The sequence below is a fragment of the Pseudomonas fluorescens genome (assembly GCF_000730425.1).
Lineage (GTDB): Bacteria > Pseudomonadota > Gammaproteobacteria > Pseudomonadales > Pseudomonadaceae > Aquipseudomonas > Aquipseudomonas fluorescens_X.
Genome location: NZ_CP008896.1, coordinates 230,072 through 344,803 on the forward strand (window position 1 = coordinate 230,072; position 114,732 = coordinate 344,803).

The following is a 114,732-nucleotide window of genomic DNA, read 5'->3' on the forward strand; positions in this document are numbered from 1 at the left end:
CATCAGGCACAAAAAAACGCCTGAAATAGGTTTTGGCGTAGCAGCACTTCAATGAGTCGGGCGGTCGAATCCGGCCACTGATTTGGCAGCGGCGTCGGGAAGGTTAGTCAGTGCCTGTCCGAGGGACAACCTGAAACAGATATGGGAAGCGTCTGTGCGCCTCGATCAGCATTCAGGGCTTTTCTCCACGGCCCAACAATAACCGGGGAAGCACCATGCCGACTCTTTTCTGATAACCCCGGTACTGTTCGCCGAAGATATCCACCAGGTCCCGCTCTTCAAAATGCGCACCCATAAACAGATAGATCGACAGCCCCAAGGCCAGTAGCAAGTGGCCAGCGCTCATCTGCGGCGTCGCCCAGAACACAATCAGGAAGCCCAGGTACAGTGGATGGCGCACCCACTTGTAAAGCCCTGGTGTTTTAAAGGCATGGGCGCGGGATGTGGTATTACGCCAGTGGTCAATAGCCTGCTTAAGGCCAAACAGTTCAAAGTGGCTGATCAATAGCGTGGCGACCAGCACCAAGACCCAGCCCAGCCAGAACAGGGCGGTCAACAGCCCGCTTCCCCATGCCGTCTCTACTGCCCATATCCGGGCGGGCATGGGTTGCCAGAGCCAGAAAAGCAGGATCAGGGCCAGGCTGCTGAGCAAGACATAGGTCGAGCGCTCAGCGCAGGTGGGGACAAACCGGCTCAGCCATGCCTTGAAGCCTTTACGCGCCATTACCGAGTGTTGCACCGCGAACAGGAGCAGCAGCGACAGGTTGATCAGTGCGGCCCACCCACTGTTGATGACAATCCCATCGTCAATGTTCTTGGGCACGACCACACGGCCAAGAAAGCCAATCAGGTAGAGGAGGGTGATGAGGAAAACCAGATAGCAGAGGGTGCTATAGACCAATCCAGCCAGGCGCAGCGCCAGGCGGGTTGCAGCTGTTTCGGTGTTCATGAACGACTCCTTTCGTGCATGTGGGCTTTGCGGCCGCAGGCCAGGTTCCAGAGCGGGTGCGGACGGGACAAGGCTAGGTAGTGAACGGCATCTGGTCAAAGAAAGAGCAGAAAAGAGGGGGCGCTTACAACCCAGGCGAAGCACTTGTAGGTGTTAGCGAGGCTGCGATGTTGGCTTGAGCAGGTTTTCGATCACTCCCACAGGACGTGGGAGTGATCCGAGGAACAAGACGCTATCAGGCGATAGCATCCCAGGCGCGGTCGCCTTTCTCGTCTTTGATGCGGGTCGGCAGGCCCATCACGTCCAGCGCCTTGAGGAACGGCTCGGCTGGCAGTTCTTCAACGTTGGCCATGCGTTGTACGTCCCATTCGCCACGGGCCACCAGCAGCGCAGCGGCTACAGGTGGTACGCCGGCGGTGTAGGAGATGCCCTGGCTGTCGGTCTCGGCAAAGGCTTCTTCGTGGCAGGCCACGTTGTAGATGAACAGCTCGCGTGGCTGGCCATCCTTGGTGCCCTTGACCAGGTCGCCAATGCAGGTCTTGCCGGTGTAGCCCGGAGCCAGCGAGGACGGGTCCGGCAGTACGGCCTTGACCAGTTTCAAGGGCACCACTTCCAGGCCCTCGGCGGTGGTGACCGGTTTCTCGGAGAGCAGGCCGAGGTTTTTCAGTACGGTGAACACATTGATGTAGTGTTCGCCGAAGCTCATCCAGAACCGCACGTTGGGCACGTCGAGGTTTTTCGACAACGAGTGCACTTCATCGTGGCCGGTCAGGTACAGGTTCTGCGAGCCGACTACCGGCAGGTCGTCGGTACGCTTGACCTCGAACATGGTGTTGCTGGTCCACTGGCTGTCCTGCCAGCTCCACACCTGTCCGGTGAATTCGCGGAAGTTGATTTCCGGGTCGAAATTGGTGGCGAAATATTTGCCGTGGCTGCCGGCATTGACGTCGAGAATATCGATCGAATCAATACGGTCAAAATGCTGTTGTTGTGCCAGCGCCGCATAGGCGTTGACCACACCTGGGTCAAACCCCACACCGAGGATCGCAGTGATGTTCTTCTGCTTGCATTCCTCCAGGTGGTTCCACTCGTAGTTGCCGTACCACGGCGGGGTCTCGCAGACCTTGCCCGGCTCTTCGTGGATAGCGGTGTCGAGATAAGCCACGCCGGTATCGATGCAGGCACGCAGTACCGACATGTTGAGGAAGGCGGAGCCGACGTTGATGACGATCTGCGATTCGGTTTCGCGAATCAGTGCCTTGGTCGCTTCCACGTCCAAAGCGTTCAGCGCAAAGGCCTGGATCTGGGCGGGTACCTTGAGGCTACCCTTGGCCTTGACGCTGTCGATGATGGCCTGGCATTTGGAGATGTTGCGCGACGCGATAGCAATACGACCGAGTTCGTCGTTGTGCTGCGCGCACTTGTGGGCCACCACCTTGGCGACACCTCCTGCACCAATGATAAGAACGTTCTTTTTCAATTGCTTTATCTCTCCTTTATCTGTCCGCTTTACGAAAGGCTGGACAGGTAGTCGTCGTAACCAAACTCACGAACCACTTCGACTGTACCGTCGAGTTGTTTCACTACGATGGACGGCATTTTCAGGCCGTTGAACCAGTTTTTCTTGACCATGGTGTAGCCTGCCGTGTCGATGAACGACAGTCGATCGCCGATGGCCAGCGGCTGATCAAATTGATATTCGCCGAAGATGTCCCCGGCCAGGCACGACTTGCCGCACACCATGTAGGTGTGTTCGCCGGTGCTTGGCGCCAGCTTGGCGTTGAGGCGATAGATCAGCAGGTCCAGCAGGTGGGCTTCGATGGAGCTGTCGACCACGGCGAGGTGCTTGCCGTTGTACAGGGTATCGAGCACGGTGACTTCCAGGGATGCACTGTTGGTGATCGCCGCTTCGCCGGGTTCCAGGTACACCTGCACGTCGTACTTCTGCGAGAACGCCTTGAGGCGCTGGCAGAAGGCATCGATGGCATAGCCTTCACCGGTAAAGTGGATGCCACCGCCGAGGCTGACCCAGTTGACCTTGTGCAGCAGCGCGCCGAAGCGTTCTTCGATGGTGCCCAGCATCTTGTCGAACAGCTCGAAATCACCGTTCTCACAGTTGTTGTGGAACATGAAGCCGGAAATCTGCTCGATCACGCCTTCGATCTTCACCGGGTCCCACTCGCCCAGGCGGCTGAAGGGGCGCGCCGGGTCAGCCAGCAGGTAGTCGGAGCTGCTCACCTGCGGGTTGACGCGCAGGCCGCGGGTCTTGCCTTCGCTGCGCGGCGCAAAACGCTGCAGTTGGCTGATGGAGTTGAAGATGATCTTGTCGCAGTTGTCGAGCATCTCCTCAATCTCATCGTCAGCCCAGGCCACGCTGTAGGCGTGGGTTTCGCCTGCGAACTTCTGGCGACCGAGCTTGAGCTCATACAGTGATGAGGACGTGGTGCCGTCCATGTACTCCTGCATCAGGTCGAACACCGACCAGGTGGCAAAGCACTTGAGTGCCAGCAGCGCCTTGGCACCGGACTGCTCGCGTACGTAGGCGATCTTCTGCAGGTTGAGCAGAAGCTTCTGTTTGTCGATGAGGTAATACGGGGTTTTGATCATTTTTCAGAGCCTGCGGCGGAGCCTGCCAAAAAAGGACAGGCATTGTGCCCGCACTTGGGGCAGATCGAAAGGTTCGTCAGCGGATTTTGCTGGTCCCGGATCTAAAACCCTTCTCTTTAAATGGGAGGGACGACCGTGGCGCTGGCAAGCGGTACTGACGAGACTGGATGCTGACTTAACATGAGCATGTTTCGCGTTCATCTAAAGTAAAATGAGTTTGTCTCACTATTAAAGGCTGTCGACAATGGCTCCCATACCCACACATTGGAGATTTTTGTCATGGCAGTCGCTCATTCCCTTGGATTTCCGCGCATTGGACGCGATCGTGAACTGAAAAAAGCGCAGGAAGCGTTTTGGAAGGGCGAACTGGACGAAACCGGCCTGCGCGCCGTAGGTCGTGAGTTGCGCAAGACTCATTGGGACTTGCAGAAGCAGGCCGGTATCGAGTTGCTGCCCGCTGGCGACTTTGCGTGGTACGACCAGGTACTGACCCACTCGCTGATGTTCGGCGTGATCCCCGAGCGTTTCCGCCCGGCTGATGGCAAAGCCACGTTGCAGACCTTGTTCGGCATGGCCCGTGGTGTCAGTGACAGTTGCTGTGGTGGCGCCCATGCCCAGGAAATGACCAAGTGGTTCGACACCAACTACCACTATCTGGTACCTGAATTCAGCGTTGACCAACAGTTTCACCTGGGCTGGGATCAACTGTTTGAAGAGGTCCAGGAAGCCTGCGACCTGGGGCACACCGTCAAGCCAGTGGTGATCGGGCCGCTGACGTACCTGTGGCTGGGCAAGGCCAAGGGCGGTGACTTCGACAAGCTCGATTTGCTTGATCGCCTGCTGCCGCTGTACGGCCAGATTTTCCAGCGCCTGGCGCAGTTGGGTGTGGAGTGGGTGCAGATCGATGAGCCGATCCTGGCGCTCGATTTACCCCAGGATTGGAAAAATGCGTTTGAGCGCGCCTACAACCTGATCCAGCGTGATCCCCTGAAAAAACTGGTCGCCACCTACTTTGGCGGCCTGGAAGAAAACCTCGGCCTGGCGGCCAATTTGCCGGTCGATGGCCTGCACATTGACCTGGTGCGTGCACCGGAGCAATACCCGACGATTCTCGATCGTCTGCCAGCCTATAAAGTGCTGTCCCTGGGGGTGGTCAACGGGCGTAACGTGTGGCGCTGCGACCTGGAAAATGCCCTGGCCACCTTGCAGCACGCTCATGAGCGCCTGGGTGATCGCTTGTGGGTTGCGCCGTCCTGCTCGTTGCTGCATAGCCCAGTTGACCTGGCGCGTGAAGACAAGCTGGATGCCGAGCTCAAGAGCTGGCTGGCCTTCGCCGTGCAGAAGTGTGAAGAAGTGGCGGTGTTGACCCAGGCCATCAACCAGCCGCATGCGGCGAAGGGGGTGGCGGCCTTGGCCGAAAGCCGTGCCGTGCAGGCGGCCCGTGCCGCCTCGCCGCGGATCCACAAACCGACCGTGCAAGCTCGCGTTGCGGCCATCACCGGCAAGGACAGCCAACGCCAGTCACCGTTTGCCCAGCGGATTGCCAAGCAACGCGCCGGCCTCGACCTGCCACTGTTTCCGACCACCACCATTGGCTCGTTCCCGCAGACCGCTTCGATCCGCCTGGCGCGCCAGTCGTTCAAGGCCGGCAAATTGAGCGAGGCCGAATATGTCGAGGCGATGCACAGCGAGATCAAACACGCCGTTGAAGTGCAGGAAAATCTCGGCCTGGACGTGCTGGTACACGGCGAAGCCGAGCGTAACGACATGGTGGAGTACTTTGCCGAACAACTGGACGGCTATGCCTTCACCCGTTTTGGCTGGGTGCAGAGCTACGGTTCGCGGTGCGTGAAACCGGCGGTGATCTTCGGTGACCTGAGCCGTCCAAAAGCCATGACCGTGGCGTGGATCCGCTACGCCCAAGGCCTGACCGACAAGGTGATGAAGGGCATGCTGACCGGCCCGGTGACCATGCTGATGTGGTCATTCCCCCGGGAAGACGTGAGCCGTGAAGTGCAGGCCCGCCAGTTGGCGCTGGCGATTCGTGATGAAGTGGTGGACCTGGAAGCCGCCGGCATCAAGATCGTGCAGATTGATGAAGCGGCATTTCGCGAAGGCTTGCCCCTGCGCCGGGCCCAATGGCAACGCTACCTGGACTGGGCCACCGAAGTATTCCGCTTGTGCGCTTGCGGGGTGCGTGATGAAACCCAGATCCATACCCATATGTGCTACAGCGAATTCAACGATGTGATCGAGTCCATTGCGGCGATGGATGCCGACGTGATTACCATCGAAACCTCGCGTTCGGATATGGAACTGCTGGAGGCCTTCGAGGCCTTCGCTTACCCGAATGACATTGGCCCGGGCGTCTACGACATTCACTCGCCACGGGTGCCGGACGCCTCGGAAATGGTCCATCTGTTGCGCAAGGCCGCCAAGCGCATCCCGGCCGAGCGCCTGTGGGTCAACCCTGACTGCGGCCTGAAGACCCGTGGGTGGCCGGAGACAGAGGCTGCGTTGATTCATATGGTGGCGGCGGCGCGGCAACTGCGGGCTGAATTGGCGTAGCGGCGGCTCAGTCACACGATTGGGTGGCTGATACACCGCTATCGCCGGCAAGCCGGCTCCTACAGTTGTTTGGGTGGGGTATCCAAAATTCCCTGCCTCGCGCAATCCCCCTGTGGGAGCGGGCTTGCCCGCGATGGCGTTGGGTCAGTCAAGTCATTGTTGGCTGGTACACCGCTGTCGCCGGCAAGCTGGCTCCTACATTTGAACCTGTGTGGTTAGAGGTATTTAAGCCACGCAATATCCCGCCGCCGGGCCTTCAGCCGGGCAAACCAACGCACTGGCAGGTACAACGCCAGCGGCAAAAACAACGCCACCAGCCACACCACCTCCACGCTATCGAATCCGAAATGCGTCTGCTGGTTCAGGCCAAACAGTGCCACGCCCGTCACGTACAACACCTTCAACACATACAGATGCAGCAGATAAAAGAACATCGGCGCCGCACCGAACACCGCCAGCGTGCCGATCCAGCGCCGTTGCCCGGCGCGTTCGCAGCCCAGCAGCAACAAAAACCCCATACCCAATGTCAGCGCGAGGAACAGCAGCGAAGGTGGATACTTGGTGATGTTGAAGAAACTCATCAGCGTTTGCACGTGGCTGTCGTACACCTGCCACGGTGCCTCACCGTAGCCATTGATTGCGCGCAACACTACAAAGCCCACCAGCGCGCCAACGCCCGCCAGTAACAGATAACGCTGACGCTGCGCCGCCGGCATCGAGTCGGTAAACCACGGGCCGATGCCGTAACCCAGGGCAATCACCCCGATCCACGGCAGCACCGGGTACGTCGTGCGCAGGCGCAAGGTGTCGCCCACCTCGATCCAACTGCGTTCGTGCAGGATCGTCCAGGGAATGTGCAGCGCCGAACCCGCTGCGAAATGCAGGCCATCGAGCAGGTTGTGCCCCCCCATGATCAGCAATGCCAGGCCGATCAGCAGCGGGCGTGGCAACCACACCAGAGCGGCGAGGGCGATCATGCTCACGCCGATGGCCCAGATCACCTGCATGTAGATAACGCTGGGAGGCAGTTGGAAGGTCCAGGCGAAGTTCACCAGGGTCAATTCCAGTACCACCAGAAACAGCCCGCGCTTGAACAGAAACGCCGAGACATCACCACGCCCCTGGTGTTTTTCGCCGTACAGAAACGCCGACAAACCCGTCAGCAGTACAAACACCGGGGCGCACAAGTGGGCCAGGGTACGGCTGATAAACAGCGCGGGCTCCGTCATATCGATGCTCATCGGGTCGCTGACCTGGCGGTGCAGCAGGAACGTCTCGCGCACGTGGTCGAGCAACATGAACAGGATGACCAGGCCGCGCAGGGCATCGATGGAAAGCAGGCGTGTACGGGCAGTGGGAACAGCGTCAGCCATGGTGCAAGGTCGCCAGAGGGGAGGAAGAATAAGGTTATCTTATAACGTCTTTCGGCCGTCGTGGATTTCTGAGTCGGAATCGGATCATTCAGATGCTAGGGTAGGCCACTGACCTTGACGACCCTGGAGTCACTTATGAGCGCCCCGACTGATTTCAACGCTGTCGTGCAATTCTGGACGACGGCAGGCCCATCGCGCTGGTTCAAGAAAGATCAACAGTTTGACGCCGAGTTTGGTGCGCGCTTCCACGAGGCCCACTTCCAGGCGGCCAGGGGCGAGCTGGAGCACTGGATGGGCGAACCCGAAGGCGCGCTGGCGTTGCTGATCCTCCTCGATCAGTACCCACGCAATACTTTCCGGGGCACCGCCCACATGTTTGCCACTGACCCGCTGGCCAGGGCTTACGCCGGGCGCATGGTCGACGCGGGGATGGACCGTCTGATCGACCCGGCATTGCGCGCGTTCTGCTACTTGCCCTTTGAGCATTCAGAGCAGCCCGAGGACCAACAGCGCTCTTTGGCATTGAACCAGCAGCTCGATGCCGATACCTACCACTGGGCCAAGGAGCATGCCGAGATCATCGAGCGATTTGGCCGGTTTCCCCATCGCAATGCGGCGCTGGGCCGGGTGACGACGGAGGAGGAACAGGCGTTCCTTTCGGGGGGTGGGTTTTCCGGTTAGGTTGCAAGAACCAGCCGTATTCCACCGAGGAATGCCCCGATAAAAAAGCGGCATTGTATTTATCGCCGCACATCTCGTAGCGTGGCTGCTCACCCAAGGAGATACCGCCGTGACGAACCCGCCGATGCGTTTGTATGTCGATGCCCCGTTCACCAGCCCCTATGCGATGTCGGTGTTTGTGACCCTGCGGGAAAAAGGCTTGCCGTTCGAGGTGCACACCCTGGATCTGGAGGCGCTGGAGCAACAGGCGCCGGTATTTACCGGGCTGTCCGTGACCCAGCGGGTACCGACCCTGGAGCAGGGCGGGTTTGCCTTGTCCGAGTCGTCGGCCATTACCGAGTACCTGGAGGATGTGTTCCCGCAGGTGCCGGTGTACCCCAGGGAGCCACGCCAACGCGCGCGGGCGCGGCAGATTCAGGCGTGGTTGCGCAGCGACTTGCTGCCGATCCGCCAGGAGCGCTCCACGCTGGTGGTGTTTTACGGGGTCAGGTTCGGCCCGTTATCAGCCCCTGCACAGGTGGCGGCAAACAAACTGATTGCAGCGGCACAGCACTGGTTGGCCGCGGGCGACGACTATCTGTTTGGCCAATGGTCGATTGCCGATGTGGATCTGGCTGTGATGCTCAACCGCCTGATTCTCAACGGCGATCCGGTGCCCGCGCCGCTGGTGGCGTATGCCCGGCGGCAATGGCAGCGGCCATCGGTGCAGGCCTGGGTCAGGCAGGTACGTCCGGCGTTGTAGCGCCCAGCGGCCATTCCTGCGCGACCCGGCGTTCGAGGTCTTCCCAGTCTTCCATGCCCAGCACCCGGGTGGTGTTCAGTCCGCGCAGATAACCACGCAACTGCTGGGCGGCGGCGCAGGCTTGGTCAGGGTCGGCTGCGGGGTCCTGCAGGATAGTTTCGTACTCGACCAAATACTCGGCAACGCGTTCGCGGAACTCTGGCAGGACGGCATTGCGGATGCGATCAAAGGTCTTCTGATGAGGTTTCATGGACAGGTCCTTCTTATAGATTTTATTGTATGAGCGCTGACGACTTTAGGCGCCGGCTTGCCGGCGCCTACAGAGGGTTCAGTTGGGCATGGCTTCACGGCTGAAGGCATGCACCGCTGACACCAGCCCCTTGGCGGCCAGGGCCACCAGTTCACCGCCTTTCTCCGGGGTTGCCAGGGCCGGGTCGGACCCCATGCGCCCATCCGGGTGGCGGGCGCGGAAGTCCTGGGCTTCGCGGATCGGGCCGGCGGGCGCAATCTGCGGCGAATAGTCTGCTGTCTTGATCGAGTCCGGGTAAGCCCACTGGGTAATCGCGATCTCCGAAGGTGTCGCGTGGGTGCCATGCCCGGTCGGGAACTGCGCCCGCGCCAGCTCGCCGACGCCCTCCAGGTCCCACCAATTGCAGAGTTTCAAGGCGAAGCCGGCGGGGCGGCGGGCGAAGCTGGCCTCGGCGTACAACTCGGAAAAGGCCGCTTCGATCGTGGCGATATTGCCGCCATGGCCATTGAGGAACAGGATTTTTTCGAAACCATGGGCGGCCAGGGAGCGGGTCCAATCGCCAATGGCCGCGATAAAGGTCGACGGACGCAGGGAGATGGTGCCGGGGAACCCGAGGTGGTGTTGGGCCATGCCGATATTGAAGGTGGGGCCGACCAGGATATCAGCGTCTTTTTGCGCCTGATGGGCAATGATTTGCGGGCACATCCAATCGGTGCCCAACAGGCCGGTAGGACCATGTTGTTCGTTGGAACCGATGGGAATCACCACGGTGCGGCTGCGGTCAAGAAACTGGCCAATCTCGATCCACGTTGACTGGTGCAAAAGCATTTCAGGTCCTCTCTCTGGTCAGGCTTGGCCTGTCAGATACTACCTCAACCGGCGCTGGCGATCTGGCGCGGCTTGCAATTGAGGTAGGCCGAGGATTTCAGCCAGCGCTGATCGGGATACCAGGAGAACATGAACTGGCCATCCTTGAGCTTGTCCACCACCTGGCGCGCCACTTGCGGGCGTACGGCAGGGCAACCCTGGCTGCGGCCGATCCGACCTTCACGCTTGCTCCACAACGGGCTGACGTAGTCGGCGGCATGGATCACGATGGCGCGGTCGCGGGCCAGGTCATTGAAGCCTGGCTCCAGGCCGTCCATGCGCAACGAGTAGCCGTGGGTGCCGTGGTAGCTTTCCTGGGTGCGGAACAGACCGAGGCTGGACTGGTGGCTGCCTTCGCTGTTGGAGAACTGGGTGGCGAAGTTTTCCCCGGATTTTTGCCCGTGGGCCACCAGATCGCGCAGCACCAGCTTTTTTTGGCGTAGATCGAAAATCCACAGGCGACGGGCGGTCGAAGGTTGCGAGTAGTCGATCACGGCCAGGCGTTCGGCGCGTTCCTGGCCGTTATTGACGGCACACTGCATCGCGCCCAGAGCGCTTTTGAGGACGGCGGGATTGAGTTCTGGAGCCGAGCGCGCCAGGCTGCTATACAAGGTATGAGGTTTGGCATTCTCTGCGAAGGCACCCGAACAGAAAGCGGCCAGGGCGGCGGCGATCAGGCCGAGTCGGCAGTCAATATTCAGCATTTATCGAGCATCTCCGCCGTAGATTGGAGCTAAGCCATTGTTCAAAAAAACTGCATGTTACTTGAGCCTTTGCTTGCTCGTAGCACCATTGGTCGCCACGGCCGATGAAGTGCCGGTCGAGCCGTCAAACCCAGTACAGCTGGCACTTGGGCAGTTGTCGAGCGTCTGCCCCGGTTTAGCCACCCGGTTGGATATGCCGGCCGAGTTGCGGTTGCAGGCTTTTTACCAGCAGCACGGCAACACCGCCCTCTGGTCGGTGGACGGACGCCGGCAGGCGTTGCAGGGCCAGTTGCTGTTGCTGGCCGACGACGGCCTCGACCCGGCGCACTATCGGCTGCCCGACACGACAACGACCGACAATGTGCTGTGTACCGATTTCGCAACCAGCCAGCGCTATCTGCAAGCCCTGCATGACTTGCACTACGGCCGTTTGCAGCAGGCCCATTATGAGCCGCTGTGGCATTCCCAGCCGCCGAGCGAGGATCCGGTCCTTGTCGTGCTGGCCCTGGCCAATACCGGTCTTGCGGACATGGCGGCAGCATTCGATCAGGCCCGGCCCGGCGCCGAACTGTACCGCAACCTGCGCAAGGTCTACGCCACCCAACGCCTGCAACCGTTGCCGCAGTGGGGCATGATGACCGACGGCCCTTTGTTGCGTCCGGGTCGGGAGGATCCACGGGTGCCGGAATTGGCCCGGCGCCTGGTCAGCGGCGGCTACCTGACGAGCGCACCCAAGGGGCATCAATACAGCAACGATCTGGTGGAGGCGGTGAAGCGCTTCCAGTCCAGCCATTCACTGCAAGCCGACGGAGTGATCGGCCCGGGCACGGTGACCGAACTCAACGTCAGCCCGGCGCTGCGGCGCGGGCAACTGCAGGTCAACCTTGAGCGTTTTCGCTGGCTGGCCCAGGACCTGGAGCCGGACGGCATCCTGGTCAACGTCGCGGCTGCCCAGTTGAGCGTCTACCAGGGGGGCGTACCTGTGTGGCAGACCCGTTTGCAGGTGGGCCGTGCCGAACGGCAGACGCCGCTGCTCAAGTCGCGCATCACGCGGTTGACCCTCAACCCCACCTGGACGATCCCGCCGACCATCATGCGCGAGGACAAGTTACCGGCCATTCGCCTGAACCCGGAGTACCTGCGCCAACAGAATCTCAAAGTGCTCGACAGTGAAGGTCGCGCGCTGTCACCGGAGCAGGTGGATTGGTCGCACCCCGGTAATATCCTGCTGCGCCAGGACGCCGGCCCACGCAACCCGTTGGGCAGGATCGTCATGCGTTTCCCCAACCCGTTCTCCGTGTACCTGCACGACACGCCCAGCCAGCCGTTGTTCCGCAAGGGGCCGCGGGCCTTCAGTTCGGGCTGTGTAAGGGTGGAGCAGCCGATGGTGCTGCGTGATCTGCTGGTGAACCCGGCTGAAAAGGCGCGGACTGAGGCGTTGTTGGCGAGCGGAGTAACCCATGAGTTCCGCCTGGCCACGCCGGTACCGGTGCTGCTGGGCTATTGGACAGCCCAGGTGGATAGCCAGGGTGCGTTGCTGTACGCCCCCGATATTTATGGCCGCGACGGGGTGTTGTTGAAAGCCTTGGGCGCAGCCCTGTAGACGCTAACAGAGTGTGTGGGCTTGCCCGCGATGGCGCAGTGTCAGTCGAAGAGTATATTGGCTGGTTCACCGTCATCGCCGGCCAGCCAGCGCCTACATTTGGTTTGTGGTGTGCCCAGTATTCTCTTTCAACTAAAAGCAGCTGCGGATCTGTGCAATATGAGACCCGGTTGGCATCCTTGAAAGAATAACCATCAGGTATTTCTCAAACGCTCAAGAAACCTACCAAGCTTGCCGACGTGATGGGTACATACCCAGGAGCGTTCAATATGAGCAGTCAACGTTTGGCAGTCGGTATCAGCCTGTTTTTTGTGCTCGTCAGCGGCAGTGGTCAAGCGTCCACGACCGTCGCTCAAGGTGTTATCCAGTTCCATGGCAGCATCGTCGAGGCGACTTGCGCGGCGGGCAGTGGGAGCGGGTCGACATTGGCACTCAGTGGTTGTCCGACGTCTGCATCCGGGGGCAACATCAGTGCCTACGGCGTCGAGCCGGTGCGCACGGTCAGTGCGCTGGATCACTCAGTGGTCAAGGTCAAACTGGTGACTGAAGCAACGGACGATGGTCGTTACTTCAATCGCCAGTACAGCTTGAGCGATGAGGCAGGCAGACCGCTGCGTTCAGGGGCGTACCTGGTGACGCTGAGTTACCCGTAGGCAGGTTGACCGAGTTGCTCACACAGGAAGTGCGTGCTGGCAAGCCTGGATGTCGGGTGGAATGCCAGCAAACCAGTGGCAACCTTTAGATAGGCGACGTCTTCGCAGGACATAAAGGCCATGCCTCCCAGGATTTCGAAGGCGCGAGTGCTGATGCGGTTCACGGCGTCCTGGATAGAGAACCGGGTTGCTTGCGCCCGCGCCAAGTCACTGCGCAAGAACCGGTGGGCATCAATCGAAGCCGCCAGGCCGCGCAAGGCCATGGTGGCTCCCTGCTGATCAATGAGCAGTGTGGCTCGATCATCTGGTGAGCCTTTATTGTTTGCCAATGCGCGTGCTGCCAGAGCAGATGCCATCCCCAGGTAGGAAGCGCTGGCCAGCAGTTGAAACCAGATGGCGAACAAATGGTTGCCGGTTCCGTGTTGGGCATCGTCGAGTTGATCATCGACGGCGGTGCTGAAACACATCATGGCTTCGGGAACCAGCAAGTTATTGAACGTGACTTCGTGGCTGTCCGCGGCCTGTAAATGCGGTACGGACCAGAATTTTTTCCGCTCGATACTGGGGTCTTCAGCAAAACCCACACCAATGCCGACTTGGGCCTGACCTTCAGGATTAACGTAGTTGACGCCAAAAGTAATGATGTCGAAGTGATGTGTCAGCGTGCAAGGTTTCTTGCTTCCATTGACGATGTAACCTTCGAGGTTTTTTTCAACGGCCATTGTTGATTCTAAGATGGGCGTATTTGTGCGGCCTTCCGCAAATCCAGAAGCGACTAATAGATTGTCGCGTGCAATCAGGCCTAACAGGCCCTGAATATCGGGAAAAAAATGCCTGGCGGCCATCATCCCCGCGACGGTGTGGTGATGCATGGTCATCATGATTGCCAGAGAAGGGCAGCGTGCACCGACCCAAGTGTGCAACTGCGCCATACTTAATGCGCTGACACCCTCGCCACCGAGTTCTTTGGCAATGGTGAGCGCAGGATGGCCGACACGGCGAAACATATCGGCTAATTGTTGAGACTCTGCGCGTTCAAGATCCAGCAGTGAGGACGTTTCAAGGAAAGATGCCATGTCCGGCATCAGTTCGAAGGTGGTGTTTCTTTCTTCATGTAAAAACATATCAGATAAATTCTTCAGGGCTTTGAAAGTTATATTGGAGTTTCAGTTTTCAAGTAATGACGCGCATAACGGCTGTCCAAATTGGAAAGTGGCAACAACATAAAGAAATCGGCCACGTTGAAATCATGGTCCCAGGCCGGCTCACCACACACCCAAGCTCCGCTACGCAAATAGCCCTTTAACAGTGGCGGCATCTGTGGCGTCGCCCGGGCGTCCCGGTCATGCACTGGAAATGGGTGGTGTGGGGTGACGTGATAGTCGGCGGGGGCAAAGTTCTTCGCAGTGAACGTGTGATACAACGCAGCGGCATTGTGCCCTCCATCAGCCAGGCTAACGCTGGCGCAACCCATCAGGTAATCACAGCGCTCACGTCGCAAATACCTTGCTAAACCCGCCCACAACAACATGATGACGCTACCACTGCGGTAGTCCGGATGGACACAGGCATGCCCCGCTTCGGTTATACGCATCCGTAGATGTTTTAAGCGACTCAGGTCGAATTCCTCTTCAGAGTAAAAGCGTCCCATGCGTTGCGCGGCCGTCGGGCTCATCACGCGGTATGTGCCGACTACGTATGATGTTTGGGGGTCACGTACAATTAAATGATCACAATAGTCGTCAAATGCATCAATGTTTAGACCATCAGAATTGGCAGACGTCGAAATATGGAAAGTTTCATTGAATACTTTATGGCGTAGACGTTGTGCTTCACGCACTTCTTCTTGTGTGCTGGCAAGGCTTACCGTTAATGTCGAGCGGTGGGTGTTTGTGTTTAAGGGGCTGTCACTGAGTGCTTTAGTTGGTTGCATGTGACTTCCTTTGTGGTTTTTTGTAATCCGATTAGATAGTGGTTGAAATGCTAGCTTGCCATTTAGAGGGGTGACATAAGGAAAGTCTGAAGGTTTCAGGAGCGCTATTACTAAGATTTGGGTAGAGTTATTTTTAGGGAATTAATTAAGGGCGAAAGCATGTTTTTACCGCGAACGGAATAATTCCATTACGAGCGTTTGTCGTATAGAACCAACGTTTGCAGGCATTACTAAAAAACGCTATGCGTTTACAGTCGGTGTATGAGGGGCCGGTGTGTATTCAATGAGCGACGAAGGGCGTCTGGAAGCACACGGTGAACGTAGTACCGCTGCCCACCTGTGAGCTCACCATCACATCACCGCCATGGGCCTTGGCGATTTCCCGCACGATAAACAACCCCAGTCCGACGCTGCGCATCTCGGTGTCCTGGTCGGTACCTCGGGTCATGGGTTCAAACAGTACACTCATCAGCGAGTCAGCAATCACCGGCCCATGGTTATGCACCGAGAGGCTGGCCCCTTCGTGGTCCAGTCGCGAGGTAATGGTGATCGGTTGTTGCAGGTCGCCATAAGCCACGCTATTAGCCACCAGGTTGCCAATGATTTGTTGCAGGCGGTCGCCATCCAAGCAAGCGTCGGCAGTCCCTACGGTGTGGTGCGCGAGGGTGGCGAGGGGAAAGGCCATGCGCAGTTCATCCACCGCGCGCCGCGTCACGTCATGCAGGTCCAGCGGGCTGGGGGTGACGCCAATGCCAACGCCGACCCGTGCCTGGGTGAAGTCCAGGAGGTCGGCGATCATCCGTTGGGCGCGCTCCGATGACTGGCCGATATGGCCAATCAATTGGGTTTCCTTGGCGGTGCGCTCGCCACGGGCGAGAAAGTCGGACGCCATCTTGATCGCGGTCAGCGGGTTTTTCAGGTCGTGACTGACGATGGCGACCATTTGCTCGGCAAACAGCGCCCGGCGTTGTGCCTTGGCATAGGCGTGGTTGAGTTCGGCCTGGGCCTGCTGGAGCGCGGTTTGTGCGGCGGTCTTTTCCAACAATAAGGCTTCGGCCAGTTTGCGTGCGTTGAGCAGCTCGCGTTCGTACTTGTCGCGGTCGGTGGTGCCGAACAGGGCCAGTTCATGCCGTGTGCCGTTGGCGTGGTCGCGTTTGACGGCATTGAGCAGGATGGTCACGGGGTGGCCGTCACGATGGCGCAGGTCGAGTTTGACCTCGGTGATGCTGCCTTGCACCTGCATCAACGGGGCGAGGTGGGTTTGATGGAAAATCCGCCCGCCCATGGTCAGCAGATCCTGGAAGCGCTGCCCCTGCAACTCGGTTGCAGTCATACCCAGCCAGTCGCTGAAACACTGGTTTGCCCGCAGGATCGTGCCGTCTTCTGTGGTGACGGCCAGCGCACAGGCGGCACCGTTGAACAGCGCCTCGTCATTCGCCATGGGCAACTGCCCAGGGCATCAGGAAACTATCCATCGCAGCCGCGCACGCTGGCACTGCGCTCATATGCGGGCAATGGCCCACATTGTCGATCAGGCAATACGTGCTGTGGGGCAACACCCGGTGCAGGTGTTCGCCCACGCAGAGCGGGGCGATCAAGTCATCGCTCGATTGCAGGATCAATGTGGGGGTCGCGAGGCCGTTGATGTCGGCACGGTTATCCGACAAAAACGTCACCCGTGCAAAGTGCTTGGCGATTTCAGGCTCGGTGCGGCAGAAGCTGTTGGTCAGTTCTTCACTCAAGGCCGGTTGCCCCGGCGCGCCCATGATCACTGGGGCCATGGTGCTGGACCAACCCAGGTAGTTGCTGTCGAGGGTGTCGAGCAGCGATTGGATATCTTCGGGCTTGAACCCGCCGACATAGTCACCGGTATCGATGTAGCAGGGCGAAGGACCAATCATCACATGGGCGGCGATGCGCCCGGGGGCTGCGCGGTCGGCCAGTGTGCCGATCATGGCGCTGACCGAGTGCCCTACGAGGATCACCGGGCCACTGGCAAACTCATCGATGATCTCGTTCAGATCAGCGGCATAGCCGGCCAGGGAGGCATATTTTTGCTTGTCGTAGGCGCCAAGATCAGACAGGCCAGCCCCTACCAGGTCATAGAGCACCACACGAAAGCGCTGGATGAAATGGGGCAGCAGGTAACTCCACATGGCCTGGTTGCAGCCAAAGCCATGGGAAAACACCAGGGTCGAGGAACCGTTGCCCACTACGTTGACGTTGTTGCGATGCCGAAGGTCCATGGACGTGCTCGTAGTGGCGTGTTGCTATGTGGTTGTGGCGTCAGTTTAGAGAGTCAATTGCATGGGGTCACTAGGTATAGCGTCGATAGGGTAAAGTCGGGGCTTTCAGGAGCAAGCGTCAGCTAACGAAGTATGGGGCGGCTTTTGCGGCAATCGGCCTTGGGCCTGCTGGCCCTGGCGCAAACGGTGCTGGTGCTGGGGGTATATGGCGCGGCGGGGTACTTGCTGGAGATGGGGCTTGAAGGCTGGTTGTTCGCCTTGCCCATCAGCTCTTTTGCAGCGCTGTTCATTTATGGCCAGGGTGCAGGAGGGTCGGGCTCTGGCTCTGGCTCCAGCGACCGTTCAAGCTCAAGTTCCAGCTCAAGCTCCGGCGGTGGGTTTTCCGGCGGTGGCGGCTCCAGCGGTGGCGGTGGGGCTTCGGGGAGTTGGTGAGGCCCGGAGCCTAGAGCGTCATCACCATCTCATGCCAAGCCATCCCGCCGTGGTCTGACGCCGAGGGCTGCACGTACTGGTACCCCAGGCGCGTATACAACGGCACATGCTGCTGCTTGCACATCAGGTGGAGGGTCTGCTTGCCCATCGCGCGCATACGCGACACAAATGCCTCCATCAAGTACGTGGAGTGCCCCTTGCCCTGATGCGCCGGGTCCACCACCACCGACATGATCACCACATTCGGCGCATCCGCCGCGTGCCCTACCAATTCCTTGAAGTCCTCATCCGACATCACCACGTCATGGGCGCAACCACAGTTGATAAAGCCCAGCACCTGACCGTCCGCCTCCAGGATCAGGAAGCCTTGCGGGTAGAGCGCGATGCGCGTGGCGATCTTCTCCAGGGTTGCAGCTTCATCGCCCTCGTAGGCGCTGATTTCGATCTCGTAGCAGCGGGCGGCATCTGCCGGCGTGGCGTTGCGCAAGGTGAGGGCGGGCATGGGGATCCAGGGGCGGGCAGTTGAATGAGGGCTGCATGATAGCGGGGCAGTGCCTGCGCGCAAATCCCTCTGCACAGCTTGGGTGAAGCCGTTTATGGGTGATCAAAAAACACTGGCTTGCTAGGTGTATTTTAATTTGTAATCATCGCTAAATAAATAGGCTTTACCTAAGCGCAACTTAGCTCCGAGGACAATGCAATGCACAACCTGCTGCTTTCCCCGCTGAAAATGGGTCGCCTGGACCTGAAAAATCGCGTCGTCATGGCTCCCATGACACGATCGCGAGCCAAGCATGGAAGCGATGCGCCTACGGCGTTAAACGCGCTCTACTATGCCCAGCGCAGCAGCGCTGGATTGATTATCACCGAAGGCACACAGGTTTCCCGCCAGGGCCAGGGATATGCCTACACCCCCGGTATCTATTCAAGCGAGCAGGTTGCTGGCTGGAAACAAGTCACCCATGCCGTGCACGAGGCCGGCGGGCTGATTGCCGCACAACTCTGGCATGTGGGGCGTATGTCCCACGCCTCCTTGCAGGAGCCGGGAGAGGTGCCTGTCGCGCCGTCTGCTATTCGGGCCCAGGCACAAGTTTTCATCCCGGACGGTAACGGCTCGGGCCTGATGGCACTTGCCGAGCAGCCACGGGAAATGACACTTGAGGATATCGAGGCCGTCAAACGCAGCTTTGTCGAGGCGGCCCGCAATGCTATGGCTGCCGGCTTTGACCTTGTCGAGGTGCACGGTGCAAATGGCTATTTGTTTGATCAGTTTCTGGCGACAGGCACCAATAAGCGTCAAGACACTTATGGCGGCTCAGTGGAAAATCGCGCCCGTTTCCTGCTGGAAACAGTCGATGCATTGATTGAGGACCTGGGCGCCGACCGCGTAGGGGTGCGCTTGTCTCCGTGGGGAACGATCAGTGACATTCAGGATGATGAGCCCGAAGCAATGGTGTTGTTTTTGGCCCAGGCGCTTGATCAACGCAATATCGCTTACCTGCACGTGGCGGAGTGGGAATGGACCGGCGGCCCGGCCTACCCCGAGGGTTTTCGTCAGCGTTTGCGCTCAGCGTTTCAAAAACCGTTGATTGTGTGCGGTAACTACGATGCCGAGCGAGGAGAGGCGTTACTCGCTCAGGGGCTGGTGGATGCTATCGCCATGGGGCGTTCATTTATTGCCAATCCGGACTTGGTGGAACGTATCCGCCAAGCCGCGCCTCTGGCGCAGGCCAACCCGGCACTGTTTTACGGCGGCGATGCCAAAGGTTATACCGACTACCCAACTTACTTGTCTTCTTAACTTAGTGTTCCGAAATCTGGATATATCGTGATATACAGTTTGAGTTCAGGCCCAGAGTTTAATAAGCAGTTATTGAATGTTCAGGGCCTGGATTGGAAGTTTTGATCGTAATAAAAAATACCTGATTAGATAACTAATTGTTTTTACTGACAGGAAATAATAGATCATGGCGATATTTGATTATAAAGGACAGGACGCACGTACACTCATCTCGGATGCCTGGACCCTGGCTACCTACACCAGTGGGACCGCCACCGTGGGGGCCCTGTACAACATACCCGGGGCGATCCTTGGAGAGGGCAACAGCTTTTCCCTGCCCAAAGGTTGGCGTGAGATTAATGCCAGTGAGCTGGATGTCGATAACAGCCGTCTGGACATTACGGGGAGTTTCACGGGTGGGGGTGTTTTCGGTGCCCAGGCCAGGGTGTTCGGGCAATACGACAGTAGTGGCCAGTTGACTAAAATGGCGTTCTCCATAGCCGGCACTAACTCACCGATCGATCTGATTGGTTGGCCAGCGATGATCGATAACTCCTATATCAACGGTTTTGATTACCTGCTCGATGCCATCAAGGATTACGCCGTTGCAAAGAACTTGAGTGGTAAGGACGTGCTGGTTACCGGTTACAGCCAGGGAGGTGCGGTGACCAACGGTATGTTCCTGACCAAGGACACGCTGGCAGACGGTTTCTTCAAAGACTCGGATTACTTTGGCATGGAGTCGCCCAAAGTCGGCAACGACAGCGGCATCTTCAACTTCGGCTTTGAAAACGACGTGGTGCATCGACTTATCGGCGAAGAAACCAACCTGGGCAGCGCCGCCATCGATGCCCTGACCGGCAGTGATATCAACTACACCTCGACCACCGACAACATCGTGCTGTTTGACACGATCTATGCACTGCCTACCTGGCCCAACGGCCCTTTCTCCATTGCCAACCTGACAGGCTGGGCTGCCCACCTCGAAGGCATTTTCATCAACCCCATCCAGACCATCAGCCAGTCGACGTTCTACGATCATATCGAGCAGGACAGCACCATCATCATCAGCAATCTCGACCCCATCAGCCGCAGCTTCACCTGGGTCAGCGATAAAGCCACCGCGACCTCCAACCACTACGGCACGCCGGCGTTCCTGCTAGGGACTGCCAGCGGCGATAAGCTACAGGATGGTCGCAGCGATGACTTCCTCGATGGATTTGCCGGCGACGACAGCTTCAGGGTCAGCACTGGAACCGATATCGTTGCCGGCGGCGCGGGCAGCGATAAGGTGTTTCTCAAAGGTGCCGTGGCGAACTACGAAGCGGTCAAGCTGAGCGACGGCACGTTGTTTCTCAACGACACGACCGGCCAATACGGGCTCAAGGAACTGCACAGCGTTGAGTTCGTTGAGTTTGAAACGGCCTTGGCCACTGCAACCAGCCAATTGCCCTTTGTCGGCGGCTTTCTCAGCAGCGTCGGTCAAGTGTTGACCCCGGCCTATGCCGTGACCAGCGACAAGCTGGATTATCAAGGCTGGTTCGGCTCAGACAAGTCGTACAACAAAGCCATTGAAGGCACGGCGCAGGCCGACAGCCTCATCGGTACCAGCGGCCGTGACCTGATGTTTGGCCAGGCCGGTAACGACACACTGAGCGGTGGCGCCGGCAATGACCTGCTCCACGGTGGCGAGGGCAATGACACATTGCTGGGCGGCACTGGCAATGACCAGCTCTACGGCGGCGCCGGCAACGATATCCTGGTGGGCGGCCAGGGCAATGACCTGCTCAGTGGTGGCGTTGGCAGTGACGTGTTTGTATTCGACCAGGCAGGCTTTGGCCAGGATCGGATCAGCGACTTCAACATTCACCAGAACGGGCTGGATGTACTGGTGTTTTCCAAGTCGCTCTTTGCCTCTGTCGATGCCGTGCTCAGTGCTGCCAGCCAGCAAGACAATGACACGGTGATCCAGACGATAGACGGTAGCGTCACTCTGGTGGGCTTCAGCCCGGCGAATCTGACCGCGGATATGCTCAGCCTGGCTTAAGTAAAGAGCCTGCTCTCACGGCGATACCTTCTTGCAAAAGAAGGTATCGCCGTGTCTCTTCATGTCGTTAGTGGTTACTGCCGTGTTATCTGTGTGGTGGCCGGCAATCTACAGCGATTGCTCCAGGCGTTTCTCCATCCGAACATCTCCCCCTGGCAACCGCTCCATCACGACCCAACCCAGTCGTTGATAAAAGCCATTGGCCCGGCTCGCTTCTGCGGTTTCGAGCCAGATCTGCCGATGGTGCTGGAACAACAAGGCTTCGGCCTGTTCCATCAACTGGCGGCCCAGCCCGTGCCCTTCAAATTGGGGCAGGATGAACGCCGCAAATACGCAGCCATCGTAGACATCGGCCATGGAAAAGCCGGCAGCCACGCCATCCACTTCTGCGATCCACACGCAGGGGGCTTGTTGCATGGCGTGCAGGATGGCTTCAGGGGTGATGCCCTGGTCTGTCAATTGCTCGTGGGACAGGTGGTTTTCCTTGACGCGGGTGCGAATGTCGAAAATGGCGTCGATGTCTGTCGCGCTAGCAACTCTGATGTGGCTGTTCATGCAGTTCTCGCTGTGGCCCATGAATTCAATATCGTAGATCCCCCGCGCCGCCAGGGCCTTGAAGGGGTGGGGGAGCGGTCGAACATCACTCAGTTCCCAGGCGAACCAGCCCTCTTCAAAATAGCTGGCGCAGGCCGCGGGTACGTCATCGGGGATGAATGCCCGGACCGCTTTCACCCGCACAATGGCAACGGCCACACCGTCTTCGTCTTGATCGCCTTCGGCGTGCAGGAAACGCCCGTTCTCGACAATCAGCAGGTCCTGGGAAGGATCCAGCGCTGGCCGCCAGCGGCGGATTTCCAGGGTTTTTTCGCCTGAGGCGATACGGCTGCCGTTGGGATGCACGATGGAGAGGGCTTTGATGGTGTTGTCCTCAGTGAAAGGTGACTGTTTGCCACCACCGATTGTAGGAGCCGGCTTGCCGGTGAGAGCGGTCTATCTTCACACCGCTATCGGGCAAGCCGGCTCCTACAGGAGTGGGCTGTATTTGACGGCTGCCGCCGCTCGCGATGGCACGTTGAGGCTTCTCAACAACCCAGACACATGAATGCGCACGGTAAACGGCGAAATATCCAGGGCCTTGGCGATTTCCTTGTTGGTCTTGCCTTGGGCGATCAACCGCAACACCTCCTGCTGGCGCGCCGTCAGGGTGTTGGTATCCAGGGGCAATAGCCCCGAGGGGGCGAACTTGACCAGCACCTCGCCCTGGCGGATGGCGAGCAGGGCCTGGCCGATTTCTTCAGGCGCGATGTTTTTACCGATAAAGCCATCGGCACCCATTGCCATCACCTGTTCGATCAACAGCGGGTCATCGACCATGGACACCACGATCAACGTGGTGCGCCGCAGTTGCTGGCGCAGCTCGCCCAACTGGCTGATGCAGGTCAGGCCGGGGAAGCGCAGGTCGAGGATCAGCGTGTCGACTTCGCTGCCGCCCTTGAGCATGTGCAGCACCGTATCGAGGTCGCCGGCCTGTTCCACGCAGGCCTCGGGCAGCAGGCGTTGCACGGTGCGCAGCATGCCTTCGCGAAACATTGGATGGTCGTCGGCGATGATGATCCGGCATGTCATGGTGTGCTCCTCCCTGGGGCCAGGTTGTCCTGTGGCGTGCTACTTTAACACTCTGCCCGCCACCTGCCTGCCCGGCGCGCAGATATGACGATGACTGTACAAGGACGTTCTCCATGAAGTTCGAGAAAGACGCCGAACTGGACCAAGCCAACCTGCGTATCGTGGTCGCCGCCTGCGCCATCGTGTACATCAGCCTGCTGGGCTTTTTGCCGGGGCAGTCGATAGACCGCTATGTGCCGGTGATTATCTATATCAGCCTGTTCCTGCTGGCCTCGATTGTGCTGCGCCAGGTAATCGCGCGCTGGCCCGGGCACTACCCTGCGCGGCGGGTTTTCGGGATGGTCCACGACTACACCGGCACCTCGTTCGGCCTGGTGGTGGGCGGTGAGGCAGCGTTGCCGCTGTATGCGGTGATGGTCTGGGTCAACCTCGGCAACGGCATGCGCTATGGCTCGCGTTACCTGGCGATTGCCACGGGCCTGGCGTTGCTGGCGCTGCTGATGGTGTACCGACTGACGCCGCTGTGGCAGGCGCAGCCGTTTATGGTGCTGATGCTGATGATCACCAGCACGGTGATCCCGATCTACGCCCACCTGCTGCTGGAGCGCACGCGCAAGGCGTCTGAAGAAGCCATCGCCGCCAACCTTGAAAAGTCGCGCTTCCTCGCCCAGGCCAGCCACGACCTGCGCCAGCCCATCCATTCTATCGGCCTGTTTACCGCGTGCCTGCGTGAAGCGCACCTGGGCGAAGAAGCGCAGCGGCTGGTGGACAATATCGACCGTTCGCTGCTCAACGTGTCGCAATTGTTCCGCTCCATCCTCGACCTCTACACCCTGGACAACGGCCAGTTGCTACCCAAGTATCAGGTCATCCACCTGGGCGAGCTGCTTGCCGATTTACTGCGCCAGAACACCGAAGCTGCGCGCTGGGCAGGCGTGGAGCTGCGCCTGCGCCCCTGCGCGCACTGGGTACGGGTTGATCCGGCGTTGCTGACCACCATGGTGCAGAACGTACTCTCCAATTGCTTCAAGTACGGTGGCCAGCGCCCGGTGCTGATTGGCGTGCGCCGGCACGGGGGTGGGCTGATGGTGGAGATTCACGACCAGGGGCGGGGGATTGCCGAGGAGCATCTGCCCCGGGTCTTCGAGGAGTTCTATCGCGTCCGCCACCTGCGTGACAAGGACGTTGAAGGCGTCGGCCTGGGCTTGTCCATCGTCAAGCGCCTGGGGCAGTTGATGGACATGGAGGTGGTGCTGCGCTCACGGTTGGGCCGTGGCACCTCGGTCAGCCTGCGCGGCTTGCCCCTGGCAACCGCCACCCATCAACCCGTGGTGCGTGACGATGCACGCCAGGCGGGGCTGCTGACGGGGCTGAAAGTGTGCCTGGTGGAAGATGACCACAACGTGCTGCTGGCCACTCAGGCGCTGCTGGAACGCTGGGGGTGCGAGGTGCAGGCGGAGTCGAGCGGGCATAACCTGGTCAGCGATTGCGACATCATCGTCGCCGACTATGACTTGGGCAACCAGGCCACCGGCATCGAGTGCATCGACCAACTGCGCGCACAGCGCGGCGCGGCGGTGCCGGCGCTGATTCTGACCGGGCATGACGTAGAGAAGATCCAGGCGGCATTGCATGACCGCCAGATCGCTATCCTGTCCAAGCCCGTGCGCCCCGCCGAGCTGCGGGGTGCGCTACGAGCGCTCGGCCAACAGGCGGTTATCAGTTGAGCGGCATCAGCGGGTTGCCCCGGGCACCCTTGGGTTGGCAATAGGCGGCGGGTTTCATCAGGCCGAAGCTGGCCACTGCAAACATCCCGCCGCTGGCACCGCTGGGCACAGAGCAGTTGTAGTCACCGGAAGCGGTGCTGGCGATGTAATAGGTGGTCATGGAGTCGCTGCGTACATTGGAAACACGCTTGACTGGCTCGCCGAGGTTGGTTTCCGAGAGGGTCTTGAGATGGTCTTCGGTGGGCTTGATATTGCTGCAACCGGCAACGCCGAACATCAGGGCGCCCAACAGCGTGAGACGGGTGACAGGGGAGTGCAGTTTCATGGTGCTTCTTCCTTGGGGTTGTTTTGGTTTTTTCTACGCACAACGATCCCTTGCACGGCGGGTTCGACGTGCTGGCGGGGAGCATCGGGGTTGCCGGGGAATATAGCGCCGGCCACCTGTGGGGTCGATTAGCACAAGTGTACTAATGGCATCTTGAGGTCACGGCAAACTGGGTTGATTCAGGGAGATTCGAATGCTGCACATCAGACGCGCCACCCACGACGATGGCCCAATCGCCTTCGACATCCGCCTGCAGGCAATCCGCAGCCAATGCATCGGCGCCTACACTGCCGAACAGATGCTGACCTGGACCCGTGGCGCGGCCGAGGACGGCTATACGGCACTGATGGCCAAGCCGTTCTACCTGGGATGTGTCGATGGCGAGCCGGTCGCCACGGGCATGCTCGACCCGGACCATCGGGAAGTGGGGGCTCTGTTTGTATTGCCCGGTTTTATCGGGCGTGGGTTCGGCGGGCAGATGCTTGCGCACCTGGAACAGGTGGCGCTGCAGTTGGGAATTGAGGAGGTGGGGCTGGATGCGACATTGAACGCTACCGCTTTCTATCGCCGCCGCGGTTACGAAGGCGGCGAACAGTCCATCTATCATTCGCCGACGGGGCTGGCGTTGGCGTGTGTGCCAATGGTCAAGCGCTTGTCTGATTGAGCGTGCGGCCAAGCCCTGTTCTGGCCTGGCACAAAACGCCGTGCCCAGCAAAGATCCCCTGTAGGCGCCGGCTTGCTGGCGATAGCGGCGGCAGGTACACCGTCATCGCCGGCAAGCCGGCGCCTACATTTGATGGGTTCAGTGGTTCATGTGATGGCCGTCAGCGCTGTTCAGGCTGCGGGCCGGGGCCTGGATCTGGATGTCCTGTTTCTCGCCCTTGGCATTTTCCACGGTCAGGGTCAGCGGCACCTGGTCGCCTTCCTTGATCTGGCCCACCAGGCCCATCAGCATCACGTGATAACCCTCGGGATCGAGCTTCACCGCCTGGCCGGCGGGCAGTGCCACGGCGTCCACCGGGCCCATGCGCATGACGTCGTCCTTCATGCTCATTTCATGAATCTGCACATCCTTGGCCACCGGCGACTTGACGCTGAGCAGTTTGCTGTCGCTGTCGGCCGTAAGGGTCATGAATGCCCCGCTCGAATGCTGCCCCGCCACGGTGGCGCGGGCCCAGGCGTCGCTGACCTGGACCTGGGCGCTGGCGTGGGCGGCGAGGCCCAGCAGGGAAAGACTGAGGGCGATGCGCTTGAGGGTGTGGACAGCAGTCATTAGCAGACCTCCATGACGGTGAGCAGGTCTTCTGCGCACTCTTTGGCGTTAAGGGATGCCGACAGGCCCAGGCGCAGGTTGCCACGGGTGTCGAACACAAAGCTGGTGGCGGTGTGGGACAGGGTGTAGGTGTCGCCGGCGGGGATCTTTTCATAAAAGATCCCGAACTCCTTGGCGGCCACGGCGATTTCTTGCGGTGTGCCATAGAGCGCTTCGAAGCTGGGATCGAAGGCCTTGACGTAGGCGTCCAGCACTTGGGGCGTGTCGCGTTCCGGGTCCAGGGTGATAAAGATCACCTGCATGATTTCGCCGTCGCGGCCCATCATTTTCTTGGCCTGGGCCATGCGCGCCAGGGTGGTGGGGCACACGGCAGGGCACTGGGTGAAACCGAAGAACACCACTGGCATCAGGCCGCGGAACGAACTCAAGGTCACGGTTTCGCCAGCCGTGTTCTTGAGCTTGAACGTGCGGCCCATGATCTTGTCGCTCAGGTCCTTGCCGTACTTGAAGTTCAGCTTGGGGCCGGTGTCGCAGCCGCTCAACAGGCCCAGGCCCAGCAGGCCCATACCGGTGAGGACCTTGCGACGGGTGAATAACGTACTCATGAAAGGGGCGTCCCGTGAAGCGCCTGACGGCTGCGCATAACAGGTCAGTCAGGCTTTGAAAAGCGGTGAACAGCAAGGGGGGGTAGTCTACCGACCTTGGCCACGCTTGATAATCTGCGACGTTCTGCCACAGGGGCGATCGCCACCTTACCAGCCAGGACGGCGATTGAGTCTGTGGCACACTGTCGCAGACACGGCCAAAGGCCCGGCACACAAGGCCTGGGGCAAATGTTTCAACGATTATCAGAGCCCTTGACGCGCATCAAGGCGCCGCCGGTCCGTGTTGGGGCACAGTCACGGTACAAGGACCGGCCACCGTGAGGCACTGATGCTCTATCTCCTGTTCCTGCTGGCCCATCTGTTCGCGGCGCTGATGTTTATCGGCACGGTGTTCTTTGAAGTGTTGATCCTCGCCAGTGTGCACAGGCAACTGCCGGCCCGTGTCATGCTGCTGGTGGAACAAGGCATTGGCCGGCGTGCCAGGGCCTTGATGCCGTGGGTCCTGCTGGTGCTGTTTGGGGCCGGCATCGGCATGGTCTGGTTGCGCTATGTGCCGATGCTGGCAGCACCGTCGAGTTCGGCATTCGGTGCCTTGTTGACCCTCAAGCTGATCCTTGCCGCCAGTGTGCTGATGCATTTTTTGCTGACGGTGTGGTTGATGCGCCGTGGGCGGGTCAGCGCAGCCTATCTGCGCTTTGTCCATCTGAGCCTGTTCTGCCATATGGTCGCCATTGTGTTGCTGGCCAAGAGCATGTTCTACATCACTTGGTAAGCGCCGGCGCTTGATGCATATCAAGGTGCGCTGTCCGGTCGCACCGCACAATGACCCACCGTAGCCAGACCCGGAGGCCGTCATGCTCACCGTCATTCATCCCGTCCGCGAGTGGCGCCTGCGCCGTGATCAAAGCGTGCTGGACCAGGGCCAGGTCGACATCGGCAAATTTCATACGGGTATTGGCTCCCTTGATTTACTGCGTGCCCTGCGCAGCAGCCGCCAGCGGCAACGGCCCCTGGCGTTGAACCTGCAATGGCCGCCGGGCCTGGTGGCGGATGAGTACCTCGGCGCGCTGGAGCAGGAAATCCACCTGGTCGGTTGCCACCTGGGCGGCCGGCAGCCGGTGGACCAATTCCATCTGGGCGGCGCCACGCCGGCGATTGCCGACCTGCAACGGTTGATGACACACCTGCGCAGTCGCCTGCACTTTCTTGAGCACGATCAGGGCGACTACAGCCTCGACCTCGACCCGCTGCACACCGACTGGGCGACCATGGGCCTGCTGCGCGACCTGGGGTTCAACCACATCAACATCGGCGTGCCGGATGCCCGTGCCGAGGCCAGCCCGTCGGTGGCCGGCTATCAGGACCCGGCGCCGATCCAGTCGCTGATCGACGCGGCGCGCACCTTCGGCTTTCGCTCGGTGAATGTCGACCTGGGCTATGGCCACGCCTGGCAGACCTGTGACAGCTTTGACGCCAAGCTGGCCAGCCTGATCGCCCTGGAGCCGGATCGCCTGCACGTGTTCGACTATGCCCAGGCGCCACGGCGCTACCAGCAGCCACGGCGCGCGCTGTCGCCGAATGCCGACAAGTGTGGCATGCGCCGCATCGCCTTCCAGCGTCTGGAAACCGCCGGCTATCACTACATTGGCCTGGGCCAGTTCGTGCGCCCCGACGACGACCTGGCACTGGCCCAGGAACGCGGGCACCTGAGCCGCAATTGCCAGGGCTTTACCCGTCACGGCTACTGCGACCATATCGGCCTTGGCCTGGGTGCCATCAGCCAGCTCGACACCCTGTATGCGCAAAACAGCGACGAGCTGGCGCACTATCGCCAGCAACTTTACCGCGACCTGTTGCCCACCGCCCGTGGCTGGCGCTGCGAGGCGGGCGATCAGATCCGCCAGCATGTCATGGAGCGCCTGGCCTGCGACCTGGAGTTGGATATCCAGGCCCTGGAGCGTCGCTACGGTGTGATCTTTGCCCGCTATTTCTCGGCGATCTGGCCGCTGCTGGAGCATTTGCACCGGGACGGCCTGATCGATCTATCCGAGCGTTTCCTTTGTGTGTTGCCGGCAGGCCGGCACCGGGTCGAAGCCCTCTGCGCGCTGTTTGACCGGGCCGGCGCCGCTGTCCCCCCTTGCTCCAACGATGAGACCATCGACCATGAAAGCGTTTGAGTTCAACCAGGCCCTGGTGCAGAAATACGACCGCCCGGGGCCGCGCTATACCTCGTACCCGACGGCGCCGCAGTTTCACGCAGCCTTTGCCCTGGATGACTATCAACAGGCCGTAGCGGCCAGCAACCACGCTTTGGTGCCCAAGGCGTTGTCGGTCTATATCCACGTACCGTTCTGCCAGAGCCTTTGCTACTACTGCGGTTGCCACAAGATCATCACGCGCAAGGCCCACCGTGCGGTGGAATACCTGAGTTACCTCAAGCGCGAGATCCAGATGCAGGCCGCGCTGTTCGACCGCGCGCGGCCGTTGACCCAGTTGCACCTGGGGGGCGGCACGCCGACCTACCTGGACGATGGGCAACTGGCCGAACTGATGGATTGCCTGGCCCAGGGCTTCAGCCTGGATACCAGTGACCGCCATGAGTTTTCCATCGAGGTGGACCCGCGCACCATCAGCGTCGAACGGATCCACAACCTGCGCGGGCTGGGTTTCAATCGCCTGAGCTTCGGTGTGCAGGATTTTGATGCGCACGTACAGGCGGCGGTCAATCGTGTGCAAAGCGAAGCGCAGATCGCGCAACTGGTCTCGGCGGCCCGTGAGGCGCGCTTCAAGTCGATCAGTGTGGACCTGATCTACGGCCTGCCGTTGCAGACCGTGGCCAGTTTCGACGTGACCCTGGGCAAATTGATTGCCTTGCGCCCGGACCGCGTGGCGGCCTACAGCTACGCGCACCTGCCGGCGCAGATCCGCGCCCAGCGCATGATCCGCCCTGAAGACATGCCACCCCCCGAGCGTAAGCTGGAACTGCTGGAGTTGACCATTCGCCGGCTGACCGAGGCCGGCTACGTGTACATCGGCATGGATCACTTTGCCTTGCCCGACGATGAACTGGCCCTGGCCCGGGCCAATGGCACCCTGCAGCGCAATTTCCAGGGCTACTCGACCCATGCCGATTGCGACCTGATCGGGCTGGGCGTCTCGGCCATCGGCAAAGTGGGCGACAGCTACAGCCAGAGCGTCAAGGCGTTGTCCCAGTACTACGCGCGTATCGACGCCGGGCTGTTGCCGGTGCAGCGCGGCTACCGCCTGAACGCCGATGACGTGCTGCGCCGCGACGTGATCAACGGCCTGATGTGCCACGGGCGCATTGACTTTGTCGGGGTCGAGGCCGGGCATGGGATCCGCTTTACCGAATACTTCGCTCAGGCGCTGTCGTGCCTGGATGAACAAGTGGCGGATGGCTTGCTGCATATCCACGACGATGCCGTGCAATTGCTGCCCCAGGGGCAGTTGATGGTGCGCAGCGTGGCGATGGCATTTGATGCGTACCTGGGCGGGCAGCAGAAGGGTCAGTTTTCCCGCACGGTCTGACGCGCGGGCCCCCTGTAGGAACCGGCTTGCCGGCCAGGGTCGCCAACGATGACGCTGGCGACCTGATGCACCGCCATCGCCGGCAAGCCGGCGCCTACAGGGTAGCGGCGTTGGTGCGCTCTATCTCTTCGACCAGCTTGTCGATGCCGGCCAGCCGCGCGCGGTTGTCGTGATCCCACGGGTGAAACCCCGGCTTGAAGTAATGCAGCCACGGCCGGGCCATGCGCGGGAATACGCCCTTGGGCCCGTAGAGAAACTTCAACATCCGCCAGAACCCCTTCAGATGCCCGCCTGCGCGGCGGTCGGCGAACAGCAGGCGCAGGTGGAAATCAAACACCACCAGCCAGAAAAACACCGTGGTAAACAACATGGTCCCGGTGCGCAGCCAATAGCGCTTGGGCCCAGGCTTGATCACGCTGTTCCACACATCGAAAGCCACGGCCTTGTGTTCTGTTTCTTCGAGGGCATGCCAGTACCACATTTGCTGGTAGCTCTTGAGCGAGTCACCAAAGCGCGAAGGGTCGCTGAGCAGGATCTCTGCGAGCATCGCCGTGTAATGTTCCAGGGCGATGGTTACCGCCAGGTTGAAGGAGGGCGGCAAGTGCTTCTTTTGCAGGTCGAGGATAAATTTCAACCGCCGGTCGAGCAGATGGGCCGGTAGCCCGGCGGCTTGCAGCAGGTCGTTATAGGCCACGTGCTCACGGCTGTGCATGGCTTCCTGGCCGATAAAACCCTGGATCTCCTTCTTTAAGGCCGGGTCGTCGATGCGCTGGCGATAGTGGCGCACGCTGTCCATGAAGAACAGTTCGCCTTGGGGAAACAGTAACGACAGGGCATTGAAAAAATGCGTGATGAAAGGGCCTTGCTCATGCCAGTCCTTGATGCGTTCGGCAGGCAGGGCAAAGCGCAGGTCGCGGCGGATGGGCAGCATTATGGCGACTCCTGTTCAGTGATGGGGTTGGACACCGGTGCCTTGTGCTTTTTCGGTGCCATGCGCCGGCTGGCAAACACCACCAGCGCTTGATAGGCCGCCGGCAGACAGCGTGCCAGCAGGTCCAGGGCATAGGCATCGCGGCCGATCAGTACACGGCGCTTGTTTTTGCGCACGCCTTGCAGGATCACTTTGGCCGCCTGGTCGGCGTCGGTGATAAACAGCTTTTCGAAGTCGGCACGGGCCTGTTGTTCGCTGTGGATCAGGAACCCGGTCATGTTCGAGTCAATGCGGCTGCTGCGACAGATATCGGTACGGATCCCGCCGGGATGTACGCAGGTGGCCGAGACGCCGCTGCGTTGCAGGTCCAGCTCCTGGCGCAGGGATTCGGTGAACCCGCGTACGGCGAACTTGGTGGCGTTGTAGCCGCTCATGCCGGGCTGGGCGAACAGGCCGAACACGCTGGAGGTGTTGACCACATGCCCATCGCCACTGGCCTTGAGGTACGGCAGGAACGCCTTGGTGCCGTAGACCACGCCCCAGAAGTTGATGCCGACGATCCACTCCAGGTCGGTGTAGTCCACACCTTCCACGGTACTCGATAAGGCCACGCCGGCATTGTTGAAAATCAGGTTGACCTGGCCATGCTCTGCCGCGCAACTGGCCGCCCAGGCTTCCACGGCCTGGCGGTCGGCAACATCCACCTCCCGGCATGTCACGCGGATCGGCGCCAGGGTCGTGCGCTGGATCAGCTCCACGGTTTCCCGCAGGCCGGCCTGGTTCTTGTCCGCCAGGGCCAGGTGACAGCCCTCGCGCGCCAGGGCCAGGGCCAGGGCGCGGCCCATGCCTGACGCGGCGCCGGTGATGGCCGCCACGCGGCCATTGAATGACTTCATGACAGGCTTCCTTCTGCGGTGGCGTGAGGTTGGGTGAGGGGGCGTGGTGTGGCGCCGGCAAGCAGGGGCGTGACGTGATAATCGCCCAGGGCGAACTGGCGGGTGACCTGCTTGAAGCGCCAGGTCGAACCGGGCCACAACGTGGTGTTTTTGCCGGTGCGCGGGTCGAGGTACCAACTGCGGCAGCCACCGGTGTTCCAGATAGTGCGCTGGAGTTTTTGTTGAATCTGCAGGTTGTAGGCGCTTTCTACCGCCGACTTGACGTCCACCGTGGCAATTTGCTTGCGGCGCATCTGTTGCAAGGCATCGAGGATGTAGGTGACTTGCGCCTCGATCATCAGAATCATCGAGTTATGGCCCAGGCCGGTGTTGGGCCCCACGATCAGGAACAGGTTCGGATAGCCCGGCACGGTGGTGCCTTTGTACGCATGGGCGCCATCGCGCCAAGTGTCCATCAGGTCTATACCGTCGCGCCCGATGATGCAGTCGCGGGGCAGGGGATCGGTGGCCTGGAACCCGGTGCCGAAGATCAGGCAGTCGGCCGGATGCTTGATGCCATCGGCCGTGATGACGCCGTCGCTCTCGATCCGCAGCACGTTGTCGGTGACGACCTCGACATTGCTGCGCGACAGCGCCGGGTAATAGTCGTTGGAGATCAGCACGCGCTTGCAGCCGATGGTGTAGTCCGGGCGCAGGACCTTGCGCAGGGAAGGGCGCGCCACCTGTTTGTGCAGATGGCGCAGGGCGATTTTCTGCACCATTTTCATCAGCCGCGGGTGCAGTGCAAACCCCACGACCCGGCCTTCCAGGGCCCAGTAGAAGGCGCTGCGTACCAGGCGCTGGGTGAAGGGCAGGTGCTTGAAGGCCCAGCGTTCAACGGGTGAAATGGGCCGGTCGGGCTTGGGCATGATCCATGGCGGGGTGCGCTGGAACAGGTCCAGGTGTGCCACCTGCGGGGCGATCTGCGGCACGAACTGGATGGCACTGGCCCCCGTGCCAATCACGGCCACGCGCTTGCCCTTCAATGAGTAGTCATGGTCCCACTGCTGGGAGTGGAAGCGCTTGCCCTTGAAGCTGTCCAACCCCGCAATATCCGGCAGCGCCGGGCGGGACAGGCCTCCCATCCCCGACACCAGCACCCGTGCGCTGACCTGCCGGCCATTGCTGAACTGCAACTGCCAGCGTTGCAGTTGCTCATCGAAGACCGCCCGTTCCAGGCCCATGCCAAAGCGCAGGTACGGCGCCAGCTCGAAGCGTTGTGCACATTGCTCCAGGTAGGCGCGGATCTCCGCCTGGGGGGCAAACTGCCGGGTCCAGTCCGGGTTGGGGGCAAAGGAAAACGAATAGACGTGGGATTGCACGTCGCAGGCGCAGCCAGGGTAGTGGTTGTCGCGCCAGGTGCCGCCCAGGGCGTCGGCCTGTTCGGCAATGAAGAAGTCGTCGAGCCCGGCTTGCTTGAGTTTGATCGCCATGCACAGGCCGGCAAAGCCTGAGCCGATGATCGCGATATCGACACAATCTGCCGGGCCGCTCGGCGGGGTAGAGGCATTCATAGGGTGTCCCTCGTGGGCTGTGGGCGCCTTACGGGTTTTGGCATCGGATGGGCTCCTTTTTTGTTTTTCGCTTTTAGATAGAACACCATTGCAAAGGAAAATTGTATTTATTATTTTAAAAAAGATTTTAAATAATCTACCTGAAAATATCGCCTACGCTAGAACCTTGTCCTTTATGTGCGATTTGTCCGACGGATGAACCGTTACGCACGCAGTTGAAGTCCAGGGTGTGGACGATGGCTGAGGTCTTGACCAATACCGGTCGGATCGCCAGCCGCAGGGAAGCAGAGGACCGAGCTATGGCTGTCGAATGGGTTGTCGCTGCGGGTGTGTTTATAGCTGCGAGTGCGGTGTTGTGGGGCTTGAGTGCCTGGATGACACGCCGTATCGAAGCAGCGGTTCCAAGTAACGGGCGCTTTCTTGAGATCGAGGGGGAGCGTTTTCATTATGTAGAAGAGGGCAAAGGGCCGCCGCTGGTGATGATCCACGGCCTGATGGGCAGCAGTCGTAACCTGACCTATGCCTTGTCGGCCCAATTGCGCGAACATTTTCGGGTGATCACCCTGGACCGTCCCGGCTCAGGCTATTCCACCCGGCACACAGGCACCGGTGCTGACCTGCAAAGCCAGGCCCGGCAGGTGGCGACCTTTATCCGCACCCTGGACCTGGGACAGCCCCTGGTGCTGGGGCATTCCCTGGGCGGGGCGATCTCCCTGGCCCTGGCCCTGGACCATCCCCATGCAGTGTCCGGGCTGGTGCTGGTGGCACCGCTGACCCATCCCCAGCGCATGATCCCCCTGGTGTTTCTGTCGCTGGCGGTGCGTCCGGCCTGGCTGCGGCGCTGGGTGTCGCGCACGCTGACGGTGCCCATCGGCATGCTCACCCGTAGTGCGGTGGTCAAAGGCGTGTTCGCCCCCGACCCGGCGCCCGCCGACTTCGCCACCCGCGGTGGCGGGATGCTGGGGATGCGTCCCGACAACTTTTATGCCGCCTCCACCGAGATCGGACTGGTCAACGATTACCTGCCCGATATGGTCAAGCGCTACCCCCAGTTGCGCCTGCCCATCGGCCTGATCTACGGCTCGCGGGACAAGGTGCTGGACTTTCGTAAACACGGCCAGGCCCTGGCGGACAAGGTGCCGGGGCTGAAGCTGCAGGTGGTCGAAGGCCGTGGCCATATGCTGCCGATCACCGCGACAGAACGGGTGGCTGCGCTGGTCGAGCAGGTTGCCAAACGCAGTAAGCCGGCGCAAAGCGCCACCGTCCTGCATCCGCCGTTTGCGCTGGCGAGCAAATAATCGTGAGCCCCACAGTGGGGTCGAAAGTCGCTAATGCTTGCCCTAGACGCCTGACCGAATGGATGAAAAAGAGACTGTGCGGTCACGTAGAAAAGGCCCCAAAAAAGTAGTTGACGACCTATCGGTTCCGCGCTATTTATTTAAAAAAATATTTCAATATTTATTTTGAAATGATTTTTGAAATGCCTAAGAGCGAATAAAATAATGAAAAAAACGCCTTTTATCGCATGGTTGATTTCAAACGGCTTTCAGGGCCACCTGAACCGGTTTCCTGGCGCCTTTGCTCCGTTCTCCATCCCTGGCGCGCAGTGCGCCCGGAGGTTGCCATGAATCAGACCCTGGCCGCCCCGCACGTCTGGACCGACGGCAAGCGCCACCTGTGGTGGCTTGGCATCATGCCTTTGGCAACGCCTCTGCTGTCTGGCGCCCTGGCCATCACCACCGGTGTACAAGAACTGTGGTGGGTCGGTGTGCTGGTGATTTTCGGCCTGATCCCGCTGATCGACGGTCTGCTTGGCGAAGACGTCAGCAACCCGCCGGAATCTGCGGTCAGCGGCCTTGAATCGCAGAAGTACTATCGCTGGATCGTCTACACCGGTGTGTCGTTCGTTATCTCATCCCTGGTGATTACCGGTTGGCTGGCCGTCAGCGGCATTGACTGGATGATCAACGGCGGGCTGCTGCAGCTCACGGCTTCCATGGACCCTTCCAGCTGGGTGGCGCAAACCGCCAGCTACCTGACCTCTCGGGCGCAACTGCACGGCGAAGTCAGCGGGTTTACCTACCTGGGCATGGCCATGTCCACCGGCGCCGCCACCGGTATTGCGATCAATACCGCCCATGAACTGGGGCACAAGCCACGCCTGCTGGAGATCGTGCTGGCGAAGATCACCCTGGCGCCGACCTTCTACGGGCACTTCTATACCGAACACAATCGTGGCCATCACGTGCGCGTCGCCACCCCGCAAGACCCGGCCAGCTCGCGGCTGGGGGAGAGCTTCTGGGCCTTCCTGCCGCGCTCGGTGTGGTTCAGCGCGCGCTCGGCCTGGAACCTGGAACGCGAACGCCTGCGCAAGCTCGGCTTGCCCGCGTGGCATTGGAAGAACGGCGTGCTCAGCGCCTGGATGTACAGCGTGGTGCTGTGGGGCGCCATGATTGCCTGGCTGGGCATGGCGGTGATTCCATTCCTGTTGATCCAGGGCATCTACGGCTTCTCGTTGCTGGAAGTGGTGAACTATGTCGAGCACTACGGGCTTAAACGCCAGAAGTTGCCCAATGGCCGTTATGAACGGTGTTCGCCGCGCCACTCCTGGAACAGCAACCGCATCGTCACCAATATCTTTCTGTTCCAGTTACAGCGTCACTCCGATCATCACGCCAACCCGACCCGCAGTTATCAGTCGCTGCGCCACTTTGATGAATCGCCGCAACTGCCGTATGGCTACGCCAGCATGATTGTCTGGGCCTACATCCCTTACTTGTGGCGCCGGCGTATGGATCATCGGGTGCTGCGGCACTATGGGGGGGATGTCACCCTGGCCAATATCCAACCCTCCAAGCGTTTGAAGATACTGGAGAAGTACGGCAAGACCAGCACCTTCTGATGTGAATCAACTGTTGTAGGGCGCACTCGGGATCTGTGTATCGCGCAGGTTTTCATCGCCCACGGTTTGTCGGTTTCGAGTGCTGCTTAAGTTGCAAGAAAGTTGTTTGACCCGAACAAAAATAAAATAAAGGGAAGGACGTACACCATGCAAACACCTGCCAAGTTCACTGCCCATATCGTGCTCGCTGCACTGGGTCTTATCGCCTATCACCAGGCCCAGGCAGCACGTATCGAACCTGCCGGCAGCGCCTTCACGGCCCAGGGCCCCATCAGCTTTTCCAAGGGCGCGCTGATCAGTGCCGACTGCACCATCAAAGTGGCCGGCAAGGTCGCGGCGGATGGTTCACACGTCAATGTCGACATCGTCGAGTTCGACGGCGGCCTTAAATGCAGCCGCGTCGAAGCCATCAACTTGCCCTGGATATTGGTGGCCAAGGACACCAAGAGCGGCTCCATGTCGAAGATCAGTGTCGATGTGCACGCCTTTGGCCTGGGCGGCAAGTGCGGCCCATCCACCGCCGAGGGCACCTGGGATAACGCCACTGGCAAGTTGGAAGCGGCCAATGTGCCGATTGGCGAAGACTGCAAGATCAAGACGGTGTCGATCAAGATGCCGCCGACGTTCAAAGTCGTCGAGTAAACACCCGGATTTGTAGCGGTAAATGAATTGAAATTTGGCTGGAAAGGGAAGTTCTGCTGTTTCTCCGTGACCTCTCGATCATGGCCATTACCCCGGCGAAATGACTCGCCATACATGTGAGGAAAAATAATGAAAAGTTTGAAAACCCTCGTTTGTGTAAGTTCGTTTGCTCTGTGCTTTGGCGCGGCTTCGATGGCCAATGCCGTCGCGATTACCCCTGATGGTCCATTTACCACGAATCAGGGCACCATCGTCGTGAAAACGCCATCTGCTCCCGGCGATATCACCTGCAACGTGACCTTTGGCGGGAATGTGGCCGGCGGGATCGCCACCATCACTTCGGCGTCTCTTTCCGGTCCAGTGCTTTGCAGCTTGCCAACGCTGAAGAACATTCCAACGCCAGGTTGGGTACTGACGCCAAGCACTTTTGACACTGTCAGCCAAACGGGCACGGGTGTGGTGACCGGTGTGGGTTGGACCATCGTTTTCCCAGCGTCCAACTGTGGCCCAGGCCCGCTTGACGTCAAGTGGGACGAAGCAAGCAAAACCCTGTCGTCAAATGTCAGCCAGCCACTGTCCGGCAATTGCTTCGTCAGGTCGCTGAACGTCAAGGCCCCAACCCTGAAGTTGCAATAAGAGCAAAGGGCTGATCACCCCTGAGAGAAGCAGGTGCCTCACTAGAGGCACCTGTTGAGGTAAAGCGGCTCAGTTGTGCCGGTTGTGATGAATAAAAATAATAAGGAGTGGCGCATGAATAACAAGAAACAGCAGGCCCAGGCGTTATTAGGCCTGGCATTGTTGGGTGGGCTGATCGCCTCGGCAGGAACCGTTCAGGCGGGTGGTTTCATGACGCCAACTGCGAATACTGCTGGCTGGGGCCGGGCATTTGGTGGCGGTTCAATGTTCAAGAACGATCCCTCAGCCGCCTATAACAACCCGGCTGCCATGGCCTTCATTGACAAGACCATCTCGCAGTTCACCATCAACTACGCAAACATCGACATCAAATACAAAGGCTCGGCGTATGACTACGCGGGCAATCCGACATCCACCACGATCATGGATCCTACGACCGGGGAGCTCGTCTCGTCGACCCCGCGCACCGGTAACGGCGGCCAGGGCGGATTCGAAGCATGGGTACCCACCGGCTTTATGGTGATTCCAATCAACGACCGCTTTGCCTTTGGTTTGAGCCAGGTGGTGCCTATGGGCGCCCGCACAACCTGGGATGAGGATTGGAAGGGCCGCGACTTTGCGGTGGACACCCGCATCGAAACCGTTGGCCTGACCGGTTCCCTGTCGTTCAAGGTCAATGATGAGTTTTCCATCGGTGGCGGTGCAATTCTGCAGCACACCAAAGGTTTTGTGAGCCAGAACGTCGACCTGTATGCCGCTGCTGCACAGTCGCCGGACTTCGGGATGATTCCGTTCCCGGCCGGCCAGGGCTCCGCCTTGATGCGCGTGAAGGTCGACAACAACTCCCTGGGCTGGTTTGCGGGGATGACCTGGAAGCCTACGGCGCAAGACACTCTGGGCTTGAACTACCACGCCAAGATCAAGAACAAGCTGGAGGGCAAGTACAACATATACGCCGATCCGACCTCGGAAGGGTTGATGACCATTCCTGTGGTCGACGGTAAAACCCTGGTCGAGCTGGCTTATCCTGGGCTCAAACTGTATCCGGGCGGTGCCAATGCCTCCACGCAACTGGACATTCCGGCCAACGCCTCCCTGGACTGGGTACACGACTTCTCTGACCGCCTGAGCCTGGGCGCCAGCGTGACCTGGACCCAATGGTCATCCTTCGAGGCGCTGACCTTGAAGTCCAATGGCAGCACCATTGTGTCGATCCCGTACAAGTACAAAAACACCTGGATGTACTCCTTCGGCGGCGACTACAAACTCACGGATGACTTCACCGTGCGTGCCGGTGTGGCCTTTGACCAGACCCCAACCCGCAACTCCACCCGTGACCCGCGTATCCCGGATGGTGATCGCACGTTTGCCTCCCTGGGCTTTGGCTACAACATCCGCGCCATTCCCGGCTTGAGCATCGACGGCGCGTATTCCCGCCAGTTTGTGGAAACCGTCAAGCTCAAGACCAAGAACGTTGATCGTCTTGGCGCGGCATCGCTGGATGGCAAGTCCGAGGCCAAGGGCGAAGTGCTCAGTCTGTCGGCGACCTACGCCTTCTGACCTGACGTCGTGCCGGTGTAGTGCCTGGGTAAACGCGTAGTCAGCGCATCTTTCTGCTGCGTTTACCCGGTGCTGCATCACGGGGTCGCCCACGTGCCCCGTGGTGATTTTCGTCCTCTTCGACACTTCGGCTGACACGTTCGGCCGAGCATTATTTCGCTTCGACATTAAATAAAAATTTCAAAACAAAATTTGAATTTATCTTTTCAAGTTTGTAGTGTGGTGATCAGTCGCAGGCCATCTCGACCTGCTGATGTGCGTGCCGTACCCCGAATAAGTTGCCCTGATCAAGTAGAGGTATCTCCATGGTTATCTGGTTATTGGCGGGACTCGCAGCTGCGACTGCCCTGGCGTATCGACAAGCGGCAGCCACCCTGTGGCTGGGGGCTGGCCTGGTCTGGCTGGCGGGTGGTTATCTGTTCAATGCGGTCGCAGGTCTTGGCCTGGGTATTGCGACGCTGCTGGTGGTGTTGCCGGCGCTGCTGCTGAGCATCAAGCCTTTGCGCCGTGCGCTGTTGACCAGCAAGGCCCTGGGACTGTTTCGCACGATCATGCCGGCCATGTCCGACACTGAGCGCGCGGCTATTGAGTCCGGCACCGTCTGGTGGGACGCCGAGCTGTTCAGCGGCAAACCCAATTGGCCGCGCCTGCTGCAGGCCGCGCCGGCGCGTTTGAGCGCCGAAGAACAGGCCTTCCTCGACAACGAAGTGGAAACCCTCTGCGACATGGCCAACGACTGGGAAACTACCCAGGTCTGGCAGGACCTGTCGCCTGAAGGCTGGCAGTACACCAAGGACGCCGGTTTCCTCGGCATGATCATCCCCAAGCAATATGGCGGCAAAGGCTTCTCCCACTATGCCCATTCGCAAGTGGTGATGAAGCTGTCGACCCGTTGCTCGGCGGCGGCGATTTCGGTGATGGTTCCCAACTCCCTGGGCCCCGCCGAACTGTTGTTGCATTACGGCACCGATGCCCAGCGCAACTACTACCTGCCGCGCCTGGCCCGTGGCGAAGACATCCCGTGCTTTGCCCTCACCAGCCCCTACGCCGGCTCCGATGCCGGGGCGATTCCCGACCTGGGCATCGTTTGCAAGGGCCTGCATGAAGGCCAGGAAGTACTGGGTTTCAGCGTGACCTGGGACAAGCGCTACATCACCCTCGGTCCCATTGCCACTGTGCTGGGCCTGGCCTTCCGCGCCGAAGACCCGGACGGCCTGCTGGGCCAGCCCGGTTCGCTGGGCATCACCTGCGCATTGATCCCCACCTCCCATCCCGGGGTGGACAGTGGGCGCCGTCACTGGCCCCTCAATGCGGTGTTCCAGAACGGTCCTACCACCGGCAAGGATGTGTTCATTCCCCTGGAATGGGTGATCGGCGGCCGCGAGCAAGTGGGCAACGGCTGGCGCATGCTGATGGAATGCCTGGCGGCCGGGCGGGCGATTTCCCTGCCGTCGGCCAACGTCGGCCTGGGCAAGGTGGCGGTACGCGGCACCACGGCCTATGCGGCGATGCGTAAACAGTTCGGCCTGCCCATCGGCAAGTTCGAAGGCGTGCAGGCGCCCCTGGCGCGCATGGCCGGGCATCTGTATGCCTGCGACGCCGTGCGCAAGGTATCGGTGGCGTCGTTGGATGCGGGCGAGAAGCCCTCGGTTATCTCGGCGATCGCCAAATACCACGTCACCGAGCGCGCACGGATCATCGTCAACGATGGCATGGATATCGTCGCCGGCAAGGGCATCTGCATGGGCCCCAATAACTTCCTGGCCCGTGCCTATCAGCAAAGCCCCATCGCGATCACGGTGGAGGGCGCGAATATCATGACCCGCTGCCTGATCATCTATGGCCAGGGCCTGATCCGTTGCCATCCTTATGTACTGCGCGAGATGGAAGCGGCGCGCAACACCGACAGTCGCCAGGCGTTGCTGGCGTTCGACAGCGCCATGTTCGGTCACCTGAGCTTTGTGCTGGCCAACACCGTACGTGCGGCGGTGCATTCCCTGACAGGTGGGCGGCTGATTTCCGTACCGGCCAAGACCGATCCGGCGCTGGCGTCCTACTATCGTCAGGCCAATCGGCTGTCGGTGGTGCTGGCGTTGATTTCCGATATTTCCATGGGCGTGCTGGGCGCAGCGCTCAAGCGCAAGGAAAGCATCACCGGGCGCCTGGGGGATATTCTGTCCCAGCTTTACATACTGTCCTGCGTGCTCAAGCGCTTTGAGGACGATGGCCGGCCCCAGGCGGATCTGCCGTTGGTCCATTGGTCGGCTCAGGATGCCCTGTTGCGGGCCCATGAAGCCCTGGCCGAGGTACTCGACAACTACCCCTCCAAGCCCGCTGCGGCCGTGATCCGTGGCTTGAGCTTCCCATTCGGCATTCCCCTGCGCAAACCATCTGACCGGCTGCTGGCCCAGGTCGCGGAGTTGGTGCAGACCCCAGGGGAAAGCCGCGACCGTTTGCTGGCCAATTCCTACATCCCGCGCCCGGAAATCGACAAGCTGGCCTATGGCGAATTGGCGTTCCGCCTGTTGCCGCAGGTGGTGTTGATCGAAGGGCGGCTCAAGGCAGCCGTCAAGCAGGGCGCCCTCGATCCGATGCCGATCAGCGCCACGGCCTTTACCGCCTGGCGCATCAAGGCTCGCGCCCTGGACTTGATCAGTGCCGACGAAGACGCGTTGCTGGCGCGCTATGTGGAGTACGCCGACCACGGCATTCAGGTGGACGACTTTCCGCAGGACTTTGGCTTGCTGGAGGCGCTGCAAAAGCGTCAGCAAGCGGTGGAGCAAACGGTCAAACCCAGCAGCAAAAAACGTGAAAACGCCCCGGTGAACTAAACACCAACACGCCCCCTGTAGGCGCTGGCTTGCCAGCGATAGCGGTGTACCAGATTCCATCTCTGGCACAGAGACACCGCCATCGCCGGCAAGCCGGCTCCTACAGGGGGGTTGGGTTTGCAAGGATCGATTTATGAGCGACAGCTACCTTTCTTTTGTCAATTCCACCTGGGGCCGTCGCCTGGCCCAGGCCATCGGCTTGCCACAGCCCTTGCCCCTGCAACGCCACCGCAGCGGCCAGCAAGGCCTGGCCAACCCGGTGATCATCGCCGGGGCAGGGCGCCTGTCGGATGAGGTGCAGCGCATTTTCAAGGCCACCGATACCGTGGCGGCCCAGGCCGCCACGCTCAAGGCGCCGGCCACGGTCAAGGTCCAGGGCGCGGTATTCGATGCCAGCGCCGTGGTCGACCTCAAGCAACTGGACGAACTCTACGCATTCTTCCACGCCAATGCCCGGCGCCTGGGGCAGCACGCACGGGTGGTGGTACTGGGCACTGCGCCCGAACACAGCCAGGACTTGCCCCAGGCTATCGCCCAGCGCGCCCTTGAGGGGTTGGTACGCTCCCTGGCCAAGGAGCTGCGGCGCGCGATTACCGTGCAGTTGATCTATGTCGAGCCGGGTGCCGAGCAGGCCCTGGAGAGCAGCCTGCGGTTCTTTCTGTCGCGGCGTTCGGCCTATGTGTCGGGGCAGGTGGTGCGCCTGGAAAAACCGGTGGACGCCCGCCCCAGCATCAACTGGGACAAGCCTTTCAGTGGCCGCCGCGCCCTGGTCACCGGCGCCTCCCGTGGCATCGGCCTGGCCATTGCCCAGGTCCTGGCCCGTGACGGGGCGCAGGTGGTATGCGTGGATGTGCCGCAAGCGCTGCACTCCTTGGAGCAGGCGGCCAGCAGCGTCGGCGGCCAGCCCTGGGCGCTGGATATCACCGCCACCGATGCCGTGCAGCAGTTGCAGGCCTATGTCGCCGAGCATGGCGCGTTTGACGTGGTGGTGCATAACGCCGGGATCACCCGTGACAAGACCATCGCCAAGATGACCGAAGCGGCCTGGCGCAACGTGCTGGCGGTCAACCTCGAAGCCCCCTTGCAGCTGAGTGACGCCTTGCTGCAAGGGCAGGGGCTCAATGTGGGGGGACGGATTGTCTGTGTGTCATCGATCTCGGGGATCGCCGGCAACCTGGGACAAAGCAACTACGCCACCTCCAAGGCCGGGGTCATTGGCCTGGTGCAGGGCCTGGCACCGGTAGCGGCGGCGCGACAGGTCACGGTCAACGGCGTGGCGCCGGGGTTTATCGAGACCCAGATGACCGCGAAAATCCCGCTGATGATTCGCGAGGCGGGGCGACGCATGAATTCCCTGTCCCAGGGCGGGCAACCCGTCGACGTCGCCGAAACCATCGCCTGGCTGGCGCACCCGGCGTCGGGCGGGGTCAACGGCCAGGTGGTGCGCGTGTGCGGCCAAAGCCTGTTGGGAGCGTGAGCATGGACTACGTGACGCAGATTATCGAACCGCCACCGTCGCGCCATCGCCTGCTCTTGGACGGCCTGCTGGCATTGCGCAAACCCAGGCTGGAAGGCGCACCGGCCTTGCCCAGGGCGCGCCTGGTGCGCTCGGCGGTAGCGTTGTGCGCCGATGAGATGGCTGCCTATGGCCGGGCCTGTGGCTTTCGGCGTGAGCAAGGGGTGCCGTTGTCCTATCCCCATGTGCTGGCGTTCCCCTTGCACGTAATGCTGCTGACGCGTCCGAGCTTTCCGTACCCGGCCAGCGGCATGGTGCATCTGGCCAACCGCATTTGCCAGCATCGGCGCCTGCAAGAGGGCCAGGCCCTGCGCCTGGAAGTGTTTGCCGAGCGCTGGGTAGCCCATGCCAAGGGGCAGGCCTTGAGCATCGTCACCCATGCCTACAGCGCCGGCGAGTTGGTGTGGCAAAGCGAGAGCCTGTACCTGCGCCGGGATGTCGCCAACCCGGTGGGCGAGCCTTGGGGCGACAGCCTGGGATTGCCCGAAGAAGGCTTGCGGCGCACTCAACGCTGGGTGTTGCCGGCGGACTTGGGACGGCGCTTTGCCAAGGTATCGGGGGATTTCAATCCGATCCACACCTCGCTGATCGGTGCACGCCTGTTTGGCTTTCGCCGGGCCATCGCCCATGGCATGTGGACCCTGGGCCGCGCCCTGGCCGCCCAGCAACCCGCTGGCGGGCTGGACGTGGCCGAGGCCCATTGCGAGTTCAAGTTGCCGATCTTCCTGCCCGGCCAGGCCGCGCTGTGGAATGCTCCGGCAGACGGCCCGCACCGCGCGTTCGAGGTGCGCAGCCCGGACGGGGACAAACCCCATATGCGCGGTCTGTTTATCTGGCACCCACGTTTTGATGAGAGTCGTCCATGAGTGACTACAGTTTCAGCCCCGCCCCGACGCGTCGCGTGGCGATTGTCGGCGGCAACCGTATTCCGTTTGCCCGTTCCAATACGGTGTACGCCCACGACAGCAACCAGGATTTGCTGGTGGCTGCGCTGCAAGGCCTGGTGGACCGCTACAACCTGCACGGCCTGCGCCTGGGCGAGTTTGCCGCCGGCGCGGTGATCAAGCATTCGCGGGATTTCAACCTGGCCCGCGAATCGCTGTTGTCCACCACCCTGTCTCCCGAGACCCCGGCCTACGACCTGCAACAAGCCTGTGGCACGGGCCTTGAGGCGGCGTTGCTGGTGGCCAATAAAATTGCACTCGGCCAAATTGACGCCGGCATCGCCGGGGGGGCCGATACGACCTCCGATGCGCCCATCGGCATCAACGAATCCCTGCGCCGCACGCTGCTGGCGGCCAACCGCGCCAAGGGCCGCGGCAACAAACTGCGTAGCCTGTTGCAGGTGCGTCCGTCGATGCTGTTCAAGCCGCTGCTGCCACGCAATGGCGAGCCGCGTACCGGCTTGTCGATGGGCGAGCACTGCGAAGAAATGGCCAAGAGTTGGCAGATCAAGCGCCTGGCCCAGGACGAGTTGACCCTCAGCAGTCACCAGCGTCTCGACGCGGCTTATAAAAACGGTTTTTTCGATGACCTCATCAGCCCTTATCGCGGCCTGGCCCGCGACAACAACCTGCGCGCCGACGCCAGCCTGGAGAAGCTCGCGAGCCTGTCCCCGGCCTACGATCGGCACAACGGCACCCTCACGGCGGGCAACTCCACGCCATTGACCGACGGCGCCTCGGTGGTGCTGCTGGCCAGTGAAGAATGGGCCGCTGCGCGCGGCCTGCCGGTATTGGCGTACCTGCGCACCGGCGAGACCGCCGCGGTGAACTTCGTCGACGGCAGCGAAGGCCTGCTGATGGCCCCGGCCTATGCCGTGCCACGCATGCTGGCGCGCGAAGGCCTGAGCTTTGCCGATTTCGATTTCTTCGAGATCCACGAAGCCTTCGCAGCCCAGGTGCTGTGCACCCTCAAGGCCTGGGAAGACGGCGATTACTGCCGCGAGCGCCTGGGGCTGGAAGCGCCACTGGGGCCAATCGAGCGCGCCAAAATGAACGTCAACGGCGGCTCGCTCGGTTGCGGTCATCCCTTTGCCGCCACCGGCGGCCGCCAGTTGGCGGCGCTGGCCAAGGCCATCCACCAGCGGGGTGGTGGGCGTGGCTTGATTTCCATCTGTGCCGCCGGCGGCCTGGGCATTACCGCCATCGTTGAGAAGTAGCCGTACAAAAAAACAATAAGGAGACTGCGATGAACGCTGTAAGCCTGGACCAAACCGAACGTATCTGGCTGAACACCTACCTGCCTGGCGTCCCAAGCGATATCGATGCCGGTATCGAGGACTACCCGTCGTTGCGCGAGGTGTTTCTCGAACATTTGCACAAATACCGCGACCGTGTGGCCTACGTCAGCATTGGCACCGAAATGACCTACGCCACCTGGCAGGCCCAGGGCATCGCCTTCGCCGCCTGGCTTCAGGCCCAGGGCGTGCGCAAGGGCGATCGTGTGGCCCTGATGATGCCCAACTGTTTGCAGTACCCCATCTGCCTGTTGGGCACCCTGCTTGCCGGTGCGGTGGTGGTCAACGTCAACCCTTTGTACACCGCCCACGAACTCAAGCACCTGCTCAAGGACAGTGGCGCCGAGACCGTGGTGATCTTCGAGAACTTCGCGCACACCCTGGAAAAAGTCGTGGCCGGCAGTGCGCTCAAGCGCGTGGTCGTTGCGGCCATTGGCGATCTGCTCGGCAGCTTCAAGGGCGCGGCGATGAACTTCATCCTGCGTCGCGTGCAAAAACAGGTGCCGGCCTTCAACCTGCCGGGTGCGGTGCGCTTCAACCAGACGCTCAAGCAGGGCCGGGGACTGACCCACACTCCAGTACCCCTGGCACGTGAGGAACTGGCGTTCCTGCAATACACCGGCGGCACCACGGGGGATGCCAAGGGCGTGATGCTCAGCCACCGCAATATCATCGCCAACCTGCTACAGGCCAAGGCGTGGGTGGGCGATCAACTGGACCAGAACCAGCAGGAAACCAACGTCACCCTGTTGCCGCTGTACCACATCTTTTCCCTGACCGTGAATTGCCTGATGTTCATGTGCCTGGGCGGGCGCAATATCCTGATCGCCAACCCACGGGACGTGAAGCGGGTGCAGATGATCCTGCGCAAGGAGCGCTTCAACGGGATTGCCGGGGTCAACACGCTGTTCAACGGCCTGCTGGAGAACGCGGATTTTCGCGCCCGGGACTTTTCCGACCTGCGCCTGGTGATCGCCGGCGGCATGGCCACGCACACCGCCGTCGCCAAGCGCTGGAAAGCAGTGACCGGCCTGCCGATCATCGAGGGGTACGGCCTGACGGAATGTTCACCGGTGGTGAGCATCAGCCCCATCGACATCTCACGCATGCGCGAGATGGAATTTACCGGCAGCATCGGCGTGCCGTTGCCGTCGACCTGGGTGCGCTTTATCCGTGAGGACGGTGAAGTGGCCAGCATTGGCGAGCAGGGTGAATTGCAGGTGCGTGGCCCCCAGGTGATGCAGGGCTACTGGAAGCGTCCCAAGGAAACCGCCGAGGTACTGGACGCCGAGGGCTGGCTGTCGACCGGGGATATCGGGGTGATGAACGAGCAGGGCTTCATCCGCCTGGTGGATCGCAAGAAAGACATGATCCTGGTTTCTGGCTTCAACGTGTACCCCAATGAGATCGAGGACGTGGTGGCATTGCACCCGGGCGTCGCGGAAGTGGCGGCGATTGGCGTGGAGGATGGGGTGACCGGTGAAAAGGTGAAGATTGTGGTCGTGCGTCGCGACCCGAACCTGACCCAGGAGCAACTGTTGGCCCATTGCCGGGAATACTTGACCGGGTACAAGGTGCCGAAGTTTGTCGAGTTCCGTACCGAGGAGCTACCGAAGACCACGGTAGGCAAGGTCCTGCGCCGGGCACTGCGCTAAACGCACTCGCTGTAGGGGCGGGCTTGCCGGCGATAGCGTTTGTGAAATTGCCATTGCGGCAAGCCGGCTCCTACAGGGGATCTCTGCCAGGCGTAGCGTTCTGGTCGCACCACGCCTCCATCGCCGGCAAGGGCGTTAGGGTGTTGTTCAGACCTCGCTCACCCTGACCCAACGCTCTTCGCGCGCAGCCACCCGAATCGCCGTTGCCAACCGCTCCACTTCCCAGGCTGCTTCAAAATCGGTGCCGCCCGCACCTTGCCCCGCCAGTGCCATGATCAATTCCTGTACTTCCAGGGTCTTCAATTCGTTGTACCCCAATTGATGCCCCGCCGCCGGGCTGAACGCGGCATAGCCGGGGAGGGCGGGGCCCGCCAGCAAGCGCTGGAAACCCTGGTCGCCGGCGCGAAACAGGCGCAGCTCGTTCAACCGCTCCTGATCGAACGCCAGGGTGCCGCGTGTGCCACTGATCTCGAAACTCAGGTGATTCTTGTAGCCATGCTTGAGCCAGCTACTGCTGACGGTCCCGCGCGCGCCATTGGCAAAGTGCAGCAAGGCGTGCACCTGATCGTCCACCCCGATCGAACGCCATTGGGCACTGCCAGGGCTGGCGGGGCGCTGACTGTGGACGGTCTGGCTATCGGCACAGACCCTGAGCACATTCCCCACCAGGTAACGCGCCATCGCCAGCAGATGACTGCCCAGGTCCGCCAGGGCGCCGCCGGCATGCCCGACCTCGCAGCGCCATGACCAGGGCGAGGCCGGGTCGGCCATGAAGTCTTCACTGAATTCGCCCTGGAAACTGATGATCTGCCCCAGCTCGCCCGCGTCGATCATCTGCCGCGCCAGCACCAGCATGGGGTTGTGCTGATAGTTGTAGCCGACCCGTGTCACCACCCCGGCCTCGCTGGCGGCCAGGCGCATGGCGTCGGCTTGTTGCAGGCTGATTGCCAGGGGTTTTTCGCAATACACCGCCTTGCCCGCCGCCAGCGCGGCCATGGCCATGGGGTGGTGCAGGTGATTGGGGGTGGTGATGGCAACCAGGTCCACTTGCGGGTTATCGATCAATTGCTGCCAGTCGCCATGGGCCTTGGCAAAACCCCAGGCGCTGGCGCAGCGTTGCGCGCGCTGGCTGTCGGCATCGGCCAGGGCGGCCAGCGTCAGGTTGAAGGGCAAATCAAACACCGCACGGGCGTTATTGAACGCCAATGCGTGGGCACGGCCCATGAAGCCTGTGCCAATCAGGCCGATTCCGAGTGCGCGCATGGCGGTGGTCCTTTTGGATTATTGTTTTCGGGAAAGCAATTAATAGAATAAAAATTCTCAACTATCAATACATAGAATAAAAATACCATATCCTGTAGGCGCCGGCTTGCCGGCGATGGCGCCCCAGAGAACGCCATCGCCAGCAAGCCGGCTCCTGCGACAGGTCATCATTTGGGCGAATGCGGCTATATTCAGCCAGCAGGCAAAAGGCCTTCAGTTAACAAAAGATAACGTAGCGCCGATTGTCAGACGATTCGAAAGCCCGATAGGATGGCCCCTGCTTCCTCAAGGGGCTCTAGATTGCAGGTTTGAGCACTGCGAACACCCTGGAAGGTGTTACGACCTAACAATAATAAATGGGAGAAAGGTCTATGAGTGAGCCTGTCATGGGTGTGGGTTTTTGCCGCCCGCTCGCCTCGCGCAAGGTCGCGGTGCTGGCTACAGCGCTCTCGCTGCTGGGGGCTGTCGCGTTGTCGACCGCGGCCCAGGCTGCAACCGACGCCGCAGAACCTGCGGCCTTTGCCATTGAATCGCCAAAGGCCGAAAAAGGCCTGATGATCGACGTCGTGCACGCCGGCAAGCGCCTGGTGGCGGTCGGTGATCGCGGGCATATCCTCTATTCCGATGATCAGGGCGCCACCTGGGTGCAGGCCAAGGTGCCGACCCGCCAGTTGCTCACGGCGGTGTTTTTCATCGATGACCAGCACGGCTGGGCGGTGGGACATGACGCCAAGATCCTCGCCAGCACCGATGCCGGGGCCACCTGGACTGAGCAGTTCAAGGACCTCAGCCGTGAAGCGCCGTTGCTGGACGTGCTGTTCAACGACCCCAACCACGGGTTTGCCGTGGGGGCCTACGGGGCGTTGATCGAGACCACCGACGCGGGCAAGACCTGGCTGGACGTCAGCGACCGCCTCGATAACGAAGACCAGTTCCACCTCAATGCTATTGCCCAAGTCAAGGATGGCGGCCTGTTTATCGTTGGCGAACAGGGCAGCATGTTCCGCTCCAGCGACGAGGGGCAGACCTGGGAAAAACTCGAAGGCCCCTACGAGGGCTCGCTGTTTGGTGTGATTGGCACGGCCCAACCCAAGACCCTCCTGGCCTACGGCCTGCGCGGTAACCTTTTCCGTTCCACCGATTTTGGTGATACCTGGGCACCGGTGGAGCTGAAGGCCGCCCGGGGCGCCCTGGAATTCGGCTTGTCGGGCGCGACCTTGCTCGACGACGGCACCCTGGTGGTGGTCGGCAACGGCGGCAGCGTGGTGGTCAGCCACGACGATGGCCTGACGTTCAGCGTATTCAACCGCCCAGACCGTATTTCACTCTCGGCGGTGACGGCGGCGGGCAATGGCGACTTGATTCTGGTGGGGCAGGGTGGCGTACGCGTCGCGACCCCCGCTGGCGCCGAACGCAAAAAACAATAAGAAGGCGGGGATAGAATGAGCAGTCATCACAACGATAAAGCGACCTTTCTTGAGCGCCTGATCTTCAATAACCGCCCGGCAGTGATCGTGATCTGTCTGCTGGTAAGTATTTTCCTGTTCTGGCAGGCCACCCTGATCCGGCCCTCCACCAGCTTTGAAAAAATGATCCCGTTGCAGCACCCCTTCATCGAAAAGATGATGGAGCACCGCAACGACCTGGCGAACCTGGGCAACACCGTGCGTATCTCGGTGGAGGCCAAGGACGGTGACATCTTCAGCAAGGAGTACATGGAGACCCTGCGCCAGATCAACGACGAGGTGTTCTACATCTCCGGCGTCGACCGTTCCGGCCTCAAGTCGCTGTGGAGCCCCAGCGTACGCTGGACTGAAGTCACCGAAGAAGGCTTTGCCGGCGGCGAAGTGATCCCGCAGAGCTACAACGGCTCGCCGGAAAGCCTCGACCAGTTGCGCAACAACGTGCTCAAGTCCGGCCAGGTCGGGCGCCTGGTGGCCAACGACTTCAAGTCGAGCATCGTCGATATCCCGCTGCTGGAGTCGTATCCAGACCCGCAGGACCAAGGCAAGCTGCTGGCCCTGGACTACCAGAAATTCTCCCATGAGCTGGAAGACAAGATCCGCACCAAGTTCCAGGAGCAGAACCCTAACGTCCAGATCCATATCGTCGGTTTCGCCAAGAAAGTCGGGGACCTGATCGACGGCCTGCTGATGGTGGTGCTGTTCTTCGGTATCGCGTTCGTGATCACGCTGGTGTTGCTGCTGTGGTTCACCAACTGCCTGCGCAGTACCGTCGCGGTATTGATCACGACGCTGGTGGCGGTGGTCTGGCAGTTGGGGCTGATGCACTTCTTCGGGTTTGGCCTGGATCCGTATTCGATGCTGGTGCCGTTCCTGATCTTCGCCATCGGCATTTCCCATGGTGTGCAGAAGATCAACGGCATTGCCCTGCAATCCAGTGAGGCCGACAACGCCTTGACGGCGGCCCGGCGCACGTTCCGGCAACTGTTCCTGCCTGGGATGATCGCGATTCTCGCGGATGCGGTGGGCTTTATCACCCTGCTGATCATCGATATCGGCGTGATCCGTGAACTGGCCATCGGTGCCTCCATCGGTGTGGCGGTGATCGTGTTCACCAACCTGATCCTGTTGCCGGTAGCGATTTCCTACGTTGGCATCAGCAAACGCGCGATTGCCAAGAGTAAAAAGGACGCAAACCGCGACCATCCGTTCTGGCGCCTGTTGTCGAACTTCGCCAGCCCGAAAGTGGCGCCCATCTCCATTGCCCTGGCCCTGGTCGCCTTCGGTGGCGGCCTGTGGTACAGCCAGAACCTGAAGATCGGCGACCTCGACCAGGGCGCGCCGGAACTGCGCCCGGACTCGCGCTACAACAAAGACAACAACTTCATCATCAACAACTACTCCACCAGCTCCGATGTGCTGGTCGTGATGGTCAAGACAAAGGCCGAAGGCTGCTCGCGCTACGAAGCCATGGCGCCCATCGATCAGTTGATGTGGAAGATGCAGAACACCGAGGGCGTGCAGTCGGCGATCTCCCTGGTGACCGTGTCCAAGCAGATGATCAAGGGCATGAACGAGGGCAACCTGAAATGGGAAACTCTGTCGCGCAACCCGGATGTGCTGAACAACTCCATCGCCCGCGCCGATGGGCTGTACAACAACAATTGTTCCCTGGCGCCGGTGCTGGTGTTCCTCAACGACCACAAGGCCGAAACCCTCGACCGTGCGGTAAGTGCGGTGCAGGCGTTCGCCAAGGAAAACAACAAGGACGGCCTGGAATTTATCCTTGCCGCCGGTAACGCCGGGATCGAAGCCGCCACCAACGAAGTGATCAAGGAGGCCGAGCTGACCATCCTGATCCTGGTCTACCTGTGCGTGGCCACCATGTGCATGATCACCTTCCGTTCGTGGGCGGCGACCTTGTGCATTGTCCTGCCGCTGGTGCTGACCTCGGTGCTGGGCAACGCGCTGATGGCGTTCATGGGCATTGGCGTCAAGGTCGCGACCTTGCCGGTGGTGGCCCTGGGCGTGGGGATTGGCGTGGACTACGGCATCTACATCTACAGCCGCCTGGAAAGTTTCCTGCGGGCCGGCCTGCCGTTGCAGGAAGCCTATTACCAGACCTTGAAATCCACCGGCAAGGCCGTGCTGTTCACCGGCCTGTGCCTGGCCATCGGCGTATGCACCTGGATCTTCTCGGCCATCAAGTTCCAGGCCGACATGGGCCTGATGCTGACCTTCATGCTGCTGTGGAACATGTTCGGCGCACTGTGGCTGTTGCCGGCGCTGGCGCGGTTCCTGATCAAGCCCGAGAAGCTGGCCGGGCAGAAGGGTAACTCACTGTTCGCCCATTGATCCCTTGCCGCCCCGTGATGTCTGCACCGTGTGCGATGTCATGGGGCCAGGGGCAGGAACCAGCGATCGGCCAGTTGTTTGCCGATCAAGCCTCGGTGCACGTTGACAACGGCCTGCGGGCTTTGGGCGCTGGCCAGTAACGCGTAATAACTGACTTTGCGCTGCTCGCGGGTTTTCAGGTGAGCGGCGCTGTACTGGGCCTTGGCGGTATCGACGGCGGCGTAGTGAAAATGCGCGAACCACAGGGGCGCGCCCTTGGGGTCGGTGACCGCATATTCCTGGATAAAGTCCCGCCGCTCTGCGCCCAGTTGCAGGCGTTCTCCCCAGCGCGCAACGTAGACCTTTTTCTGAGCCAACAGGTATTCAACGCTACCGTGGGTTGGCGGTAACTCCAGGCATCGCTCGATACGCAGTGCGGTCCCCAATTCACTCAGGCGCGTTGCCGCCTCCAGCATTTGCGTGACCAGGGTCAGATCGGCTGCCATGCGTGCGGCCTGAGGCTGTGTTTGGATCGCCAGATCCAATTCGGTGGCCAATTTGCTGTAGCGGGTTGCCTCATGGTGAAGGATCTCTTCGACTTCCTGCGGGTGCCGGGACACTCTTTTATAGTCCTTACCCCGTTGCAGATGCTCATTGAGCATGCCCAACAACTTGCGCGCTTCACCTTTGACCAGACTCAGGGCGCGGGTCGGCCTGGGGGGCTGGGGCGGGTGCTGTTCCCGATACTCGACCCACTCATCGCCACTTTGCGAATACATGCCCAGCAGTTCATTGCCGACTTCGCTCCGCACTTCCACCACATCGACGTTTCCAATGGGTTTGAGTTCGCCGATCAAGGTGCCTCTGCGGGCGGTTCGGATGACTTTTTTCGCAGGTTTTCCGGGCGTCGCCGGTTTGCGTCTGGCCGGGCGCCTGGCAGGTGTGGCGACGGGTCTGATCTCGGCTGCGAACTGGCGAGTGGCTTGTTGGTACAAGCTTTCGACCAGTGTGAACAACTGACTGAAGTAGGTGCTGTCAAACTCGTCGATATTGACCATGCCGATCCCCTGCAAAGCGTCCAGGGTGTTGCCGTAGTGCTCGACCAGGCTCTGCAGGATGTCCACCCGCTCGTGCGCAGTCAGGTCCAAAGCGTTGAGTTCACTGTGGGTACGCACGTGGGGGTGCAGGGGGTTGAGGATTTCATCCAACGCTTCGAACAAGGTGTGCTCAAGCTTATTGAGAACCACCAGTTTGAGGCTGCGAACCTGCAGATCCTTGACCGCAAGAGCGCTGATTTCATCGGGTCGATCCCGGGTCAGGCGTGCATAGCCCTCGGCGCCCGCCGTGCCCAGGCTGAACAACTCATCCCGATAGCGATCCTGCAGTTCGAGCCAGTGGATCGCACGCTCATTGATCGCCAGCGAGCTTTTGACGAACTGTGCGTAGCCTGCCAGATCATTGGCAACTGCCAGGAGCAGGTGTGGACCTTCAACCACGAACTGTGGGTGGGCGCCATACAAGACCTGCCTGTCCAGATCGGTGATCACCACATGTTTACGTGCGTTGTTGACGAGGTTTTCTGTCAACGCTGCGACGTTTGGGGTGGGCAATGGGATGCCCAGTTCCTGGCGTTCTTTTTGTGCATCAAGGATGTTTTGATAGCCGTGAGTCTGCTCTTGCAAGGCCATATCGAATCGCTGGCGTGCGCTTTGCTTCTGCGCTTCAGCGAACCGGGGATCCTGGCTGGTGCGTTCCATGACCGATTGGGCAATGTCCACTGCGCGTTGCTGGGCGACTTGAGCGCTGACGAAACGATCATAGCCGGCGTGCAACTGCGCTTTGCGTTCGGCACGTTGCTGACGCACAGCCTCGATGCGCTTGGGTGGCATGCCCCCGCGCAAGCGCAGGCGGGTATCGACCGACCACACGCCGTTGGCATTGCTGCGCAGGTACGGGCCGCTGTAGGTAGTGTCGCCAGGGTCGACGACCCTGGCGTCACCCTCCGGCTCCAGGACCACCTGCAACCACTCGCCGTTCGCCAGGGCGTGCCAGGTGTTTCCAATCAGGTAAAGCCCCTTGCGTGGCCCATTCAGCACGGGCCGGGGCAGGGGCTCCGGTCGGCTGGCCTTGAAGCGGCTCAGCCGCATGCGCTGGGCAGGCGTCAGGCGTTGACGTGTCTGGGCGAAACTGAAGTCCAGCACACTGCGGTTCGTACTGGGCAGCACGCCAGGCAGGGCTACGACGCCTTCACGAATTGTCGGCGGCGAGGGCACCGGCCATTGCTCGCCAATACGTGGAGCGAGGGCCGAAGGCAGTGCGCGTTCCTTGAGTCCGGGTGCCAGGGGCGGGTAAGGCGCGCTCACCTCGGGAGTCGCCTCGAACAGCAGCAGGCCGAGGTTGAGCAGCAGGTCGACAGCGGCCAGCTCGCGGGTCCGACGGTCTTCAGCCTCAAGCGCCGGTATGTCCTGGCCCAGGCTGGTCATCAGGGCCAAGAGCCAGCCCGTGAGCATCGCCGGACCGCGCAATAACGGCAGCAGCAGGAGGCCGAATAACAGGCTGCTGCCTTCCAGCAGCACTTGCCAGCGGCTCTCGCTGTTGGACACCGATTCCCGGTTGGCCTGTTCCACCAGGGCCCGTGCATGGTCGCTGAACAGGTAGGCCATCAAGCGCCCGGTGACCAGGCATTGTTGTAGCTCCTCGTTGATACCATCGCTGGCCAGGCTTGCCGGCGCCGGCCTTTGCAAGGGCGTAAATTCATCGCCCTGGCCGAAGCGCAGGTAATGCGGTTCCTGGAAGCCGCCGTTGGCGTAGATCGGTCGGGCGCTGTCACTCAGCCAGGTCAGCACACTGTCTTGCAGCTCGCCGGGCTGGGCGATGGCCTCGAACAGTGCCTCGCGGCTGGCGTATTCCTGAAGCGTTTGGGCATACAACGGGCGGTACAGAAGATGGGGGCCGACGTCGGCATCCAGTGCTTCGATAAGGTACATGTTGTTGACGCTGTCGGGCTGGGCGCCAGGGGCCCGCAGTAACGCCAGATGGCGGATCACCACCTGGCGGTTGTCGACCTGTTGCTCGGCAACATTGTGCTGCATCAACGCGGCTACCAGGCGCGCACCCTGGCGGCTCATGCCGGCCTGCTGTTTCAGGCACAACTCCAATGCCAGCAACGGCAGCTGCGCTGCCTGCTGATCGCCAAACAGCGTCTCGCGCTGTTGCGCCTCGGGGCTGTTGCCCAGCAGGTGTTGCTCCAGTGCACGTGGGTAATGCAGGCCGATATCTACCTTTTCAATAGGGCCGCCGGCGCTCATCAAATAGTCGGCGGTGAGCCAGGACGGCAGCGGCAAGCCTAGACGATGGCTGAGTGTTGCCGTGCCGCTGGGGCGGCTGACCAGGTTGTCGATGGCCAGGTCGGTGAGGCTCATGCGCTCGTGGCGGGCAATCCCGACGGCGCCCGGATAGCCAGCGACGAGGGTGAAGGTCAGTTGCAGGTCGTCAGGATGCAGGGCGGCGACAGACGGCGGCGAAGGCAGTAGGGAATCAAAGGTCACAGCGTCGTGTTGCAGGGTTTGCAGCAGGGCCTTGATGGTGAAGGTGCGAATATCGTCGATATCACTGAGAAAGTGGCGCCCGCCGCCGCGCTGCTTGGCGCTGGCTAGCGCCAGGGCGTAGCGTCGGTAAGTGGCGCGGTCGTCGGCACTGGCCTGTTGCAGCCAGCTCGGCAGGTGCTGGCGTAGCGTTTCCAGGGCCTGGGGTGGGGCTACCGGTGAGTCGTGGAAAAACCGGCCGGGGTCGGTGAGTTCACCATATAGCGCTTGCCAGGTGCTGAAGGGCTGGGCGATGGGCAGGTGCAGGTTGCCGAGATCCTCCAATTGGTGGTTGAGGATCATCGCTGCCTGATGCTCGAAGATATCGCCGTCGGGCTCGTAGCGCTGGATGAGAATATCGTCGACCTGATATTGGCCAGCCAGGCGCTGGCCGTAGGCCTGGACCAACGCATCCATGGACGCAAACGCTTCAATACCGCCCCCCGGGCTGCACAGCAGCACCGGCGCCTTGCCGTTCACGGCACGGATCAGCACCAGTTCCGGACTCAGCAGATGGGTGCTTTGTTCGCCGTTCTTGAGGAGGGCTTGCAGGCCATAGGCAAATACCACGCCCTGGCCATGGCGGGCGATCCGCGCTTCCCGGTCAGGGGTGGTGACCAGTTGGTCGACCGCCTCCCGCGCCTGTGCTTGCAGGCCTGTGTGGCGCAGGGCGCCAATGCGCAAGGTGTCCATCAGCATGTGCGCAAGCCAGCGCCAATGACCGGTGTCCCAATAGTCAGCCAAGGCATTTTGCAGGGCGATGGTCAGGGTCTGGGGCAGCTCGCCAACCAGCGCTGCGATCACACCCATGTCGAGCTGTTCCGCGGGCGAACCAGGCAGTTTCAGGCGTTTTGGCGGTGCGTCGGAGAGGTACCAGGGCATGTTGTCCACGTCGCTGAAGTCGAGCGCTTTGCCACTGGCCAGTGCATCCTGGACCACCGGCATCAATGGCTGTAGCAGCCAGCTTCGGCGCTGTGGCCGGGCCAGGTGCGTGCGACTCAGGTCCAGCGTCAGCGTTGGGTATCTGGCCCTGATAGCCGAGGCGAGTTGTTGGCGGATCACCGTTTCCAGCGTGGGGCGATCAGCGAACCGAGCGCTCACGGCGTGGGCGATAGAAGAGGGTGTGGGGTTTTGCATAAACATCCTTTTTTTGGCAGTCGATACCATTCGTGGTCCGGTTCTAGGCGGGCAACAGGCTCAGGAACAGGCGTTGGTCAAGCGGCGCGGTGATCGGGTGGTACAGATCCCGCACGATGGTCTGGCTGTCTGCACCGGCCTGGGCGATCAAGTCCCGCAGGGTGACAAAGCGTTGTTCGGGGCGCTTGAGATGGGCTGCGGTGTAGGCGCTGGGCAAACTGTCGGCTTGGCTGTAGTGAAAGTGGGCGTACCACAGCACCGTGAGGCTGTTTTTCTCGCGCACGGCGAACTCCGACACGTAGTCCTTGGCCGCGGTACGTTGGGCGCCGTGGACCAGGCCGATATCAATCGCCGCGTGGGTACGCAGGAACTCGATGTTTTCCTGGCGCGGGCGTTGGGCCTTATAGCCTTCGATACAGTGTTGTATGCCTTGTCTGCGCAAGTCATTGGCGCGCCGGCGCAAGCGTTCCACGGTCTGGAGCATGTCAGGCTTGTCCCCATGGTGGTGGGTCAGTTCGGCCGCCACCGTTTCGAGACGATCGGCCTGGTGCGCGAGCATGTCGCGCCAGTCTTGCGGGTTGAGTTCATTGCGGCGTGTCGGGTCGCTGAGCTTCTTTTTCTGGAACTCAATCGAGCGCTCGATACCGGGGATTTCTTCCTGAAGCCGTTGTGCCTGGGCCCGCAAGGTGGCCAGGGACGGCGCCTGGGATGGCTCGACCGGTGCGGGGGGCTTGGCTTGGACAATCTCCACCCAACCCTCATTGGGGTGCTCCATAAAGCGCCCGCTGACCTGCTGGGTAATCGGGTTGCGGGTCACGATGGTGGGGAAGGGCAGGTCGCTTTGCGCGGGCTCCAGCTCGCCCACCAGGGCGCCCTTGTCCCGCGATTTGAATACGCGTTTGGTTCTCGACGCCACCCGCACAGGCTTGAAGGGCGTCGGTTGTGGCGGGAGGAACTCATCTTCGCGCAACAGGGCCGCCAGATCAGCCTCGGCGCTGTCACGCACGGCGTGCAGGCGCTCGATCAGCAGCGGCATGTACCGTGTGTGCGCCAGGGGCGAGTCCAGCTCCAACAGGCTCTGGTATATCTGCAGCCGCCGCTTGTAATGCTTGATCAGGTTGTTCAGCACCTCCTTGCGATCCGATAGGGTGAAGCCTTCGGTGGTGAGTAATTCCAGGTGTGAGTCTTCCAGGGACGACAGCGACGATTGCAGGTGATCATGGCGCGCCAGGAAGTAGCGCTCCTGTGGCGTGGTGGCCGGGATCGTCTGGTCGATGCTCAATTCGGTCAGCACATCCAGGGATTCGAGGGTGGCATTGAGGCGGTTGTAGAAGCGGCGCTCGGGATGGCCATTGAGGTATTTGAGACGTTGCGCGGGGCCGGTCTTCAGCCGTGTGGCCATTTCTTCCAGGGTGTTTTCGATGGCAATCATCGCCTGTGCGTGGCGCTCGGAAACTGCAAAGTTGGTCTCCAGCAGATCCTTGACATAGCTCACCGCCCCGGGATCATGCGCCGCACCTTGCAGTTCGATCAGCGACTCGCCCTGTTCGGAAACAAACGTTGCCAGGTAGAGGGATGACAACCGGCTGACGCGGAGCTCGTCGGTGGACAGGATCGACTGATATTGATTGACGCACTGCCCTTCATAGTCGAAGCGGCTGTCGATTTCTCTCATTTGGCTATAGGCGCTGAGCAGCTCGCGCCGCTGTTGCAGCAACTCGGCGGCAGCCTGATCGAAGCGCTCTTGAAAAAGCTGGAACCCTGTCCTGGTCCTGGAGCGCTCGGCGACTTTATCGCGGTGAGCGGCTATCAGCGCCGGGTCGCCAGGTGTGCTGCGCAGGTGCAGGCGCGCGGTGCCCAAGGCGTTATGGGCTTGCTCGAATTTCAGGCGGGCGGCATCCAGCAATTGGTCGATCGGTTGCAGGCGCTTGATCAGCGCGCTGATCTGATCACCGATGTGATTAATCTCCTCCGACACCTGGGTACGTTGCTGATCGATCTGCGCCAGCTTGGCCTTGAGCCGGTTCTTTGGCCCGCCGCCACGCAGTTTCAAGCCCAGGTCCAGGCCCCAGTGGCCCTGAGCATTGCGTGTCAGTTGGAAGCCGGGGTGATCCGGTTTCTGGGGATGAATCAGGAACACTTCGCTCAGATCCGGCTCGAGAGTGACGCGAAACAGCAGGCCGGCCACCGAGGCATGCCACTGCTGATCGATACGATACAGGCCCTTGTAGGTGCCGAGCTCTATCGCCAAGGGGGGCGGTTCCGGCCAGGGCACATGCAGTTCGCGCAAGGCGTCGAGCAAGCGACGGCGACTACTGTCCCGGGCGTTGGAGTGGATAAAGTCCACCAGGGTCTGGTCGCTGGCTGGCGGTTCGGCGGGCAGACCCACCGGGCCTTGTTCGATGGTTACGGTCGGGCGGGCCACAGCCGATGGGCGGCGCAGTGCCGCGAGAGTCAACGACAGGGCAGGCTCGGTGGTGTGTGTCTCCCGGTCAAGGGTAGGGCGGGGCTGGGAGGTCACATGCAACAGAATCAGGCCGATATTGAGTAGCACATCGACCCAGGCCAACTCCCGCGCAGTGCCGTCGTTGCCTTGCAGGGCGGCGATATCGTGCCGGAGGCTGACCGCCAGTTGTGCCATCCAGCCCACGACCATTGCCGGCCCCCGCAGCAGCGGCAGCAGCAGGGTGTTAAACAGCAGCCAGCCACCTTCGAGCAGTACTTTCCAACGGCTTTGTGCATTGGACACCGAGTCCCTGTCCGCCAGGTCCACCAGCGCCCGGGCATTGCTGCCATACAGGTATTGGGTCAGGTTACCCGTGGCCAGTGACTGCGCCAAAGAACCGGGAACTTCACCGCCATTGGTGTTTTGTGCCAACTGGGCGGGTGGCGGTGCGGGCCATTGCACGGTGTCGTCACCCTGGCTGAAACGCAGGATATGCGGGCTGTGAAAGCCACCCTGGCTGTAGATCGGCCGGGCCTTGTCCGCCATCCAGGACAACACGCTGTCTTGTAAGGCACCAGGCTGCGCGATGGCGTCGAACAGGGCCGCACGGTTGCCGAATTGCTGCAGCGCGTGCTGGTACAGCGGACGATAGAGGATCGGCGGCCCGGCGCCGATAGCGCGCGGTTCGATGATAAACATGTTGCTGACGATATCCGGCAGGGCCCCGGGCTTGCGGGCGAAGGCCAGGGGGCGGATCACGATGTCCTGGGCCTGCACCACCCGCCCCGACACGCTGCTGTGCAGCACCGCCTTGACGTAGCGATAACCCAGGAAGGTGAACCCCTGTTGCCCGCGAATCGCCAGTTCCAGGGCTTGCCGGGGCAACTGCACCGCCAGCTCCTGGCCGAACAGTGCCTCGCGCCGGCGTGCTTGGGGAGTGTCCCCCAACAGCTGTTCGCGGATTAGCTGTGGGTAGTTGCGGCCGATGTCCACCTGGCGGATCAGCCCTGGGGTGTTATGGAACAGGCCTTTTTCCCCCAGGACATAGTCCTCGGTCAGCCAGTCCGGGATGTCAGCGCCCGATGTGTCGCGCAGGCTCAGGCGGCCCTGTGGTGCGGCGGCGAGGTTGTTGATTGCCAGTTCGCTCAGGCTCATGGTCACCGGCGCCAGATAACCGCTGTGCAGGTCTCCCACCGGAACGTGGAAGGTCAGCGCCAGGTTGCCCGGTTCCACGCTGGACTCGGGGTGGTCGCGGCGCATCTGCTCGCGCAGGGTGCGGGTGGTGAAGGCTTGCAGGTTCTCCATGCCGTCCAGAAAGGATGCCCCGCCCGTTTGCCGTTGCAGGCGCGCCTGGTCCAGCAGCCCTTGGCGATAGGCAAAGCGCTGTTCGGCGTTGGCTGCCAGCAGCCAGGGGGGCAGTGCCGCCTGCAGGGCGGGCAGGTGTGTTGAGTCCGGCGCGGGAGCGGCGATAAAAAGGGGCATGGGGTCGGTGGCGTTGGCGAACTGCTGTTCCAAGGCCAATACCCCCCCGGCAGCCGGCAATCGGATGGCTTGGAGGTCATCCAATTGTTGGTTGAGCAGCAAGGCGGCCTGGGTATCGAAGAGGTTGCCATCGGGCTCGTAACGCTTGACCACGAGCTTGTCCACCTGCAAGCGGCTGGCCAGGCGCTGGCCCCAGGTTTGGGTGAAGACCTCGATTGAGGCAAAGGGCTCGACATTGCCCGATGCCTGGCACAGCAGAATCTGGTTGCCTTGTACCAGCAGCAGATCGGTGCTTAGCAAACGAGCGTCGCGGCCCTGGTTGATCACGCAAGCTTCCAGGCAATAGGCATGGACAACACCTGCAGATGCGGCCTGGCGCTCGCGGCGATCGGGCGCGCCGGTCACGCGATCGAGCATGTCCCGGGCAGGGCCGCTCGGCAGCAGGCTTGCGGTGTTTTTCAGGTTGTCGGCCAGCAGATCGCCAAGCCATTGCCAGCGGCTGGCGCCGGTATCTGCGTCGAGGTTCCAATAGGTTGTCAGGGCCTGCTGGAAAGCGATAGGCAAGGTAAAGGCGAGGTCCAGGATCACCCGTTCAATGACCGCCATGTTCGGTTCGCGAGGGCCATTGGCCTCATAGGTCAGGCGCGAGGGTGGTCGCTGGGAAAGGAAGCAGCGGCGTTCGTCGATGACCAGGGTCAGGTTCAGGGCCGTGCCGTTGGCCAGGTGATCGAGGGCTACGTCGGTCAGGCGCTTGAGGTCCCAACCGCGCCGCTGGTTGGGAGTTGCGAGCCGAAGGGTGGGCAGGTCCAGGCGCAGCGACGGGAAGTATTCCAGCAGGCGTTCCTGCAGGTGTTGCTCGACCACCTGGCGCAAGGTCGGGCGATCGGCGAATTGGTGGGAAACAGCCTGGGCCGGGGTGTTGCTGCGGTGAGTGAACCGCAAGGGGCCAGGAGGTGAGGCGGATAAAGTGTCCGGCATAAGAGATTCCGTTCTGCGGGATGGGTTCGCCCGCAGAATGGCAAGTCGCCTGTGCCCCAGTGTGGTAGCCAGTTATCGTGGCAGGACGGCAGCCGTGGTTTGTCCTATCATCAGCGTTTTTCCACTGATGAATGATCCTGATGACTGCTGCCACCCTGGCGACCGAACTTGCAACCAGCGATATGCTTATAGTCGATGGCCTGCATGCCTTTGAATTTACCTTCGACAATCAAGCGTTGCTGATCCAGAGCATGGACGGTCGGGAAAGGAAACAATGGACGTTCAGCCCCGCACAAGTGCAGGCGGCAACGTTTGATCAAAACCAGCAACGCTGGACCCTGAGCGATGATGCGGGCGAGCACAGCCTGGTGTGCCTGGGCGCGATCACCGGCAGTAACGAAGACGAGGAAGACGACCATGCGGATGCGTAAATTCTGGCCCCTGCTGATGGCTGGCAGTGTCGGTGCGATGTCGGTCCAGGCCGCAACGGCCGATACCTTTGAACTGCTGGTGGGCAGCTACACCGCCGGCACCAGCGAAGGCATCTATCGCCTGCAATTCGACAGCCGCTCCGGGCAATTGAGCGGCAAGCCGGTATTGGCCGCCAAGACCGAAAACCCGTCCTGGCTGACCTTGTCCCAGGACCAGAAGCGTCTGTTCGTGGTCAATGAAAACGGCCCGGGCCAGAAGGACGAAGTAGGGCGTGTCAGCAGCTACAGCATTGACCCGGCCAACCACCAACTGACCCTGATCAACCAGGTACAGAGCCTGGGCAATGAACCCACGCACTCAAGCCTGGCCGCCGATGGGCGTTACCTGTTTGTCGCCAACTATTCGGTGCAAGAAGATCCGGGCGGTAGCCTGGCAGTCCTGCCGGTAGATGCCGAGGGCAAGCTGTCGCCGCCGGTGCAACTGAGCGGGCACCCTGCCAGCCGGGTCAACCCCGAGCGCCAGGCGTCCAACCATGTGCATTCGGTGGTGTCGTCGCCGGATGGCAAGTACGTGTTTGTGCAGGACTTGGGGGCGGACCGGATTTTTGCCTATCGCTACGACCCCAAGGCCAACCCTGAGCGGCCGCTGACCCCGGCCGCCCCCGGCTTTGTGCAGTTGCCGCCGGGCAGTGGCCCGCGTCACTTGCTGTTCAGCGCGGATGGCAAGCATGCCTGGTTGACTACCGAGATGAGTGCCCAGGTGGCGGTATTCGACTATCAGGATGGCAAGCTGACCCAGCGCCAACTGGTGGATTTTGCCGCAGGGCAACCCGTGTCGGACAAGGCTGGCGCTGCATTGCATGCCTCCAGCGATGGCAAGTTCCTTTACGTCAGCAACCGTGGCACGGCCAACCAGATCGTGGTCTTGAGCATCGACCCGGCGACTGCGCAGTTGAAGGAAATCCAGCGCCGTTCCGTGGAGGGGGATCATCCTCGCGAGTTCAGCCTCGACCCGAGCGGCAAGTTCCTGTTGATTGCCAACCAGAAAAGCAACCAGATCGTGGTGATCGAGCGTGACACCAAGACCGGCCAACTGGGCAAAACCGTACAAAAACTCGCGATTGATGCTCCGAGCGACCTCAAGTTCCTGGTGCGTCAATAAGCCACAGGCCCCGCCGTGCGGGGCCTGAATCCTTGTATTAATCCCGGTGATAACGGCTACTATTTCAAAGCATTTCAGCCAGCCGGTACCCCGGCGTAAGTTTGCTCCAAGGCCTTCACAGGCCAACCAGCCAACCGAACACAAGGGTTACCGCCATGAACTTCAATCTCTTCTCGATCATTGCCGCTTCCGCTGTTTCTGCCACCGTTGCCTTGCCTGCCGCCGCCAGCGTGGAAATCAGCAGCAAAAAATCCACCACCAGTGCCTACACTCAGAAATACCTGCAACAAAGTGCCAACTTCTATGCCGCCCTGGACCACAAGACCCACGCCTGAAAACCTATAGGAGCCGGCAAGCCGGCTCCTACAGTGGGTTGTGTTTAGTCATGATTACGGTAAACAGTGCGGACGCCAAAAAACGCTCCAGCCATTGCTGTAAACGCGGATAAGGCGTTGCGGCAAACCACTCCCGGTCCACATGGGCAAACTGGCGAACGAACGGCAACAGTGCCACGTCAGCCAGGCTCAAGTGATCGGCCAACAGGTAATCGCGCTGTTCCAGCAACCCCTCCAACCTGTGCAGAAACACTTCGCCCTCGGCGCGATACTGTTCCATGGGCTGTTCGGGGTAGCGTTCGGCATATTTATAGCGGTTCAAATGCACTTTGAAGGCCTGGTCATTCTCTTCAATCAAGCTCGCGGCCAGCGCTTGCGCGGCCGGGTCATCCTTGAGCAACCAGTCTTCGGGATCATGCTGGGCCAATGCCCAGCGCATGATTGCCAGGCTTTCATCGATCACCAGGCCACTCACGCTCAACACCGGCACCGTGCCCTTGGGCGACAGCGCCAACATCTCGGCCGGCTTGGCCTTGAGGCTGACCTCGACAACCCGCAGCGCCATCCCTGAATACCGCAGGGCCATGCGTGCACGCATGGCGTAGGGACAACGACGGAACGAAAACAACAGTGTCTGGCTCACTTGACCTCCAGTGTGCTCAGGCCATTGCCCTGGCGCTTGACCTGGATCTGCACTGGAATGCGTTCGTGCATTTCCTGCACATGGGAGATCACCGCCACCTTGCGCCCCTGGGCTTGCAAGCCGTCGAGGGCGTCCATTGCCAGTTGCAGGGATTCGGGGTCCAGGCTGCCGAAACCTTCATCGATAAACAACGACTCGATTTTCAACGTGCTGGAAGCCATCGACGCCAGCCCCAGGGCCAATGCCAGGGAGACGAGGAACGTCTCGCCGCCAGACAGCGAATGCACTGAACGCAATTCATCGCCCATTTCCGTGTCCAGCACCAGCAGGCCGAGCATGCTGCCACCGCGCTTGAGGCGGTAGCGACGCACCAGTTGGCGCAGTTGCACGTTGGCATGGTGCACCAGCAGGTCGAGGTTATAGGCCTGGGCGAATTTGCGGAACTTGTCACCGGTAGCCGAACCGATCAGCGCGTCGAGCCGAGCCCAGCGCTGCCATTGTTCATAGGCCTTGGCGGTGGTGAGTGCCAGGCTCTGGTTGGCGTCCTGGCGCCGCTGGTCTTCGGCATGTCGGGCACGCAGTTCGGCGCAGTGTCTTTCGCCGCTGTTCAACTGCTGGTTGAGATCGGCCAGGGCGCTGTCCAGTTGCCCGGCGTCGAGGTGGCCGTTGTGCAGGGCCTGGTGGTCCTTGAGGCGTTGTTCGCGTTCTTGCAGCAGGACCTTGGCCTGTTCGATGGTTTTTTCACTGTGCTGCACCTGCTGGCGCAGTTGGCTGACGCCGGCCGCGTCGAAGGCCAGCAGATGCGCAAGGCCAGCGTCGTCCAGTTGCGGATGCTGGGCACGCCAGTCGCTGATACCGCTGTGCAGCGCCTGCAGTTCGGCGTCCAGGGTGTGCTGGCGTTCCTGGCGGGACTTGAGGTCGGCGGCCAGTTGGATGAGCTCGTTGCGGGTGTCCTGTAACTGTTGATTGGCCTGGGCCTCGCTGTGACGGGCCTGTTCCACGGCCTGTTCGAGTTGCTGCTGCCAGTGTTCGGCGCTGCCATGTGTGCCCAACAGGGCGCTGAGTTTTCCCCCGGCGGCCTGCTGTTGGTTGCTCAGCTCAGCCAATTGCTGGTGCCACACGGCCAACTGTTGCTGGCGATGCTGTTGGCGGTCCTGTTCTTTTTCGATGGCTTGCTGGCGTTGTTGTTGCTCGGCCAGTTCATCCTTCTGGTAGCCAAGCTGTTCCAGGCGCTGGCTGATCTGCTGGTCCAATTCCATGAACGTTGCTGCCGGCTGCGTGCGCAGGCCTGCGAGGGTCTCGGCCGGCAGCAGGCTGGCGAAGGCAGTGAGCTCTTCGTCCAGGCGCTCGCGGTCGCTGGCCAGTTCCCGTTGCTGGTCGATCAACTGCTGGCGGGCCTGCTGGCTGGTGTCCTGGGCCGCTTGCACCTGTTGCTGCATGCGGCCGGCATTTTGTTGCAGGTTGAGCAGGGCGCCCTGGCGTTGTTCATCCTGGGTGATGCGCTGGTTGAGCTGGCTCAATTGCTGCGTCAGCCAGGCGCTGCGTTTGCTGCTGTCTTGACTGAACAAGGCGGCGCTCAACGGGTGGGCATCGAGGCTGGGCGCCAGCGACTGGCGCTGGGTCGTCAGTTGTTCCTGTTGTTGCAGGAACTCCTTTTGCTGGGCGATCAAACCGCTGACTTCACCGCGCAGTTCGGTGAGCTTTTCCTTGAGACTGTCGACAGCCAGCTGCGCGGTGGCTTCCTCGTTTTCATCATGGCGCGTGAGGCTGTGCAGCAGGGCTTCGGGCTGATGGTAGGGATGCTCGACGCTGCCGCATACCGGGCAGGGCTGTTCATCCTGCAAGTGCCCGCGCAACTCTTCGACACTGGCACTGCGCGCCAGGCGCTGGCGCTCCAATAGCTGCTTGGTCACGTTCAGTGTCTGCTCGGCCACTGTCAGTTCGGCCTTGGTTTGCAGGCCCGTCTGGTTCAACTGCTCGCGCTGTTGCTGGGCGCTGGCTTGCCTGAGGGTCAGTTGCTGTTGGTGCAGGTCCAATTGCTGCTGGCTGTCCCAGAGCCGCGTCAGGTCCTCGAAGGCCCGTTGCTGCTTGCGATTGTCCTTGAGCAGGCTGTCGAGCAACTGGATCTGCTCGGCCACGGCATGGGGTTCGGCGCCGGCCTCCTGATACATCAGCTCCAGGGCGGTGCGTTGTTGGGCCCATTGTTCGCTGGCGCGGTGGGCCTGTTCTTCCAGTTGCGGCAGTTCGGCCTGGCCTTTGTTCAGGCGATTGCCGATCAACATCAACTGTTGCAGGCGGTCGCGGTAGGCGCTCCAGGCATCGCTCACGGGCGCGAGGACGGCGCTGTGCTCAAGTTGTGTCGCCAGTTGCGCCAGGCGGCTGGCAACCTGTTGCTGCTGGGCGTGCAAGGTGTCGAGGGCGGCCTGGCCCTCGGCGCAGGCGGTTTGCCCAAGCTGCACTTGTTCGTGGCTTTGGGCCAGCTCGCGAGTCAGGCGGGCGAGGGTGCTTTGTTCCTCGAAGGCCTGTCGCAGCAACGGCACAGCCTCCGTCTGCTGTTGCTGGGCCGCGGCCAAGGCAGTACGCGCGTGGGCTTGCTGCTGTTGCAGTTGCTCCTGGCGCGTGTGCAGGGCTGTCTGTTGCTCCAGGTGCTGGCGGATCTGCACGGCCAGGGGGGCCGACTGGCCGGTCAATTCATGATGTCGCGCGAAATGGTGACGCTGCGGCGCCAGTTGCTCCAAGCGGTTCAAGTCCAGGCGTTGCGGCGCCTGGTTGTGCCACGCCCGTTCAGCCTGTTGCAACTGCTCCACGGCGCTGAGCTGGCGCTCTTGCCACTCGTGCAGTTCCTTGAGCCAGGTATGTTGCAGTTCCAGTTGCTTGAGCTGGGCCTGTTGGGTCTTGAGCTGCTGCTGGGCCGTGCTCAGTTGTTGATCCAGCTCGGCGCGGGCCTCGGCCGGCAGGGGTGTGACGCCGGTGGCCTGGTCCTGCAGCTGCCTGTGGGCTTCCTTGGCTTCCCGGGCCTTGACGAACGCGCGTTGCCCCAGTTGGGTGTAGAGCGCGGTGTCGGTGAGTTTTTCCAGCAGCTCGCTGCGTTCGTTGTCGTTGGCCTTGAGGAAGGCACTGAACTCGCTTTGCGCCAGCAGCACGGCCCGGGTGAACTGCTCGAAATTCAAGCCCAGGGCCAGTTCCAGCTGGGTCTTGTATTCGGTTTTCTGGCTGGCCAGCAGTTGCTCGCTGTCCAGGTCGATCAGGCTTTGCCGGCTGTTCTGCAGTTTGCCGCTGGCCTTGTCCCGGGCGCGATTGGCTTCCCAGCGCGCGCGGTAGCGGCGACCGTTGACACCGATAAAATCCACCTCGGCAAAACCGCCACCGGTGCCCCGGCGGATCAGGGTGCGTGGGTCGCCGATGGAAACATCGGTATCGGCATCGGGCATTTTCGCCTGGCCGGTATCGCCCAGGCGCGGGACGGCGCCGAACAGCGCCAGGCACAGGGCATCAAGCAAGGTACTTTTGCCGGCGCCGGTGGGCCCGGTAATCGCGAACAATCCGGCACTGGCCAGGGGCTCGGCGGTAAAGTCGATCTCGAACGGCCCGGCCAGGGATGCGAGGTTTTTCAGGCGAATGGCGAGGATCTTCATGGCTGTTCATGCTCCTGTTGCACGTCCTGGAGCAGCACGACGAAATCCTTCAGGGTCTGTTCATCCACGTCATTGCCGTAACTTTCCTGCCAGGCGCGGCTGAACAGTTCCTGGGGGGTGAGTTGGTCGAGTTCGATCAAGCGCTCTTCGTCACTGGCCTCGCTGCCACGTTGACCGGCGTACTCAGCAGCGATGCGCACCAGGCGCACGGCCTTGCCAAGCAGGGCGGTTTCGATTTGCTGGCGCAGGTCCGGTTGCGGTTCGTCCAGACGCACCCGCACTTCGAGCCAGGGGTGGCGCTGGGTTTCGGCGAGCAGGTCGATATCCGGCAGATCCGCCAGTGCCTTGAGGATATCGGCCAGGGGCGCGGCTTCCAGGCGTTGCAGGTTGACCGAGCGCGGAATCAGGATGGGGTCGACGCTGGCCAGTCTTTCGCCCTGGAACGTCACGTCGAGAATCTGGTGCTTGTAGCCGATTTCGGAAAACGACAGTGGAATCGGCGAGCCGCTGTAGCGAATGCGTTCTTCGCCATTCACCTTTTGCGGCTTGTGCAAATGGCCGAGGGCAACATAACCGACGCTCTTGTCGAACAGCTTGGCCGGCAGCGCCTCGGCATTGCCGATGATCAGGCTGCGCTCGGAATCTTCCGACACCGAACCACCAGCCATATGCGCGTGGCTGATGGCAACCAGCGCCTGGCCTTTTTTACGTTTGGCGTTGGCGGCGGCAATCAGCCATTCATGTACCTGGCCGATACCGCGCAGGTAGTCGTCACCCAGGTGTGCACCGGTCACTTCTGCCGGGCGCAGGAATGGCAAGGCCAGGCACCACGCGGCGATCTTGCCTTTGGCATCCGGCAGCGGGATCAGCAGGCGTTCGGCATCCAGTTGGCCATCATCCAGCCATAGCACGCGGCCCAACGCATGGGTACGCAAACGCCGCATCAACGGCCCGGGCAGTTCGATGCGCGAACCGGAGTCGTGGTTGCCGGCGATCATCACGATGGTCAGCTTCGGGTTTTGTTCGTGGGCGCTGATGATGAAATCGTACAGCCGCTCCTGGGCCTTGAGCGGCGGGTTGACCGTGTCGAAGATATCGCCGGCGATCAGCAGTGCGTCGGGGCAATGTTGCTTGATCTGGCCCAGCAGCCAATCGAGGAAGCAGGCGTGCTCGAAGTCGCGCTCCTGGCCGTGGAGGTTTTGGCCCAGGTGCCAGTCGGAGGTGTGGAACAGACGCAAGGCGAACTCCGTGGGGAAGAGGTAAAGAGGGGAGGAGTTTACCTGTGTAGGCGCTGGCTTGCCTGAGAAGGCGGTGGGTCAGTTGAAAAAACTGCCAGCTGACACACCGCCTTCTTTTCAGGGCTGCACAAATCAAAGGTGGGAGCTGGCTTGCCTGCGATGGCGGTGGGTCTGTTGACATAGCTGCCAGCTGACACACCGCCTTCGCGAGCAAGCCCGCTCCCACAAGGGTTATCGGGCTTGCCACAATCTGTTTGGGTTTAAGGGGGGCTGCAAAATTGTGTCGATACCTACACCGCCATCGCCGGCTCCTACAAGCGCATGCCTCAGCGGATATGCCCCTGGGCGGTTACTTGGGATACAGCGGCGGCAGGCTGGTGCTGTCTGCCACCGGCGCCTGTTCGCGTTCGGCCATGGGAATGGCCTTGACCGCGCGCCATAACTCTTCGCCCTGCCAATACTGGCCGCTTTCGCTGTAGAGCGCGCCATTCAACCCATCCAGCGCGTCGGACAACGGCACAAACCGCGCCGCCATCTCTGCCAGGGTTTCCGGTTGCTGGCGCGCCCAGGCATCCAGGGCCTGGCGCGTGGCCTGGGGGTCGTTGGCCTGGCTGGCACGCTTGAGGTCGTCGAGCAAGGTGCGGGGGCTGGGGCCGGTCTGTGTGGCACGCTGGATCGCCGGACGTGAGCGGGCTCGCCACCACAGGCCGAAGCCGAGCAGGGTGGTGCAGGCGAGGAACAGGCTGGTGAGCTGCCAGATCCACAGGCGGCCATCGTCCGGTGCGGTGATCACGGTGGGCGTGGCGGGCGTGTCGACCACCAGGCTTGGGTTGATCGCCACCTGCAGGGTGCGGGCCGGCAGGCTGGTGCGTTCCAGATGGTCTTCGTGGGTGTTCCACCACACCACTTCCACCGCCGGCAACTCCAGGGCACCGGCGCGGTTGGGCACCAGGGCTTCGCGGTCTTCGCGACTGCCGATCACCCCGCGTTCGCTGTTTTGGTTACTTAATATCGGTTGATCGGGGTAGCGTCGCAGGCCGCTGATTTCGGTGCTCGGCAGCGCGGGTAACTGGGCGCTGGCCAGGCCTTCGGCCTTGAGGGTGAGGATGCGGGTCAGGGAGTCGCCGACCTGCACGTTCACAGGTTCCGGGTTCCAGCTTTCGCCCAGGCTCAGGCTGCGCGCCGGCAGCCAGGGGGCGTCCGCCGGGTAGAGCGCCGGCTTGGGCATGACCGTCAGGGGGATTTCGGTAGAACTCACATGCAGCAGCTTGCCGGGCTTGGGCGCCTGGGGTGTGGCGCCCTGGGCCGGGCGCGGTTCGACCAGGGTGGCGCTGAACATTTGCGCCGGGATCAGCAGTTGCCCGCTGCGCTGTGGGTAGATCCCGTAGCGCATTTCGATCACGCCATGACGCACGCCGTTGATGACTTTCTCGTAGGTGCGCGAGTCGCCCACTTGCTCGACCCGGGCGTCAGACAACTGCAAGGGCGTCAGGCTGCTGTCGTCATACAGTGCCACCGAGTGGTAGATCCGCACGGTCAACAGGGCCTGGGCCTGCACATACACACGGTCCTGGTCGAGGCTGGCTTCGATGAATACCGGCTCCAGTTGGTTGTCGCTGTCCTGGCCCAGGGTTGGGTCCACTTGCAGGCTGATCGCCTGGGTCTTGAGTTCGCCCAGTTGCAGTGGCGGGATTACCACGGTACCGCTGGTCTTGGGCTGCAAGGTGATGATCCAGCGGGTGGTGGCGTGGTTGCTGCCGTCCAGGGTGGTGAGCTGGTTGATCTGGCGGGTGCCGCGTACGTCAAACAGCGGGTCCAGCGGCGACAGGTCGGGCTTGCCGAACTGGGTGACATCGCTGGACTCGATTGTCAGTTCCACCGTTTCCCCTGAATTGACGCGGCTGCGGTCGAGACTGGCGGCCAGCTCGGCCGCCTGGGCGTGACCGGCCCACAGCGCTAGCAATAAGACGAATGGGGTGCAGCGGCTCATCGAGTCTTGTCCTGATGTTGTTGCTGTTCGTACCAGAATTTGCGTCGCAACAATTCGCCGGGGTTGTCCGGGATCTGTCGCAGCCATTGCTCCAGGGCTTGGCGGTGCTCGTCGTCGAGGTTGGCATCCGTGGGACGCAAGGGCGGCGTGGTGGTCTGTTCGTCGCCCAGCTCACTGCCGGGTACTTCGTTGTTGCCCGCGGTGGGCGGGGCGCCGGTCTGTTCCTCGCCCGTACCCGCCTGGCCTGCTCCCTGGGGCGATTGCTCGCCAGCGTTGGCGGGGCTGTTGTCGCCTGGTTGCGCAGTTTGGCCGGGTTGGGTGGATTCGTCATCCTCGTTTTTCGGCGCCTGGGGCTCGGGCTCGGGTTCTTCCTGCAACAGGCTTTCGACCAGGGCCTTGTTTTTCAGGGCTGGCTGCAAGTCCGGCTGGGCTTCCAGCGCCTGTTCATAGGCGTCTATCGCGGCTTCCAACTCACCGGCGCGGGCCAAGGCATTGCCACGATTGTAGTGGGAGTAGGCATCGCTGCCCTCGGCAAAGCGCCGGGCCGCCTCGGCGTAGTTGCCGGCCTCATACAGGGCGACGCCTTGCCATTGCGGGTTTTCAAAGTGTTCGGCGGCTTCGGCCGGGCGTTTGTGCTTGAGCAGATATTGGCCCTGCTGGTCGGGGCGCAGCCACAGGTCCTGGAAGTCGAACGCATAGCTGGGCTGTGGCGCCGCCAGGAGCAGCAAGGGCAGGCAGAACAGCCAGCCACGGCGGCCAGCGCAGGCGGCGAGCAACAGCAACGGCAGCAGCAGCCAGTAGCCCTGGTCGGCCCAGGTGTCCAGTTGCAGGCGCTGGCCATCGTCGCGCAGGTTTTGCGGGCCGTCCAGCAGGCCCAGGCTGCGCAGGTCCTTGTCGTCCAGGCGTGCCTGGCGATAGCGGCCGCCCATCTCGCTGGCAAAGGCCTTGAGCGTCGGGCTGTCCAGGCGTGGGATCAGGATCGCGCCTTGTTCATCCTTGAGGAATTCGCCGCTTTCCTGGGTGACCGGGGTACCTTCACGGCTGCCAATGCCGAGAATCGACAGGCTCGGCGCCTGGCCTTGCAGCAGCAGGCGAATGCCCTGGCGTTCCTGCTTGGACAGGGACGAGCCAATCAGCAGCAAGCGGCCCTGGCCGAGGCCGCCGTGCTTGAGCAGTTCCAGGGCTTTTTCCACGGCCAGGTCGGCGCGATGGCCGGCCTCGGGCATGATCGAGGGACGCAGGGCATCCAGCAGGTTGCGGCTGGTGGCCAGGTCGTCCGAGAGCGGCACCAGTGTATGGGCACTGCCGGCATACACGACGATGGCGGTTTGCGCATCGCTGCGTGCCTGCAGCAGGTCCACCAGCTTGCGCCGTGCCTGCTCCAGGCGATTGGGCGGGCTGTCGGTGGCGAGCATCTCTGGGGTCAGTTCCAGCAGCACCACCAGCGGGTCGGCGGGTTTCTGGCTGATCTGTTCGACCCGTTGCCAGCCGGGGCCCAGCAAGGCCAGGAGGGCGAGCAGCCAGGCCAGGCCCAACAACAGCCACGGCGACTTGCTTTCCCGACCGTTGCCGCCACTGAGCAGGGCGGCATGGAAGGCCGGTGGCAGGATCATCTGCCAGCGCCCGGCGCGCTTTTGCCGATGCCACAGTTGCCACAGCAGCCAGCCGAGCACGGGCAGCAGCAATAGCCACCAGGGGCGTAACCAGTGCGGCCATAAAGCGATCATCGACGCCTCCGCAAGCGCAGGCGTTGAAGACGTTGGCGCCATTGTGGGTGCTGTTGCAGGAAATGGCCCCTGGTCGAGAGCTTATTGAGCAGCCGTTGCAGGGCGTTGTCCGGCCAGCGCTCCTGGATCACCAGCAACAGGCTGAGAAACAGGGCCAGGGCCAGCGGCCCGCTATACAGCGCCTGGGCCGGGCGGGCCTGGGTCGGTTGCTGCACCACGGGCTCCAACTGGTCGAGGGTTTCCTTGATCGCTTGCAACTCTGCGCCGTCGTGGGCGCGGAAATACTGCCCGCCGGTGGCTTGGGCGATGGCCTTGAGCGCCGGTTCGTCGAGATCCAGGCTGGGATTGACGCCGAGCATGCCCAGGGTCCCGGTCTGCTCGGGGTTGGCGCCGATGCCGATGGGGTAAATCTTCACGCCTTCTTCGGCGGCCAGGCGCGCGGCGGTCAATGGATCGATTTCGCCGCCATTGTTGGCGCCGTCAGTGACCAGGATCAGCACCCGGCTGTGTGCCGGGCGTTGGCGCAGGCGCTTGAGCGCCAGGCCGATGGCGTCGCCAATCGCGGTGTTTTTCCCGGCAATGCCGATGCGCGCCTCATCCAGCCAGGTGCGCACGGTGCGCCGGTCGAAGGTCAGCGGCGCTTGCAGGTAGGCCTGGCTGCCAAACAGGATCAGGCCCACGCGATCACCCTCGCGGCTTTCGAGAAAGTCCCCCAGCAGGTGTTTGACCAGGCTCAGGCGGCTGACGTCTTCGTCTTGCCATTGCATGTCGGGAAAGTCCATGGAGCCCGACACGTCCACTGCCACCAGCAGGTCGCGGCCGCTGGCGGCAATCGGCAGCGGCTCGCCGAGCCATTCCGGGCGGGCGGCGGCGCTCAGCAGCAACAGCCACAGCACCACGAACGGTGCTTGCTGGCGCCAACCCGGCAGGTTGATGCGCGCGCGGCGCCTGGCCAGGCCTTCGAGGTCGCCGAGGAAGCTGACCTTCAGCGCCGGCTCGCCGCTGTCGGCTACCGGCAGGATCAGGCGCATCACCCATGGCAGGGGCAACAGGGCAAAGACCCACGGCCAGGCGAACTCAAACATGTTTGCGAATCCAGGTGTCGACCGCTTGCGTCAGGCCGGCGATGGCCTTGTCGTCGAGCTTGCATTCGGGCTTGTAGGCGCCTTCCACCAGGACCATCCAGCGTGTCAGGCCGGCGGCCGGGCAGCGGTTGTCGAGAAACGCCAGCCATTTGCGCCCGTTGAGGGTGTGGCTCTGGCTGTAGGGGTAGTCGTTGCGGCACAGGCGCTTGAGCAGGCCATTGAGCTGCTGCAGCCAGGCGCCGGCCGGTGCGCCATCGTAGGGTTTGGGCATCAGCGCCAGTTCTGCGAGCGCGGCGATGCGCAGTGGGTCCAGGGGCTGCTCGGCCCGGGCCAGGGGGCGTTTGCTCGGCAGGAAGCGCCGCAGTCGCCACAAGCCCCAGCCGGCCAGAGGGATCAGCACCAGCAACAGCCACCAACCTGGCGCCGGTGGCCAGAAACCGATGGCTGGCGGCGCGATCAGCGGTTGCAGTTGATCCAGGCGGCTCATGGCTTTTTCACCGGGCGTTGCGGGTTGAGGTATTCACGCAGTTGCTCGACCATTTCGCTTTGCGTGCTCAATGGCATCAGCAATACCCGTAGTTTCTGCGCGAGCAACTCCCAGCGGGCGATGCGGGCTTCGGCCTGGGCCTTGTAGGCCTGGCGCAGCTCGAAGTTCAACGTGTCGATTTCCAGTTGCGCACCGCGCTCGGCGAAACGCAGCAGCCCTGCGGCGGGCAGGGCGTGGTCCAGCGGATCTGAGACCGGCAGCAGCAACAGATCGCAATGGCGTGACAACAGGCTCAGTTGCTGCTCGGCGCCTTCGGTCAGGGCGCGTTCATCGCAGATCACAATCACCAGGCTGCCGGGGCGCAGCACTTCGCGGCCACGGCGCAGGGCCATGCCCAGTGCATCGGCTTCGGGGCGGCTTTCAGTACTGAGGCTCTGGTTGACCCGCACCAGGCGATTGAGCAGTTGCAGCAGGCTTTGTTTGCTGCGTCGGGGTTTGATCTCGTAGTGCTCGTTATCCCCGAACACCAGGCCGCCGACCCGGTCGTTATGGCCCAGTGCGGCCCAGCCGATCAGGCTCGCGGCCTGGGCGGCGAGGACCGACTTGAACATCTGCCCGGAGCCGAAGAACAGCCGGCAGCTTTGCTCGACCATGATGAAGATCGGCCGCTCCCGCTCTTCATGGAACAGTTTGGTGTGGGGTTCCTGGGTGCGCGCTGTGACGCGCCAGTCGATGGTGCGCACATCGTCGCCGGCCTGGTACACCCGCACCTGGTCGAAGTCCACGCCACGCCCGCGCAATTTGGAGTGGTGCAGGCCGATCAGCGGGCTGCGTTGGCTTGGTGTGGAGAACAGCTGCACTTCCCGCACGCGATGGCGCATCTCGATCAATTCGCTGAGGGAAATGCGGATTCCATCGCCGGCGGTCATGGGGATCAAGCGACGGCAACGACGTCGAGAATGCGTTGCACCACGCGGTCCTGGTCGATGCCGGCCGCTTCGGCCTCGAACGACAGGATGATGCGGTGGCGCAACACGTCGAACAGCACCGCCTGGATATCTTCCGGGCTGACAAAGTCGCGCCCGGCCAGCCAGGCATGGGCCCTGGCGCAGCGGTCGAGGGCGATTGAGCCCCGGGGGCTGGCGCCATAGGCAATCCACTCGGCCATTTCCGGGTCGAACTTGGCGGGGGTGCGGGTGGCCATCACCAGTTGCACCAGGTATTCCTCTACGGCATCGGCCATGTACAGGCCGAGGATTTCCTTGCGCGCGGCGAAAATCGCCTGCTGGCTCACCCGCCGCTCGGGCTTGGTTTCGCCATTGAGGGCTTCGCCACGGGCCTGTTGCAGGATGCGCCGCTCCACGGCGGCATCGGGGAAGCCAATCTTGACGTGCATCAAGAAGCGGTCGAGCTGGGCTTCGGGCAGGGGGTAGGTGCCTTCCTGCTCGATGGGGTTTTGCGTGGCCATTACCAAAAACAGCGGCGACAACTCATAAGTACTGCGCCCGACGCTGACCTGGCGCTCGGCCATGGCTTCGAGCAAGGCCGACTGCACCTTGGCCGGGGCCCGGTTGATTTCGTCCGCCAGCACCAGGTTGTGGAAGATCGGCCCTTGCTGGAACACAAAGCTGCCGGTTTCCGGGCGATAGATCTCGGTGCCGGTGATGTCGGCGGGCAACAGGTCGGGGGTGAACTGGATACGATGGAACTGTGCTTCGATCCCTTCGGCAAGCTCCTTGATGGCCTTGGTCTTGGCCAGGCCGGGAGCGCCTTCTACCAGCATGTGGCCGTCGGCGAGCAGGGCAATGAGCAGGCGCTCGATAAGTTTTTCCTGGCCGAGAATCTGTGTAGAAAGAAAGGTTCGCAGCGCGAGCAGCGCTTCACGATGTTCCATCGATGACGGTTCCTGGAAAGATGAGCCTGGGGCGCTTACTTTAATGCATCGAGGGGGGTGGCGACTAACGGCGTTTTTGTAAAGTGCGGAATTTACTGTAGGAGCCGGCGTGCCGGCGAAAAACCTGAGGCCGCCGCGTTAAACCAGGCCTGACGCGTTATCGTTGGCGGCCATCGCCGGCAAGCCGGCGCCTACAGGGTCAAGAGCGGAGGTAGGTGCCGGTGCCCTTGAGAATGTTCTGCAAGGTTTCTTCTACCTCGGCCAGGTCCGACTCCGGCGTGCTGTGATTGATCAGCAGGTGATCGCTGCCGCCCAGCGCGTCCTTGTCGGCCGCACCAATTTCTACCAGCAAGGTGGTCGCACCCAGGGTGATCTTCAAGCCGTCGAGGGTCGAAGGCTCGTAGTCCCAGGTGAGTTCCACCTCGTCCTCGTCCGGATAACGGGACAGCATGAACATCTCGCCATGGGTGCCGTGGCAGCACAGCATGGCCATGTTGTCTTCTTCGTCATCGCACGGGGTGGCGAGCAGGTGGGCGGTGGTCAGTTGCATGGGGAGTCCTGTGTGGGAGAGGGCGCAGCGCGGCAATTGTGCCATTACGGCAGATTTTGTGCTGCATGCGGTTATGACCTCAGGACCCGGATCAGTCATTTTTGGCACTCCGATCCCTGGAAATAGTCGGTTTTTTGCCCGGTTTTTTCAGGTTGCACAAATTGCAACCGGTGCGCTGCGTGCTGATGACCGAATATGTCGCAGCATCGCAAGCAGCCTGCTTCCCACACTCGTTAAGCTGCGCAACGTATGTGCCTCCAGCGTGGCGCTGACCTGCCCGTTGTTCCGTCATCCGCCGGCGGCATGTGACCTCATTGTCTTGTCCAGCTTCACCCACCTGTCACCCTGATTCGTTTATGGTTACTGACGAACAGAAACGACGGTCTCCCCGAAAGGGGATAACACGCGACGCTTCCATCAATAACAAGCCCAAGCGGAGTACCACAGATGGCGTTCTTCACCGCAGCCAGCAAAGCCGACTTCCAGCATCAACTGCAAGCGGCACTGGCGCAGCACATCAGTGAACAGGCACTGCCACAAGTGGCGCTGTTCGCTGAACAATTCTTCGGCATCATTTCCCTGGACGAGCTGACCCAGCGTCGCATGTCCGACCTGGCCGGTTGCACCCTGTCTGCCTGGCGCCTGCTTGAGCGCTTTGACCATTCCCAACCGCAAGTACGGGTCTACAACCCTGATTACGAACGTCACGGCTGGCAATCGACCCACACCGCGGTCGAGGTCTTGCACCACGACCTGCCGTTTCTTGTCGATTCGGTACGCACCGAGCTGAACCGCCGCGGCTATAGCATCCACACCCTGCAAACCACTGTGCTCAGCGTACGCCGTGGCAAGAAGGGCGAGTTGCTGGAAATCCTGCCCAAGGGCACCCAGGGCGATGACGTCCTGCAAGAATCGCTGATGTACCTGGAGATCGACCGCTGCGCCAATGCTGCCGAGCTGAATGTCCTGAGCAAGGAACTTGAGCAGGTATTGGGCGAAGTGCGCGTTGCCGTGGCCGATTTCGAGCCGATGAAAGCCAAGGTCCAGGAACTGCTGGCCGGTATCGATAACAGCCAGTTCGCCATCGAAGGCGAAGAAAAGGCCGAGATCAAGAGTTTCCTGGAATGGCTGGTGGGCAACCACTTCACCTTCCTCGGCTATGAAGAGTTTGTGGTCCGCGACGAGCAGGACGGCGGTCATCTGGAGTATGACGCCAATTCCTTCCTCGGCCTGACCAAGCTGCTGCGCGCCGGCCTCACCGCTGAAGACCTGCGCATCGAAGACTACGCCGTGGCCTACCTGCGCGAGCCGACTGTACTGTCGTTTGCCAAGGCCGCGCACCCAAGCCGTGTGCACCGTCCGGCTTACCCTGACTACGTGTCGATTCGCCAGATCGATGCCGATGGCAAGGTCGTCAAGGAATGCCGCTTCATGGGCCTCTACACCTCCTCGGTGTACGGCGAAAGCGTGCGGGTGATTCCTTACATCCGCCGCAAGGTTACGGAAATCGAGCGCCGCTCGGGCTTCCAGGCCAAGGCACACCTGGGCAAGGAACTGGCCCAGGTGGTTGAAGTACTGCCTCGCGATGACTTGTTCCAGACCCCGGTGGACGAACTGTTCAGCACCGTGATGTCCATTGTGCAGATCCAGGAGCGCAACAAGATCCGCGTGTTCCTGCGCAAAGACCCATACGGTCGCTTCTGCTACTGCCTGGCCTACGTGCCACGGGATATCTACTCCACTGAAGTACGCCAGAAGATCCAGCAAGTGCTGATGGATCGTCTGAAAGCCTCGGACTGTGAGTTCTGGACCTTCTTCTCCGAATCCGTGCTGGCCCGTGTGCAACTGATTTTGCGGGTCGACCCGAAGAACCGCCTGGACATCGACCCGCTGCTGCTGGAAAAAGAAGTGGTGCAGGCCTGCCGCAGCTGGCAGGACGATTACGCGAGCCTGGTGGTCGAGAGCTTCGGCGAAGCCCACGGCACCAACGTGCTGGCGGATTTCCCCAAAGGCTTCCCCGCCGGCTACCGCGAGCGCTTTGCTGCGCATTCGGCCGTGGTCGACATGCAGCACCTGCTGAACCTGACCGAAGCCAAGCCGCTGGTAATGAGCTTCTATCAGCCCCTGGGCCATGTCACCGGCCAGCAGGAATTGCACTGCAAGCTGTATCACGCCGACACCCCGCTGGCGTTGTCCGACGTGTTGCCGATCCTGGAAAACCTTGGCCTGCGTGTGCTGGGTGAGTTCCCGTACCGCTTGCGCCACGCCAATGGCCGCGAGTTCTGGATCCACGACTTTGCGTTCACCGCCGCCGAAGGCCTGAACCTGGATATCCAGCAGCTCAATGACACCCTGCAAGACGCGTTCGTGCATATCGTCAACGGCGATGCCGAGAACGATGCGTTCAACCGTCTGGTGCTGACCGCCGGCCTGCCTTGGCGCGATGTCGCGCTGCTGCGTGCCTACGCCCGTTACCTGAAGCAGATCCGCCTGGGCTTCGACCTCGGTTATATCGCCAGTACCCTGAACAACCACACCGACATCGCCCGCGAGTTGACCCGGTTGTTCAAGACCCGTTTCTACCTGGCACGCAAGCTCACCGCCGATGACCTGGAAGACAAGCAACAACGTCTGGAACAGGCGATCCTCACCGCCCTGGACGATGTGCAGGTGCTCAACGAAGACCGTATCCTGCGGCGCTACCTGGACCTGATCAAGGCCACCCTGCGCACCAACTTCTACCAGACGGATGCCAACGGCCAGAACAAGTCGTACTTCAGCTTCAAGTTCAACCCCCACGCCATTCCCGAATTGCCCAAGCCAGTGCCGAAGTTTGAAATCTTCGTCTACTCGCCGCGTGTCGAAGGCGTACACCTGCGCTTTGGCAATGTCGCTCGCGGCGGCCTGCGCTGGTCTGACCGCGAGGAAGACTTCCGCACCGAAGTGCTGGGCCTGGTAAAAGCCCAGCAGGTGAAGAATTCGGTGATCGTGCCGGTCGGTGCCAAGGGCGGCTTCCTGCCGCGTCGCCTGCCATTGGGCGGCAGCCGCGACGAGATCGCGGCCGAGGGCATCGCCTGCTACCGCATCTTCATTTCCGGCCTGTTGGACATTACCGACAACCTGAAAGATGGCGCCCTGGTGCCACCGTTGAACGTGGTGCGCCACGACAACGATGACCCATACCTGGTCGTGGCGGCCGACAAAGGCACCGCGACGTTCTCCGATATCGCCAACGGCATTGCCATCGACTACGGCTTCTGGCTGGGCGACGCGTTTGCTTCCGGTGGTTCGGCCGGTTACGACCACAAGAAGATGGGGATCACCGCCAAGGGCGCGTGGGTTGGTGTGCAGCGTCACTTCCGTGAGCGCGGCATCAACGTGCAGCAAGACAGCATCACCGTGGTCGGCGTCGGCGATATGGCCGGTGACGTGTTCGGCAACGGCTTGCTCATGTCCGACAAGCTGCAACTGGTCGCGGCCTTCAACCACTTGCATATCTTCATCGATCCAAACCCGAACCCGGCCACCAGCTTTGTCGAGCGCCAGCGCATGTTCGAGCTGCCGCGTTCGGCCTGGTCGGACTACGACACCAGCATCATGTCCGAAGGCGGCGGTATCTTCTCGCGCAGCGCCAAAAGCATTGCCATCTCGCCACAGATGAAGGAACGCTTCGACATCCAGGCCGACAAGCTGACCCCGACCGAGCTGCTGAACGCCTTGCTCAAGGCGCCGGTGGACCTGTTGTGGAACGGCGGTATCGGGACCTACGTCAAGGCCAGCAGCGAAAGCCACGCCGATGTGGGCGACAAGGCCAACGACGCCCTGCGTGTGAACGGCAACGAGCTGCGCTGCAAAGTCGTGGGTGAGGGCGGTAACCTGGGCATGACCCAACTGGGTCGTGTGGAATTCGGCCTCAATGGCGGCGGCTCCAACACCGACTTTATCGACAATGCCGGTGGTGTGGACTGCTCCGACCACGAAGTGAACATCAAGATCCTGCTCAACGAAGTGGTGCAGGCCGGCGACATGACTGACAAGCAACGCAACCAGTTGCTGGCGAGCATGACCGACGAAGTCGGCAGCCTGGTGCTGGGCAACAACTACAAGCAGACCCAGGCCCTGTCCCTGGCCGCTCGCAAGGCCTACGAGCGGGTGGCCGAGTACAAGCGCCTGATGAGCGACCTGGAAGGCCGTGGCAAGCTGGACCGCGCCATCGAGTATCTGCCGACCGAGGAGCAACTGGCCGAGCGCGCCGCGACCGGCAAGGGCCTGACCCGTCCGGAGCTGTCGGTGCTGATCTCGTACAGCAAGATCGACCTCAAGGAAGCCCTGCTCAAGTCCCTGGTACCGGATGACGCCTACCTGACCCGTGACATGGAGACCGCGTTCCCACCGAGCCTGGTGGCCAAGTTCTCCGAAGCCATGCGTCGCCACCGCCTCAAGCGCGAGATCGTCAGCACCCAGATCGCCAACGACCTGGTCAACCACATGGGCATCACCTTCGTGCAACGGCTCAAAGAGTCGACCGGCATGAGCCCGGCGAACGTGGCGGGCGCCTATGTGATCGTGCGTGACATTTTCCATCTCCCGCACTGGTTCCGTCAGATCGAAGCCCTGGATCACCAGGTCTCGGCTGACGTGCAACTGGCGCTGATGGATGAGCTGATGCGCCTGGGGCGTCGGGCCACCCGTTGGTTCCTGCGCAGCCGTCGCAACGAGCAGGATGCCGCCCGTGATGTGGCGCACTTCGGCCCGCACCTGGCGGCGCTGGGCCTCAAGCTCGACGAACTGCTGGAAGGCCCGACCCGCGAAGGCTGGCAGAACCGTTACCAGGCCTATGTCGAAGCCGGTGTGCCGGAGTTGCTGGCGCGCATGGTGGCGGGCACCACGCACCTGTACACCTTGCTGCCGATCATCGAGGCGGCTGACGTTACCGGTCAGAGCGCTGCCGATGTGGCCAAGGCCTACTTTGCGGTGGGCAGTGCCCTGGACTTGCCGTGGTACCTGCAGCAGATCAGTGATCTGCCGGTGGGCAACAACTGGCAGGCCCAGGCCCGCGAAGCCTTCCGCGATGATGTGGACTGGCAGCAACGGGCGATCACCATCAAGGTTCTGCAAATGGCCGATGCGCCAGAAGACATGGAAGCCCGCGTGGCCCTGTGGCTTGAGCAGAATGCGAGCATGGCCGAGCGCTGGCGCGCGATGATGGTGGAAATCCGTGCTGCGGTCGGTACGGACTACGCCATGTACGCAGTGGCCAACCGTGAGCTGCTGGACCTGGCAATGAGTGGGCAGGCGGCGCTGTAGTGTGCTGCTAGAGCGCTAAAAACAAAGCCCCGTATCGCAAGATACGGGGCTTTTTGTTTTCACCCGACCCCATGTGGGATCCAAAAAATGTGGGAGCGGGCTTGCTCGCGATAGCGGTATGTCAGTCACACTTGCATCAACTGACCCATCGCTATCGCGAGCAAGCCCGCTCCCACATTTTGATCTCTGGTGGTTTACGAGAGCTTCGATTCCAGGTGATCCAGATACCGGTTCATCAATCCAGCGGCCGTACCCGCATCCCTTCGCTCCACGGCCTCCACAATCTCTGCCTGCTCGTGCCAGGACCCGGCGAACGCCCCCTGCTGGGCAATGGCCAGCGAGGTCAACGGCACCAGGCTATTGAGAAACTGTGCCAATGGCCGGTTCCCCGCGATGGCCGCCAGTAGCAGGTGAAACTCGCCGCACAGGCGGATGGCCGGGCCTTGCTGGCCCAGCTCGACGTACACCCGCTGGCGGGCCACCAGGTCGCGCAAGCGCCGCACCTGCCCAGGGCTTGCCTGCACGCAGGCCAGCTGCACTACGGTCACCTCCATCAAGCGCCGTGCCTCAAGAATATGTTGCACTTGCCGGGCATCCGGCGCCGCCACCTGGGCACGCAGGTTGGGGCGCAGGATGATCACCTGCTGTTCGGCCAGGCGTGCCAGGACCCGGCGCAGCACGCTGCGGCTGACGCCGAACGCCTGGGCCAGGCCTTCTTCGGTAAAGCGGCTGTCGGGCACAATACGCTGTTCCAGGATGGCATCGAACAGCCGTGGGTAGAGTTCATCCACCGAAGGTCGTTTACCGGGCACCAGGCGCATGGCGGGCGAGGCGGTGGCAACGATATTGCGTTGCAGGGCATGGGCGCTCATGGCCAGTCTCCAAAGTCAGCTGCCGAGATGATCGTCGGGAATGTTCAGGGCCGTGCCCATGCGCTGGCCCTCGTTGAGGATATGGCGGCGCATTTCGGCGCTGGCCAGGGCACTGTTCTTGTTGCGGATCGCGCGCACCACGGCCTCGTTTTCCAGCAGGCGCTCGGCCAGGTGTTCGGGGGAGTTGCGCAACACCTGGGCGCTTTGCTTGAGGGCGTTGCTGGTCTGCTGCACCACGTTCTGGAAGATCGGGTTGGACGTCAGAGCGAACAGTTCTTCATGGAAGGCGATGTAGGCGTTCATCCCGGCCTCACTGTCGTCGGCCTCCAGGGCTTCGCGCATATCCATTAGCGTCAGGCGCAACTGCCCGATTTCCTTGCTGCTGATGGACTGGGCGACGAGGCCGACGATAAACGGCTCCAGGGTGTAGCGCAGCTGCAGGATGTCGGCGAGGCTGGCATCGGCCACGGCATCATGGGCCTGGGGGTCGTTGACGCGGGTTTCCAGCACGATCACGCCTTTGCCGGGCATCGAACGCACCAGGCCGAGGGTTTCCAGCACGATCACCGCTTCGCGCAGGCTGGGACGGCTGATGCCCAGTTGTTCGGCCAGTTCGCGCTGGCCGGGCAGCATTTCGCCGCGCCGCCACTGGCCTCGCGCCAGGGCCGTGCGCAGTTTTTCTACGACTGAATTGACGACGGTTGAGGTGCTGATCACGTCGTGGACTCCCTAATGTTGCAAACACAATGATTAAATCCGCCGCCTTCTCCTGAAGGAGCTGGCTTGCCAGCGATGACGGACTGCCGGCCGACATCGCCACGGGCTTGATTCACCGCCATCGCCGGCAAGGGGCGGTTAGAATTCCTGGTGCGCCGGAAGGACCGGCTTCTTGGCCTGGAAGGCATACCCTTGCTGGCCATCGAGCACTTTGTTGGCCCGTTGGATATCAATGTCCTTTTCCCAGCGGGCAATGGCCACGGTGGCGACGCAGTTGCCGATCAGGTTGGTCATCGCGCGCCCAATCCCCATGAACCAATCGACTGCCAGCACCAGCACCAGGCCCACCACCGGGATGGCCGGGATAGCGGTCAGGGTCGCCGCCAGAATCACCAGGGCCGAGCCCGGTATGCCGTGGGCGCCCTTGGATGTGATCAGTGACACCAGCAGGATGGTCAGTAGGTCGGTCATCGACAGCGGCGTACCGGTGGCGTTGGCGATAAACACAATGGCCAGGGTCAGGTAGATCGAAAAACCGTCGAGGTTGAATGAGTAGCCGGTTGGAATCACCAGGCCGACGGTGGAGCTGCCAATCCCCAGGTGCTCCAGTTTACGCATGATCTGCGGCAACACCGCGTCGGAGGAGGCGGTGCCCATCACGATCAACAGTTCTTCGCGCAGGTACTTGAGCAGTGGCAGCATGCGCAGGCCCGACAAGCGCATGACCGTGCCGAGGATCAGCGCGACGAAGGCCACGCAGGTCAGGTAAAACAGGCCGACCAGGCTGCCCAGGTGTTGCAGCGAATCCAAGCCATAGGTGCTGGTGGTAAAGGCGATGGCGCCGAATACCCCAATGGGTGCCAGGCGCACGATCATGCCCATGATCCGGAAGATCACATGGCTCAGTTCATTGATCAGTCGCGAGATGCCCGAGGCCGCTTCGCCCACCAGGTTCAGCGCACTGCCAAACAGCACCGAGAACAGCAACACCTGCAAGATATTGTTATCGGCAAAGGCGCCGATCACCGAGTTGGGGATCAGGTCCATCAAGAACTGGCTGGTGCCCTTGATATGTTGGCCGCGGTCGGCCAGCTCATTGAGGCCAGCCGAAGACAGCTGCTCCAGGTGAATATTGGCGCCGCTGCCGATGCCGGTGCTGAACGCCAGCACCAGGCCGATGATCAGGGCGATGGTCGTCAGGATTTCAAAGTAAATCACCGACTTGAGACCGATGCGTCCGACTTTTTTCAGGTCGCCGGCACCGGAAATACCGCTGACCACTACGCAGAACACGATCAGGCCAATCAACATCTTGATCAGCTTGATAAAGCCGTCACCCAGGGGCTTGAGTTGTGTGGAGAATTCGGGAAGGGCCAAGCCGCAAGCAATGCCGAGCAACAGGCCTATGACGACTTGCAGGAAAATCGAACGCGAGCACCATCTGAGCATGGGAAGGATCTCTATTCGGTGCCCTGGTGGGTCCAGGGCTTAATTGTTGTGGTCTGACCGGTAAGTCCAGTGCGCGGCCAGTCTACGCTCGGTTTTTTCCAAACCACAAGAGGTGAACTGGACGTTTGTGGAGGCCGGTCTTACCAGTTGCTCGGTAACTCTGATGCTTGAGCGGTTGGCAGCCTGGATTTTTTTTCGCTTATCATCCCTGGCTTGGCCACGGAGGTGACACATGGATAAGCCCGGACTGACAACCGATGAAACGGGGCTGACCCGTTGTACGTGGCGTACAGCCGCTGAGCAGTATCCCGATTACCACGATCACGAATGGGGCGTGCCGGTTGCCGATGACAGGGCGTTGTACGAGAAGATCTGCCTGGAAGGCTTTCAGGCGGGCCTGGCGTGGATCACTATCCTGCGCAAGCGCGAGCACTTTCGTCGGGCATTCGAGGGCTTTGATTTTCGCCGGGTGGCGCAGTACACCGAGGAGGATGTCCAGCGCCTGATGGCTGATCCGGGCATTGTGCGCAATCGCGCCAAAATCGTCTCGACCATCAACAATGCGCGGCGGGCGTGTGAGCTGGTGGAGGAGGCCGGGTCGCTGGCTGCCTGGTTATGGGCCTTCGAGCCGCGGGCCGACGAGCGTCCGGCCGTGGTGGACATGGCCTATTGGACGGGCAATCCCACGTCGCCGGCTTCGGTGCGTTTGTCCAAGGCCTTGAAAAAACGCGGCTGGACATTCGTCGGGCCGACGACGATGTATGCGTTTATGCAGGCGATGGGGATGGTCAATGACCACTTGGACGGCTGTGCCTGTCGGCAGCCGATTGAAGACCTGCGGCGCCAGTTCAGGCGCCCCTGAATCTTGAGCCTGCCGGATCTCAACCTGTAGGCGCTGGCTTGCCAGCGCCTACAATTTAGTGCTGCGGTGGCAGGGGCGTCAGTACCTCGGCCTTGTGGTCCAAGACCATCACCACCAGCAACTTGGCGGGCTGGGTCTGGCTGGCATTGCTCGATTCGAAGTGGCGCGAGCCGGCCGGTTCGTAGAACGATTGCCCGGCCTTGTAGGTGATGGCCGGTTCATCGTTGACCCGTGAAGTGATTTCACCCTCCAGTACGTAAGCCACGGCAGTGCCGGTATGGCTATGGGGTACGGTGGCCTGACCGGGCGCGTAATCCACGGTGAGCATAAGGGTTTTTTTGCCGGGCACGTTGGCCAGGGCGTGTTCCTGCAAGACCTTGATCGATTCCTGGTTGTAGACCGGCTCGTGGGCGAAGGCGCTTAACGAAGCCAGCAGTAGGGTGGTGCCGAGCAGTACTTTCATGGTGAGGGTTCTCCGTTGTTCCAGACCCCATCACCCTACGCCCGGCAATGTCGCGTACCTATAGCCAATGCGCTGGAAAATCCTTCAGCCAATCTGCTGCAGGATATCGCGCACCTTGTCCAGGGAGGGGTCGATATCCAGGGTCTCGATGGCCCCGAAGCCGATGATCAGGCCGCTGCGCACCGGCGCCTGATGGAAAAACACATCCAGCGGATACAACCCCACTTCCACTTGGCGCGCCAGTTCGATCAGCAATGGAATATTCACCGCCACCTTGCATAGCACGGCCATGTGGAACCCGGCCACACTGGGCACGACTTCGAACCAGGGTGCGAGGTCACCGGCCAGGCGGCTGAGAATGCGCTCGCGGCGGGCCGCATAAACGGCGTGACAGCGCCGGATGTGCTTGAGCAGGTAGCCTTCGCTGATGAACTTGGCCAGTGCCCATTGCGGTAGCGTCGAGGTGTGCTGGTCGCTCAGTTGCTTGGCCTTGAGGACCGCCCCGCGGATGGCCGGTGGCAGCACCCCATAGCCCAGGCGCAACTCGGGCAACAGGGTCTTGGAGAAGGTCCCGACGTAGGCGACGATGCCGCGGGTGTCCATGCTTTGCAGGGCGTCGGTGGGGCGCCCCTCATAGCGGAACTCACTGTCGTAGTCGTCCTCGATCACGATCGCGCCCAGGGCCAGCGCCCGTGCCAGCAGCGCTTCGCGGCGCGGCATGCTCATGGGGATGCCCAGGGGGAACTGGTGGGAGGGGGTGACATAGATCAGCCGGGTGCCCTCGGGGATCAACTCGACCTGGATCCCCTGTGCATCCACCGGCACACCGGCGACCGTGGCGCCGGCCGCTTCGAACAGCAGGCGGGCCGGTGTGTAGCCGGGATCTTCCATGGCGACAATGCTGCCCGGTTCCAGGACCACGCGGGCGATCAGGTCCAGCGCCTGTTGGGCGCCGTTGCACACCACAATGTCGTCGTCCCGGCAGTTGACCCCACGGGAAAACGCGATGTGCCCGGCAATCGCATTGCGCAAGGCCGCCAGCCCTTCGGGCTGGCCGTAGAACCCACTGTTCTGGGCAATGCGGCGCAGCGCGTCCTGGGTACAGCGCCGCCATTCGTCCTGGGGGAACAGGCTGCGGGTGGTGGCGCCGCCGATGAATTCGCAGCGCAAGATACTGTCCCGGGTGGGATGGCGCATGGGTGAGGGCAGGGCTTGCCATTTGGCCAGGTTGGCGGCGCAAGCCAGGTCGGCCGCACTCTGCAGGCCCTTTGTGCGGGGGGCGCTAGCGTTGACGAAGGTTCCGCGCCCGGTCCTGCCGATCAGCAGGCCTTCGTAGGTCAGCGTGGCGTAGGTGTCGGACACGGTCTTGCGCGACACCCCCAACTGCTCGGCCAGCAAGCGGCTGGGGGGCAACTGCGCGCCGGCAGCCAGGCGGCCTGACTCGATGGCGTCGTGCAGTTGTTGGTAAAGCTGTTCGGCCAGATCCTTGCGGCCCTTGATCACGACGTGCAGTTCCATGTTTCATTCCGAGACGGTCAATCTGCCAAGACTACTCGCAAGTCGCTTGCGCCGGTATCGCCAAGGTGGTCTGCCGATAAACCTGCAGATTGGCTATAGGGCGTGTGCTGCGTGGGGTTTAGGCTCAGGGCTGATCGCCTTCGCCACCTGGGACTGCACCATGGAACCGCGCCTCAATTACTACACGGCCTCGCCTCAAGCGCTCAAGGGCATGCTGATGCTGGAGGCGTCGATTTTTGATTTGTCCATTGAAAAGCCGTTGCTGGAACTGATCAAGATCCGTGTGTCCCAGCTCAACCGCTGTGGGTTCTGCACCGACATGCACTCAATGGCAGCACGCCAGCACGGGGAGAGCGAGCGGCGCCTGTTTGCCCTGTGTGTGTGGCAGGACTCGCCGTTCTTTACCGTGCGGGAAAAAGCGGCGCTGGCCTGGAGCGAGTCGATTGCCTCGCTGCCCACCTCCAATGTGCCCGATGAGCTGTACGCATCGATGCGCGAGGTGCTCAGCGAACAGGAACTGGTGGACCTGACCATGGCGGTTTCCGCGATCAGCGGCTGGAACCGCCTGGCGGTGAGCTTTCGCAAGCAGCCGCCAAATCCCTGAAGGCCAGCGCCGACGGGTCAGGAAAGGAAACCACCATCCACATTCAGCGAAACGCCGGTGGTGTAGGTGGAGGCATCGCTGGCCAGGTACAGCACGGCGCCGGCCATTTCGCTGGGGTCGGCTACGCGCTTGAGGGGGATCTGTGCCAGGGCCATGTTGAGGATCGATTCGTTCTTCACCAGCGCCGAAGCGAATTTGGTGTCGGTCAGGCCCGGCAGCAGGGCGTTGCAGCGGATGCCGAATGGCGCGCACTCCTTGGCAAACACCTTGGTCATGTTGATCACGGCGGCCTTGGTCACCGAGTAGATACCCTGGAAGTGCCCTGGGGAGATGCCGTTGATCGAGGCCACGTTGATGATGCTGCCACCGCCGTTTTCACGCATCAGCTTGCCGGCTTCCACCGACATGAAGAAGTAGCCACGGATGTTCACATCGACGGTTTTCTGGAACGCGCCCAGGTCGGTGTCCAGCACGTTGCAGAACTGCGGGTTGGTGGCGGCGTTATTGACCAGGATGTCCAGGCGCCCGAATTGCTGGCGAATGCCGGCGAATACTTCAGTGATCTGCTCCATCTCGCCGATATGGCAGGCGATGGCGGTGGCCTGGCCGCCGGCGGCGATGATTGCCTCGGCCACAGGCTGGCAGCCATCGATCTTGCGACTTGAGACAATCACATGGGCGCCTTGCTGGGCCAGCAGCTTGGCAATGGCTTCACCGATGCCACGGCTGGCACCGGAGACAAAAGCAATCTTGCCGTCGAGGTCAAACAGGTTGGTCTTGGACATGGTGGTTCCTTGTGGGGGCGATCAGAGTGCAGATTTGCCGATGACATTCAGGCTCATCTGCTCCAGTAATTTGTTCATGTGAATGAACTGCGCAAAGCGTTTGTCCTGGGTCTGGCCATGGAAGAAGCGGTAGTAGATCTGCTGCACGATGCCCGCCAGGCGGAACAGGCCGTAGGTGTAGTAGAAGTCGAAATTGTCGATCTGGATGCCGGAGCGTTCGGCGTAGTAATCCACAAACTGACGGCGGGTGAGCATGCCGGGGGCGTTGCTCGGTTGGCGGCGCATCAGTTGCACGGGGGCAGGGTCGGCGGCTTCGATCCAGTAGGCGAGGCTGTTGCCCAGGTCCATCAGCGGATCGCCCAGGGTGGTGAGCTCCCAATCCAGCACACCGATGATCTGCATCGGGTTGTCGGGGTCGAGGATCACATTGTCGAAGCGATAGTCGTTGTGCACGAGGCTGGAGGTCGGGTGGTCGGCGGGCATCTTGTCGTTGAGCCAGGCCCGCACCCTTTCCCAGTTCGGCGCGTCGGGGGTCAGGGCTTTTTCATAGCGCTCGCTCCAGCCACGGATCTGGCGCTGCACGTAACCCTCGGGCTTGCCCAGGTCTGCCAGGCCACAGGCGCTGTAGTCGACCTGGTGCAGTTCGACGAACTTGTCGATAAAGCTCTTGCACAGGGCTTCGGTTTTGCTGGGGTCCAGGCCCAGTTCCGGGGGCAGGTCCGAGCGCAGGATGATGCCCTTGACCCGCTCCATCACATAGAACTCGGCGCCGATCACCGATTCGTCGGTGCAGTGCACGTAGGCCTTGGGGCAGTAGGGGAAGCCGTCCTTGAGCTGATTGAGGATGCGGAACTCACGGCCCATGTCATGGGCGGACTTGGCCTTGTGGCCAAAGGGCGGGCGACGCAGCACAAATTCCTGTTCGGGATATTCCAGCAGATAGGTCAGGTTGGACGCGCCACCAGGAAACTGGCTGACTTTCGCGCTGCCGCTCAGGCCAGGGATATGGGCCTTGAGGTACGGGTCGATGAGGCTGGCATCCAGTTCTTCGCCGGGGCGAATCTGGGTGGATTGGTCATTGAGCGCCATGCTTATCCCTTCTGCTTATTCTTGAGGCCTTGGACTATTGGTTAATCTAATGCGCACAGCCGACCCGCCACAAGGCTGGGACGGCTTAATAGGCTAGCGTGTTGCAAGGTAATCAGCGTGCCTGATCGGTCATTTTTCGGGCGGCGGCAAGGCTACCGGTGTGAGTACCGGACGACCGGCGAAGTACTCAAGCAGGTTGTCTGCCACCCGTTGCACCGTGTCGTGGGCCGCTTCCGGCGACAGCCCGGCTACATGGGGAGTGAGCACGGTGTTGTTGAGCCGTTTGAGGGCGTCGGGCACGTTGGGCTCGTCATCGAACACGTCCAGCGCCGCACCGCCAATGCGCCGTTGTTCGAGGGCGCTGATCAGGTCGGCGGTGACAATCACGCTGCCACGGGCGATGTTTACCAGATAGCCATGGGGGCCGAGGGCGTCCAGGGCCTGGCGGTCGATCAGGTGGCGGGTGCCCGGGCCGCCGGGGGTGGCGATGACCAGGAAGTCCGAGGTGCGGGCCAGTTCCACCGGTGTGGCGCAGTAGGTGTAGTCCACATCACTGCGGGGCTGGCGGCTGTGGTAGCTGATCTGCATGTCAAAACCCAGGGCCGCGCGCCTGGCGATCGCCATGCCCACCGCGCCCAACCCCAGGATGCCCAGTTGCTTGCCCGCGAGGGACGGGCGCATGACCTTGGGCCATTCGCTGCGGCGTACCGCTGCATCGGCCCGGGGAATATCCCGCACCATCGACAGCAGCAGCGCCATGGCGTGGTCCGCCACCGATGGCGCGTTCACGCCGGCACCGTTGGTCACCACAATCGCACGGTTGCTGGCGGCCTGCAGGTCGACCTGTTCGTAGCCTGCACCGATCACGCAGATGATTTCCAGCAAGGGCAGGGCGTCGATTTCTTCGGCGTACAGCCCCAGGGGGCCACGGGTCAGGACGGCCCGGATCTGCCCGCCATGGGTCTTGATGGCCTGGCTGCGCTCAGCCGGTGTTGGCGCCAGGATCACGTGGAAGTCGTTGCTTTCGATAATCGACAGGTATTCGTTGATGGTTTCAACCAGGACCAGAACGGTGATGGGCATTGGAGAGCTCTTCCTGAAGGCTTTGATGGAAGAGAGTATGCACATTTTGCCCGGCGAATCGGCGACCGGATGTAGATAAGGCGCCGCAGGCTGATACCCCGCGGCACCATCTGCCGAGGTTCAGCCTATGCGTGGGTAGGGAATAAGGGAAGGTTGTGACTTCTGCTCCTGGAGCTCAACACCGTTGAAGTTGAAGGACCTGGGAGCAGGTTGTTTTTGTTCGGGCTTGTTCTGCTGGTCGTATTGTCGGGTGATGGTATCCGTCAGCAGGCTGGTATTGAAGAGGCTGTTCAGAATGTGTATCGGCATTGAGGTCATTTTTGGTTCTCCGAGCACAAAGTCAGGTTTTTTGAACGGGACACGCCTTTAACAGCGGGCGGGGTGATGCGTCAGTTGGGTGGGGGATACGCTGCATAACGTTCCGGGCAGTACACGCTTGGAAATGTAAGTGCTGGCCGGCTCTGCATTCGTCAGCTAAGTCTTTGCTTCTTCAGGCGAATCCCGGACAATCGCGCCCTTGTTGCGGTCGTGGCGCTGCCTGTCAGGTTTTTCTGACTCGCCGCGATCGTATGAAAGCGGAGATCCGAGCGGATGAATGATCAGGCCAATAGCGTCGATGAACGCTACGCAACGACACCTGTAACCCTCACGGGCTGGAGCCGCCAGGACACGACCTGGATGCTTGGCCTGTTCGGCACGGCGATTGGCGCCGGTACTTTGTTTCTGCCCATCAACGCTGGCCTGGGCGGCTTCTGGCCGTTGCTGATCCTCGCGCTGCTGGCGTTCCCCATGACCTATTACGCACACCGTGGCCTGACGCTCTTTGTACTGTCGGGCCGTGCGGGCTCGGACATCACCGAGGTGGTTGAAGAGCATTTCGGCATCAAGGCCGGTGCGTTGATCACCTTGCTTTACTTCTTTGCGATCTTCCCGATCCTGCTGATCTACAGCGTGGCGCTGACCAACACGGTTGGCAGCTTCATGTCGCACCAGCTGCACATCGAGCCACCGCCACGGGCGCTGTTGTCTTTTGTGCTGATCCTGGGCCTGCTGGCCGTGGTACGTTGTGGTGAACAGGTGATCGTCAAGGCCATGAGCCTGATGGTCTATCCGTTTATCGTGGCCTTGCTGTTTCTGGCGGTGTACCTGGTGCCGCACTGGAACGGCGGCATCCTCAGCACCGCCAGCACGGTGCCAGCACCGTCGGCGCTGCTGCACACCTTGTGGCTGGCGATTCCGGTGATGGTGTTCTCGTTCAACCACTCGCCGATCATCTCGGCCTTCGCCGTTGATCAAAAACGCCAGTACGGCGCCCACGCCGAAGAGCGCAGCTCGCAGATCCTGTCCCGCGCCCACCTGTTGATGGTCGCGATGGTGATGTTCTTCGTGTTCAGTTGCGTGCTGACCTTGTCCCCAGGCCAACTGGCCGAGGCCAAGGCGCAGAACCTGTCGATCCTGTCCTACCTGGCCAATCACTTCGATAACCCGACCATCGCGTTTGCTGCGCCGTTGATCGCGTTCGTGGCGATCGCCAAGTCGTTCCTGGGCCATTACATCGGCGCCAGCGAAGGTCTCAAGGGCCTGATCGTCAAGAGCGGCCGTCGTCCGGGCGCCAAGGCCCTGGACCGCATGACCGCAGGCTTCATGCTGGTGGTGTGCTGGATCGTCGCCACGCTGAACCCGAGCATCCTGGGGATGATCGAGACACTGGGTGGGCCGATCATCGCCTCGATCCTGTTCCTGATGCCGATGTACGCGATTCGCAAAGTGCCGGCCATGGCCAAGTACCGTGGGCAGATGTCCAATGTGTTCGTGACCCTGGTCGGCCTGGTGGCTATCTCCTCGCTGATTTACTCGCTGATCCCCTGATCTTCGGAGCCGGCGACCCCGGCTTTACTCATCGATCCAGCTAGGCAACGGCCGACTCAGCGTGCAACGCGAGCCGGCCGTTTTTCTGCCAGGCTGGAAAACTCAGCGCCACCACGTGATCTTTGTTCACCCTTTGCGGGGAACCGAGGCGACTCAACTGCACGCCATTTTTCAGGAAATAACGCTCCAGCGCCGGAGTGGTCACCGCCACCACGCGACTGGCTCCCTGGCTCCAGGCATGGTGCAGGCTGTTCCACCAGACCCGCATCGGTAAGCGGCCTTTTTCCAGGGCGCGGGCGGCAAAGCGCGACACTTCCCAGGTGTCATTGCTGCGCGGGATTGGCTGGTCGCACAGAAAGCCGAAGACTTCCGACAGCAGATAAGGCTGTGTGGTCGGCAGCAGCCGCGCGCAACCGCAAACCTGACCTTGTGCGTCCAGAGCAAGGATGTGCCGAGTGTCGGCCTGGTCGAACTGGTCGAATTCGCGTTGGGGCAGGGCGTAGGTGGAGTCCAGTTGCCAACCCAGTTGCTGGATGAACACTTCGTGGCGATAGCGGCCCAGGTCGTCTTCAAGGGCGGCCGACAGCTCATGGTGATGGCGGGTGATGATGCTGATCATTGGATGTCCTTATCGTGATCGGCGGGCCCTAGATCAGGCCCAGTGCGGCGGCATAGGCAGCCGCCAGTGTTTTGTTGGCTGCCCCGAATTTCTTCTGGATGGCCTTGAGGTGAAAGTTCACCGTGTTGATGGAGATGGTCAGGATCAGTGCAATTTCGCCTGAACTCTTGCCGTCGGCGGTCCACTGCAGGATTTCCCGCTCACGCAGGCTGAGGCAGATCGACGGGTGGCAGCGTTCGCTATGGCCAAGGTCGGTCAGGCGCTGTGTCACCTGTTCGAGTATGCAGCGCAGGCGCAATTGAATTTCGTCGCTTTCAGCCTGGGAAATCTGGTCCTGGCGCCGAGCCACGGACAGTACCCGCAGCGAATGATCGTGGCTGCGAATCGGCAGCGTGGCGCCGATGCACAGGCCCCAATCCCGGGCTTCCAGCCATAGCTTGCGGCTGTTATCAAACAGGGCGTCGTTCCACAGCACCATCTCGGTGGAGCGCAAGCCACTGAGAATCGACGGATCGACTGCCGCGTAGTTTTGCGCTTCGTAATGTTCCAGCCATGTTTCGGGGTAGGAGCCGTAAATCTTGGTTTTTGGGCGGGTAAAAGGGGTCAGGTGGCGTACGCCATAGGCGTAGTACTCGAATCCCAGTTGCAACACTTCCCGTTCCAGCAGCGCGAACACCTGTGCCCCTTCCTGTTGCTTGAGCATCTCTATCCGCAAGCGATTCCACCAGCGGATGAGGTCGTTTTCCTTCTCCATGGACAGTCGCCTCGATTCCTGGAACCTTTGGCAATCTAGCCCACGAGATATATCTGTCAAACTTTTCCTGTGCTTTGCCGACGGCTCTGGCACGGTGCTTTTGCCTGAAAGGCTTGGGTCTATGATGCTTGGCTCAGGCGAGGTATGGCGTGGCGCGCGTGGCACTGCTCAATGGCCTTGACCGCGGTTTCACAGGACGCTGCGTCGCTGGGCATCAGGTTGCTCACCCGCAGGCAGGCGCCTTGCAACCGGGTGTCATGCAACAGCGCGCTGATCGCACCTTGCAGGTCTTGTCTGTCCAGGGGCAGGGCAAGACGTATCCCGCACCCTAGGCGCACCAGTCGTTCGGCGTTGTCGAACTGGTCATGTGCGATCGGCAGGACAATCTGGGGAATGCCGGCTGCCAGCGCCAGGCTCATGGCGCCAATGCCACCGGGGTGGACCAGGCCGGCGGCACGGGGCAGCAGCGAACCCATTGGTAAAAAGGGACGCTGTATGACCGTGGACGGCAGGTCGGCGAGGATCGGCCGGTCGCCGGTCAGAAGAATGCCGCGTGCGCCGACCCTGTGCAGCGCTGCCAGGGCGAAGCGATAGAACTGCTGGTCAAAGTGCTCAGTAGAGCCTTGGGTGAAGACAATGGGGGCCGGCCCGGCATCGAGGAAGGCCCGGGTCTGTTCATCGAGCCCCAGGGTGCCACCGTCGAACAGTGGGAAGCCGGCCATGTGCAAAGGCTGCGGCCAGTCTTGCTGTACGGGGGCGAACCATTCGGGGAACAGGCAAATCACCCCTTGGGGCGAATGCATCCATTGGCTGAAGATGTTCTTCGCCACGCCTGGCAACCCGCGTTTGCGGCGCAGCGCATTGATTTTTGGGGCACAGGTGCGGTCAAGGCTCAGGTATTCGATCCCGCGCCAGAGCCATTTGCGCACAGGCAATGGCAAGCGTTGCGACACATTGAAAGTGGGGTGTACGGGCGGCAAATGTGCCGACAACAGCGTTGAAGGCGACACCTGGACCGAAAGGTAAGGTAAGCCGTATTTCTCATGGGCAATACGTGCGCCCAGGGCCCATAGCGAGCCGACCACCACCGTATCGTCAGTGTGATGGGTGGTTACATAATCGTAGACCGGCTCTAAAAGCCCGGCGATGGCTTGCCACAACACGGCGAAGGAGGTCTTCGGATCCCACAGGCGGGGATCGCCCATGGCGGCGTTGTAGGTCGCTTCATCGCATAACGGCACGAACGCCAGGCCCTGTGCCTCGATGGTGCGCTGAAACGCCGGCATGCTGCACAACGTTACCTGGTGACCGCGCAGGGTCAGAGCAACGCCCAGGCCGATAAAGGGAAAAACGTCACCGGCCGACCCGATGGCAATCATGATTACTCGCATCATCCGCATCCTTGCTCAAAAGTGTTCAGGCGAAGCTCAACTGCGCTCGGTGAGGGGGCGTCACGCAGAACGTTTCTGGCCGGGTGTCGCGCAGTGTCAGCAAGTGGCCGAGCAGCGCGCGGTGCACACCGTTGGCCGCGGCCCTGGATTCCAGATCGAGAAAGTGTCCGCTGCACTCGGCCGTAGAGAAGCTGCAGTCGCGGATGTACTGTTTGAAGCGTTGCACGTCCAGGGCGCTGGTGTATTCGTCCCAGGCCCCATTCAAAAAGTGCACATGGCTGTCGATGTCCGACAACTGCGGCAGGTAAGCCCCTTCATTGAGTTTGAGGGCCTGGTCGATATGGAATCGCGCTTGATGCTGCTCGGCGTTGATCAACTGTGCCATGTGCTGTTGATTAGCGGTCTTGAGCCGGGGCGGCAGGTGCTTGCCCAGCGTCTGGTTGAGCAAGTGGCCGATACCGTCGTTGTCATCCCGGGCCATGAGTGCCTGGGCGCCGCTGACGTATTCGAGCATCGGGCCGTTGAGGCCGGGGGCGAATGACATCACCACCGAGCTTTCGACGCTGTCCGGTTTTTGGGCGAGGGCCAGCAGGATCGACAGGCCGCCCCAGGAGGCGGAAACCAGATGGTGAATATTGAAGTGCTCGATCAAGGCCAGCAGGATCTGCACTTCGTCGTCCTTGGTCACCAGGCACCGGTCCGGGTTGTGAGCCCGGGAGTTTCCGGCGAAGGGTAAGTCGAACAGCACCACGTTGAAGTGCTCGGCCAGGCATTTGCTGGTACGGGCAAAGGCCGAGGTCGTGGCCATGGCGCCATTGACCAGCAGTACGTTCTTTTTATCGGGGGCATCGCCGATTTGTTCCACCGACACCGCATAGTCCTTGAAGATTCTCTCGATCACATATTGGTTGCGCCACATAACACACCTCCATTAAGCACTTAAAAACGGGTGAGAGCGCCCCTGCCACTGGGCTCGGGCACCGAGGGCAAGGCTTGGCTGTTTTTTATTAGAAGTTGTACGGCATACAGCGCGAAGTACATCCAAAGCAGGCAGATCCCATGACGCGGGCATCAAGGTGAAGAGAGTTTCAGTCTTCAGGAGGGTGAGGGACAACTACCTGATCTGGTAGGTCGATGCCGACCGCCAGTGCCTTGCGGCCGGGTTGCCGTTTTCCAGGCATAAAAAAACGCCGCGTATCTTGCGATACGCGGCGTTCCTTACATCAACGCACCGTTAGGCTTGAACCACCGGGATGTTGGCGCTTGCAGCGATTTTGCGGAACTCGGCGATCTGGTCGAAGTTCAGGTAGCGGTAGACGTCACTGGCCATGGTGTCCAGTTTCGCCGCGTAGCCCATGTACTCTTCGACGGTCGGCAGGCGACCCAGGGTGGAGGCGACTGCCGCCAACTCGGCCGAGGCCAGGTAGACGTTCGCGCCGTCACCCAGACGGTTCGGGAAGTTACGGGTCGAAGTCGACACCACGGTCGAGTTCGGCTCAACACGTGCCTGGTTACCCATGCACAGCGAGCAGCCCGGCATTTCCATGCGCGCGCCAGCCTTGCCGTAGATGCCGTAGTAGCCTTCTTCGGTCAGTTGGTGAGCGTCCATCTTGGTCGGCGGCGACAGCCACAGACGGGTTGGCAACTGGCCCTTGACCTGCTCCAGCAACTTGCCGGCAGCGCGGAAGTGACCGATGTTGGTCATGCACGAACCAATGAACACTTCGTCGATCTTCTCGCCAGCCACGCTGGACAACAGGCGGGCGTCGTCCGGGTCGTTTGGCGCGCAGAGGATTGGCTCGTTGATTTCGGCCAGGTCGATCTCGATGATTTCAGCGTATTCCGCGTCGGCATCGGCTTCCATCAGCTCAGGGTTGGCAACCCAGGCTTCCATCGCTTGGGCACGACGTTCCAGGGTACGTGCATCACCGTAGCCTTCACCGATCATCCAGCGCAGCAGGGTGATGTTGGAGTTCAGGTACTCGGTCACGGAGTCTTTCGACAGCTTGATGGTGCAACCGGCAGCCGAACGTTCGGCCGAGGCGTCGGACAGCTCGAACGCCTGCTCCAGCGTCAGGTCGTTCAGGCCTTCGATTTCCAGGATGCGACCGGAGAAGGCGTTTTTCTTGCCTTTCTTCTCCACCGTCAGCAGGCCTGACTGGATCGCGTAGTAAGGAATGGCATGAACCAAGTCACGCAGGGTGATGCCAGGCTTCATTTTGCCTTTGAAACGCACCAGGATCGATTCCGGCATGTCCAGTGGCATTACGCCAGTGGCTGCGGCGAACGCGACCAGACCGGAACCGGCCGGGAACGAGATGCCCATCGGGAAACGGGTGTGGGAGTCACCACCGGTGCCGACGGTGTCCGGCAGCAGCATGCGGTTCAGCCAGCTGTGGATGATGCCGTCGCCTGGACGCAGCGATACACCGCCACGGGTCATGATGAAGTCAGGCAGGGTGTGGTGGGTGGTCACGTCGATCGGCTTTGGATAGGCCGCGGTGTGGCAGAACGACTGCATCACCAGATCGGTCGAGAAGCCCAGGCACGCCAGGTCTTTCAGTTCGTCACGGGTCATGGGACCGGTGGTGTCCTGGGAACCGACGGTGGTCATCTTTGGTTCGCAGTAGGTGCCAGGACGAACGCCTTTGCCTTCTGGCAGACCGCAGGCCTTGCCGACCATTTTCTGGGCCAGGGTGAAACCCTTGCCAGTGTCCACAGGTGCTTCAGGCAGCTTGAACAGGTCGGTAGGGCCCAGACCCAGCTCGGCACGAGCCTTTTCGGTCAGGCCGCGGCCGATGATCAGCGGGATACGGCCGCCGGCACGCACTTCGTCCAACAGGACCGGGGTCTTCATTTCGAAGGTGGTCAGGACTTCATCGGTACCGTGCTTGCAGACTTTGCCAGCATGCGGGTACAGGTCGATCACGTCGCCCATGTGCATGTTGGTGACGTCGAATTCGATTGGCAGTGCGCCAGCATCTTCCATGGTGTTGTAGAAGATCGGAGCGATCTTGCTGCCGAAGCAGAAGCCGCCAGCGCGCTTGTTCGGCACATAAGGAACGTCGTCGCCGAAGAACCACAGTACGGAGTTGGTCGCCGACTTACGGGACGAACCGGTACCGACCACGTCACCGACGTAGGCGATAGGGAAGCCCTGGCCGCGCATTTCTTCGATCTGCTTCATCGGGCCAGTCTTGCCTTGCTCGTCCGGCACGATGCCTTCACGGGCCATTTTCAGCATGGCCAGGGCGTGCAGTGGGATGTCAGGACGGGACCAGGCATCGGGAGCAGGGGACAGGTCGTCGGTGTTGGTTTCGCCGGTGACCTTGAACACGCGCAGGCTGATCTTGTCGGCCAGGGTCGGGCGGTTCTTGAACCACTCGCCGTCGGCCCAGGACTGGATCACTTCCTTGGCATGCGGGTTACCGTTCTTGGCTTTTTCCGCGACGTCGTGGAACGCATCGAACATCAGCAGGGTGTGCTTGAGCTGGGCGGCTGCAACGGCCGCCAGTTCGGCGTCGTCCAGCAGGTCGACCAGGGTCACGATGTTGTAGCCGCCTTGCATGGTGCCGAGCAGTTCAACAGCGCGTTTTTTGTCGATCAGGGGAGAAGAGACTTCGCCCTTGGCCAGGGCAGACAGGAAACCGGCCTTGACGTAGGCGGCTTCGTCAACGCCTGGTGGAATGCGGTTGGTGATCAGGTCAACGAGGAACTCTTCTTCGCCAGCCGGGGGATTTTTCAGCAGCTCGACCAGGCCTGCGGTTTGTTCGGCGTTTAGCGGCTGGGGAACGATACCCAGGGCTGCACGCTCTTCGATATGTTTGCGGTAGGCTTCAAGCACAGTTATTACCCTCATCAGTGGTCCCACGGGACGCTCATCCAGACATGCACGGCACGCATGCGCTCGGGGGCTTTTTGGGCCGTAGAGCCAGCGCTGCCGGCATTTCTCACAGAAGCTGCTTTCAAAGTTTTACGCCTGCAGAACGGAGCTGATGAGGGTTGGCACTGGTTATTTGAAGGGGAAATAACCAGTGCCAACACCGTTCTGAAGGAACGACTGTGCTCGTGACGCTTTGAAAACAGCTTCCAACGGATTATTTGGCGCCTTACAAGGCCGGATGATTCTACGGCAAAAAATTTCTAAAGGTAAGTTGCCGCAGCAAGTTTGCAGGGTGATGAACCTTAGACAAAGGGCTAACATAGGCCACTGTTTCGCTGATTTGTGCGCTGCCACCCATGCCCAACAAAACCATCAAGACCCCCTGCATCGGCCTGTGCTCTACGGTTTACGGCGATCTCGTGTGCCGTGGCTGCAAGCGTTTCCACCACGAAGTGATCCAGTGGAATGGTTATGGCGAGGAAGAAAAACGTGCGGTATGGCTGCGGCTTGAGCAACTGTTGGTGCAGGTCATGGCGGGCAAATTGGAGGTGTTCGACCCCAAGTTACTGCGCTGGCAGCTGGAGCAACGCAAAATCCGCTTTGTGCCGCACCAGTCCGAATACTGCTGGGCCTACCAGTTGATCGCCCGGGGTGCCCGGGTGATCAACAATCTGCAAGCCTATGGCATGGTGCTGATGCCGGAGTTTCGCGACTGGAACCTGCCGCAACTGCGCGACGCCATTGATCGGGAGTTTTTTATCCTGTCCGAGGCGCATTACCAGCGCTATATCGCCCCTGGCTTCCTCAAAGACGCACTCTCCGGCTGACGACCCCAATCAACCTGTAGGGGTCGGCTTGCCGGCGATAGCGCAGTGTCAGTCAAGTCTCTATCAACTGACACACCGCCATCGCCGGCAAGCCAGCTCCTACAGTTGATCTACATGGGTTGGTGGATTGGTATCAGGCCTTGCTGGCCAGTTCCTCCAGGTGATCGATGATGCTCTGGGGCTTGAGCACCAGCACATCGCTTTCCAGCGCATCCAGCACCACTTCTGCCGTATTGCCGATCAACGCCCCGGAAATCCCGGTGCGCGCCACGGTGCCAATGATCGTGACCGCCGCGCGCAGTTTGTGGGCGGCATGGGGGATCAGCACATCGGCCGGGCCTTCTTCGATATGCAGGCGGCTGTCGTCGATATCGAATTCGGCCTGGAACGCTTTGCACTGCTCGCGATAGCGGGCCTCGATGGTTTCCTTGAGTTGGAACACTGGATCGGCGGCCGACAGCATGGGTGACGGATGGGCGCTGATCACATGCAACTGGCCCTTGGCCAGGCCGGCAATGTCAAAACCATGGTCGACAATGGCGGCGTGCAGGGCTTTGTGTTCGTTATCGAGATTGCCCACGTCGATGGCCGCCAGGATCACACCGTCTGTCCATGGCGTCGCGGTCTTGACCAGCAGCACTGCCGCGGGGCACAGGCGCAAGAGTTTCCAGTCATCCGGCGTCAGCAGGGCTTTTTTCAGTGGGCTGTCAGGGTAGTGTTGCTTGATCACCAGTGCGCAACCTTCGGCCTGCTGCGCGTCGATGATGGTTTCGTGCCGGTTGTTGCTCCAGGCCTGTTCGGTGCTGACGCTGTAGCCGTCTGCCAGCAGTTGCTCCTTGAGCAAGCTCAACAGCGCCGAATGCTCATGCTTTTTATCGCACACCAGCAAATGCAAGTGAGCATCGGTCACCCCGGCGATCAGCTTGGCACGCTTGAGGGCCAGGCTTTCCGAGTGTTCGGGCTCGATGATCACCAGGATTTTGCCAATATCGTTCATGAGCGGGATCTCCAAGGGTGGGAAGGGCAAGGCTTCGAACAACTATAGTTGCTGCCTGCCGTACGTCATGTTGATGCACATCAAGGCCCGTGACTGGTGGTCTGCGGTGGGGTCGGTATAATCGGCGGCCTTTTGTGACCCTTTGCCCGTGAGCCCGATGAACCTGCCCGAAATCCATGACTTCCTCGGTTGCCGCACCCCCGACGCCTGGGTCCAGGCCGCGCTGGCCGACCAGGAAACCCTGCTGATCGACCACAAGAATTGCGAGTTCAAGGCCGCCAGTACCGCCTTGAGCCTGATCGCCAAGTACCACTCCCATGCCGACCTGATCAACATGATGTCGCGCCTGGCCCGCGAAGAGCTGGTGCACCACGAGCAAGTCATGCGCCTGATGAAAAAGCGCAAGATCGAGCTGCGCCAACTGCATGCCAGCCGCTATGCCTCGGGCTTGCGTAAAGTGGTGCGCAGCCACGAGCCGGTGAAGCTGGTGGACACTTTGGTGGTGGGCGCTTTTATCGAAGCGCGCAGTTGCGAGCGTTTTGAAGCATTGGTGCCGCATTTGGACGAAGAACTCGGCAAGTTCTACTTTGGCCTGCTGAAAAGCGAGGCACGACACTTCCAGGGTTACCTGAAGCTGGCCTATCAATATGGCGATGCCAAGGATGTTGCCCAGGTGATCGAGCGGGTACGCGCCGCCGAGCAGGAACTGATCGAGTCGCCGGACGTCGAGTTCCGCTTCCACAGCGGCGTGCCAGCCTGATATCAAATGCCCGTGAAAGACTGCGGGCTATTTGTAAAAAACTCTTAAAAACATGAAGTTTGCATCAAAGCCCTGCTGGATGGGGCCTTGCGTGCGCTTGTGGACCGCCGTTGCCCTCTATAATGCCCGCACTTCAATTGGTGCTCGCACAGTGGAAACCTATGGAAAACTTGGGTCTTGGCAAGGTATTGCTCATTGAGGACGATGAGAAGCTGGCGGGGCTGATCGCCCATTTCTTGTCCCAGCATGGCTTTGAAGTGTCCACCGTGTATCGCGGTGACCAGGCGCTGGCGGCGTTCCTTGCATTCAAGCCCAAGATCGTCGTCCTTGACCTGATGCTGCCCGGCCAGAGTGGCCTGCACGTATGCCGTGAGATTCGCACGGTGTCCGACACACCCATCGTGATCCTTACGGCCAAGGAAGATGACCTGGACCACATCCTTGGCCTGGAGTCCGGCGCCGATGACTATGTGATCAAGCCGATCAAGCCGCCAGTGCTGTTGGCGCGTCTGCGGGCCCTGCAGCGGCGCCACCTGCCAGAGCCCACCGTGCGTGGTTCCCTGGCGTTCGGCCAACTGGCGATTGACCGCAGTTGCCGGGGGGTGAGCCTGGGTGGCGAGAAGATCGACCTGACCACCATGGAGTTCGAGCTGCTGTGGTTGCTGGCCAGCAGCGCCGGCAAGATCCTCTCGCGCGACGATATTCTCAACCGTATGCGCGGGATTGCCTTCGATGGGCTCAACCGCAGTGTCGACGTCTACATCAGCAAGCTGCGCAACAAACTCAACGACAACCCCCGCGAGCCGGTGTGTATCAAGACCATCTGGGGCAAGGGCTACCTGTTCAATCCGTTTGCCTGGGAGGTCTAGCCAGATGCTGCGCCTGTTTCTGCGTCTGTACATCATCCTGGCCCTGGGCCTGGCCGGGGCGATCTTGCTGGTGAACTACACCTTCGATGAATTGCTGCCCGAAGCCAATGAAACCTACAACCGCGAAGCCATGCGCGGTCCGGCTTACGGCCTGGTGGAGCAATTGCGCCCGTTGCCCGCCGGCAGGGCCCGCGAGACGCGCCTGGCCGAGTTGCAACAGCACTATGGCCTGCGCCTGGCCTTGATTGCCCGGGACGGTGCCGGGCTCACTCCCCGCGAGCAGCAATTGCTGGCTGACGGCAAATTGGTGGTGCGTGGCGACTTCATGGAGTTCATCACTGATATCGACGGCGGTGCGCAACTGCTTGAGATCAAGCTACCGGTGGAACCTCGCTGGCTGTACCTGTGGGCCTACAGCCTGCTGGGCCTGTGCCTGGCCATTGTCTTGTATTTCTGGGTGCGCCCGCACTGGCGAGACCTTGAGCATATCCGCCTGGCGGCCCAGCGTTTTGGGAACAATGACCTGGGCTCGCGCATCCTGTTGTCGCGCCGCTCGACCGTGCGCGAATTGGCCGGGCACTTCAACCAGATGGCCGAGCGCATCGAGCACCTGATCGCCAACCAGCGCGAGCTGACCAATGCGGTGTCCCATGAACTGCGAACGCCAATTGCACGCTTGTCGTTTGAGCTCGACCAACTCAGACAGGAAGCAGACCCACGCCAGAGCCGCGCACTGATTGGTGACATGTACGCCGACCTCGGCGAGCTGGAGGAGATGGTTTCCGAGCTGTTGACCTACGCCAGCCTTGAACGTGGCGCGACACAGGTCACCCGCGAGAATATCGAGGCCCAAAGCTGGCTCGACAGTGTGATCGGCAGTGTAGCCCTGGAAGCCGAAGCCGAAGGTGTGCAGCTGTCGTTGCGTACCTGTGAAGTCGACTTCATTCAGATCGAGCCACGGTTCATGGCACGCGCGGTGATCAACCTGTTGCGCAATGCCATTCGTTACGCGGAGCGTCGGGTGGAGGTGTCGTTGGTCAAGTTCGGCAGCGGGTATGAGGTACGAGTGTGTGACGACGGCCCCGGCGTACCCGAGGATGGCCGGGAGAAAATCTTCCAGCCGTTTATGCGCCTGGACGCCAGCCGCGACCGCCGCACCGGCGGCTTCGGCCTGGGCCTGGCGTTGGTCCAGCGGGTCAGCCAGTGGCATGGCGGGCAGGTGCAGGTGCTGGACTCGCAGTGGGGCGGTGCGTCGTTCCGGATGACCTGGGCCTACGCCGATTGACCTTCTAAGATCAAAACATGTAGGAACCGGCAAGCCAGCTCCTACATGTTTGATTGGGTTATCCAATCAGAAGGTGTAGTTGAGCACGCCCATCACCGAGGTTTGCATGCGACGCTCGACAATCGGGCTTTTGCCCGCATCGCCGGACAAGTACTGCACATCCAGTAAGGTCGAGAAGCTGGTCTGCTCGTTGATCGGCAAGGTCCAGTTCACATTCAACCCCCGGCTGACCATCCCACCCTTGGCATCATAGGCGCGAAAGCGGCTGTGCCGGGCCTGGCCTTCGGTCACGCCATACCAGGTCTGCATATAGTTGCCATCGCCAAAGAGGCTGTTGAGGCTGGCGTCCACGGTGCCGTAGTCGCCGTCATACAGGTTGGTGCCGATGCTCAACGCCAAAGAGGTAAAAGCCTTGCCGCTGTCTTTTTTATCGTCTTGCTCCAACGCATGTTCCAGGGTCGCGCCCAGGATCGCCGTGCCCAGGCTATAGCTGGCACTCACCCCCAATTGCGGGCGCGATTTGATATGCCCCATGCCCTTGAGCCGGTCAGAGCCTTGGCTGGTGCTTTTCTTCTGGTCCTTGCGCGCGGTGCTGGCCCCGACATAGGCACTGAAACTCAGGTTGTCATCCTCATAACCCCAACCCAAACCCTTGTTGGTATCGAGAAAAATCCCCCAGGGGCTGACAACATTCACGCCCAGCAAGGGAGCGGTCATCCGCTCATTGCTGCCGCTGTAACGCGGCAGGTTGGCCGCCCCGGCTTGCAGGCTGTATTGCCAGTCCGTGGCGGCTGACAGTTGGGTGCAGGTGATCAGGCACACAGAGGTGGCAGCGAGGTAGATCGTTCTTGAACGCATGATGGCCTTCGTCGTTCCATGGGAGGCTCGAATGCTAGGGACGGCGTGGGCAGGGGTCTTTGACAGCTTTGTCGGGAAACTGTCAAAGACTGTTAAGCCCGGAGGCTGCGCTGGCCAGCGCCTGAACGCCGCGCTCCCGGGCTTGATTTCAATCAAGGGTTCAATGGCCACGGCCGAGCGGTTTGCCGAATGTGCATGGCATGGGGCGCAGCCATTGGGATACCCCGGACGATGCCCGCCTGATCGAGGCCAAGACCGCCTACTACGTGCTCGGCACCGGGCTCAAGGGCGCCATGGGGGTGGGCTGGCCTCGTTTGCCGAACAGGCGCAGGCACAGAAAGTCGCGGCGCCGGGGCCCTAGCGGTTGACCAGCTTTGCCGGCAAGGCGATCACCAGCAGGCAACTGAGTACCAGGCTGGCGGCAAAGAACCACATGGCCCCGGCGCTGTTGCCGGAGAGGTCGATTGCCAGGCCCATCAACGAGTTGCTGACCAGCCCGGCGATATTCGCCAGGGAGCAGGCCAGGGCAAAACCGGTGGCTGCCGCGGTGCCTGTGAGGAAGGTCGCCGGCAGGCTGAAAAACACCGGCACTGCGCCGAGGATTGCTGCCGAAGCAACGGCAAACAAAGCCACCGTAGCAACCACGTTATGGGTAAAGAACGTGCTACTGGCCATGGCCACGGCGCCCACCAAAAACGGCACGATAATGTGCCAACGGCGCTCGCGGTATTTGTCGGAGCTGGCACCGATCAACAGCATGCCGGCCAGCGCGGCGACACTGGGCAGGGCGGTGAGCAGGCCGATATGGAGCGTATCGCTGACCCCCGCGTTGCGGATCAGGGTCGGCATCCAGAAGCCCATGGCGTAGGCACTGAGCAGGATTGAAAAGTCGATCCCGCCGAGCATCCATACCTTGAGGTTGAAGAAACCATCGCGAAAGCGCCGTGGGTTGTGGCCGGCCTGGCTGTCATCGGCGCGCAGTTGCTCGTGCAGCAAGGTCTTTTCAGCGGTCGACAACCATTTGGCCTGGTGAAAGGTATTGGGCAACGCCCAGAACGCCAGCACCCCCAACAGCACGCTGGGCAGTGCTTCAAGCAGGAACAGCCATTGCCAGCCGCGCAGGCCGCCCAGTTGGTCGAAATGGCCCATGATCCAGCCGGACAACGGCCCGCCTATCACGCTGGACAGCGGCAGGCCGATCATGAACAGCGCAATGACCCGCCCCCGGCGATGGGTGGGGAACCAGGTGGTCAGGTAATACAACACCCCCGGCAGGAACCCGGCTTCAGCGACGCCGAGCAAAAAGCGCAGCACATAGAACTGGGTGGTGGACGTGACCAGCAACGTGCAGGCCGAGAGCAGGCCCCAGGTGATCATGATGCGGGCAATCCAGATCCGCGCGCCGACGCGCGCAAGGATCAGGTTGCTCGGCACTTCAAACAGGATATAGCCGACAAAGAACAGGCCGGCGCCCAGGCCGAAGGCGGTTTCGCTGAACTGCAACTGGTCTTGCATCTGCAACTTGGCAAAACCGATGTTGATCCGGTCCAGGTAGGCGGCCAGGTAGCAGAAGCACAGGAAGGGAACCAGTTTCCAGGTGATCTTGTGGTACAGCGCGTGGATCGGGTCGACGACCGTGGGCATTGGTGTATCTCATGGGCAATGAGTAGGGCGGGGCGAATATAGCATTGCGTTACCGACAAGCTCTGTCTGAAAAGCGCCACCTGGCTGGGGTTGGTGGGCGAAAGCAGCTACGTTTAATGCTTCTGACAAACAGAGTACCCACGGATGAACTACCAACCCTTTACCCGAACCTTGATAGCGACGGCCTTGGTCCTGACGTTCAGCGGTGTGCAGGCGGCCTCCCAGGCCCCGGTGGCCGGTGAAAACGGCATGGTGGTGACGGCCCAGCACCTGGCAACCCATGTGGGCGTCGATGTGCTGAAGGCTGGCGGCAACGCCGTGGATGCGGCAGTCGCCGTCGGTTACGCCCTGGCCGTGGTCTACCCGGCAGCGGGTAACCTGGGGGGCGGCGGGTTCATGACCGTGCAACTGGCGGACGGGCGCAAGACCTTCCTCGATTTCCGCGAAAAAGCCCCATTGGCGGCGACTGCCGACATGTACCTGGACAAGGACGGCAATGTCGTCCCGGGCCTGAGCGCCAAGGGCCATCTGGCGGTCGGCGTGCCGGGCACCGTCTCCGGCATGGAACTGGCCTTGAGCAAATACGGCACCCTCAAGCGCGCACAAGTGATCGCGCCAGCCATCGAGCTTGCGGAAAACGGCTTTGCCCTCGATCAGGGTGATATCGACATGCTGCACAGCGCCACTGAAGAGTTCAAAAAAGACCAGGACCTGCGCGGCATCTTCCTCAACAAAGGTGAGCCGCTGCAGGTCGGGCAGAAACTGGTGCAAAAAGACCTGGCCCGCACCCTGCGCGAAATCTCCGCCAAGGGCACCGATGGCTTCTACAAAGGCTGGGTGGCCAAGGCCATCGTCGACTCCAGCCAGGCCGGCAAAGGCATCATCGCCCAGGCTGACCTGGACAAATACCAGACCCGCGAACTGGCCCCCATCGAATGCGACTACCGCGGCTACCACGTGGTCTCGGCGCCACCACCCAGCTCGGGCGGCCTGGTGATCTGCCAGATCATGAACATCCTCGAAGGCTACCCCATGGCCGAACTGGGCTACGGCTCGGCCCAGGGCACTCATTACCAGATCGAAGCCATGCGCCACGCCTACGTCGACCGCAATAGCTACCTCGGCGATCCGGACTTTGTACAGAACCCGGTGGAGCACCTGCTGGACAAGAACTACGCCGCCAAACTGCGCGCCGCCATCGAGCCGCAAAAAGCCGGCGACTCCATGGCCATCAAGCCCGGCGTTGCGCCCCATGAAGGCAGCAACACCACCCATTACTCCATCGTCGACAAATGGGGCAATGCGGTCTCGGTGACCTACACCCTCAACGACTGGTTCGGCGCCGGCGTCATGGCCAGCAAGACCGGGGTGATCCTCAACGACGAAATGGACGACTTCACTGTCAAGGTCGGCGTGCCCAACATGTACGGGCTGGTCCAGGGCGAAGCCAACGCCATCGCCCCGGGCAAGGCGCCGCTGTCATCCATGAGCCCGACCATCGTCACCAAGGACGGCAAGGCCGTGATGGTCATCGGCACCCCGGGCGGCAGCCGCATCATCACCGCCACCTTGCTGACCATCCTCAATGTCATCGACTACAAGATGAACATCCAGGAAGCCGTCAACGCCCCACGCTTCCACCAACAGTGGATGCCCGACAGTACCAACCTGGAAACCTTCGCCCTGAGCCCCGACACCCAGAAAATCCTCGAGAGCTGGGGCCACAAATTTGCCGGCCCACAAGACGCCAACCACCTGGCCGCCATCCTCGTCGGCGCCCCGTCCCTGGACGGCAAGCCCGTGGGCAACAACCGCTTCTACGGTGCCAACGACCCGCGGCGCAATACGGGGCTGTCACTGGGCTACTAAGCCAGTGCAGGGCAGGGGCCTGGCAGCCCGGCCCTGCGACCTGGAAGAATATTTTTTGAAATCAAGGGCTTGCCAGCCTCGGTAAATCAGTACATAATTGCCGCCATCGAACGCACTGAAGCATAAAAAACTTCAATGTTTTCAATGAGATAGAGTAGAGGCAAGCTTCACGTAGCCCACTCAAGTTCATATGCGGTAAATGTCAGCAGTTTGGGCATTGATCGTTTGAGGCCGAGTAGCAAAATGGTTATGCAGCGGATTGCAAATCCGCCTACGCCGGTTCGATTCCGACCTCGGCCTCCACTCTTGAAAGCCCCGCAGCCATTAGGTTGCGGGGCTTTTTTTGTGCCTGCGGATTTTGTTCGGCGGGATAATTGGGACAATCCTGGGACACCGAGACTGTTTGCATGTCCTAGGGACGAACGGCAAAATCCGCAGCATGGCGACTATCGAACAGCGTCCCAATGGGACATGGCGGACCAAGATCCGCAAAAAAGGATACCCGGCACTTTCCGCCTCGTTCGACACGAAAGCGGAGGCGCAGCGGTGGGCTTCTGAAATCGAGGGGGATATGTCGCGCAAGCGCTTCGTCGATACCCGGGAGGCGGAAGCCACCACGGTCGCGAAGGCCTTTGAGCGCTATGCGCGGGAAGTATCTGCGCTGAAGAAGGGCGCCCGCCAGGAGCTGACCCGGATAAAGACGTGGTCCGATGGCAAGTATGGCGGCAAGTCGCTGGCTGAACTGCGGTCATCCGACCTGGCCGAGTACCGTGATGCGCGCCTGGCTTCCGGCGCATCGACCAACACCATTCGGCTATCGCTGGCATTGATAAGCCATCTGTACACGGTGGCAATCAAGGACTGGGGCATTGAAGGTCTGAGCAACCCAGTTGCGAAACTGAGGATGCCGAAGGGTAGCCGGGAGCGTGACCGCCGGCCGAGTGCCGCCGAGTTGAAGGCGGTGATCAAGGCCGCAGGGGCGATCCATGCGGAAATGCCAGTGATAATTGAGATTGCCGTCGAGACCGCAATGCGCCGCAGCGAACTGCTGACGCTGCGCCGAGTCGACATCAAGGGCAAGCATGCGCTGCTGGAAGACACCAAGAACGGCAGCCGCCGGCTGGTGCCGCTGTCGATCCGTGCCCGCGCGCTGCTTGAGTCACTTCCGGCCCGCATTGATGGCCAGGTGTTCTCCCTGGCCCCGCACTCAGTCAGCCAGTATTTCCTGCGTGCCTGCAGGGCTGCCGAGGTGAAGGATCTGCACTTCCATGACCTGCGGCATGAAGGAACGTCGCGGCTGTTTGAGAAGGGGCTGTCGATCATGGAGGCGGCTTCTGTGACTGGACACAAAACCATGGGGATGCTCAAGCGGTACACCCACCTGTGCCCTGACACCCTGGCCGACAAGCTCGGTTAACTGACACGAGCGAGCGTCGGCGGCGTCTGACGTTTGCGCCCAGGGCGCGCCGGCGCGTGCTTGCCTTCCTCGAATTCCTGCAAGAACTTGCGCACCGTACTGACCCTCCAGCAAATCCGGATACCCTGCTTGAAGAACGGTGGCAGCCAATACGCACCGGCCTGTAGCGCGCTGCGGATAGATGATTCCGACCGGCCAAGCATCTTGGCCAGCTCCGGGACATGAATTACTTCCGGTTCCATAGTTGCCTCCCACAGCCCATTCCGGGCCGCGCTGAATTGATGGTCATTTGGTGTCCTTGCCGCGCTGGGCGGCAGAAGGTGGGGGAGAGTTATGCGATCGGCACGTAAGCTTCGCCGCGGCGTTCAGCCGAAGCCTTCCGGTAAGTCTCGTTGGTGTATGGAGCATCAGGCTCGCGACGGATAAAGGTCATCTGGTAGTGGGAGCCTTTGGCGCGATGCGTTCCGGCGCAGTACTTCTCAATCAGGTACTGGGCGTCGTGCTTGTCGCCTTTCTCCGCGCGGCTGCCGGTACCGATGGTCCCGCCTTTCCACGACCCCTTTTCTGGGCCTGTCTCGCCATCAAAGGCGATATCCAGCTCAACGAAAGTTCGCGTAGGGCGCAGCGCACCGAAGTACTTTTTCACCCAGCCGGTACCGATGCGGTACACGCGCTTCTCCATATGGCAATAGGCTCGTATTTCCTGGCCGTCATAGTCCTTAAGCAAAAACACATAGCGGGGCATTGTGTCTTTGATGGCCTGAGCTTCCTTGTAGCCAAGGCGAACACCTTTGCTCTTCTCGATATGCTCAACGCCGTTTGCGTCACACAGCGCATTCAGGACCAGATCGAATTCGCGCCAAGGGAATGAGAAGTACCGAGACTTTTCGGATTGCGAGTCCATTGTGCTAGGCCCGAAATTCGTGTGGATTCCTCGTGTTTGCAGGCGGAACCCGTACTTGCGAGCGTGATACTCGAAGTAGTCGAGATGCCCGAACTGTTCAAGTCGTCGCGCTGTAGCTTCCGGGCTCAATGTAGTGAATGTTTGCTTCTGCGCCCAAGGCTTGATGATGTTGGGAATTTTGATCCAGGCTGAATACTTCCAGACATGGATGATCAGCTTGTTTCCTGGGTAGTCGCCGTTGTCGCCGGAGTCGATGGCGATTCCGAATATGCTGTCACGCTGGCCCTTGTAGTAGAGGTCGATGAAATTGAGGATCACGAACTTGTCTTGCCATGGATTGGCCCTGAAAACATTGCGGGAAAACCAGGCTTTGATTATTTCGAACATGCAGGAATACCTCGCCCGCCGCTCACCGGCAGGCATGTAGGGGGATTGGGTTTAGGGAAGCGTGCTGCCGATTTGCGCTGCTACGACGGTGATTGCCTGGCGTAGCGCGCCACCTCGATCCGCGTCGTCGGTCCAACCGATGTTCTCGCCGAAGCCTCGGCGCTCGACCATCACGTACTGCAGGTTGGTGAACCAGAGGATGCTGAGCTGAAGGTCTACCGCCAGGCGCATGGCCTGGACGTCATCACTGAGTGGCTGCCATTGCTCCCGGCCTGAATCTGGGTCGTCGTAGTAGAAGGCATCGCTTCCGCGCCGATACTCCAGCTCGAAGCCCATGGCCTTGGCAGACATCCGCAACAATTCATGGTCTGTCATGGCCTGGACCTCGATAGATGAAGACGTAGGCGAACCAGAGGGTGGCGATCATGGCTTCCTACTCCGGCTGACATCCTCACCGGTGACGATGTGTGGCGTGATGTCCTTGATCGTGAAGAATTCAGGCTGGCAATGCTTGCGCGCCCATGCCTTTAGCGGTGCGAGCGCGATCTGCAGTTCTGCCTCGGCCGCCTTGCTTAGGTCTGGATACGCATCAACCCATTCGCCAGCGTCGCTATCGCAGGCGTTTTCGTACATTCGCTCGGTCACATCGCTGGCATCTGGTAGGAAGCGAGCGGGGTCGTCCTTGCACACAATCCCGCGGTAGACAGTGCCTCCTTCGTACAGGCCAGGCCTGTAGCTGGCCGGGTGCCCATCGCCATCGCTGTCGTGGCCATAGTTGTCCTTGAGCAGCTCGTCGAGGCTGTCGTAATCCCAGGAGCCGTTTTCACCGTCCAGCGACCACTTTTCACCGGTCACGAGCGCCTCATAGGCCGGCACCGAGTTCGCGGCAGCTATCGGTAACGCTGCCTTGAATTGCTTGAGGTACTCAGCCGGTGTCGACCCCCAGCTATTTACCAGGCAGTCGTCATCTACCGGATGTCCTGTGTCTTCGGGCTCATCAGATGGCTCGCCGGGCACCATGAAAAACTCGCGCTCCACTGCGTGCAACAGATCGGAGAAGCGCTTCGTGTTTTCGATATTTACCAGCAGGGTCGACAGCTCATGGTTTGAGCTGAGGCCGAACACGTTGTAGATGCGGGCCAGTTCTGGCTGATGTTTTGGCATGACGATATTGGTCCTTGCCGCTATAGCGGCTGACTTTGAAGGGGGAGGGGTTACAGGTTTTGCGGGTGGAGTACGGATGTACTCCTATCGGGATTCGGCTGCGCGCTTGCGAAACTCGTAAACCATACTGCGCAGCTCCACCAATGACTCCTGGAGGTCGCCGCGGGCGGAGTCGATATTCTCCAGCAGCTCACCTTCGCCATCGTCACCGCCTTCATCGACGGCAAATATGGCCAGCCCATACGCCTGGAACTTGGCCATAACGTCATCGGCTGACTTTGCCATGTACTCAGCATGCTCGATGGCGTAGTCCTTGGGTGAGCGCACAGGTATCACCACCGCTACCGGCGCGGGCTGCTCGGCGTAGAGCGGCACAACCCTGTAAGGCCCGTTTTGGGTTGCTGAAATTTCAGATGCCTCAACACAGCGCCTTGCCTCGCCTGCGGTGCGGTATGGAACGTATGACCTTGACCCGACTTTCCAATTTGCCCACGCCACCGGCTCGCCCTGTGGTTGGGCGGCTGGCTCAGCGCGACGATTCCAGTCCTCAGCTTTGAGGTGCGCACTACAGGCTCGGCATTCGACGCAAGGCATGGGGCTCAGGTCGTCGTGTACATAGTGATCGTGGGTTCCGTATGGCTCGCCGCCGCAGAACGGGCACGGCAGAAGCGGAACGCCGTCAATCGTTTGGTTGGTGGTCATGGCTTGGTTACCTGATTCG

At 61.2% G+C, this 114,732-nt stretch carries 94 protein-coding genes, 1 tRNA gene and 2 pseudogenes (1 of these 97 running past the window's edge); 40 read left to right on the forward strand and 57 right to left on the reverse strand.

Annotated elements, in window-relative coordinates; translation table 11 throughout:
- Positions 1–172: 172 nt before the first annotated feature.
- The 3 genes from mddA to HZ99_RS00780 form a co-directional block, all read right to left on the reverse strand.
- Complete coding sequence (gene mddA / locus HZ99_RS00770; protein ID WP_051902969.1) at positions 173–949, reverse strand: methanethiol S-methyltransferase; 777 nt, start codon at positions 947–949, stop codon at positions 173–175.
- Between the two features lie 235 nt (positions 950–1,184).
- Positions 1,185–2,429 carry a saccharopine dehydrogenase family protein gene (locus HZ99_RS00775; RefSeq protein ID WP_038440565.1) on the reverse strand — a complete coding sequence of 415 codons (1,245 nt, stop codon included), beginning with the start codon at positions 2,427–2,429 and terminating at the stop codon, positions 1,185–1,187.
- Positions 2,430–2,458: 29 nt separating this feature from the next.
- A complete protein-coding gene (locus HZ99_RS00780; protein ID WP_038440566.1) occupies positions 2,459–3,556 on the reverse strand; it encodes a carboxynorspermidine decarboxylase in 1,098 nt (365 codons plus the stop codon).
- Between the two features lie 279 nt (positions 3,557–3,835).
- On the opposite strand from HZ99_RS00780, the gene metE reads away from it, so the two are divergent.
- Positions 3,836–6,124, forward strand: coding sequence for a 5-methyltetrahydropteroyltriglutamate--homocysteine S-methyltransferase (gene metE / locus HZ99_RS00785; protein ID WP_038440567.1), 2,289 nt, complete (start codon positions 3,836–3,838; stop codon positions 6,122–6,124).
- Positions 6,125–6,339: 215 nt separating this feature from the next.
- On the opposite strand, the gene HZ99_RS00790 is transcribed toward metE, so the two are convergent.
- The gene (locus HZ99_RS00790; protein ID WP_038440568.1) at positions 6,340–7,497 is read right to left on the reverse strand and encodes a DUF1624 domain-containing protein; all 1,158 of its coding nucleotides are present in this window, start codon (positions 7,495–7,497) and stop codon (positions 6,340–6,342) included.
- A gap of 135 nt (positions 7,498–7,632) precedes the next feature.
- Between HZ99_RS00790 and HZ99_RS00795 the strand changes: the two genes are divergently transcribed.
- A complete protein-coding gene (locus HZ99_RS00795; RefSeq protein ID WP_038440570.1) occupies positions 7,633–8,178 on the forward strand; it encodes a DUF924 family protein in 546 nt (181 codons plus the stop codon).
- Positions 8,179–8,302: 124 nt separating this feature from the next.
- Positions 8,303–8,920, forward strand: a complete 618-nt coding sequence (gene yfcF, locus HZ99_RS00800) for a glutathione transferase (RefSeq protein WP_404942444.1) — start codon at positions 8,303–8,305, stop codon at positions 8,918–8,920.
- Here yfcF and HZ99_RS00805 read toward each other — a convergent pair.
- The 3 genes from HZ99_RS00805 to HZ99_RS00815 all read right to left on the reverse strand — a co-directional run bounded on the left by HZ99_RS00805 (position 8,895) and on the right by HZ99_RS00815 (position 10,741).
- The gene (locus HZ99_RS00805; RefSeq protein ID WP_038440573.1) at positions 8,895–9,170 is read right to left on the reverse strand and encodes a hypothetical protein; all 276 of its coding nucleotides are present in this window, start codon (positions 9,168–9,170) and stop codon (positions 8,895–8,897) included. The two genes, yfcF and HZ99_RS00805, sit on opposite strands and share 26 nt — an antisense overlap.
- Before the next feature lie 78 nt (positions 9,171–9,248).
- A complete protein-coding gene (locus HZ99_RS00810; protein WP_038440574.1) occupies positions 9,249–9,998 on the reverse strand; it encodes a creatininase family protein in 750 nt (249 codons plus the stop codon).
- A gap of 44 nt (positions 9,999–10,042) precedes the next feature.
- Positions 10,043–10,741: a murein L,D-transpeptidase catalytic domain family protein gene (locus HZ99_RS00815; RefSeq protein ID WP_038440575.1), complete on the reverse strand. Its 699-nt coding sequence runs from the start codon at positions 10,739–10,741 to the stop codon at positions 10,043–10,045.
- A 37-nt stretch (positions 10,742–10,778) separates the two neighbouring features.
- Between HZ99_RS00815 and HZ99_RS00820 the strand changes: the two genes are divergently transcribed.
- On the forward strand, positions 10,779–12,344 hold the full coding sequence (locus tag HZ99_RS00820) for a L,D-transpeptidase family protein (protein ID WP_038440576.1): 1,566 nt from the start codon (positions 10,779–10,781) through the stop codon (positions 12,342–12,344).
- Positions 12,345–12,613: 269 nt separating this feature from the next.
- Entirely contained in the window at positions 12,614–12,997 is a 384-nt protein-coding gene (locus HZ99_RS00825) for a hypothetical protein (protein ID WP_038440578.1), read from the forward strand.
- Here the strand turns inward: HZ99_RS00825 and HZ99_RS00830 are convergent.
- The 4 genes from HZ99_RS00830 to HZ99_RS00840 form a co-directional block, all read right to left on the reverse strand.
- The gene (locus HZ99_RS00830) at positions 12,988–14,121 is read right to left on the reverse strand and encodes an acyl-CoA dehydrogenase family protein (protein WP_051902970.1); all 1,134 of its coding nucleotides are present in this window, start codon (positions 14,119–14,121) and stop codon (positions 12,988–12,990) included. The genes HZ99_RS00825 and HZ99_RS00830 overlap by 10 nt on opposite strands.
- A 29-nt stretch (positions 14,122–14,150) precedes the next feature.
- Complete coding sequence (locus HZ99_RS27475; protein WP_080727640.1) at positions 14,151–14,930, reverse strand: GNAT family N-acetyltransferase; 780 nt, start codon at positions 14,928–14,930, stop codon at positions 14,151–14,153.
- Between the two features lie 280 nt (positions 14,931–15,210).
- The gene (locus tag HZ99_RS00835) at positions 15,211–16,371 is read right to left on the reverse strand and encodes a PAS domain-containing sensor histidine kinase (protein WP_038440580.1); all 1,161 of its coding nucleotides are present in this window, start codon (positions 16,369–16,371) and stop codon (positions 15,211–15,213) included.
- Complete coding sequence (locus HZ99_RS00840) at positions 16,361–17,176, reverse strand: alpha/beta fold hydrolase (protein WP_038440583.1); 816 nt, start codon at positions 17,174–17,176, stop codon at positions 16,361–16,363. Before HZ99_RS00840 ends, HZ99_RS00835 begins: the two co-directional genes overlap by 11 nt.
- Positions 17,177–17,350: 174 nt before the next feature.
- Here HZ99_RS00840 and HZ99_RS00845 point away from each other — a divergent pair.
- Positions 17,351–17,608: pseudogene (locus HZ99_RS00845) on the forward strand (YgcG family protein); the annotation flags it as partial.
- Between the two features lie 10 nt (positions 17,609–17,618).
- On the opposite strand, the gene HZ99_RS00850 reads toward HZ99_RS00845, so the two are convergent.
- A complete protein-coding gene (locus HZ99_RS00850) occupies positions 17,619–18,110 on the reverse strand; it encodes a GNAT family N-acetyltransferase (protein WP_038440587.1) in 492 nt (163 codons plus the stop codon).
- A gap of 198 nt (positions 18,111–18,308) precedes the next feature.
- On the opposite strand from HZ99_RS00850, the gene HZ99_RS00855 reads away from it, so the two are divergent.
- Both HZ99_RS00855 and HZ99_RS00860 read left to right on the forward strand, forming a co-directional pair.
- On the forward strand, positions 18,309–19,409 hold the full coding sequence (locus HZ99_RS00855) for an alkene reductase (protein ID WP_038440588.1): 1,101 nt from the start codon (positions 18,309–18,311) through the stop codon (positions 19,407–19,409).
- Between the two features lie 166 nt (positions 19,410–19,575).
- On the forward strand, positions 19,576–21,435 hold the full coding sequence (locus HZ99_RS00860; protein WP_038440589.1) for a calcium-binding protein: 1,860 nt from the start codon (positions 19,576–19,578) through the stop codon (positions 21,433–21,435).
- 108 nt (positions 21,436–21,543) lie between these two features.
- Here the strand turns inward: HZ99_RS00860 and HZ99_RS00865 are convergent, their stop codons facing one another.
- From HZ99_RS00865 to HZ99_RS00870, 3 genes and pseudogenes are all read right to left on the reverse strand, one after another.
- Positions 21,544–21,990 (reverse strand): GNAT family N-acetyltransferase, encoded by a 447-nt coding sequence (locus HZ99_RS00865; protein ID WP_038447749.1) that lies wholly within the window; start codon positions 21,988–21,990, stop codon positions 21,544–21,546.
- 153 nt (positions 21,991–22,143) lie between these two features.
- Positions 22,144–22,335, reverse strand: a pseudogene (locus HZ99_RS29095) (ASCH domain-containing protein); the annotation flags it as partial.
- A 123-nt stretch (positions 22,336–22,458) separates the two neighbouring features.
- Positions 22,459–23,061 (reverse strand): LuxR C-terminal-related transcriptional regulator, encoded by a 603-nt coding sequence (locus HZ99_RS00870; RefSeq protein WP_038440591.1) that lies wholly within the window; start codon positions 23,059–23,061, stop codon positions 22,459–22,461.
- Between the two features lie 113 nt (positions 23,062–23,174).
- Here HZ99_RS00870 and HZ99_RS00875 point away from each other — a divergent pair, with 113 nt between their 5' ends.
- Entirely contained in the window at positions 23,175–24,788 is a 1,614-nt protein-coding gene (locus tag HZ99_RS00875; RefSeq protein WP_038440594.1) for a hybrid sensor histidine kinase/response regulator, read from the forward strand.
- On the opposite strand, the gene HZ99_RS00880 is transcribed toward HZ99_RS00875, so the two are convergent.
- A complete protein-coding gene (locus HZ99_RS00880; RefSeq protein WP_038440596.1) occupies positions 24,781–25,113 on the reverse strand; it encodes a hypothetical protein in 333 nt (110 codons plus the stop codon). The two genes, HZ99_RS00875 and HZ99_RS00880, sit on opposite strands and share 8 nt — an antisense overlap.
- 193 nt (positions 25,114–25,306) lie before the next feature.
- Between HZ99_RS00880 and HZ99_RS00885 the strand changes: the two genes are divergently transcribed.
- Positions 25,307–25,777, forward strand: coding sequence for a GNAT family N-acetyltransferase (locus tag HZ99_RS00885; protein WP_038440598.1), 471 nt, complete (start codon positions 25,307–25,309; stop codon positions 25,775–25,777).
- A 138-nt stretch (positions 25,778–25,915) separates the two neighbouring features.
- Here HZ99_RS00885 and HZ99_RS00890 read toward each other — a convergent pair whose 3' ends face one another.
- Together HZ99_RS00890 and HZ99_RS00895 are read right to left on the reverse strand one after the other, a co-directional pair.
- Complete coding sequence (locus HZ99_RS00890) at positions 25,916–26,386, reverse strand: copper chaperone PCu(A)C (RefSeq protein ID WP_038440600.1); 471 nt, start codon at positions 26,384–26,386, stop codon at positions 25,916–25,918.
- Positions 26,386–26,991 (reverse strand): SCO family protein, encoded by a 606-nt coding sequence (locus HZ99_RS00895; RefSeq protein WP_038440603.1) that lies wholly within the window; start codon positions 26,989–26,991, stop codon positions 26,386–26,388. The genes HZ99_RS00890 and HZ99_RS00895 overlap by 1 nt, the downstream gene beginning before the upstream one ends.
- 328 nt (positions 26,992–27,319) lie before the next feature.
- On the opposite strand from HZ99_RS00895, the gene HZ99_RS00900 reads away from it, so the two are divergent.
- The 3 genes from HZ99_RS00900 (at position 27,320) to hemN (ending at position 30,540) form a co-directional block, all read left to right on the forward strand.
- On the forward strand, positions 27,320–27,763 hold the full coding sequence (locus tag HZ99_RS00900; RefSeq protein ID WP_038440605.1) for a membrane protein: 444 nt from the start codon (positions 27,320–27,322) through the stop codon (positions 27,761–27,763).
- A gap of 82 nt (positions 27,764–27,845) precedes the next feature.
- A complete protein-coding gene (locus tag HZ99_RS00905; RefSeq protein ID WP_038440608.1) occupies positions 27,846–29,168 on the forward strand; it encodes a hypothetical protein in 1,323 nt (440 codons plus the stop codon).
- Positions 29,155–30,540 carry an oxygen-independent coproporphyrinogen III oxidase gene (gene hemN / locus HZ99_RS00910; RefSeq protein WP_235205546.1) on the forward strand — a complete coding sequence of 462 codons (1,386 nt, stop codon included), beginning with the start codon at positions 29,155–29,157 and terminating at the stop codon, positions 30,538–30,540. Before HZ99_RS00905 ends, hemN begins: the two co-directional genes overlap by 14 nt.
- 94 nt (positions 30,541–30,634) lie before the next feature.
- On the opposite strand, the gene HZ99_RS00915 is transcribed toward hemN, so the two are convergent.
- Genes HZ99_RS00915 through HZ99_RS00925 form a run of 3 tightly spaced genes read right to left on the reverse strand, consistent with a single transcriptional unit; the run spans position 30,635 to position 33,920 of the window.
- Positions 30,635–31,471, reverse strand: a complete 837-nt coding sequence (locus tag HZ99_RS00915; RefSeq protein WP_038440612.1) for a metal-dependent hydrolase — start codon at positions 31,469–31,471, stop codon at positions 30,635–30,637.
- Entirely contained in the window at positions 31,471–32,367 is an 897-nt protein-coding gene (locus HZ99_RS00920; protein WP_038440614.1) for an SDR family NAD(P)-dependent oxidoreductase, read from the reverse strand. Before HZ99_RS00920 ends, HZ99_RS00915 begins: the two co-directional genes overlap by 1 nt.
- The gene (locus HZ99_RS00925; protein WP_038440616.1) at positions 32,364–33,920 is read right to left on the reverse strand and encodes a flavin-containing monooxygenase; all 1,557 of its coding nucleotides are present in this window, start codon (positions 33,918–33,920) and stop codon (positions 32,364–32,366) included. Before HZ99_RS00925 ends, HZ99_RS00920 begins: the two co-directional genes overlap by 4 nt.
- Positions 33,921–34,219: 299 nt before the next feature.
- On the opposite strand from HZ99_RS00925, the gene HZ99_RS00930 reads away from it, so the two are divergent.
- The 10 genes from HZ99_RS00930 to HZ99_RS00975 all read left to right on the forward strand — a co-directional run bounded on the left by HZ99_RS00930 (position 34,220) and on the right by HZ99_RS00975 (position 47,901).
- Positions 34,220–35,218 (forward strand): alpha/beta fold hydrolase, encoded by a 999-nt coding sequence (locus HZ99_RS00930; protein WP_038440618.1) that lies wholly within the window; start codon positions 34,220–34,222, stop codon positions 35,216–35,218.
- Between the two features lie 326 nt (positions 35,219–35,544).
- Complete coding sequence (locus HZ99_RS00935; RefSeq protein ID WP_038440619.1) at positions 35,545–36,822, forward strand: alkane 1-monooxygenase; 1,278 nt, start codon at positions 35,545–35,547, stop codon at positions 36,820–36,822.
- A 147-nt stretch (positions 36,823–36,969) separates the two neighbouring features.
- Positions 36,970–37,464: an alkane oxidation protein activator PraA gene (gene praA, locus HZ99_RS00940; protein WP_038440622.1), complete on the forward strand. Its 495-nt coding sequence runs from the start codon at positions 36,970–36,972 to the stop codon at positions 37,462–37,464.
- Between the two features lie 129 nt (positions 37,465–37,593).
- Positions 37,594–38,100 (forward strand): alkane oxidation protein activator PraB, encoded by a 507-nt coding sequence (gene praB / locus HZ99_RS28245; protein ID WP_038440624.1) that lies wholly within the window; start codon positions 37,594–37,596, stop codon positions 38,098–38,100.
- 114 nt (positions 38,101–38,214) lie between these two features.
- On the forward strand, positions 38,215–39,660 hold the full coding sequence (locus tag HZ99_RS00950; RefSeq protein WP_038440626.1) for an outer membrane protein transport protein: 1,446 nt from the start codon (positions 38,215–38,217) through the stop codon (positions 39,658–39,660).
- Between the two features lie 305 nt (positions 39,661–39,965).
- Positions 39,966–42,491 (forward strand): acyl-CoA dehydrogenase, encoded by a 2,526-nt coding sequence (locus tag HZ99_RS00955; RefSeq protein WP_038440628.1) that lies wholly within the window; start codon positions 39,966–39,968, stop codon positions 42,489–42,491.
- Positions 42,492–42,624: 133 nt separating this feature from the next.
- Positions 42,625–43,968, forward strand: a complete 1,344-nt coding sequence (locus HZ99_RS00960; RefSeq protein WP_038440630.1) for a 3-oxoacyl-ACP reductase — start codon at positions 42,625–42,627, stop codon at positions 43,966–43,968.
- Positions 43,969–43,970: 2 nt separating this feature from the next.
- Positions 43,971–44,873, forward strand: a complete 903-nt coding sequence (locus HZ99_RS00965; protein WP_038440631.1) for a MaoC family dehydratase — start codon at positions 43,971–43,973, stop codon at positions 44,871–44,873.
- The gene (locus tag HZ99_RS00970; RefSeq protein ID WP_038440632.1) at positions 44,870–46,168 is read left to right on the forward strand and encodes an acetyl-CoA C-acetyltransferase; all 1,299 of its coding nucleotides are present in this window, start codon (positions 44,870–44,872) and stop codon (positions 46,166–46,168) included. Before HZ99_RS00965 ends, HZ99_RS00970 begins: the two co-directional genes overlap by 4 nt.
- 29 nt (positions 46,169–46,197) lie before the next feature.
- Positions 46,198–47,901, forward strand: a complete 1,704-nt coding sequence (locus HZ99_RS00975) for an AMP-binding protein (protein ID WP_038440635.1) — start codon at positions 46,198–46,200, stop codon at positions 47,899–47,901.
- Between the two features lie 147 nt (positions 47,902–48,048).
- On the opposite strand, the gene HZ99_RS00980 is transcribed toward HZ99_RS00975, so the two are convergent.
- Positions 48,049–49,164: a Gfo/Idh/MocA family protein gene (locus HZ99_RS00980; RefSeq protein ID WP_038440638.1), complete on the reverse strand. Its 1,116-nt coding sequence runs from the start codon at positions 49,162–49,164 to the stop codon at positions 48,049–48,051.
- Positions 49,165–49,550: 386 nt separating this feature from the next.
- Between HZ99_RS00980 and HZ99_RS00985 the strand changes: the two genes are divergently transcribed.
- Complete coding sequence (locus HZ99_RS00985) at positions 49,551–50,591, forward strand: WD40/YVTN/BNR-like repeat-containing protein (protein ID WP_038440640.1); 1,041 nt, start codon at positions 49,551–49,553, stop codon at positions 50,589–50,591.
- A gap of 15 nt (positions 50,592–50,606) precedes the next feature.
- Positions 50,607–52,982, forward strand: coding sequence for an efflux RND transporter permease subunit (locus HZ99_RS00990; RefSeq protein WP_038440641.1), 2,376 nt, complete (start codon positions 50,607–50,609; stop codon positions 52,980–52,982).
- 38 nt (positions 52,983–53,020) lie between these two features.
- Here HZ99_RS00990 and HZ99_RS00995 read toward each other — a convergent pair whose 3' ends face one another.
- Positions 53,021–57,682: a hypothetical protein gene (locus HZ99_RS00995; protein ID WP_038440642.1), complete on the reverse strand. Its 4,662-nt coding sequence runs from the start codon at positions 57,680–57,682 to the stop codon at positions 53,021–53,023.
- A gap of 43 nt (positions 57,683–57,725) precedes the next feature.
- Positions 57,726–62,588 (reverse strand): DUF6543 domain-containing protein, encoded by a 4,863-nt coding sequence (locus HZ99_RS01000; RefSeq protein ID WP_038440644.1) that lies wholly within the window; start codon positions 62,586–62,588, stop codon positions 57,726–57,728.
- Positions 62,589–62,728: 140 nt separating this feature from the next.
- Here HZ99_RS01000 and HZ99_RS01005 point away from each other — a divergent pair, with 140 nt between their 5' ends.
- From HZ99_RS01005 to HZ99_RS01015, 3 genes are all read left to right on the forward strand, one after another.
- Complete coding sequence (locus tag HZ99_RS01005; protein WP_038440646.1) at positions 62,729–63,019, forward strand: DUF5629 family protein; 291 nt, start codon at positions 62,729–62,731, stop codon at positions 63,017–63,019.
- Positions 63,006–64,181 (forward strand): lactonase family protein, encoded by a 1,176-nt coding sequence (locus tag HZ99_RS01010; protein WP_038440648.1) that lies wholly within the window; start codon positions 63,006–63,008, stop codon positions 64,179–64,181. Before HZ99_RS01005 ends, HZ99_RS01010 begins: the two co-directional genes overlap by 14 nt.
- A gap of 155 nt (positions 64,182–64,336) precedes the next feature.
- A complete protein-coding gene (locus HZ99_RS01015) occupies positions 64,337–64,516 on the forward strand; it encodes a hypothetical protein (RefSeq protein WP_038440651.1) in 180 nt (59 codons plus the stop codon).
- A gap of 28 nt (positions 64,517–64,544) precedes the next feature.
- Here HZ99_RS01015 and HZ99_RS01020 read toward each other — a convergent pair whose 3' ends face one another.
- The 10 genes from HZ99_RS01020 to HZ99_RS01065 all read right to left on the reverse strand — a co-directional run bounded on the left by HZ99_RS01020 (position 64,545) and on the right by HZ99_RS01065 (position 77,765).
- Complete coding sequence (locus HZ99_RS01020) at positions 64,545–65,159, reverse strand: glutathione S-transferase (protein WP_038440653.1); 615 nt, start codon at positions 65,157–65,159, stop codon at positions 64,545–64,547.
- Positions 65,156–68,794, reverse strand: coding sequence for an AAA family ATPase (locus HZ99_RS01025; RefSeq protein ID WP_038440656.1), 3,639 nt, complete (start codon positions 68,792–68,794; stop codon positions 65,156–65,158). The genes HZ99_RS01020 and HZ99_RS01025 overlap by 4 nt, the downstream gene beginning before the upstream one ends.
- On the reverse strand, positions 68,791–70,032 hold the full coding sequence (locus HZ99_RS01030; RefSeq protein ID WP_038440659.1) for an exonuclease SbcCD subunit D C-terminal domain-containing protein: 1,242 nt from the start codon (positions 70,030–70,032) through the stop codon (positions 68,791–68,793). Before HZ99_RS01030 ends, HZ99_RS01025 begins: the two co-directional genes overlap by 4 nt.
- A 349-nt stretch (positions 70,033–70,381) precedes the next feature.
- Positions 70,382–72,022, reverse strand: a complete 1,641-nt coding sequence (locus tag HZ99_RS01035) for a BatD family protein (protein ID WP_038440662.1) — start codon at positions 72,020–72,022, stop codon at positions 70,382–70,384.
- Entirely contained in the window at positions 72,019–73,749 is a 1,731-nt protein-coding gene (locus HZ99_RS01040; RefSeq protein ID WP_038440664.1) for a VWA domain-containing protein, read from the reverse strand. The genes HZ99_RS01035 and HZ99_RS01040 overlap by 4 nt, the downstream gene beginning before the upstream one ends.
- Positions 73,746–74,834, reverse strand: a complete 1,089-nt coding sequence (locus tag HZ99_RS01045; RefSeq protein ID WP_038440666.1) for a vWA domain-containing protein — start codon at positions 74,832–74,834, stop codon at positions 73,746–73,748. Before HZ99_RS01045 ends, HZ99_RS01040 begins: the two co-directional genes overlap by 4 nt.
- Positions 74,827–75,321: a DUF4381 domain-containing protein gene (locus HZ99_RS01050; protein WP_038440668.1), complete on the reverse strand. Its 495-nt coding sequence runs from the start codon at positions 75,319–75,321 to the stop codon at positions 74,827–74,829. Before HZ99_RS01050 ends, HZ99_RS01045 begins: the two co-directional genes overlap by 8 nt.
- The gene (locus HZ99_RS01055; RefSeq protein WP_038440671.1) at positions 75,318–76,250 is read right to left on the reverse strand and encodes a DUF58 domain-containing protein; all 933 of its coding nucleotides are present in this window, start codon (positions 76,248–76,250) and stop codon (positions 75,318–75,320) included. Before HZ99_RS01055 ends, HZ99_RS01050 begins: the two co-directional genes overlap by 4 nt.
- A 5-nt stretch (positions 76,251–76,255) precedes the next feature.
- The gene (locus tag HZ99_RS01060; RefSeq protein ID WP_003218556.1) at positions 76,256–77,215 is read right to left on the reverse strand and encodes an AAA family ATPase; all 960 of its coding nucleotides are present in this window, start codon (positions 77,213–77,215) and stop codon (positions 76,256–76,258) included.
- A gap of 199 nt (positions 77,216–77,414) precedes the next feature.
- Complete coding sequence (locus HZ99_RS01065; RefSeq protein ID WP_038440675.1) at positions 77,415–77,765, reverse strand: hypothetical protein; 351 nt, start codon at positions 77,763–77,765, stop codon at positions 77,415–77,417.
- A 447-nt stretch (positions 77,766–78,212) separates the two neighbouring features.
- Here HZ99_RS01065 and HZ99_RS01070 point away from each other — a divergent pair, with 447 nt between their 5' ends.
- The gene (locus HZ99_RS01070) at positions 78,213–83,072 is read left to right on the forward strand and encodes an NAD-glutamate dehydrogenase (RefSeq protein WP_038440678.1); all 4,860 of its coding nucleotides are present in this window, start codon (positions 78,213–78,215) and stop codon (positions 83,070–83,072) included.
- 194 nt (positions 83,073–83,266) lie between these two features.
- Here the strand turns inward: HZ99_RS01070 and HZ99_RS01075 are convergent, their stop codons facing one another.
- From HZ99_RS01075 to HZ99_RS01085, 3 genes are all read right to left on the reverse strand, one after another.
- A complete protein-coding gene (locus tag HZ99_RS01075) occupies positions 83,267–83,944 on the reverse strand; it encodes a GntR family transcriptional regulator (RefSeq protein ID WP_038440681.1) in 678 nt (225 codons plus the stop codon).
- 15 nt (positions 83,945–83,959) lie between these two features.
- Positions 83,960–84,661 (reverse strand): FadR/GntR family transcriptional regulator, encoded by a 702-nt coding sequence (locus tag HZ99_RS01080; RefSeq protein WP_038440683.1) that lies wholly within the window; start codon positions 84,659–84,661, stop codon positions 83,960–83,962.
- A gap of 138 nt (positions 84,662–84,799) precedes the next feature.
- Positions 84,800–86,110, reverse strand: a complete 1,311-nt coding sequence (locus HZ99_RS01085; RefSeq protein ID WP_038440685.1) for a C4-dicarboxylate transporter DctA — start codon at positions 86,108–86,110, stop codon at positions 84,800–84,802.
- A 232-nt stretch (positions 86,111–86,342) separates the two neighbouring features.
- On the opposite strand from HZ99_RS01085, the gene HZ99_RS01090 reads away from it, so the two are divergent.
- Positions 86,343–86,972, forward strand: coding sequence for a DNA-3-methyladenine glycosylase I (locus tag HZ99_RS01090; protein WP_038440688.1), 630 nt, complete (start codon positions 86,343–86,345; stop codon positions 86,970–86,972).
- Positions 86,973–87,027: 55 nt separating this feature from the next.
- Here HZ99_RS01090 and HZ99_RS01095 read toward each other — a convergent pair whose 3' ends face one another.
- Together HZ99_RS01095 and HZ99_RS01100 are read right to left on the reverse strand one after the other, a co-directional pair.
- The gene (locus tag HZ99_RS01095; protein WP_038440691.1) at positions 87,028–87,435 is read right to left on the reverse strand and encodes a cupin domain-containing protein; all 408 of its coding nucleotides are present in this window, start codon (positions 87,433–87,435) and stop codon (positions 87,028–87,030) included.
- An 84-nt stretch (positions 87,436–87,519) separates the two neighbouring features.
- Entirely contained in the window at positions 87,520–88,953 is a 1,434-nt protein-coding gene (locus tag HZ99_RS01100) for a PLP-dependent aminotransferase family protein (RefSeq protein ID WP_038440694.1), read from the reverse strand.
- Positions 88,954–89,113: 160 nt separating this feature from the next.
- Between HZ99_RS01100 and HZ99_RS01105 the strand changes: the two genes are divergently transcribed.
- Positions 89,114–89,557 carry a carboxymuconolactone decarboxylase family protein gene (locus HZ99_RS01105; protein ID WP_038440697.1) on the forward strand — a complete coding sequence of 148 codons (444 nt, stop codon included), beginning with the start codon at positions 89,114–89,116 and terminating at the stop codon, positions 89,555–89,557.
- A 17-nt stretch (positions 89,558–89,574) separates the two neighbouring features.
- Here the strand turns inward: HZ99_RS01105 and HZ99_RS01110 are convergent, their stop codons facing one another.
- The 4 genes from HZ99_RS01110 to HZ99_RS01125 all read right to left on the reverse strand — a co-directional run bounded on the left by HZ99_RS01110 (position 89,575) and on the right by HZ99_RS01125 (position 92,832).
- On the reverse strand, positions 89,575–90,342 hold the full coding sequence (locus tag HZ99_RS01110) for an SDR family oxidoreductase (protein ID WP_038440700.1): 768 nt from the start codon (positions 90,340–90,342) through the stop codon (positions 89,575–89,577).
- 21 nt (positions 90,343–90,363) lie between these two features.
- Positions 90,364–91,431 carry a phosphotransferase family protein gene (locus HZ99_RS01115; protein ID WP_038440704.1) on the reverse strand — a complete coding sequence of 356 codons (1,068 nt, stop codon included), beginning with the start codon at positions 91,429–91,431 and terminating at the stop codon, positions 90,364–90,366.
- A gap of 129 nt (positions 91,432–91,560) precedes the next feature.
- On the reverse strand, positions 91,561–92,514 hold the full coding sequence (locus tag HZ99_RS01120) for a 2-hydroxyacid dehydrogenase (RefSeq protein WP_038440707.1): 954 nt from the start codon (positions 92,512–92,514) through the stop codon (positions 91,561–91,563).
- Positions 92,515–92,634: 120 nt separating this feature from the next.
- The gene (locus HZ99_RS01125; protein WP_038440710.1) at positions 92,635–92,832 is read right to left on the reverse strand and encodes a hypothetical protein; all 198 of its coding nucleotides are present in this window, start codon (positions 92,830–92,832) and stop codon (positions 92,635–92,637) included.
- Between the two features lie 273 nt (positions 92,833–93,105).
- On the opposite strand from HZ99_RS01125, the gene HZ99_RS01130 reads away from it, so the two are divergent.
- Positions 93,106–94,383, forward strand: coding sequence for an HAAAP family serine/threonine permease (locus HZ99_RS01130; RefSeq protein WP_038440712.1), 1,278 nt, complete (start codon positions 93,106–93,108; stop codon positions 94,381–94,383).
- A gap of 40 nt (positions 94,384–94,423) precedes the next feature.
- Here the strand turns inward: HZ99_RS01130 and HZ99_RS01135 are convergent, their stop codons facing one another.
- The 5 genes from HZ99_RS01135 to acnB form a co-directional block, all read right to left on the reverse strand.
- Positions 94,424–95,002: an acyl-homoserine-lactone synthase gene (locus HZ99_RS01135; RefSeq protein WP_038440714.1), complete on the reverse strand. Its 579-nt coding sequence runs from the start codon at positions 95,000–95,002 to the stop codon at positions 94,424–94,426.
- Positions 95,003–95,030: 28 nt separating this feature from the next.
- Positions 95,031–95,756 carry an autoinducer binding domain-containing protein gene (locus tag HZ99_RS01140; protein ID WP_038440716.1) on the reverse strand — a complete coding sequence of 242 codons (726 nt, stop codon included), beginning with the start codon at positions 95,754–95,756 and terminating at the stop codon, positions 95,031–95,033.
- A gap of 119 nt (positions 95,757–95,875) precedes the next feature.
- Positions 95,876–97,147, reverse strand: coding sequence for a glycosyltransferase (locus tag HZ99_RS01145; protein WP_038440719.1), 1,272 nt, complete (start codon positions 97,145–97,147; stop codon positions 95,876–95,878).
- A 25-nt stretch (positions 97,148–97,172) separates the two neighbouring features.
- Complete coding sequence (locus tag HZ99_RS01150) at positions 97,173–98,066, reverse strand: alpha/beta fold hydrolase (RefSeq protein ID WP_038440722.1); 894 nt, start codon at positions 98,064–98,066, stop codon at positions 97,173–97,175.
- 315 nt (positions 98,067–98,381) lie between these two features.
- The gene (gene acnB / locus HZ99_RS01155; RefSeq protein WP_038440723.1) at positions 98,382–100,991 is read right to left on the reverse strand and encodes a bifunctional aconitate hydratase 2/2-methylisocitrate dehydratase; all 2,610 of its coding nucleotides are present in this window, start codon (positions 100,989–100,991) and stop codon (positions 98,382–98,384) included.
- A gap of 395 nt (positions 100,992–101,386) precedes the next feature.
- Between acnB and HZ99_RS01160 the strand changes: the two genes are divergently transcribed.
- Complete coding sequence (locus tag HZ99_RS01160; protein WP_038440726.1) at positions 101,387–101,857, forward strand: DUF1289 domain-containing protein; 471 nt, start codon at positions 101,387–101,389, stop codon at positions 101,855–101,857.
- A 133-nt stretch (positions 101,858–101,990) separates the two neighbouring features.
- Here HZ99_RS01160 and HZ99_RS01165 read toward each other — a convergent pair whose 3' ends face one another.
- Positions 101,991–102,854: a universal stress protein gene (locus tag HZ99_RS01165; protein ID WP_038440731.1), complete on the reverse strand. Its 864-nt coding sequence runs from the start codon at positions 102,852–102,854 to the stop codon at positions 101,991–101,993.
- A gap of 157 nt (positions 102,855–103,011) precedes the next feature.
- Here HZ99_RS01165 and HZ99_RS01170 point away from each other — a divergent pair, with 157 nt between their 5' ends.
- The 3 genes from HZ99_RS01170 to HZ99_RS01180 all read left to right on the forward strand — a co-directional run bounded on the left by HZ99_RS01170 (position 103,012) and on the right by HZ99_RS01180 (position 105,768).
- A complete protein-coding gene (locus HZ99_RS01170) occupies positions 103,012–103,614 on the forward strand; it encodes a tRNA-(ms[2]io[6]A)-hydroxylase (protein ID WP_038440733.1) in 603 nt (200 codons plus the stop codon).
- A gap of 161 nt (positions 103,615–103,775) precedes the next feature.
- Positions 103,776–104,483 carry a winged helix-turn-helix domain-containing protein gene (locus HZ99_RS01175; protein ID WP_038440734.1) on the forward strand — a complete coding sequence of 236 codons (708 nt, stop codon included), beginning with the start codon at positions 103,776–103,778 and terminating at the stop codon, positions 104,481–104,483.
- A 4-nt stretch (positions 104,484–104,487) separates the two neighbouring features.
- Positions 104,488–105,768 (forward strand): ATP-binding protein, encoded by a 1,281-nt coding sequence (locus tag HZ99_RS01180; protein ID WP_038440736.1) that lies wholly within the window; start codon positions 104,488–104,490, stop codon positions 105,766–105,768.
- A 66-nt stretch (positions 105,769–105,834) separates the two neighbouring features.
- Here HZ99_RS01180 and HZ99_RS01185 read toward each other — a convergent pair whose 3' ends face one another.
- On the reverse strand, positions 105,835–106,626 hold the full coding sequence (locus HZ99_RS01185) for a MipA/OmpV family protein (RefSeq protein ID WP_038440738.1): 792 nt from the start codon (positions 106,624–106,626) through the stop codon (positions 105,835–105,837).
- Positions 106,627–106,826: 200 nt separating this feature from the next.
- Here HZ99_RS01185 and HZ99_RS27485 point away from each other — a divergent pair, with 200 nt between their 5' ends.
- Positions 106,827–106,994 carry a nitrous oxide reductase accessory protein NosL gene (locus HZ99_RS27485; protein ID WP_404942445.1) on the forward strand — a complete coding sequence of 56 codons (168 nt, stop codon included), beginning with the start codon at positions 106,827–106,829 and terminating at the stop codon, positions 106,992–106,994.
- On the opposite strand, the gene HZ99_RS01195 is transcribed toward HZ99_RS27485, so the two are convergent.
- Positions 106,984–108,270, reverse strand: a complete 1,287-nt coding sequence (locus tag HZ99_RS01195; RefSeq protein WP_038440741.1) for an MFS transporter — start codon at positions 108,268–108,270, stop codon at positions 106,984–106,986. The genes HZ99_RS27485 and HZ99_RS01195 overlap by 11 nt on opposite strands.
- A gap of 144 nt (positions 108,271–108,414) precedes the next feature.
- Here HZ99_RS01195 and ggt point away from each other — a divergent pair, with 144 nt between their 5' ends.
- From ggt to HZ99_RS01210, 3 genes are all read left to right on the forward strand, one after another.
- On the forward strand, positions 108,415–110,139 hold the full coding sequence (gene ggt, locus HZ99_RS01200) for a gamma-glutamyltransferase (protein ID WP_038440742.1): 1,725 nt from the start codon (positions 108,415–108,417) through the stop codon (positions 110,137–110,139).
- Between the two features lie 229 nt (positions 110,140–110,368).
- Positions 110,369–110,442: transfer RNA gene (locus HZ99_RS01205), tRNA-Cys, on the forward strand.
- 136 nt (positions 110,443–110,578) lie between these two features.
- Positions 110,579–111,556: a tyrosine-type recombinase/integrase gene (locus tag HZ99_RS01210; RefSeq protein WP_038440744.1), complete on the forward strand. Its 978-nt coding sequence runs from the start codon at positions 110,579–110,581 to the stop codon at positions 111,554–111,556.
- On the opposite strand, the gene HZ99_RS01215 is transcribed toward HZ99_RS01210, so the two are convergent.
- The 6 genes from HZ99_RS01215 to HZ99_RS01240 all read right to left on the reverse strand — a co-directional run.
- Positions 111,553–111,798 (reverse strand): helix-turn-helix transcriptional regulator, encoded by a 246-nt coding sequence (locus HZ99_RS01215; protein WP_038440746.1) that lies wholly within the window; start codon positions 111,796–111,798, stop codon positions 111,553–111,555. The genes HZ99_RS01210 and HZ99_RS01215 overlap by 4 nt on opposite strands.
- Before the next feature lie 89 nt (positions 111,799–111,887).
- Positions 111,888–112,847, reverse strand: coding sequence for a hypothetical protein (locus HZ99_RS27310; protein ID WP_050593327.1), 960 nt, complete (start codon positions 112,845–112,847; stop codon positions 111,888–111,890).
- A 51-nt stretch (positions 112,848–112,898) separates the two neighbouring features.
- A complete protein-coding gene (locus tag HZ99_RS01225) occupies positions 112,899–113,222 on the reverse strand; it encodes a hypothetical protein (RefSeq protein WP_038440749.1) in 324 nt (107 codons plus the stop codon).
- A 48-nt stretch (positions 113,223–113,270) separates the two neighbouring features.
- Complete coding sequence (locus HZ99_RS27315; RefSeq protein ID WP_051902972.1) at positions 113,271–114,011, reverse strand: hypothetical protein; 741 nt, start codon at positions 114,009–114,011, stop codon at positions 113,271–113,273.
- An 84-nt stretch (positions 114,012–114,095) separates the two neighbouring features.
- On the reverse strand, positions 114,096–114,713 hold the full coding sequence (locus HZ99_RS01235) for a Lar family restriction alleviation protein (RefSeq protein WP_038440751.1): 618 nt from the start codon (positions 114,711–114,713) through the stop codon (positions 114,096–114,098).
- A protein-coding gene (locus HZ99_RS01240) for a hypothetical protein (RefSeq protein WP_038440753.1) crosses the window boundary here: on the reverse strand, positions 114,710–114,732 show its 3' portion. The gene runs 400 nt beyond the window's last position; the window shows 23 of its 423 coding nt (coding positions 401–423); its start codon lies off the right edge, out of view — the gene reads right to left on this strand; it ends in the stop codon at positions 114,710–114,712. Before HZ99_RS01240 ends, HZ99_RS01235 begins: the two co-directional genes overlap by 4 nt.

Bases quoted from the DNA above. Each gene is read 5' to 3' on its own strand.
- mddA (WP_051902969.1), bottom strand. From the start codon at position 949: ATGAACACCGAAACAGCTGCAACCCGCCTGGCGCTGCGCCTGGCTGGA.
- HZ99_RS00780 (WP_038440566.1), bottom strand. From the start codon at position 3,556: ATGATCAAAACCCCGTATTACCTCATCGACAAACAGAAGCTTCTGCTC.
- metE (WP_038440567.1), top strand. From the start codon at position 3,836: ATGGCAGTCGCTCATTCCCTTGGATTTCCGCGCATTGGACGCGATCGT.
- HZ99_RS00790 (WP_038440568.1), bottom strand. From the start codon at position 7,497: ATGGCTGACGCTGTTCCCACTGCCCGTACACGCCTGCTTTCCATCGAT.
- HZ99_RS00795 (WP_038440570.1), top strand. From the start codon at position 7,633: ATGAGCGCCCCGACTGATTTCAACGCTGTCGTGCAATTCTGGACGACG.
- yfcF (WP_404942444.1), top strand. From the start codon at position 8,303: ATGCGTTTGTATGTCGATGCCCCGTTCACCAGCCCCTATGCGATGTCG.
- HZ99_RS00805 (WP_038440573.1), bottom strand. From the start codon at position 9,170: ATGAAACCTCATCAGAAGACCTTTGATCGCATCCGCAATGCCGTCCTG.
- HZ99_RS00810 (WP_038440574.1), bottom strand. From the start codon at position 9,998: ATGCTTTTGCACCAGTCAACGTGGATCGAGATTGGCCAGTTTCTTGAC.
- HZ99_RS00815 (WP_038440575.1), bottom strand. From the start codon at position 10,741: ATGCTGAATATTGACTGCCGACTCGGCCTGATCGCCGCCGCCCTGGCC.
- HZ99_RS00825 (WP_038440578.1), top strand. From the start codon at position 12,614: ATGAGCAGTCAACGTTTGGCAGTCGGTATCAGCCTGTTTTTTGTGCTC.
- HZ99_RS00830 (WP_051902970.1), bottom strand. From the start codon at position 14,121: ATGTTTTTACATGAAGAAAGAAACACCACCTTCGAACTGATGCCGGAC.
- HZ99_RS27475 (WP_080727640.1), bottom strand. From the start codon at position 14,930: ATGCAACCAACTAAAGCACTCAGTGACAGCCCCTTAAACACAAACACC.
- HZ99_RS00835 (WP_038440580.1), bottom strand. From the start codon at position 16,371: ATGGCGAATGACGAGGCGCTGTTCAACGGTGCCGCCTGTGCGCTGGCC.
- HZ99_RS00840 (WP_038440583.1), bottom strand. From the start codon at position 17,176: ATGGACCTTCGGCATCGCAACAACGTCAACGTAGTGGGCAACGGTTCC.
- HZ99_RS00850 (WP_038440587.1), bottom strand. From the start codon at position 18,110: ATGCCCGCCCTCACCTTGCGCAACGCCACGCCGGCAGATGCCGCCCGC.
- HZ99_RS00855 (WP_038440588.1), top strand. From the start codon at position 18,309: ATGCACAACCTGCTGCTTTCCCCGCTGAAAATGGGTCGCCTGGACCTG.
- HZ99_RS00860 (WP_038440589.1), top strand. From the start codon at position 19,576: ATGGCGATATTTGATTATAAAGGACAGGACGCACGTACACTCATCTCG.
- HZ99_RS00865 (WP_038447749.1), bottom strand. From the start codon at position 21,990: ATGAACAGCCACATCAGAGTTGCTAGCGCGACAGACATCGACGCCATT.
- HZ99_RS00870 (WP_038440591.1), bottom strand. From the start codon at position 23,061: ATGACATGCCGGATCATCATCGCCGACGACCATCCAATGTTTCGCGAA.
- HZ99_RS00875 (WP_038440594.1), top strand. From the start codon at position 23,175: ATGAAGTTCGAGAAAGACGCCGAACTGGACCAAGCCAACCTGCGTATC.
- HZ99_RS00880 (WP_038440596.1), bottom strand. From the start codon at position 25,113: ATGAAACTGCACTCCCCTGTCACCCGTCTCACGCTGTTGGGCGCCCTG.
- HZ99_RS00885 (WP_038440598.1), top strand. From the start codon at position 25,307: ATGCTGCACATCAGACGCGCCACCCACGACGATGGCCCAATCGCCTTC.
- HZ99_RS00890 (WP_038440600.1), bottom strand. From the start codon at position 26,386: ATGACTGCTGTCCACACCCTCAAGCGCATCGCCCTCAGTCTTTCCCTG.
- HZ99_RS00895 (WP_038440603.1), bottom strand. From the start codon at position 26,991: ATGAGTACGTTATTCACCCGTCGCAAGGTCCTCACCGGTATGGGCCTG.
- HZ99_RS00900 (WP_038440605.1), top strand. From the start codon at position 27,320: ATGCTCTATCTCCTGTTCCTGCTGGCCCATCTGTTCGCGGCGCTGATG.
- HZ99_RS00905 (WP_038440608.1), top strand. From the start codon at position 27,846: ATGCTCACCGTCATTCATCCCGTCCGCGAGTGGCGCCTGCGCCGTGAT.
- hemN (WP_235205546.1), top strand. From the start codon at position 29,155: ATGAAAGCGTTTGAGTTCAACCAGGCCCTGGTGCAGAAATACGACCGC.
- HZ99_RS00915 (WP_038440612.1), bottom strand. From the start codon at position 31,471: ATGCTGCCCATCCGCCGCGACCTGCGCTTTGCCCTGCCTGCCGAACGC.
- HZ99_RS00920 (WP_038440614.1), bottom strand. From the start codon at position 32,367: ATGAAGTCATTCAATGGCCGCGTGGCGGCCATCACCGGCGCCGCGTCA.
- HZ99_RS00925 (WP_038440616.1), bottom strand. From the start codon at position 33,920: ATGAATGCCTCTACCCCGCCGAGCGGCCCGGCAGATTGTGTCGATATC.
- HZ99_RS00930 (WP_038440618.1), top strand. From the start codon at position 34,220: ATGGCTGTCGAATGGGTTGTCGCTGCGGGTGTGTTTATAGCTGCGAGT.
- HZ99_RS00935 (WP_038440619.1), top strand. From the start codon at position 35,545: ATGAATCAGACCCTGGCCGCCCCGCACGTCTGGACCGACGGCAAGCGC.
- praA (WP_038440622.1), top strand. From the start codon at position 36,970: ATGCAAACACCTGCCAAGTTCACTGCCCATATCGTGCTCGCTGCACTG.
- praB (WP_038440624.1), top strand. From the start codon at position 37,594: ATGAAAAGTTTGAAAACCCTCGTTTGTGTAAGTTCGTTTGCTCTGTGC.
- HZ99_RS00950 (WP_038440626.1), top strand. From the start codon at position 38,215: ATGAATAACAAGAAACAGCAGGCCCAGGCGTTATTAGGCCTGGCATTG.
- HZ99_RS00955 (WP_038440628.1), top strand. From the start codon at position 39,966: ATGGTTATCTGGTTATTGGCGGGACTCGCAGCTGCGACTGCCCTGGCG.
- HZ99_RS00960 (WP_038440630.1), top strand. From the start codon at position 42,625: ATGAGCGACAGCTACCTTTCTTTTGTCAATTCCACCTGGGGCCGTCGC.
- HZ99_RS00965 (WP_038440631.1), top strand. From the start codon at position 43,971: ATGGACTACGTGACGCAGATTATCGAACCGCCACCGTCGCGCCATCGC.
- HZ99_RS00970 (WP_038440632.1), top strand. From the start codon at position 44,870: ATGAGTGACTACAGTTTCAGCCCCGCCCCGACGCGTCGCGTGGCGATT.
- HZ99_RS00975 (WP_038440635.1), top strand. From the start codon at position 46,198: ATGAACGCTGTAAGCCTGGACCAAACCGAACGTATCTGGCTGAACACC.
- HZ99_RS00980 (WP_038440638.1), bottom strand. From the start codon at position 49,164: ATGCGCGCACTCGGAATCGGCCTGATTGGCACAGGCTTCATGGGCCGT.
- HZ99_RS00985 (WP_038440640.1), top strand. From the start codon at position 49,551: ATGGGTGTGGGTTTTTGCCGCCCGCTCGCCTCGCGCAAGGTCGCGGTG.
- HZ99_RS00990 (WP_038440641.1), top strand. From the start codon at position 50,607: ATGAGCAGTCATCACAACGATAAAGCGACCTTTCTTGAGCGCCTGATC.
- HZ99_RS00995 (WP_038440642.1), bottom strand. From the start codon at position 57,682: ATGCAAAACCCCACACCCTCTTCTATCGCCCACGCCGTGAGCGCTCGG.
- HZ99_RS01000 (WP_038440644.1), bottom strand. From the start codon at position 62,588: ATGCCGGACACTTTATCCGCCTCACCTCCTGGCCCCTTGCGGTTCACT.
- HZ99_RS01005 (WP_038440646.1), top strand. From the start codon at position 62,729: ATGACTGCTGCCACCCTGGCGACCGAACTTGCAACCAGCGATATGCTT.
- HZ99_RS01010 (WP_038440648.1), top strand. From the start codon at position 63,006: ATGCGGATGCGTAAATTCTGGCCCCTGCTGATGGCTGGCAGTGTCGGT.
- HZ99_RS01015 (WP_038440651.1), top strand. From the start codon at position 64,337: ATGAACTTCAATCTCTTCTCGATCATTGCCGCTTCCGCTGTTTCTGCC.
- HZ99_RS01025 (WP_038440656.1), bottom strand. From the start codon at position 68,794: ATGAAGATCCTCGCCATTCGCCTGAAAAACCTCGCATCCCTGGCCGGG.
- HZ99_RS01035 (WP_038440662.1), bottom strand. From the start codon at position 72,022: ATGAGCCGCTGCACCCCATTCGTCTTATTGCTAGCGCTGTGGGCCGGT.
- HZ99_RS01040 (WP_038440664.1), bottom strand. From the start codon at position 73,749: ATGATCGCTTTATGGCCGCACTGGTTACGCCCCTGGTGGCTATTGCTG.
- HZ99_RS01045 (WP_038440666.1), bottom strand. From the start codon at position 74,834: ATGTTTGAGTTCGCCTGGCCGTGGGTCTTTGCCCTGTTGCCCCTGCCA.
- HZ99_RS01050 (WP_038440668.1), bottom strand. From the start codon at position 75,321: ATGAGCCGCCTGGATCAACTGCAACCGCTGATCGCGCCGCCAGCCATC.
- HZ99_RS01055 (WP_038440671.1), bottom strand. From the start codon at position 76,250: ATGACCGCCGGCGATGGAATCCGCATTTCCCTCAGCGAATTGATCGAG.
- HZ99_RS01060 (WP_003218556.1), bottom strand. From the start codon at position 77,215: ATGGAACATCGTGAAGCGCTGCTCGCGCTGCGAACCTTTCTTTCTACA.
- HZ99_RS01065 (WP_038440675.1), bottom strand. From the start codon at position 77,765: ATGCAACTGACCACCGCCCACCTGCTCGCCACCCCGTGCGATGACGAA.
- HZ99_RS01070 (WP_038440678.1), top strand. From the start codon at position 78,213: ATGGCGTTCTTCACCGCAGCCAGCAAAGCCGACTTCCAGCATCAACTG.
- HZ99_RS01075 (WP_038440681.1), bottom strand. From the start codon at position 83,944: ATGAGCGCCCATGCCCTGCAACGCAATATCGTTGCCACCGCCTCGCCC.
- HZ99_RS01085 (WP_038440685.1), bottom strand. From the start codon at position 86,110: ATGCTCAGATGGTGCTCGCGTTCGATTTTCCTGCAAGTCGTCATAGGC.
- HZ99_RS01090 (WP_038440688.1), top strand. From the start codon at position 86,343: ATGGATAAGCCCGGACTGACAACCGATGAAACGGGGCTGACCCGTTGT.
- HZ99_RS01095 (WP_038440691.1), bottom strand. From the start codon at position 87,435: ATGAAAGTACTGCTCGGCACCACCCTACTGCTGGCTTCGTTAAGCGCC.
- HZ99_RS01100 (WP_038440694.1), bottom strand. From the start codon at position 88,953: ATGGAACTGCACGTCGTGATCAAGGGCCGCAAGGATCTGGCCGAACAG.
- HZ99_RS01105 (WP_038440697.1), top strand. From the start codon at position 89,114: ATGGAACCGCGCCTCAATTACTACACGGCCTCGCCTCAAGCGCTCAAG.
- HZ99_RS01110 (WP_038440700.1), bottom strand. From the start codon at position 90,342: ATGTCCAAGACCAACCTGTTTGACCTCGACGGCAAGATTGCTTTTGTC.
- HZ99_RS01115 (WP_038440704.1), bottom strand. From the start codon at position 91,431: ATGGCGCTCAATGACCAATCCACCCAGATTCGCCCCGGCGAAGAACTG.
- HZ99_RS01120 (WP_038440707.1), bottom strand. From the start codon at position 92,514: ATGCCCATCACCGTTCTGGTCCTGGTTGAAACCATCAACGAATACCTG.
- HZ99_RS01125 (WP_038440710.1), bottom strand. From the start codon at position 92,832: ATGACCTCAATGCCGATACACATTCTGAACAGCCTCTTCAATACCAGC.
- HZ99_RS01130 (WP_038440712.1), top strand. From the start codon at position 93,106: ATGAATGATCAGGCCAATAGCGTCGATGAACGCTACGCAACGACACCT.
- HZ99_RS01135 (WP_038440714.1), bottom strand. From the start codon at position 95,002: ATGATCAGCATCATCACCCGCCATCACCATGAGCTGTCGGCCGCCCTT.
- HZ99_RS01140 (WP_038440716.1), bottom strand. From the start codon at position 95,756: ATGGAGAAGGAAAACGACCTCATCCGCTGGTGGAATCGCTTGCGGATA.
- HZ99_RS01145 (WP_038440719.1), bottom strand. From the start codon at position 97,147: ATGCGAGTAATCATGATTGCCATCGGGTCGGCCGGTGACGTTTTTCCC.
- HZ99_RS01150 (WP_038440722.1), bottom strand. From the start codon at position 98,066: ATGTGGCGCAACCAATATGTGATCGAGAGAATCTTCAAGGACTATGCG.
- HZ99_RS01160 (WP_038440726.1), top strand. From the start codon at position 101,387: ATGCCCAACAAAACCATCAAGACCCCCTGCATCGGCCTGTGCTCTACG.
- HZ99_RS01165 (WP_038440731.1), bottom strand. From the start codon at position 102,854: ATGAACGATATTGGCAAAATCCTGGTGATCATCGAGCCCGAACACTCG.
- HZ99_RS01170 (WP_038440733.1), top strand. From the start codon at position 103,012: ATGAACCTGCCCGAAATCCATGACTTCCTCGGTTGCCGCACCCCCGAC.
- HZ99_RS01175 (WP_038440734.1), top strand. From the start codon at position 103,776: ATGGAAAACTTGGGTCTTGGCAAGGTATTGCTCATTGAGGACGATGAG.
- HZ99_RS01180 (WP_038440736.1), top strand. From the start codon at position 104,488: ATGCTGCGCCTGTTTCTGCGTCTGTACATCATCCTGGCCCTGGGCCTG.
- HZ99_RS01185 (WP_038440738.1), bottom strand. From the start codon at position 106,626: ATGCGTTCAAGAACGATCTACCTCGCTGCCACCTCTGTGTGCCTGATC.
- HZ99_RS27485 (WP_404942445.1), top strand. From the start codon at position 106,827: ATGGGGCGCAGCCATTGGGATACCCCGGACGATGCCCGCCTGATCGAG.
- HZ99_RS01195 (WP_038440741.1), bottom strand. From the start codon at position 108,270: ATGCCCACGGTCGTCGACCCGATCCACGCGCTGTACCACAAGATCACC.
- ggt (WP_038440742.1), top strand. From the start codon at position 108,415: ATGAACTACCAACCCTTTACCCGAACCTTGATAGCGACGGCCTTGGTC.
- HZ99_RS01210 (WP_038440744.1), top strand. From the start codon at position 110,579: ATGGCGACTATCGAACAGCGTCCCAATGGGACATGGCGGACCAAGATC.
- HZ99_RS01215 (WP_038440746.1), bottom strand. From the start codon at position 111,798: ATGGAACCGGAAGTAATTCATGTCCCGGAGCTGGCCAAGATGCTTGGC.
- HZ99_RS27310 (WP_050593327.1), bottom strand. From the start codon at position 112,847: ATGTTCGAAATAATCAAAGCCTGGTTTTCCCGCAATGTTTTCAGGGCC.
- HZ99_RS01225 (WP_038440749.1), bottom strand. From the start codon at position 113,222: ATGACAGACCATGAATTGTTGCGGATGTCTGCCAAGGCCATGGGCTTC.
- HZ99_RS27315 (WP_051902972.1), bottom strand. From the start codon at position 114,011: ATGCCAAAACATCAGCCAGAACTGGCCCGCATCTACAACGTGTTCGGC.
- HZ99_RS01235 (WP_038440751.1), bottom strand. From the start codon at position 114,713: ATGACCACCAACCAAACGATTGACGGCGTTCCGCTTCTGCCGTGCCCG.